Source organism: Burkholderia sp. BC1 (genome assembly GCF_052683555.1).
The window spans coordinates 1-111711 of sequence record NZ_JBQYLP010000014.1 but is presented as its reverse complement, the minus strand read 5'-3'; the positions used below and the strand labels follow the sequence as shown (position 1 = coordinate 111711).

The 111711-nt window shown below is 66.5% G+C and carries 112 protein-coding genes, 3 pseudogenes and 1 riboswitch (1 of these 116 only partly in view); of the genes and pseudogenes, 51 read left to right on the top strand and 64 right to left on the bottom strand.

Translation table 11 applies throughout. The features are described from left to right. The 35 genes from ACSHSS_RS09940 to ACSHSS_RS09770 form a co-directional block, all read right to left on the bottom strand. Positions 1-2189 carry the 5' portion of a host specificity protein J gene (locus ACSHSS_RS09940; RefSeq protein ID WP_445544905.1) on the bottom strand. The gene continues 1114 nt to the left of window position 1, outside the view, so only the first 2189 of its 3303 coding nucleotides appear in the window; its start codon is at positions 2187-2189; its stop codon lies off the left edge, out of view. Further along, positions 2186-2749, bottom strand: coding sequence for a tail assembly protein (locus ACSHSS_RS09935; RefSeq protein ID WP_445544904.1), 564 nt, complete (start codon positions 2747-2749; stop codon positions 2186-2188). Before ACSHSS_RS09935 ends, ACSHSS_RS09940 begins: the two co-directional genes overlap by 4 nt. Next, positions 2746-3498: a C40 family peptidase gene (locus ACSHSS_RS09930; RefSeq protein WP_369717805.1), complete on the bottom strand. Its 753-nt coding sequence runs from the start codon at positions 3496-3498 to the stop codon at positions 2746-2748. The genes ACSHSS_RS09935 and ACSHSS_RS09930 overlap by 4 nt, the downstream gene beginning before the upstream one ends. A 48-nt stretch (positions 3499-3546) precedes the next feature. Next, a complete protein-coding gene (locus tag ACSHSS_RS09925) occupies positions 3547-4230 on the bottom strand; it encodes a phage minor tail protein L (RefSeq protein ID WP_369717804.1) in 684 nt (227 codons plus the stop codon). Continuing rightward, positions 4230-5384, bottom strand: a complete 1155-nt coding sequence (locus ACSHSS_RS09920; RefSeq protein ID WP_445544903.1) for a hypothetical protein — start codon at positions 5382-5384, stop codon at positions 4230-4232. The genes ACSHSS_RS09925 and ACSHSS_RS09920 overlap by 1 nt, the downstream gene beginning before the upstream one ends. 8 nt (positions 5385-5392) lie before the next feature. Further along, positions 5393-5731 (bottom strand): phage tail protein, encoded by a 339-nt coding sequence (locus ACSHSS_RS09915; RefSeq protein ID WP_059937589.1) that lies wholly within the window; start codon positions 5729-5731, stop codon positions 5393-5395. Continuing rightward, positions 5731-9873, bottom strand: a complete 4143-nt coding sequence (locus tag ACSHSS_RS09910; RefSeq protein ID WP_445544902.1) for a phage tail tape measure protein — start codon at positions 9871-9873, stop codon at positions 5731-5733. The genes ACSHSS_RS09915 and ACSHSS_RS09910 overlap by 1 nt, the downstream gene beginning before the upstream one ends. 12 nt (positions 9874-9885) lie before the next feature. Further along, entirely contained in the window at positions 9886-10164 is a 279-nt protein-coding gene (locus ACSHSS_RS09905) for a phage tail assembly protein T (protein WP_105838506.1), read from the bottom strand. Continuing rightward, positions 10161-10625: a phage tail assembly chaperone gene (locus ACSHSS_RS09900; protein WP_445544901.1), complete on the bottom strand. Its 465-nt coding sequence runs from the start codon at positions 10623-10625 to the stop codon at positions 10161-10163. Before ACSHSS_RS09900 ends, ACSHSS_RS09905 begins: the two co-directional genes overlap by 4 nt. A 28-nt stretch (positions 10626-10653) precedes the next feature. Then, complete coding sequence (locus ACSHSS_RS09895; protein ID WP_053298850.1) at positions 10654-11118, bottom strand: phage tail tube protein; 465 nt, start codon at positions 11116-11118, stop codon at positions 10654-10656. Positions 11119-11173: 55 nt separating this feature from the next. After that, on the bottom strand, positions 11174-11518 hold the full coding sequence (gp17, locus tag ACSHSS_RS09890; RefSeq protein WP_048996149.1) for a tail completion protein gp17: 345 nt from the start codon (positions 11516-11518) through the stop codon (positions 11174-11176). Continuing rightward, a complete protein-coding gene (locus tag ACSHSS_RS09885; RefSeq protein ID WP_105838503.1) occupies positions 11515-11937 on the bottom strand; it encodes an HK97-gp10 family putative phage morphogenesis protein in 423 nt (140 codons plus the stop codon). The genes gp17 and ACSHSS_RS09885 overlap by 4 nt, the downstream gene beginning before the upstream one ends. Then, entirely contained in the window at positions 11930-12259 is a 330-nt protein-coding gene (locus ACSHSS_RS09880) for a phage head closure protein (RefSeq protein ID WP_445544900.1), read from the bottom strand. Before ACSHSS_RS09880 ends, ACSHSS_RS09885 begins: the two co-directional genes overlap by 8 nt. A gap of 2 nt (positions 12260-12261) precedes the next feature. Next, the gene (locus ACSHSS_RS09875) at positions 12262-12603 is read right to left on the bottom strand and encodes a head-tail connector protein (protein ID WP_249485386.1); all 342 of its coding nucleotides are present in this window, start codon (positions 12601-12603) and stop codon (positions 12262-12264) included. A 3-nt stretch (positions 12604-12606) separates the two neighbouring features. Continuing rightward, positions 12607-12771 (bottom strand): hypothetical protein, encoded by a 165-nt coding sequence (locus ACSHSS_RS09870; RefSeq protein ID WP_217037006.1) that lies wholly within the window; start codon positions 12769-12771, stop codon positions 12607-12609. Positions 12772-12844: 73 nt separating this feature from the next. Continuing rightward, positions 12845-14122 (bottom strand): phage major capsid protein, encoded by a 1278-nt coding sequence (locus ACSHSS_RS09865; protein ID WP_249485384.1) that lies wholly within the window; start codon positions 14120-14122, stop codon positions 12845-12847. A 4-nt stretch (positions 14123-14126) separates the two neighbouring features. Then, positions 14127-14969 (bottom strand): head maturation protease, ClpP-related, encoded by an 843-nt coding sequence (locus ACSHSS_RS09860; RefSeq protein ID WP_053298856.1) that lies wholly within the window; start codon positions 14967-14969, stop codon positions 14127-14129. Then, positions 14947-16242 carry a phage portal protein gene (locus ACSHSS_RS09855; protein WP_445544899.1) on the bottom strand — a complete coding sequence of 432 codons (1296 nt, stop codon included), beginning with the start codon at positions 16240-16242 and terminating at the stop codon, positions 14947-14949. Before ACSHSS_RS09855 ends, ACSHSS_RS09860 begins: the two co-directional genes overlap by 23 nt. Positions 16243-16249: 7 nt before the next feature. Continuing rightward, positions 16250-17962: a terminase large subunit gene (locus ACSHSS_RS09850; protein ID WP_012216706.1), complete on the bottom strand. Its 1713-nt coding sequence runs from the start codon at positions 17960-17962 to the stop codon at positions 16250-16252. Then, positions 17962-18441, bottom strand: coding sequence for a terminase small subunit (locus ACSHSS_RS09845; RefSeq protein WP_445544898.1), 480 nt, complete (start codon positions 18439-18441; stop codon positions 17962-17964). The genes ACSHSS_RS09850 and ACSHSS_RS09845 overlap by 1 nt, the downstream gene beginning before the upstream one ends. A 162-nt stretch (positions 18442-18603) precedes the next feature. Then, positions 18604-18993: an HNH endonuclease signature motif containing protein gene (locus ACSHSS_RS09840; protein ID WP_217047823.1), complete on the bottom strand. Its 390-nt coding sequence runs from the start codon at positions 18991-18993 to the stop codon at positions 18604-18606. A 218-nt stretch (positions 18994-19211) separates the two neighbouring features. After that, positions 19212-19802 carry a DNA-binding protein gene (locus ACSHSS_RS09835; RefSeq protein ID WP_445544897.1) on the bottom strand — a complete coding sequence of 197 codons (591 nt, stop codon included), beginning with the start codon at positions 19800-19802 and terminating at the stop codon, positions 19212-19214. 45 nt (positions 19803-19847) lie between these two features. Next, the gene (locus tag ACSHSS_RS09830; RefSeq protein WP_012216702.1) at positions 19848-20096 is read right to left on the bottom strand and encodes a hypothetical protein; all 249 of its coding nucleotides are present in this window, start codon (positions 20094-20096) and stop codon (positions 19848-19850) included. Next, entirely contained in the window at positions 20093-20431 is a 339-nt protein-coding gene (locus ACSHSS_RS09825; RefSeq protein WP_445544909.1) for a hypothetical protein, read from the bottom strand. Before ACSHSS_RS09825 ends, ACSHSS_RS09830 begins: the two co-directional genes overlap by 4 nt. Further along, positions 20428-20871 (bottom strand): nuclease domain-containing protein, encoded by a 444-nt coding sequence (locus ACSHSS_RS09820; RefSeq protein WP_445544896.1) that lies wholly within the window; start codon positions 20869-20871, stop codon positions 20428-20430. Before ACSHSS_RS09820 ends, ACSHSS_RS09825 begins: the two co-directional genes overlap by 4 nt. Beyond that, positions 20868-21239: a phage protein NinX family protein gene (locus ACSHSS_RS09815; RefSeq protein ID WP_445544895.1), complete on the bottom strand. Its 372-nt coding sequence runs from the start codon at positions 21237-21239 to the stop codon at positions 20868-20870. The genes ACSHSS_RS09820 and ACSHSS_RS09815 overlap by 4 nt, the downstream gene beginning before the upstream one ends. Next, positions 21236-21817, bottom strand: a complete 582-nt coding sequence (locus ACSHSS_RS09810) for an ArsR/SmtB family transcription factor (RefSeq protein ID WP_445544894.1) — start codon at positions 21815-21817, stop codon at positions 21236-21238. Before ACSHSS_RS09810 ends, ACSHSS_RS09815 begins: the two co-directional genes overlap by 4 nt. Beyond that, a complete protein-coding gene (locus ACSHSS_RS09805) occupies positions 21814-22284 on the bottom strand; it encodes a hypothetical protein (protein ID WP_012216698.1) in 471 nt (156 codons plus the stop codon). Before ACSHSS_RS09805 ends, ACSHSS_RS09810 begins: the two co-directional genes overlap by 4 nt. Then, a complete protein-coding gene (locus tag ACSHSS_RS09800) occupies positions 22284-22847 on the bottom strand; it encodes a hypothetical protein (RefSeq protein WP_445544893.1) in 564 nt (187 codons plus the stop codon). Before ACSHSS_RS09800 ends, ACSHSS_RS09805 begins: the two co-directional genes overlap by 1 nt. Positions 22848-23016: 169 nt before the next feature. Then, a complete protein-coding gene (locus ACSHSS_RS09795) occupies positions 23017-23634 on the bottom strand; it encodes a hypothetical protein (protein WP_249463380.1) in 618 nt (205 codons plus the stop codon). Next, positions 23603-24448 carry a helix-turn-helix domain-containing protein gene (locus ACSHSS_RS09790; protein WP_249463377.1) on the bottom strand — a complete coding sequence of 282 codons (846 nt, stop codon included), beginning with the start codon at positions 24446-24448 and terminating at the stop codon, positions 23603-23605. The genes ACSHSS_RS09795 and ACSHSS_RS09790 overlap by 32 nt, the downstream gene beginning before the upstream one ends. Then, positions 24445-25290, bottom strand: coding sequence for a ParB/RepB/Spo0J family partition protein (locus tag ACSHSS_RS09785; RefSeq protein ID WP_249463374.1), 846 nt, complete (start codon positions 25288-25290; stop codon positions 24445-24447). The genes ACSHSS_RS09790 and ACSHSS_RS09785 overlap by 4 nt, the downstream gene beginning before the upstream one ends. An 8-nt stretch (positions 25291-25298) precedes the next feature. After that, on the bottom strand, positions 25299-25592 hold the full coding sequence (locus tag ACSHSS_RS09780; protein ID WP_261520074.1) for a hypothetical protein: 294 nt from the start codon (positions 25590-25592) through the stop codon (positions 25299-25301). Positions 25593-25659: 67 nt separating this feature from the next. After that, entirely contained in the window at positions 25660-25836 is a 177-nt protein-coding gene (locus ACSHSS_RS09775) for a hypothetical protein (RefSeq protein ID WP_445544892.1), read from the bottom strand. After that, positions 25836-26282 carry a phage regulatory CII family protein gene (locus ACSHSS_RS09770; protein WP_445544891.1) on the bottom strand — a complete coding sequence of 149 codons (447 nt, stop codon included), beginning with the start codon at positions 26280-26282 and terminating at the stop codon, positions 25836-25838. Before ACSHSS_RS09770 ends, ACSHSS_RS09775 begins: the two co-directional genes overlap by 1 nt. 188 nt (positions 26283-26470) lie before the next feature. Here ACSHSS_RS09770 and ACSHSS_RS09765 point away from each other — a divergent pair, with 188 nt between their 5' ends. Further along, positions 26471-26707: a hypothetical protein gene (locus tag ACSHSS_RS09765; RefSeq protein ID WP_445544890.1), complete on the top strand. Its 237-nt coding sequence runs from the start codon at positions 26471-26473 to the stop codon at positions 26705-26707. A gap of 43 nt (positions 26708-26750) precedes the next feature. Here ACSHSS_RS09765 and ACSHSS_RS09760 read toward each other — a convergent pair whose 3' ends face one another. Next, positions 26751-26942: a hypothetical protein gene (locus ACSHSS_RS09760; protein ID WP_049773223.1), complete on the bottom strand. Its 192-nt coding sequence runs from the start codon at positions 26940-26942 to the stop codon at positions 26751-26753. 33 nt (positions 26943-26975) lie between these two features. Between ACSHSS_RS09760 and ACSHSS_RS09755 the strand changes: the two genes are divergently transcribed. Further along, complete coding sequence (locus ACSHSS_RS09755) at positions 26976-27317, top strand: hypothetical protein (protein WP_445544889.1); 342 nt, start codon at positions 26976-26978, stop codon at positions 27315-27317. A gap of 10 nt (positions 27318-27327) precedes the next feature. Here ACSHSS_RS09755 and ACSHSS_RS09750 read toward each other — a convergent pair whose 3' ends face one another. Next, on the bottom strand, positions 27328-27519 hold the full coding sequence (locus ACSHSS_RS09750) for a hypothetical protein (RefSeq protein WP_445544888.1): 192 nt from the start codon (positions 27517-27519) through the stop codon (positions 27328-27330). Between the two features lie 73 nt (positions 27520-27592). Here ACSHSS_RS09750 and ACSHSS_RS09745 point away from each other — a divergent pair, with 73 nt between their 5' ends. Beyond that, positions 27593-28048, top strand: a complete 456-nt coding sequence (locus ACSHSS_RS09745) for a hypothetical protein (RefSeq protein ID WP_445544887.1) — start codon at positions 27593-27595, stop codon at positions 28046-28048. Here the strand turns inward: ACSHSS_RS09745 and ACSHSS_RS09740 are convergent. Further along, on the bottom strand, positions 27984-28316 hold the full coding sequence (locus ACSHSS_RS09740) for a hypothetical protein (protein ID WP_445544886.1): 333 nt from the start codon (positions 28314-28316) through the stop codon (positions 27984-27986). The genes ACSHSS_RS09745 and ACSHSS_RS09740 overlap by 65 nt on opposite strands. Positions 28317-28532: 216 nt before the next feature. On the opposite strand from ACSHSS_RS09740, the gene ACSHSS_RS09735 reads away from it, so the two are divergent. The 3 genes and pseudogenes from ACSHSS_RS09735 to ACSHSS_RS09725 all read left to right on the top strand — a co-directional run bounded on the left by ACSHSS_RS09735 (position 28533) and on the right by ACSHSS_RS09725 (position 30382). Next, the gene (locus tag ACSHSS_RS09735; RefSeq protein WP_445544885.1) at positions 28533-29378 is read left to right on the top strand and encodes a DUF7946 domain-containing protein; all 846 of its coding nucleotides are present in this window, start codon (positions 28533-28535) and stop codon (positions 29376-29378) included. Positions 29379-29513: 135 nt separating this feature from the next. Next, positions 29514-29642 (top strand): annotated as a pseudogene (locus ACSHSS_RS09730) (transposase); the annotation flags it as partial. Positions 29643-29773: 131 nt separating this feature from the next. Further along, complete coding sequence (locus ACSHSS_RS09725) at positions 29774-30382, top strand: hypothetical protein (protein ID WP_445544884.1); 609 nt, start codon at positions 29774-29776, stop codon at positions 30380-30382. Between the two features lie 281 nt (positions 30383-30663). Here ACSHSS_RS09725 and ACSHSS_RS09720 read toward each other — a convergent pair whose 3' ends face one another. Further along, the gene (locus ACSHSS_RS09720; RefSeq protein ID WP_249485367.1) at positions 30664-31005 is read right to left on the bottom strand and encodes a hypothetical protein; all 342 of its coding nucleotides are present in this window, start codon (positions 31003-31005) and stop codon (positions 30664-30666) included. Between the two features lie 405 nt (positions 31006-31410). Here ACSHSS_RS09720 and ACSHSS_RS09715 point away from each other — a divergent pair, with 405 nt between their 5' ends. The 17 genes and pseudogenes from ACSHSS_RS09715 (at position 31411) to ACSHSS_RS09635 (ending at position 38819) form a co-directional block, all read left to right on the top strand. Further along, on the top strand, positions 31411-32109 hold the full coding sequence (locus tag ACSHSS_RS09715; RefSeq protein ID WP_445544883.1) for a hypothetical protein: 699 nt from the start codon (positions 31411-31413) through the stop codon (positions 32107-32109). Between the two features lie 260 nt (positions 32110-32369). Beyond that, the gene (locus ACSHSS_RS09710; protein ID WP_445544882.1) at positions 32370-32687 is read left to right on the top strand and encodes a hypothetical protein; all 318 of its coding nucleotides are present in this window, start codon (positions 32370-32372) and stop codon (positions 32685-32687) included. After that, positions 32687-32980, top strand: a complete 294-nt coding sequence (locus ACSHSS_RS09705) for a hypothetical protein (protein ID WP_249481959.1) — start codon at positions 32687-32689, stop codon at positions 32978-32980. Before ACSHSS_RS09710 ends, ACSHSS_RS09705 begins: the two co-directional genes overlap by 1 nt. 208 nt (positions 32981-33188) lie before the next feature. Continuing rightward, positions 33189-33311 (top strand): hypothetical protein, encoded by a 123-nt coding sequence (locus tag ACSHSS_RS09700; protein WP_261520099.1) that lies wholly within the window; start codon positions 33189-33191, stop codon positions 33309-33311. Beyond that, a pseudogene (locus ACSHSS_RS09695) lies at positions 33286-33543 on the top strand (hypothetical protein). Before ACSHSS_RS09700 ends, ACSHSS_RS09695 begins: the two are co-directional and overlap by 26 nt. Next, complete coding sequence (locus ACSHSS_RS09690) at positions 33524-34297, top strand: DNA-methyltransferase (RefSeq protein ID WP_445544881.1); 774 nt, start codon at positions 33524-33526, stop codon at positions 34295-34297. Before ACSHSS_RS09695 ends, ACSHSS_RS09690 begins: the two are co-directional and overlap by 20 nt. A gap of 21 nt (positions 34298-34318) precedes the next feature. Beyond that, positions 34319-34783 carry a hypothetical protein gene (locus ACSHSS_RS09685; protein ID WP_445544880.1) on the top strand — a complete coding sequence of 155 codons (465 nt, stop codon included), beginning with the start codon at positions 34319-34321 and terminating at the stop codon, positions 34781-34783. Continuing rightward, a complete protein-coding gene (locus ACSHSS_RS09680; protein ID WP_217104206.1) occupies positions 34776-35270 on the top strand; it encodes an HNH endonuclease in 495 nt (164 codons plus the stop codon). Before ACSHSS_RS09685 ends, ACSHSS_RS09680 begins: the two co-directional genes overlap by 8 nt. Before the next feature lie 225 nt (positions 35271-35495). Then, the gene (locus ACSHSS_RS09675) at positions 35496-36158 is read left to right on the top strand and encodes a hypothetical protein (protein WP_445544879.1); all 663 of its coding nucleotides are present in this window, start codon (positions 35496-35498) and stop codon (positions 36156-36158) included. Then, complete coding sequence (locus tag ACSHSS_RS09670) at positions 36148-36606, top strand: hypothetical protein (protein ID WP_217039045.1); 459 nt, start codon at positions 36148-36150, stop codon at positions 36604-36606. The genes ACSHSS_RS09675 and ACSHSS_RS09670 overlap by 11 nt, the downstream gene beginning before the upstream one ends. Then, positions 36599-36877: a hypothetical protein gene (locus tag ACSHSS_RS09665; protein WP_054316245.1), complete on the top strand. Its 279-nt coding sequence runs from the start codon at positions 36599-36601 to the stop codon at positions 36875-36877. Before ACSHSS_RS09670 ends, ACSHSS_RS09665 begins: the two co-directional genes overlap by 8 nt. Beyond that, positions 36874-37131 (top strand): hypothetical protein, encoded by a 258-nt coding sequence (locus ACSHSS_RS09660; protein WP_217039043.1) that lies wholly within the window; start codon positions 36874-36876, stop codon positions 37129-37131. Before ACSHSS_RS09665 ends, ACSHSS_RS09660 begins: the two co-directional genes overlap by 4 nt. Then, positions 37128-37454: a hypothetical protein gene (locus ACSHSS_RS09655; RefSeq protein ID WP_445544878.1), complete on the top strand. Its 327-nt coding sequence runs from the start codon at positions 37128-37130 to the stop codon at positions 37452-37454. The genes ACSHSS_RS09660 and ACSHSS_RS09655 overlap by 4 nt, the downstream gene beginning before the upstream one ends. Continuing rightward, complete coding sequence (locus tag ACSHSS_RS09650) at positions 37454-37741, top strand: hypothetical protein (protein WP_217019880.1); 288 nt, start codon at positions 37454-37456, stop codon at positions 37739-37741. Before ACSHSS_RS09655 ends, ACSHSS_RS09650 begins: the two co-directional genes overlap by 1 nt. A 3-nt stretch (positions 37742-37744) precedes the next feature. Beyond that, complete coding sequence (locus ACSHSS_RS09645) at positions 37745-38149, top strand: hypothetical protein (protein ID WP_445544877.1); 405 nt, start codon at positions 37745-37747, stop codon at positions 38147-38149. Continuing rightward, on the top strand, positions 38146-38574 hold the full coding sequence (locus tag ACSHSS_RS09640; RefSeq protein ID WP_445544876.1) for a hypothetical protein: 429 nt from the start codon (positions 38146-38148) through the stop codon (positions 38572-38574). The genes ACSHSS_RS09645 and ACSHSS_RS09640 overlap by 4 nt, the downstream gene beginning before the upstream one ends. Next, the gene (locus ACSHSS_RS09635) at positions 38571-38819 is read left to right on the top strand and encodes a helix-turn-helix transcriptional regulator (RefSeq protein ID WP_217019874.1); all 249 of its coding nucleotides are present in this window, start codon (positions 38571-38573) and stop codon (positions 38817-38819) included. The genes ACSHSS_RS09640 and ACSHSS_RS09635 overlap by 4 nt, the downstream gene beginning before the upstream one ends. On the opposite strand, the gene ACSHSS_RS09630 is transcribed toward ACSHSS_RS09635, so the two are convergent. Continuing rightward, positions 38804-39865: a tyrosine-type recombinase/integrase gene (locus tag ACSHSS_RS09630; protein WP_445544875.1), complete on the bottom strand. Its 1062-nt coding sequence runs from the start codon at positions 39863-39865 to the stop codon at positions 38804-38806. The two genes, ACSHSS_RS09635 and ACSHSS_RS09630, sit on opposite strands and share 16 nt — an antisense overlap. A gap of 805 nt (positions 39866-40670) precedes the next feature. Here ACSHSS_RS09630 and ACSHSS_RS09625 point away from each other — a divergent pair. The 7 genes from ACSHSS_RS09625 to ACSHSS_RS09595 all read left to right on the top strand — a co-directional run bounded on the left by ACSHSS_RS09625 (position 40671) and on the right by ACSHSS_RS09595 (position 48135). After that, positions 40671-41696 (top strand): LacI family DNA-binding transcriptional regulator, encoded by a 1026-nt coding sequence (locus ACSHSS_RS09625; protein ID WP_006401155.1) that lies wholly within the window; start codon positions 40671-40673, stop codon positions 41694-41696. A gap of 66 nt (positions 41697-41762) precedes the next feature. Next, positions 41763-42791 carry an ABC transporter substrate-binding protein gene (locus ACSHSS_RS09620; protein ID WP_054316243.1) on the top strand — a complete coding sequence of 343 codons (1029 nt, stop codon included), beginning with the start codon at positions 41763-41765 and terminating at the stop codon, positions 42789-42791. Between the two features lie 6 nt (positions 42792-42797). Continuing rightward, the gene (locus tag ACSHSS_RS09615; protein ID WP_445544874.1) at positions 42798-43622 is read left to right on the top strand and encodes an ABC transporter permease; all 825 of its coding nucleotides are present in this window, start codon (positions 42798-42800) and stop codon (positions 43620-43622) included. An 11-nt stretch (positions 43623-43633) separates the two neighbouring features. Then, positions 43634-44530: an ABC transporter permease gene (locus tag ACSHSS_RS09610; protein WP_045594049.1), complete on the top strand. Its 897-nt coding sequence runs from the start codon at positions 43634-43636 to the stop codon at positions 44528-44530. Between the two features lie 13 nt (positions 44531-44543). Continuing rightward, the gene (locus ACSHSS_RS09605; protein ID WP_369716840.1) at positions 44544-45575 is read left to right on the top strand and encodes an ABC transporter ATP-binding protein; all 1032 of its coding nucleotides are present in this window, start codon (positions 44544-44546) and stop codon (positions 45573-45575) included. A 53-nt stretch (positions 45576-45628) separates the two neighbouring features. Further along, positions 45629-46453: a phosphodiesterase gene (locus ACSHSS_RS09600; RefSeq protein ID WP_445544873.1), complete on the top strand. Its 825-nt coding sequence runs from the start codon at positions 45629-45631 to the stop codon at positions 46451-46453. Positions 46454-46935: 482 nt separating this feature from the next. Next, positions 46936-48135 carry an MFS transporter gene (locus ACSHSS_RS09595; RefSeq protein ID WP_006408886.1) on the top strand — a complete coding sequence of 400 codons (1200 nt, stop codon included), beginning with the start codon at positions 46936-46938 and terminating at the stop codon, positions 48133-48135. Between the two features lie 595 nt (positions 48136-48730). On the opposite strand, the pseudogene ACSHSS_RS09590 reads toward ACSHSS_RS09595, so the two are convergent. Beyond that, positions 48731-49706, bottom strand: a pseudogene (locus tag ACSHSS_RS09590) (EamA family transporter); the annotation flags it as partial. A gap of 507 nt (positions 49707-50213) precedes the next feature. Continuing rightward, a riboswitch (TPP riboswitch) is annotated at positions 50214-50331 on the top strand. Between the two features lie 120 nt (positions 50332-50451). Between ACSHSS_RS09590 and thiC the strand changes: the two are divergent. From thiC to ACSHSS_RS09565, 5 genes are all read left to right on the top strand, one after another. Further along, a complete protein-coding gene (gene thiC, locus ACSHSS_RS09585; RefSeq protein WP_006401164.1) occupies positions 50452-52383 on the top strand; it encodes a phosphomethylpyrimidine synthase ThiC in 1932 nt (643 codons plus the stop codon). A gap of 237 nt (positions 52384-52620) precedes the next feature. Further along, positions 52621-52833, top strand: coding sequence for a glycine zipper 2TM domain-containing protein (locus ACSHSS_RS09580; protein ID WP_012467552.1), 213 nt, complete (start codon positions 52621-52623; stop codon positions 52831-52833). A 313-nt stretch (positions 52834-53146) separates the two neighbouring features. Beyond that, positions 53147-53383 (top strand): hypothetical protein, encoded by a 237-nt coding sequence (locus ACSHSS_RS09575; protein WP_006401166.1) that lies wholly within the window; start codon positions 53147-53149, stop codon positions 53381-53383. Positions 53384-53565: 182 nt separating this feature from the next. Beyond that, positions 53566-54492: a DMT family transporter gene (locus tag ACSHSS_RS09570; RefSeq protein WP_253575692.1), complete on the top strand. Its 927-nt coding sequence runs from the start codon at positions 53566-53568 to the stop codon at positions 54490-54492. A 204-nt stretch (positions 54493-54696) separates the two neighbouring features. Then, positions 54697-55968 (top strand): EAL domain-containing protein, encoded by a 1272-nt coding sequence (locus ACSHSS_RS09565; RefSeq protein ID WP_445544872.1) that lies wholly within the window; start codon positions 54697-54699, stop codon positions 55966-55968. Positions 55969-56023: 55 nt separating this feature from the next. On the opposite strand, the gene arfB is transcribed toward ACSHSS_RS09565, so the two are convergent. Genes arfB through recC form a run of 4 tightly spaced genes read right to left on the bottom strand, consistent with a single transcriptional unit; the run spans position 56024 to position 65773 of the window. Beyond that, positions 56024-56428 (bottom strand): alternative ribosome rescue aminoacyl-tRNA hydrolase ArfB, encoded by a 405-nt coding sequence (gene arfB / locus ACSHSS_RS09560; RefSeq protein WP_105836271.1) that lies wholly within the window; start codon positions 56426-56428, stop codon positions 56024-56026. Beyond that, positions 56425-58731, bottom strand: a complete 2307-nt coding sequence (locus tag ACSHSS_RS09555; protein ID WP_445544871.1) for an AAA family ATPase — start codon at positions 58729-58731, stop codon at positions 56425-56427. Before ACSHSS_RS09555 ends, arfB begins: the two co-directional genes overlap by 4 nt. Continuing rightward, positions 58728-62438, bottom strand: a complete 3711-nt coding sequence (gene recB, locus ACSHSS_RS09550) for an exodeoxyribonuclease V subunit beta (protein ID WP_445544870.1) — start codon at positions 62436-62438, stop codon at positions 58728-58730. The genes ACSHSS_RS09555 and recB overlap by 4 nt, the downstream gene beginning before the upstream one ends. Further along, positions 62435-65773, bottom strand: a complete 3339-nt coding sequence (gene recC, locus ACSHSS_RS09545; RefSeq protein ID WP_445544869.1) for an exodeoxyribonuclease V subunit gamma — start codon at positions 65771-65773, stop codon at positions 62435-62437. The genes recB and recC overlap by 4 nt, the downstream gene beginning before the upstream one ends. 180 nt (positions 65774-65953) lie before the next feature. On the opposite strand from recC, the gene ACSHSS_RS09540 reads away from it, so the two are divergent. Next, a complete protein-coding gene (locus ACSHSS_RS09540; protein ID WP_039224969.1) occupies positions 65954-68245 on the top strand; it encodes an FUSC family protein in 2292 nt (763 codons plus the stop codon). Between the two features lie 391 nt (positions 68246-68636). Continuing rightward, positions 68637-70004: an amino acid permease gene (locus ACSHSS_RS09535; RefSeq protein ID WP_035949884.1), complete on the top strand. Its 1368-nt coding sequence runs from the start codon at positions 68637-68639 to the stop codon at positions 70002-70004. A gap of 61 nt (positions 70005-70065) precedes the next feature. Here the strand turns inward: ACSHSS_RS09535 and ACSHSS_RS09530 are convergent, their stop codons facing one another. Next, positions 70066-70227: a hypothetical protein gene (locus ACSHSS_RS09530; RefSeq protein WP_006415664.1), complete on the bottom strand. Its 162-nt coding sequence runs from the start codon at positions 70225-70227 to the stop codon at positions 70066-70068. A gap of 251 nt (positions 70228-70478) precedes the next feature. Here ACSHSS_RS09530 and ACSHSS_RS09525 point away from each other — a divergent pair, with 251 nt between their 5' ends. From ACSHSS_RS09525 to ACSHSS_RS09515, 3 genes are read left to right on the top strand one after another with little or no spacing between them, the layout of a single operon-like run. Continuing rightward, entirely contained in the window at positions 70479-71522 is a 1044-nt protein-coding gene (locus ACSHSS_RS09525; RefSeq protein ID WP_012213738.1) for a Fe(3+) ABC transporter substrate-binding protein, read from the top strand. Beyond that, positions 71512-73200 (top strand): ABC transporter permease, encoded by a 1689-nt coding sequence (locus tag ACSHSS_RS09520; protein WP_217060867.1) that lies wholly within the window; start codon positions 71512-71514, stop codon positions 73198-73200. The genes ACSHSS_RS09525 and ACSHSS_RS09520 overlap by 11 nt, the downstream gene beginning before the upstream one ends. Before the next feature lie 4 nt (positions 73201-73204). Then, positions 73205-73978, top strand: a complete 774-nt coding sequence (locus ACSHSS_RS09515) for an ABC transporter ATP-binding protein (RefSeq protein ID WP_012213740.1) — start codon at positions 73205-73207, stop codon at positions 73976-73978. A 65-nt stretch (positions 73979-74043) separates the two neighbouring features. Here ACSHSS_RS09515 and ACSHSS_RS09510 read toward each other — a convergent pair whose 3' ends face one another. The 4 genes from ACSHSS_RS09510 to ACSHSS_RS09495 form a co-directional block, all read right to left on the bottom strand. Continuing rightward, positions 74044-74514, bottom strand: a complete 471-nt coding sequence (locus ACSHSS_RS09510) for an Lrp/AsnC family transcriptional regulator (protein WP_006401179.1) — start codon at positions 74512-74514, stop codon at positions 74044-74046. A 192-nt stretch (positions 74515-74706) separates the two neighbouring features. Beyond that, complete coding sequence (locus ACSHSS_RS09505; protein ID WP_445544868.1) at positions 74707-75348, bottom strand: NAD(P)-dependent oxidoreductase; 642 nt, start codon at positions 75346-75348, stop codon at positions 74707-74709. A 114-nt stretch (positions 75349-75462) separates the two neighbouring features. Beyond that, complete coding sequence (locus ACSHSS_RS09500; protein ID WP_006407535.1) at positions 75463-75918, bottom strand: Rrf2 family transcriptional regulator; 456 nt, start codon at positions 75916-75918, stop codon at positions 75463-75465. Between the two features lie 87 nt (positions 75919-76005). After that, positions 76006-76434 (bottom strand): hypothetical protein, encoded by a 429-nt coding sequence (locus tag ACSHSS_RS09495; RefSeq protein ID WP_105843686.1) that lies wholly within the window; start codon positions 76432-76434, stop codon positions 76006-76008. 187 nt (positions 76435-76621) lie between these two features. Here ACSHSS_RS09495 and ACSHSS_RS09490 point away from each other — a divergent pair, with 187 nt between their 5' ends. From ACSHSS_RS09490 to ACSHSS_RS09460, 7 genes are all read left to right on the top strand, one after another. Then, complete coding sequence (locus ACSHSS_RS09490; protein WP_369716818.1) at positions 76622-76957, top strand: hypothetical protein; 336 nt, start codon at positions 76622-76624, stop codon at positions 76955-76957. A gap of 303 nt (positions 76958-77260) precedes the next feature. After that, positions 77261-78454: an ammonium transporter gene (locus ACSHSS_RS09485; protein ID WP_445544867.1), complete on the top strand. Its 1194-nt coding sequence runs from the start codon at positions 77261-77263 to the stop codon at positions 78452-78454. Between the two features lie 189 nt (positions 78455-78643). Beyond that, positions 78644-80605 (top strand): PhoX family protein, encoded by a 1962-nt coding sequence (locus tag ACSHSS_RS09480; RefSeq protein ID WP_445544866.1) that lies wholly within the window; start codon positions 78644-78646, stop codon positions 80603-80605. 569 nt (positions 80606-81174) lie between these two features. After that, positions 81175-81990 (top strand): IclR family transcriptional regulator, encoded by an 816-nt coding sequence (locus ACSHSS_RS09475; protein WP_105826085.1) that lies wholly within the window; start codon positions 81175-81177, stop codon positions 81988-81990. Between the two features lie 245 nt (positions 81991-82235). After that, positions 82236-83588, top strand: a complete 1353-nt coding sequence (locus ACSHSS_RS09470) for an MdtA/MuxA family multidrug efflux RND transporter periplasmic adaptor subunit (RefSeq protein ID WP_059782040.1) — start codon at positions 82236-82238, stop codon at positions 83586-83588. A 15-nt stretch (positions 83589-83603) separates the two neighbouring features. After that, a complete protein-coding gene (locus ACSHSS_RS09465; protein WP_059782039.1) occupies positions 83604-86717 on the top strand; it encodes an MdtB/MuxB family multidrug efflux RND transporter permease subunit in 3114 nt (1037 codons plus the stop codon). A 3-nt stretch (positions 86718-86720) separates the two neighbouring features. Further along, positions 86721-90029 carry an efflux RND transporter permease subunit gene (locus ACSHSS_RS09460; RefSeq protein ID WP_012213748.1) on the top strand — a complete coding sequence of 1103 codons (3309 nt, stop codon included), beginning with the start codon at positions 86721-86723 and terminating at the stop codon, positions 90027-90029. Between the two features lie 176 nt (positions 90030-90205). Here ACSHSS_RS09460 and ACSHSS_RS09455 read toward each other — a convergent pair whose 3' ends face one another. The 5 genes from ACSHSS_RS09455 to ACSHSS_RS09435 form a co-directional block, all read right to left on the bottom strand. Then, entirely contained in the window at positions 90206-90907 is a 702-nt protein-coding gene (locus ACSHSS_RS09455) for a helix-turn-helix domain-containing protein (RefSeq protein WP_445544865.1), read from the bottom strand. Further along, on the bottom strand, positions 90885-91847 hold the full coding sequence (locus tag ACSHSS_RS09450; RefSeq protein WP_105837663.1) for an AraC family transcriptional regulator: 963 nt from the start codon (positions 91845-91847) through the stop codon (positions 90885-90887). The genes ACSHSS_RS09455 and ACSHSS_RS09450 overlap by 23 nt, the downstream gene beginning before the upstream one ends. Positions 91848-91876: 29 nt before the next feature. Next, on the bottom strand, positions 91877-92965 hold the full coding sequence (locus ACSHSS_RS09445; protein WP_445544864.1) for a porin: 1089 nt from the start codon (positions 92963-92965) through the stop codon (positions 91877-91879). A gap of 79 nt (positions 92966-93044) precedes the next feature. Continuing rightward, a complete protein-coding gene (locus ACSHSS_RS09440; protein WP_445544863.1) occupies positions 93045-95249 on the bottom strand; it encodes a molybdopterin cofactor-binding domain-containing protein in 2205 nt (734 codons plus the stop codon). Further along, on the bottom strand, positions 95233-95673 hold the full coding sequence (locus ACSHSS_RS09435) for a (2Fe-2S)-binding protein (protein WP_006414034.1): 441 nt from the start codon (positions 95671-95673) through the stop codon (positions 95233-95235). The genes ACSHSS_RS09440 and ACSHSS_RS09435 overlap by 17 nt, the downstream gene beginning before the upstream one ends. Before the next feature lie 230 nt (positions 95674-95903). On the opposite strand from ACSHSS_RS09435, the gene ACSHSS_RS09430 reads away from it, so the two are divergent. Continuing rightward, the gene (locus ACSHSS_RS09430) at positions 95904-96287 is read left to right on the top strand and encodes a VOC family protein (protein WP_105840637.1); all 384 of its coding nucleotides are present in this window, start codon (positions 95904-95906) and stop codon (positions 96285-96287) included. Between the two features lie 91 nt (positions 96288-96378). Here ACSHSS_RS09430 and ACSHSS_RS09425 read toward each other — a convergent pair whose 3' ends face one another. Beyond that, positions 96379-97845: an NYN domain-containing protein gene (locus ACSHSS_RS09425; RefSeq protein ID WP_445544862.1), complete on the bottom strand. Its 1467-nt coding sequence runs from the start codon at positions 97843-97845 to the stop codon at positions 96379-96381. A gap of 296 nt (positions 97846-98141) precedes the next feature. On the opposite strand from ACSHSS_RS09425, the gene ACSHSS_RS09420 reads away from it, so the two are divergent. Continuing rightward, positions 98142-98771 (top strand): SDR family oxidoreductase, encoded by a 630-nt coding sequence (locus tag ACSHSS_RS09420; RefSeq protein WP_006401197.1) that lies wholly within the window; start codon positions 98142-98144, stop codon positions 98769-98771. 106 nt (positions 98772-98877) lie between these two features. Here ACSHSS_RS09420 and ACSHSS_RS09415 read toward each other — a convergent pair whose 3' ends face one another. Further along, positions 98878-99429, bottom strand: a complete 552-nt coding sequence (locus tag ACSHSS_RS09415; protein ID WP_006407547.1) for a peroxiredoxin — start codon at positions 99427-99429, stop codon at positions 98878-98880. 269 nt (positions 99430-99698) lie between these two features. Here ACSHSS_RS09415 and cdpA point away from each other — a divergent pair, with 269 nt between their 5' ends. Then, the gene (cdpA, locus tag ACSHSS_RS09410) at positions 99699-101441 is read left to right on the top strand and encodes a cyclic di-GMP phosphodiesterase CdpA (RefSeq protein ID WP_193788453.1); all 1743 of its coding nucleotides are present in this window, start codon (positions 99699-99701) and stop codon (positions 101439-101441) included. Between the two features lie 17 nt (positions 101442-101458). Continuing rightward, positions 101459-102958, top strand: a complete 1500-nt coding sequence (locus ACSHSS_RS09405) for an HDOD domain-containing protein (RefSeq protein ID WP_217262843.1) — start codon at positions 101459-101461, stop codon at positions 102956-102958. Between the two features lie 69 nt (positions 102959-103027). Here the strand turns inward: ACSHSS_RS09405 and ACSHSS_RS09400 are convergent, their stop codons facing one another. The 7 genes from ACSHSS_RS09400 to ACSHSS_RS09370 all read right to left on the bottom strand — a co-directional run bounded on the left by ACSHSS_RS09400 (position 103028) and on the right by ACSHSS_RS09370 (position 111306). Next, positions 103028-103822: an ABC transporter substrate-binding protein gene (locus ACSHSS_RS09400; RefSeq protein WP_217262844.1), complete on the bottom strand. Its 795-nt coding sequence runs from the start codon at positions 103820-103822 to the stop codon at positions 103028-103030. A 264-nt stretch (positions 103823-104086) separates the two neighbouring features. Further along, positions 104087-105136, bottom strand: coding sequence for a succinylglutamate desuccinylase (gene astE, locus ACSHSS_RS09395; RefSeq protein ID WP_445544861.1), 1050 nt, complete (start codon positions 105134-105136; stop codon positions 104087-104089). Then, on the bottom strand, positions 105120-106460 hold the full coding sequence (astB, locus tag ACSHSS_RS09390; RefSeq protein WP_006414095.1) for an N-succinylarginine dihydrolase: 1341 nt from the start codon (positions 106458-106460) through the stop codon (positions 105120-105122). The genes astE and astB overlap by 17 nt, the downstream gene beginning before the upstream one ends. A gap of 14 nt (positions 106461-106474) precedes the next feature. Further along, positions 106475-107938, bottom strand: coding sequence for a succinylglutamate-semialdehyde dehydrogenase (astD, locus tag ACSHSS_RS09385; protein ID WP_006414091.1), 1464 nt, complete (start codon positions 107936-107938; stop codon positions 106475-106477). Positions 107939-107945: 7 nt separating this feature from the next. Then, complete coding sequence (gene astA / locus ACSHSS_RS09380) at positions 107946-108992, bottom strand: arginine N-succinyltransferase (protein ID WP_105840644.1); 1047 nt, start codon at positions 108990-108992, stop codon at positions 107946-107948. Next, on the bottom strand, positions 108989-110041 hold the full coding sequence (aruF, locus tag ACSHSS_RS09375) for an arginine/ornithine succinyltransferase subunit alpha (protein ID WP_060044030.1): 1053 nt from the start codon (positions 110039-110041) through the stop codon (positions 108989-108991). The genes astA and aruF overlap by 4 nt, the downstream gene beginning before the upstream one ends. Before the next feature lie 32 nt (positions 110042-110073). Then, entirely contained in the window at positions 110074-111306 is a 1233-nt protein-coding gene (locus ACSHSS_RS09370) for an aspartate aminotransferase family protein (RefSeq protein WP_039224999.1), read from the bottom strand. Positions 111307-111711: the final 405 nt, after the last annotated feature.

Here is a 111711-nt window from a genome sequence, read left to right as displayed (position 1 = left end):
ACGGACGGCGGTGGAGTCGTTTTCCCCATCAGCATCGTTTCCGCGCTGACGGCCGGCAGCGACGTCACGTTCATCACGTTCTGCGCGCGCACACGCGCGACGTAGCGCCCCTGATAGATGCCCGGGATCTCAACCTGCAGACCGCCCGTCTGTGCAACAGCGACCCAGTCGCCGTTATCCTTCCGCCATTCCGGCAGATACGTCACCGCCTTGTCCGCGGCGTCCCACGCGATCACCATGTTGGTTTTCGCGATGCCCTGGTCAATCACCGAGTACGTCGTCAATCTGACGTTGCTCGGCGGTGCCTGTACCGATGGCGGCACGACCGTCACAGGCCGCTGCTGAATCTGCGCGCCGTCGTCGATCGCCGCGTACTTGCCCGGCTCATGTCGCGTTGCAGTGATCGTGTAGGCGATCTGCCCTTCTTCGTCACTTTCCTGCACGCTGACGACGCGGTACAGCTGCGCGGTGAGCGCATCGCTTTCCAGCATCCATACCGCGCCGGAGACCGGATCGGCATCGAAGCGGTCGACCAACGTAAGCGTGTCGCCGTCGACCGACTTCACCGCGCGCGACTGTGCGACGCCCGACGGTAGGATCGCCGTGAAGCGATCGCCCGGCGCCACGGCGGGCGCCTTGTCCAGCACGACAACCGCGCCGGCAGCGGAGCGGATGCGGCCGCCGATGCGCCGCCCCGCCTTGCGCGGATCGGCAATAGCGATCACCTGCCCCGGACCGACCAGCACGCCGTCCATGCCAACCTGAAACGACACCGTCCCCGCCTCGTACCGCGACGTGAGCAAAATCCATTGGCCGACGCGATGTGCCTGCGCCTGCGACGTGCAACCGAACGCGGTAACCTGTGTCTTAACGACGCCGTAGCGCGCGATCCCGTCCTCGTCCGGCACGTATTCCACGGCTTGCTTGTACTGGTTCGCCGGGTCGTTGTAGCTGACGAGCGCGACCGTGTACCGCGTCTTGCGCTCGCTGCCGACATACCGGAACGAGCCATCGATCACGTTCGCCGCCGTGTACACGTACACCGGATCCGACGGCATGTCCGCCGATGCGACGACAGCTCCGGGGCCCCAGTAGGCGATGCCGCGGAAGACGCTCGCGATGTCCTGCAACACCTTGAATGCGTCGGCGGCAGACTGGATCACGCAGTTGCAGGCGAATCGCGGCTCGACGCCGCCTTTTCCGTCCGACACCATCACATCGCAGTAGCGCGCGATCTCGTACAGCCCCCACTTGTCGATCATCGATGCATCGACGGTCTTTCCGAGCCCGTAGCGCTCGTTCAACAGCAGGTCGTAGAAGATCCACGCGGGATTGTTCGTCCATGCCGGCTTGAACGTGCCGTCCCACGTGCCCGAGTACGTGCGCGTTTCGGGGTCGTAGTTCGACGGCACACGCACGATCAGACCTCGAACGTGGTACGAGCGCACCGGGACCTGCGAGAATGAGCGCGCGTCAAACGTCATACCCACGAGCGCAGTCATCGGATAGCGCAGCTTGCGGTCGATGATTTCGGTGATCGCCTCGATGTTCACCGTGTCGGCGATCAGCGAGCTGTGTGCATTCGGCGTAATGCGCCGCACGCGCACCAGCCAGCCGGATTTCGCACTCGGCAGTTCGATCCGATGGGAACGCTCGTACAGCGACGTCGTCTTGCCATCGAAGGCGCCACGCAGCACTTCCGCGTACGAGCCCCCGTCAACCGACAGGTCAATCGCATACTCGACGCGGTAGCCGAACACGCCGGAGGACGGGTCGCTCTTCTGCAGTGCGGGCACGCCGAAGCGAATACGGACCGCTGTGAGTTGCGTGTTCTGCACCTGCCGCACCCAAGGCGCATCCGACGTCAGCGGGATCCCAACCGCAGTTTCGCGTTCGACCGCCGGAAAGCCGGGCATGTAGTCCTGATCCAGCGTTCCCGTCCGAACGTCGACCGTGTAGTTCTGGAAGTTGACCGAGCCGTCGGCGTTCTGGATCGGCGTGCCGTCGAGGTAGACCGACTGCATACCGTTGACCAAGCCCGCGATCGGGCCTTCACCAATGATGTCGAGCACCTTCGCGCGCGCGGTCGAATGGAGGCTGTCCGGCGACTCGCCACCGCCACCACCACCGCCCCCACCCTTTGCACCGCTGATCCGCTTCAACCCGGATTCCGCGTATATCTTTTTCACTGTTGGTCCTCTGCGTAGATGCCCGAGCTCGCGACCTTCGAACCGGTGATCGTGTCGCCGTAAATCAGCGGCACGGGCTCCCCCTGAGCCGCGCTGTTCACAGGCCCGTTGAAGTAGTAGGACGTGCCGTTGTCAGTGACGCCAGCCAGCCCGGGCTGATGCGGGCTCAGCATTTGCGCGACACCGCCGAGCATCACCGAAGCGCCCATCGCGATCAGCGACGGTTGCTCGAACACGAAGCCGACGACGGCCAGTGCTGCCCCAAGAATTGTCTGGAACAGCCCTCCGCTTTTGCTCCCGATGATCACCGGAGCGATTCGAATCGCCTCGTCCCCTACGGGTGCCGTGAGATCGTCCTGGCTCAGGTTTCGGCGGCCGTTGAACACGGCGAACGTGAGTCCGTTGTCGCGTGCCTCGAGCAGAAATTTGCGGAAGCCCGGCAGCAATACCGACAGTGCTCGCACGGCCTCGGCTGTCGACGAAACAGCCAGCCGATGCACGCGCCCGAAACGCGTGCCCGCGATCCCGTACAGCCTCACCTCTCGCAATTTCTCGCTCAATTGACGCCTCCCACGTAGCGCAGCACCGTGGTACAGCTGTCGCGCCACATCGAACCCCATACGGCCTTTCCGGACAGCCGGCCGTACATGTGATGCGCGAACATGCCGTCGCCGAGATAGACGCCGGCGTGATTCGGAACACCGTTCTTGCTACGGATTTGCATCAGCAGGACGTCGCCCGGTTCGAGCGTCACGTCGCGGCCGACGTCGAGAAAGCCGGCGTCCTGGTAGTGTGCGATGTACAGGTTCGAATGGCCGTCAGCCCACCACCCGTCCTTACGTTCGAAATCCGGCAGCGCGATTCCACGCTCGGCGAGATACCAGTCCCGGATCAACGCGTAGCAGTCGAGCACGCCGTGCAGAAATTCGCGGCCATACAGCGGCGCGACATATCCGCTGGGTCCGAATTCGTTCCAGTCGTCGACGCCGATCGATCCGTCTGCCTGAACGCCGAGCGACACAATGACCCATTGCGGAATGCCGGCGCGCTCGCATACGGTACGATCGGCCATGCTCGGCTGCGCCGTGCCGTTCGGATGCGAATGCACCATCGCAACGATTTCCCCCATGTCTTCGGCGTCCGCGTAGTCTTCGGGCGCGAGCGCGAACTGGTCGGTCGGAGTCGGCGCGACATTTCGCCCCGGCAAATACACGTCACCCGCCGCTGTCCGCACGATGAGCCCGCAGCACTCGCGCGGATACTCGGCGAGTGCGTGATCGGCAATCGCCTGCTTGATTCGTTCGTCCATAAAAAAACCCGCCGGTTGGCGGGTCCGTGATGGGATGTTGATCGTCGGCTATGCGAGCGTGTCGCACAAAAAGCCGCCGTAAGGCAGCGGGTTATTCACGCCGAACCGGCGTTCGCATCCGCTGATCCGCTGGCTGCAGCGATCCAACGCAGGATCGCTCACCGGGTTGTCGTTCTTGTCGAAAAACACCATGGCGGTGTATCCGCACTCGGGACCGCGGTAGCGCCACTGGCACGTGCCGACGATCTGGCGTGCGGGAACCTGCTGTCCGCCGAAATCGAGCGGCGACGACAGCGTGAACTCGACCTGCACGCCCGGCTGTTCGTCGCTTTTCTGCTCGATTCGCCATTGCTCGACCGGCCATTGCTCGTTCGGGTCCGCGGTCGGATTCCCGTCCGGGAAATTCACCGCGTCGAGATACTTCGCCAGCGTGCGCCGGCGAAACACCTTCGCACCGACCAGATCCTCCAGCGCGACACACATTGCGGTGATCGTGCCGTTGATGTCGCCGACAGTAAGTGTCGGCGCCGGCTGCCTGGCGTCCGACGTCCGTTCGAAACCGGCCGCCTGGATCGGCCACGGCTTGTACTCTTGACCCTGCCACACGATCGACGTCGACTGCAGGTGCCCATGAAAACGCAGCACATCGCCGCCGATCGCTGTGCAGTCGACCTCAAATAGCTCGATACGGTGACCGGGCTCGAGCGATTGAATATCGGCGACTATTGACATCACCGCACCTTCACAATCAGAACTTGGATCATCCCTCCGACAGCGCTTCCCGCACCGCCGCCACTGATCACAAACCCAACGTCGATATAGCCACCATCCCAGGCGTTGCTCGTCATCGCTGGGAACGCCCAGTTGGTTCCATTCGACGCGGGCATACCGTTCACGAAAATCATGTGCGTATCAAATGCAAAGGGTGCAGCTAAATAGATTCGCAGTCGGCCTACGCCAAGGTACGTTGCAGAGCAATTGAACGCCGTTCCGGCTCCGGCGTACTCGGTGTTTCCTGACCAGTACGCCCACACAACAGGAATATTCCGGCCACCAAGAGAAACAGGCACCCCGGCTCTTTTTTGGTCCACATTGGCGGCGATCAGCGGCTGCCAATCTCCGTCGCCGTGGTTGACCGCGACACCGGCCGATGCGCCATCGTGAAATACTTCCGCGTACTTGTCGGTTGGCAGTGCGCCGCCGGTCGCGGAAGAAAATACATAACCGCTGGAGAGAAAGGAGGCGGCGCTACCGCTCTGCGCAACCACCGCACCGCCTATCGACTTGTACGTTCCGTTATATTGGTCAGGCTTGAAGTTCCCACTGTCCCACGGTACGTTTCCACCGAAATTCGGGCGGCTGGTAAATTTGCTGATACTTGCGGTTCCTTTGACCTGCAATGCTGTCGAGCCGTCGTCGGCAGCACCGCCCACAAGGACGCGGCCGCCAACTGTGAGGTTTCCGCCGACGGTCTCATCCCACAGCATTTTCCCGCGCTCTGCAACGTGCCAGTATTTCGCGCCGTCGGATACGTATGTCGCCCAGTCGCCTTTATTGAGCGTCCCGATCTGAGTGCCATCGCTACCTTGCGGTGCGATAGTTACCGGGCTTCCGGCGTTGAAGAAGTGCAGACACGCATTCACCGGGACAGAGGACGCGAGCGGGATCGTAATCGATTTGCCCTGATCCGCGATGTTGATGCCGTACCGCGTGCCAACTTGCGCGGGTTTCAGCGTCGTGCTGTCGGTAATCAACTCGTAGCCGAGTGCGACGCATGTGTTGATAACATCGATGTTCGCATTCATTTTCACGAACCCTGCGCGCGTCGAATCACCGTCCTTCCCAGCAGGTGGGGTTCCGAGATTGATTTTTTGAAGCGTAGGCATGGCCTTCCTTATGGCGCAAACGTCTCTTCAAACTGAGCCGTGATTGTGTAGATCTCACCGTTCTTCACCGGCTCGCTGTACTTCTCACACACGAACCGCCCCTGCGGCCTGAGCGGTGGCGTCCAGAAGAACGAGACAGAGCCGGCGTGTGCGTCAAGAAACGCAAGGATCGCGGCGATCATGTCCGCGCGCCCCACGAATCGAAGGTTGTACGTAGCCGTCCGGTTATTCAGGCCGTCGGCTGCGCGCTGCGTGTACCCATCGCCGAACCCGGCCTTGCGCACACGCAGCGTCGTATCGCCACCGAACCCCTCGACGGTCGGCGACCAGTTAAACGTGTCGGTCATTAACCCATCCCGTTTTTCAACTTCCAGAGAGTCCCGCCCTGCCGGCTTTCGGTTGCGATCAGCCCCTGCACCAGCTGCTTGAGCTTCTTCGCAAACTCGGCGCTTGCCATCATCTGCGACGCGTCGGCCGTGCCGCCCTCGATCGTTATCGGAATATTCAGCTGCAGTGCCGCGCCATCGCCACCGAACTGCTCGCCAGAACCAGCACCACCGCCGCCAACAAGTCCACCACTCGCAAATTTCGCGAACCCGACGTCGCGGCCGCTGTTGATCGCCTCGAGCAAGCGCAGCACGCCGGGCTTCCGAACCGCAGAAGCCTTGACGACGAACTCGTCGTTCGACAGCCATGCAGGGATACTGTCGCTCGTCGACGTGCCCGGCCCCGTGACGTGGCCGCCGGTCGCAAGATGGAACCCGTACGCGTTGCCGCCGGCGGCGGCCGCGACGCCATCCGACAGCCCGCCCGCCAGTCCGCCGAGCAGCGACGACGAGCTGTAACCACCTGCGGCAGAGGCGCCGAGTCCGATTGCATTGCCGAGCCAACCGAACACGGGCGCGAGTGCAGCGCGAGCGGCAAACCGCGCAAGGTCGGCGATCATGCTGTCGACAAGCCCTTTAAAATTCAGCTTGCCCGTCGATACGAACGACACAACAGCGTCTTCGATTCCCTTGAACGAGTTGGTGAACGCCTCTTCGGCCATCCCGGCCGCGTTCTGCGCAGACTCCTGATACAGTGCAACCGCCCGGCTCGCGCCAATGCGCCAATCCTTCTGGCGCTCGAGGCGCTGCTCCAGATAGCCGCGCTCGCGATCCATCTGCTCCGCTTCGGCCCGGTTGATGCGATCGATCTCGCCCAGGAACTCCGGCGAATTGAGCGTTCCGTCCTTGCGCGCGCCCTTGGTCAGCTCGTCACGACGACGGCGAAACTCATCGCTGACGCGATTGAGCGCTTCGTTCATTGAGCGCGCGTTGTCACCCTGCGACATCGCCGCCAACTCGCGCTCGACGTCGCGCTGGCGCTCCTTCGCGTAGTCGGCCAGCTCGGCGTCGATCTGCGCGCTGCGTTCCTTCAGCTTGTTGATCGCCTCGTGATAGCGGACCTCCTTTTCGAGCTGCACGGCGCGATCGTAGGCCGCGCGAATCGACGCCTGATCGCGGATCAGGCTCTTGTCGCCGTCCGACAGCTTCGTGCGCTTCGCCGCAAGATCGGTCAGCTTCTGATCGAAGCCGATCCGATCCTTCTCGGACTGCGTCAGCTTGTCGGTCGCCACCGCCTCGACGCGCAGCTGCGCGATCCGCTGCTCGATGTTCTCGAGCAGACGCTGGCTTTCCGGCTCCGAACGAGCGCCGCCCATCCGCGTCCGATGGGCCAGCGCGGGCGCATTGACACCGATACGGGCAACCTGCGTCGCAGATTCCGCAATCGTCTCGTCGTACGCCTTTTTCCCGCTCGCGTTCGCTTCGGCGCGCGCGATCATCGCCGCCAGCTCAGGATCGCCCGATTTGTCGTCGAAACCGTACTTCGCGAACTTGCCGAAATTCTTCGTGACGATCGCGCTTTGGAAGCTCGCCAGTGCGCCGGCCACGACCATCTGCTGATTCATCAGCGCGAGCTCGCGCGTCAGATTGTCGATGTTCCGACGTGCGCCGGCTTCCGCCTTCGCATCCTTGTCCTGGATTGCCTTTTCCAGCGACTTGTATGCGTCCGCGCGCCCCGCAATCAATCCGGCCTGCCGCGCCTCGGCTGCGTTCGCACCCTTCGTCTTCGCCTCGTATTCCGCGCGCTGCTGCGCGGTCATACCGATGACGTCGGATGCCTCTTTCAGTTTCTCGACGTACTTGTTCCACGCTTCGGCGGCCATGCCGCCGGCGAAGAAGTTGTTTTCCTCCGTGAGCAGTCGAATACCATCAGCAGCACCCCGTGCTGCCGCGTCCATCGCCGCCAGCGTGCGCGCGCCCCTGTCGGCCGCGGCCCCTGCCGTATCGATTGCCGATGCGGCCTGCACCAGTTCGGTTCGGAGATCGTCTCCCCCGCGCGTCGCCGCGACGAACACGTCGACGAGTCGCGCAAGCTCGCGCGATTTTTCCTCGACACCGAGATTTTCGGCCTTGACGCGCTTCAGCCCTTCGAGGAATCGGTCGAGTGCCGCCTGATCCTCGTCAGTGACGATCGGCGCACCGTCTCCGAACGTCGGAACGATGACGCTCTGCGAGGCGCGCGATGCGAGGCTGGCGTATGCATCCGCGACATCGCTTGTCGCCGCCGCTTGCGCCTGCTTCACTCGCTGGCGCTCGACCTCCTGCAACAGAGGCGTGAGCTGGCGGTATTTGTCGATGACCTGATCGAGCGGCGCCTGCATGTCGATCAAGCTCGACGTCGCGCTGCTCGCGTGATCCCGGAACACCAACCAGTTCACTGCCGCGCCGAGCGCCACCGTGCCGACCGTCGTCAGGATGCCGGGCAGCCCACCGACGACCGAGAGCAACCCCGAGCCCACCGTGCGCATCAGCGATCCCGCGCGCGCGGCCGCCGTCTGCGCCGCAGCTGCGCGTTCAGTGGCAGCAGTGAGCCCGGCCGTAGCGGCAGCTGCGCCACGTTCGGCGCGCTCGCGCGCCTGCGTCGCTGCAGCCACTTCACGCTCGGCAACGGCGAGCCCTTTCTCCGTTTCAGCAAGCGCTGCTGTGTAGCGCGCCTGGTCGACGGTGCCCTTCGCCGCGGCGGCCTCCAGTGCGACACGGCGCTGTTGCGCCAGCGCGAGGGAGGCTTCCGCACGCTCGAGCTCGGCCTGTGCTGCTGCAGTCTCGCGCGCGATCACCGCGGCGTAGGGCGTGCCGGCGATCCGCGTGCCGATTTCCTGACTGCTCGACACATTCGAGCGGGCGGTCGCGACCTGCGCCACCGCGCTCGCCTCGATCGCTCGCGCCTCGGCCAGCTTCGCATCCGTGTATCGAATCGAGCCGGCGATCAACGCGGACTGCATCGCGAGGCTTTCGCGCATCGCGCGCATGCCGGCAAGCTCGGCCTGCGCCGCGACCTCCGCCGCCTGTGCGTTCTGCAGTTTCGCCGCAGCCGCATCGCGATCGCTCCGCGCCTTCTCAAGAGACACCAGCGCGGCAGCGCTTTCCTCCTTTGTTGCCGCGGCAAGTGCCAACCGTTTCGTGTTCCAGTCGATCGCAGCCTGACGGGCAGCAATACCACTTTGCAGCAAATACGTGACGAGCCGCCCGGCTGCAAGCGACGCACTGATCTTGACTATATCGTCGAGGTGTTCGGCAACGTAGATGATGCCTTGAGACAGCTTCGCGCTGGCGCCGGTCGCCTCGTCCGTCTTGCCAATATAGGCTTCCATGTCCGTCTGCAAGCGCGTCATTGCTTGCCCGACGGTCACCTTCATTTTGGCGAACAGCGCATCCGTGCTCGCCCCGGCATTCCGCAACGCATCGATCAGGTTCTCGACCGTCAGCTTGCCGTCCTCTGCCAACTCCTTCAGTTTGGACGTCCCTACGCCCATGCCGCGCGCGATCGCGTCGGCCACGCCGGGCAATTCCTCCAGAACGCTCTTAAGGTCCTGCCCGCGCAGCTGGCCCGACGCGAATGCTTGCCCGAGCTGCACGATGCCAAGCCGCGCCGTGTCGGCCGATACGCCGGACAGCGCCACCGCCTTGCTGATCGTCTCGACCAGCGGGCCGACTTCCTTGATGGACAGACCGAGGTGCGACGTGTTGTTCGCAATCCGCTGATACAGCTCCGCCGTCGCGTCGAGCGGCTGCCGCGTCGCTTGTGCGATGCGCAGCACGTCGTTCTGCGCCACCGCAAAATCGACCTGATCGCGCGTGACGATCTTGAGCCTGTTGCTCAGGTTCGTCCACTCGTCGGCATAATCGACGAGCTGATGGATGCCGAACGCCGCGGCCGCGGCTTCCGCGTACCCGCGAAGCGACCCGCGCGCAGCCTCGATCGCACGTACCGTTACCTGCACGCTCGCCGCATTCGACGCAAACGCCGCATCAGCGGCACGACCACCGTCACGCACCGCGTTGAAATAGCCGCCGGCCGTCGACGCCAGCCCACGCATTCTCCGGTCGTACTCGGTCGTGTTCGCGGTAACGCTGACGATCAGCTCGCGCAGACTCGTTGCCATTGATTTTCCCGCCTACTTTGCCAAGCTCATAAGACCGACGAAGAACGGATCGTCGTCGGTCTGCTGAGCGTCTTCCGACTCCCCGCCCCACTTCGGCATCATGTCGGCAACCTTCACCTTCGCGCCCTGCGCCTGGAACACTGCCGACGCCACCATCGCTGCATGCAAGTCGTACCGCTCATCGCTAATCGGCGACTCCGCGTCAAACGCCTGCCACAGTGCGAACTCGGCAGCCGACATCTGCGCGCGCAGCTCGGCAAGCGTCCTGCCGAGCCGCAGCGCCAGTGTCATTTCGAGTCGGAGGTCGGGGTTTCGGCGGAAGGCTTTTTTTCGGCTTCCTCCCGATCTGCGGCGAGGCCGCCGAGCTCGATCGCCTTCGTGACCACCCGATCGTGTGCCGGCCCGTACGCCGCGGCGACCGCTTGGGCGTCGCTGTCGTCGAATTCGCGACGCCATCCCTGCGCGGTCTCGACATACAGCACACGAACGAACAGCCGCGCGTACGCCAGCTTGTGCGCGTCTGCGCTCACGCGGCTGTACTTGGCTTTCGCGGTCTGTTCGTCGTCGTCCGGCTCGACGCCTGCGGCCTCGCGCAGGGGATCGAGCCAGAACGCGCGGTCCTCGAGCAGCGGCTCGCGCACCGCGACGGTAACGCCGTCCCATTCGGGCATGGGCATGAATTCGTGCCGCCACCCCACCAGCGGGTTCAGGATTGCGGCGCGGAGTGCGCCCGGTTTTACCTTGTTGGTCATCGTCTATCCCTTGTGGTTCGCGCAGTGATCAGCCCGCCGGCGGCGCCGGAGGCGGAACAAGCTTCGGCGCGCCGCTGACCCGAACGCTGTACGTCGACGTCACGATGCCGTCGACGGCCGCCGACCAGGTGTACTGCCGCACCATGCCAACGAACAGGAATTGCGACTTGTCGGCGAAGGTCACCCGAAAAACGTGTTTCTCGCCGCTTGCGCGGGCCGCGCGGAGGAGCGACTGCCCTTCGTCGTCGGACGAGTAGTTGCCGTCGACCGAGAACTCGCCGGGATCCGGCAGGCCCAGCTCGTATTCCTTCTCTTCGCTCGCGAGCGTGGTGGCGTCGATCTCGGACGACTGACCGCCCTGCCATTGAATCGTCTTGCCGGTCGTATTGAGATCGACGAACACCAGGGTGTTGTCGTCGAGATCCGTCGAAACGGTCTTCGACACTTCGACCTTCGTACCTTGCGCCTTGGTGCGCTTGCTCTTCTCGGCCATAAGCCCCTCACAAAAAAATGGCCCGCCGAAGCGGGCCATACTGGTTTCAATCACGTCAAAACTGCACCGAAATTTCGAGGCTCACTCGAAAAACACCGGTGTCGCTCGAATAGTCGTCGGGTAAGTCGCTGACGCCACCGACAGAGAACATGCCGGTCGATTCCACGCGATCGATGATCTGGTCGGCGAGCGAGTCGGCCTCGGTGTACGTTTTCGCGTAGACATCGATCTGGAACATGCCGGACTTGCCGCCGGTCGCGCCGCCAAGCGCCATGTCCCGCGTGCCGCTCACTCGCGAGACGACGTAGTACGGCGATTGCGCCGTCGAACCCGCTACGGACACATAGCCTTTGGCGCCCCCGACGATCCCGATTGCGTCACGGATGATCAATGCGCTCAAAACCCACCTCCGACCACCTGATCGATCGCCCGCGCGATCTCCGTACGAATCGCACCTTCGGCCTGAGCGATAGACGCGTCAAACGCCGGCCGCATGAACGGCTCTGCCTTCATGAACTGCGTTCCCAGTTCGACGAATCGCCAATAGAACGCGTTGTTTGGCGAGTCTGCCTTGCCCTTCGTCCGAACACGGACACCGGCGGTTGCGATACCCGGCGAATCCTTCTGCTTGAGCGCGGCCGTGACGATGTTGCGTTTCAACTTACCCGTCTTTTTCGGTGCGCGAGCGCGCGCCTCGTCCCGGATCACGTTCGCGCCGGCGACCGTGGCGCGCCTGAGCGCCTTAGTCGACTGCGCTTTCGCCAGCTTCAGGAAATCGGCCTGCAGGTCAGCCAGCCCAAGGATTTGTACGCTAGACATACTTCTCCCCCACCTTCACCGGCAAGTCGAGACTTCCCTTTCTGCGATTCGGAAGCACGGCAACGATGTCGTACAGTTGATCGCCGTAGCGAATGCGCATCTCGCTGTCGATGTCCTCCCGGAACCTGATACGGATGCTCGCGATCGCCGAGCTTCGTACCGCTCCGGAAATGACGTGCTCCTTGCCACTGATAAAGCGGACGGACGCCCAAACCTGATCGTGCGTTACCCAGTCATCGGGCAAGGGCTCGTCGTTCTCGTTCGTTCGGCCTCCCTTTCGCTCTATGACGATGAATTCGGTCAGGTCGCTCGATCTCAGCACGCTCAAACTCCCGGAATGATTCGATGCGGCCGCAACAGCGCACGCGCGTTAAGCGGCAGTTCGGTAATCGGGCCGAACGCTGTGTCCTCACGGTTTGCGTAGAGTTCGGCCGTGATTTTCAGAATCGCCGCCCGAATTGCCGCATTAACCACCATCGGGTTTTGCCCTGCAGTGCCGGCCTCGATCGCGGTGGTCATCGCATCCTCCGTCTCGAAGACCTGGCGATTCAGGTAATCGACCGCCGACTGTGTCGCGGCGTCGAGCAACATCTGCACGACGTCGTCCTCGACACCTTCATTTGCGCGCACAAAGCCGAGCGCGAGCTTCAGATCGACCAGCGCCATCGCTTACTTCTTCGGTGCGGTCGGCTTCTTTTCTTCCGCACTCTCCAGTGCGCCGACCGCTCGGGCACCGTCTTCCAGCTCTTCCGGGCATTCGTCGCCGGCCTCGAATGCGGTCGGGTAGATTTCGCCGTTCTTCACGCCTTTGAAGGGCTTGATGAGCGTCGCCATACGATTCCTCCTGTAGAAAAACGAAAGGGGCGCCAAAGACGCCCCTCAAACCACACTCGCGACGATCCGACGCTTACGCGCTGGCGGCGACCTTCATCGCGCGCATCGGCTCGGGATTCAGCAGTCCACCGCCGACGCGCTTCGTCGTGTAGAACAGCACGTACGGCTTCGCCGTGTACGGATCGCGCAATACGCGCACCCCGATGCGGTCGATGATCAGATACGTCTGCTGGAAGTCGCCGAAGAGAATCGGCGTCGAGTTCGCCGCCACATCCGGCATGTCCGGCACCTCGGTAACCGGATAGCCCGCCAGCGTCGCCGGCTGGCCAGCGACGAACGACGGTTGCCACAGATAGTTGCCCTGACCGTCCTTCAGCTTTCGCACCTGGCGCTGCGTGTTTCGGTTCATGGTGAAGCGGGCATTGCCGGTGAATGCGCTCGGCAGGTCGTAGATCAGATCGATGATGCCGTCCGCCGTGATGTCCGCCGCAGCACCGCTGTTCACGACCTCGATCGCGCCGAACGGGTGAACCGCGGCGTTGGCACCGCCCGCGATATACGTGAGCAACCCGTTCGGCTTGTTCGTGCCGTCGCCCGCCAGGAATGCTTTGCCTTCCTGCTTGGCGAATTCGGTTTGCACTTCGGTCGCGAGCCACGATTCGAGGTCGATTTCGGCGTCGTCGAGGATCTGCTGCGTAGCCGCGGGGTTTGCATAGATCTCGCCCGAGGCGAAGGTCAGCGGCTTGAACGTACCGGTCCCCGTCTGCGGACGCGGGTCCGTCTCACCGACCCAGCCGCTCGCCGTGCCGCCCATGTTGAACAGCTTCGAGAAACCGGCCTTCGAAACCGTCTGCACGCGGCAGAGCTGGCGCATCGGCGAAATCAGAACGAGCTTGTCGGTAATCGTCCGATCCCATTCGATCGGCGTGACGTAGCCGCCCTGCTCGTCAGCGCCCTTGTTGAGCGCAGCCTGAATGTCGCCCCGCTTCACGTGTGCCTTGAACGCTTCCGTGTATTCGGCATCACGCACGGTTTTCCCGCCGCCGGCGCCCATCTGCACCGCAGCGAGTTTGATATTCGCCTCGTCGACGGCAGCCTGCAGCGCCTCGAGCTCCGCACCGACCTTCTCGACTTTCGCCATCGCGTCCGACGTCGGCAGGCCTGCCTTCACGGCGTCGAGCTGCTTCGTGTGTTCGGCCTTGAAGTCGTGGAACGCCTTCTGCAGATTGTCGATCAGGGCCTTGATCTCGCTCGGCCCTTCCGCACGCACGGAAATGATGCCGCGCGGTACAGCGCCGGCCGTGCCCGACAGGGTTGCCGCGAGCGCAGCGAACAGGAGTTTCTTGCTCATATGGTCATCCTTTAAGAGCGTTGATGAGGGTGTGCAGCGACGCTGCAACGTCTTCGCCAGCGCCCGGCGTGGCGTTTCCGGCGGTAGCGCCCGGCTTACCGTCGAATAGGGCTTTGAGCGCGTCTCGGCGCACGGATCGCGAATACCCGGCGCGCGCCATCGACGCTTCGATGAGCGCCATTGCCTTGCGGCCGGCGCTCGCGTTCGAGTCCGTGGCAAGGATTGCGCTGTCGAGCTTCCCGGTCGCGAAGCCGTCGTTGACGGCCTGGTCGGCGCTGATCCACGTTTCCTTGTCCATCATCGCGGCGGCCGTCTCCTCCGAAATGCCGGCTCGCTGCGCGTACAGCTTCGCCATAGCGGCATCGAACGGCGCAAGTGTCGCCGCAGCTGCCGTCATGTCATGGCGATTTCCGATTGCGACCGCCCATGCGTTGTGAATCATCAGAAACGCGCCGTCACCCATCAGGATTTCGTCCCCTGCCATCGCGATCACCGACGCAGCCGACGCCGCCAGCCCCATGACATTGACGGTCACCTTGGCCTTGTGCTCGCGCAACAGGTTGTAGATCGCGACACCTTCGAAGAAGTCGCCGCCCGGCGAATTGACGTTCACGGTGACTTCGCGGGCGCCGATGTTGCGCAGTGCTGCGCTGATCCGCTTCGCGGTGACGCCAGTACCCTCCCAGTTCTCGCCGATCGAGTCGTAGATCGAAATCGCCGCCGCGTCATCGGCCTTCGCTGCTCGAACCTCGGGATTCCAACGTTCCAGCGCGTCCGGGCGCACATCGAATTGAGCAGCGCCCAAACGGTGATCGGCGCGAATCTCAGGTAGTTGCAGGAGGCTCATCGCCACTCCCCTTCGGTTTCTGTGTCATCGGGTTCCGGAGCTGATCGGCAACCGGATCGTCAACGCGAGGCAAATCCAGCATCTCGCGGACTTCGTTTTGCTTCATCCAAGGCGACTGTCCGCCGGCACCGAGCGCCTTCGAGAAGAAAGCGGCTTGGTCGTTTAGCGTGCCGCGCAACAGCGCGCCCTCGTTGAATTTGAATTGCCGCTGCCCCAGCATCTTTTCCGGCAGGAAGGCACGGGCCGCCGCTTGCTCCCACGAAACGAACCAGTGCGAAAGCCCGTACTGGATGAAGAAGATCGCGAGCTGTTCGATGCCGCTGCCCCAGCTTGTGTCGTCCATCATCAGAAGTGGACGCGGCACGCCATACATGCGCGCGACTTCCTCGATCTGATGATTTCGGTTCTCGATCTGCTGCGCCGATGCCGCGGTGTTCGAAAATTGCTTCGCTGTCGCACCTTCCTCCAACAGCATCCAGCTACCGGCGTTCTCCGATCCGGTGTGGTTCTCTTGCACGGACGCTTTCATGCGCCCGTATGCGTTGTCCGACAGTTCCTTCGGAACCTCGATGGCGCCGCCCGCCATCACGCCAGTTCGGAACGTCCGTGAAGCGGCGCGCTCGGCTTGCTCCGCTAGCTCCAGCGCATTTCCAGACAGCTTGACTCGCGAGACCCCGCTGACGCCATCAATCGACAAGTCACGCAGGTGAAACACCTCGCGCGCCGGCAACTCGATCTTGTCCCCGGTCGGCGTCGTGTAGTCGTAGACGATCTGCCACGTTGACGTGAGGCGGCCTTTTGCCGAACCTCGATCCATCGGAATCAGTCTGATCGGCCGATTACCGCTCCACACGATCCGCGCCATCGACTCGCCGTCGAGCAGCGCGCGCAGTTGCATCAAGCTCTTGAACTCCATCGGCGTCTGCCAATCGTTCGGCTTGTACTTGAGCAGCCGGTGGGCAGGATCGTCCGTCAATACCTGCTTGCTGTCGTCGCTACTGATCAGGTTCATCGGCAGCATGCCGATCGTTCCCGAGATCAGGGTCACGCAGCGCAGCACCGCCATGTTTCGCAGCGCTCGCGTCTCGCGACCCGTGCCACCATTCAGCTCGCCGCGCCGGATGTATTCCTTCAATCTCGGATCGTCGAGGCCTTCGAACGTCTCACCGGGAATGGACGTCGTCGGTGTCGAGGCCTGAAATGACGGCTCGACGTGCGGACGAGCTTGGGCCTCCGGCTGCTTTTCGCGCCGGATGAAATCGAACAAACCCATTCACACCTCAGAGAAAACGAATGCCCCGCGACTCGTAGACCGACTGGCCCTGCGCGGGCGGATTGAGCGCCATGAGCGAGACTGCGTTAAACAGCGCCATCAGCGGGTCGATCTTGGCGGTCCCGCTCACCTGCTTGGTGATGTTCACTGCGTTCCCGACCGGAACGACTCGCGCATTTCCAACTGCCCACGTCAACAGTGGTTGGCCGCCGTGATACAACGCCCCGTCAGGGGCTTCGTCGCCTTCGATACGCTGCCCCGACGCCGCCGCGATGCGGCGTTCCGTCGTCTTGATGGCTCCCGAGAGCTTCCAGCCTTGCGAGATACCAATCACCTTGTCTTCCGGAACCCGCGCTGCCGCGAGTGCGTCGAGGATAGCCCCGATACCGGCCGGGTCGACGCCGGCCTTGTATAGAAGCCCAGCGCGCTCGATGCGAGCGACATACTCTGCCGCCTGTACAACGTCCTCGCCGATCCGAGAGACGATCGTCAGATCCCCCGCCTTCTCGAAATCGTGAAGCGCCGGCGCAATCTCTTTGCGGCGCTCCAGCACGGACGGGTGCGCCCAAGCGTGCGCCCATGCGAGCCAGTTCCGCCCACCTCTTACGCGGCCCACCGCACTGAGCCCCAATAAGTCGTCAAGGCCGCCGCCATCGATACCAGCGGCGATCACCTCACATTGTTCGATCAGGTCGAGAAGCGTCACGCGCTCCGGCAACCCTGCATTGATCCAGAAGTCTGCGCCGGCCCACCGGTCGGACCGGAGGTTCATGCCGATCTCGACGTTGAGGTGCTTCGCGATGAACTGCTGGAACGATCCGTCAGTCTTGGTGCGGATCTTGTTGAGCTGGTCCTCCAGCCATTCGGCACTGACCGACCGCCCGAGATTCGGGTTCGTGATGTAGTAGTTGGCCGGATCGAGGTAGGCTTTCGACTTCACCATCTCTTCCGGAAACTCGTACAGCACGCCGAGCGACTTCCGGTCGACGATTTTGCCGTCACGCACGTCGCGGTAGTACTGCAACTTCTCTTTGAACACACCGGCCGGCGGCTCGTCGCTTTGCGTTGTCAGGATGATGACCCACCCTTCATCCCGCGACACCTGGCCTCCGGTGGCCTCCATGAACATCGCTTCTGCGTTCGCCCTCTTGCCGAAGACCCAGTGCTCGTCGATAAGAATCTTTCCTGACTTCTTGCCCGATACCGTGTCAGTGTCGGCCGCAACCACCTTCAACGACGCTCGACTCACGCGGTGCGTGATCGTTCGGATGTGGTCTTGGACGTGGAACAGCTCCGACAGCTCAGCGTCGGCCCGAATCATCCCCGCCGCAGGCTTGAAGCTATTGTCTGCGACCTCCTTCGTCGGCGCGAGAATCAGGTGCTCTTCTTCCTCGCGCCAACACAAAATGACCGCCGTCAGCATGATTCCGGCCGCGATCGTCGATTTCGTATTCTTCTTGCTGATCAGCAGAAAGAACTCGCGGATCAGTTGCTTGCCGGTTTCGGCATCGTAGGCACCGAAAATGGCCGCGACGAAATCGAAGACCCACTGCTCGCTGCATTCGCCGAAGGTCGGCTTTCCCGGTAGGTCACAGACCCGCAGTTCCTTGAAGATCGCGACTGCCTGCTCAGCCTGATCCGGGAAAATCGGCGGCGGAATGATCGACTCGCGCGCAATCAGCCGCCTTTCCCAGTCGGGACATGCCGTTGTCCACTCCATCACTCGACCTTCTTGCCGCCGTTCGCGATCAACCGCGGCGGTGCCGCCGGAGCAAACCGGCTTGCCGCCTTCTTCGCAGCTTCGTCACGCTGTTCCTTCTTGCCGCCCTCGCCCAGCCGCTTGTGGACGAAAGGCATCAGCGCTTTCGCCGCATCGATCCGCAATTTCGGCTCCGTACGAGAATCGTTCATCGCTGCGATCAGGAACGCCTTCGGATCAGTGAAGTTCGTCATCGCTTCGAGATCGAACCCGTCCGGCTTCTGGGCTGGCGCCGGCTGCTGAGACTGATCGCCGGCATTGGATCCCTTCTGAACACGGTTCGCGGCGAGATACAGGGCCACATCCTTGTCTTTAACAAGGCGCGACCCAGCCGCCGATGCTGTCGCGGGGCTGTAGCCTGCCGCGATGGCCGCGTCCTTATTGGACTTGCCGGCCAAAACAGCATCCGCGAACTTCCGCTTTTTCGCTGTTAAAGCCATTAACAAAATCCTGAAAAGGGGAAATTTTCTGCGCGTGAGGGAACGTGCGGTCTAGGCCGAGGCGGCCATGAGACTTTTGACACCCCCTCCCCCGTCCACGCCGCAAGACTGTTGCGCTCACGCAACATTCGTTGTGCATCGTCGCGTCTTCACAACGTCAAGTCAGCCACGTTCGAGACGCTGCTTTTCGCTGTCGTGGTGCGGCTTGCAGAGCGTCTGTATGTTGGCCGGGTCGAGCTGGAGCCGCCTATCGCCGCGGTGTGCGATGATGTGATCGCCGATCGTGCCAAGCGGCTCCGCAATGCCTCGAGCCGCGCACGCGAGTACCACATCAGCGGGCGACCACCCAGCCATACCGAGATCACGCAAGCAGTACACGCAATGCGGATGCTTCGCGAGATGGGCAGCCCGCAGCTTTTGCCATTCGTAACCGTAACCGCGCGCCGCACTGCTGCTCTTGCCAGCGCGCCACGATCCAGGCGCCATCGTCGCGACACGCGACGCCGCCAGCGATTGCACTCGCGGCTTGAGAGTCGTAAGCCTCTTCGACATCAGCGCTCGCGGCGACGATCTGCGTAATGCAGCCGCATAAAGACAACTGCTGCGACGACAGTGCGCACCCAGCGCGGGGTACGGCGGAACACCAGAACAGCCATGCGAACTCCGGACGCGGAAACGAAAAAGCCCGCGAGGCTTTCACCTAGCGGGCTCTGGACGCACTGATCACGTGTATCGAATGTGTGTGATTATTGTGGGTCAAACACACATTGTCAAGCAATCTCGCAATTTTTTAGCAGCCCTGCGGTCGATAGCTTGCGCTCGATTGCAGCCCATGCTGCATCGACCACGCCGATAGTGGACGCCTTGCGGTTTCCTTCGAGCCACTTGCGGACGGCGGCGTTCTGCTTGCTCACCGTATTAACATGCGCATCGCAATCCTCCGCAACATCAGCAAAGCTGCGCTTCACTCCGAATACACCCTCGATGATTGCGCGCCGCACGCGGTAATGGCTGAAACCTGAGCAGTACGCGGCCGACGCCTCCGTGAGCCAGCTGATAGCCGCATACCATTCCGGGTTCGGCTGGCTGCCGGAACAGCACGACTTGCCACACGAGCACGGCAGGTCGCGAGGGGCAGCGCGCGCGATGATCACTGCACGGTGAAGCTCCGGCAGCTCCCACACCTTCGCGCGGATCATGCCGGCCTGCCCCGCACCATCGACCCCGACGAGGCCCATCCCCGATCCGAGCGATTCACCCCGCAGGCGCTTCGCCATCATCGTTTCGCCGTACTGCTGCGTCGAGTACGCCAGCGCGAACCGCACTGCATCAAATGCCGACTTGAATTCGATTTCGCTCATTGTGTCGCCGCCTGAATAGTTGCCTGTTGAATGCTTGCTGCGCCGTCACATGACGACTGTGAAATTGATGCCGTAATGCGTGAGCCAATCTCCTATGGCGTGGCGCAGCGTCCGATTGCGCGGCCATGGAAAGGCGATCTGCACGCCGTGCTCCGTCTCGGTGATCTCCCCCGAGAAAGGGCATTCGTCGAATGCGATGAGCTCCGCGCCGGTCACCGAATCGCGATGACGGATCGCCGATATGAGCAAAGGCTCCGGCACATCCCCGTACAGAACGCATGCAGCAGCGCTCATGCCTCATCCTCCAGGTGCACCTCCAGTGCATCGCTCGCGAGAAACTGCCCGAGCGCTCGTGACTTCTTGTTGTCAATCCAGTACGCCTTCGTGCGCAGCACCCCCGGCCGCACCCAGCGGGGATCATTCGGCGCGATGTGCGTCCGGTGCCGTTCCGGGATGAACGCATCCACCTCGACGACCGCGAGCAGTTGCCGCTTGACGGTCGGAATCCGCGCGATCCGATAGACGGTCGTTACCAGCGGCCGGTACATCTCGGAACTGATCGCCGGCCCCATGCCGTGCTTTCGCTTGAAACTGTGCCAGCCCGCAGGTAGCTGCACGGTAAGAATCACTGGCAATTTGCCTCTCCCATCTTTCGGGCGCGCACCGGCGCCCATGCTTCGAATGCCCGGTCCCACACATCGAACTTGACCTGCTTCGGCGTGCCAACGCGGTTCTGGTCGAGCCATGCGTGACACGCTGCGCAGCCGGGGACCGTGAACTCGTTTTTCGCCTTCATCGCACCGGCTTTCCCATGACGCCCCTGATTCGAATGGCACGGCACGATCGTTTCGTCGATCGGATTGAGACGACAGACGCCGGGCACGCGCAGATAGCACGGCTCGCCACGACAGGCCGCCAGGTACTTCGAGCCTTCGGCAACGGTCGGGCGTTTCGCTGCGCGAGCCATCAACTTCTTGCGCGGTGCCTGCTCGGGCAACGGTGAGCTCTTTCGGGACCATGAGCCGCGCGACATCGGTTTCTTGCGCGGCTTGAATCCGGATCGCTTCATGCCGGCACCTCGTCGCCAAGCTTCCATGCAACGAAAGCTCGCATTGCGGCGATCAACGGAGTCTGGCCGACCTGATCCGGATCGTCGGATTCGTAGCAGCAGTTACGGATGTATGCGCCCCACTCTGCTCCGCGGTAAACCGGTGTGACGGTGATTCGGTGGAGCTCGATGAGATAGCCGCCGTCCTGCCAGTCAGTCGAGGGCTGATACGGCCCACGAAAAACGTACGTGCCGTCGTCGTCGCCGCTGAGGATGCCCATGCGCACTCGGACGATCGTTGCCTTGCCATCAACGATCTCGGCCTTCCACCCTCGAGCACGCGCGACCCAGCAATCGAGCTCGGCGCCGATCAGTTCGCCAACCTTCATGCCGTCGCCCTCCCAAACAGCGCCTGTGCCGCGATGTCTCGCCTAGCAGTGCCGGTGCGCCGCTGGGCGTTCGCGCGGCGACGCGCCATCACGCGCATGTACTCGTCCGGGCGGTGCTTCTTCAGGTGCGACATGCGGTCCTGCCACTTCTGCCCGGGCGTGCGCGCCGGAGGCCGCGGCGCATCCTTGCGATTTCCGAGCGCGTAGATGCGTGCCGGATAGCCGCTTGCGCCGAACCGTTCCCAACGAGAGACGTAGACATGCCGCTTCGCATGCAGAGCCTTCAGGTGCTTCATCACCGTGCGGCGCGAGATCCCGGTCTTCGCGGACAATTCGAGCGAGTCCATGGGGCCGAGCTTGAGCGCACGCAGAATGGCCGACTCCGTCGGATGGCCAGCCCGAGCGTTCCGGTTCGGCCGCTCCCCGAGTCCCATATCCGCACCATGCGCCAGCACCGCGTGCATGCTTCTGCCGTTGAACAGGTCGAGGTACTGCTTAATCGGACCGTCCGCCGTCCACACGCGCCGGAGATCCGCCTCTTCCTGCTCGGTCCATTTCTGCCACGGGCGCTTGCTCACGCTGCCTCCTTGAATACTTCGCCTGCGTCGATCCTGCGATGGACCTCGCCGAGCGCTTTCAGAATTGCCGCCTTCGAAACCGTCGCCATCTGAGCGTCGTGGATTTCGAGTGCGATTCGAATGTCGATCAGCGCGTCGCCGTCGAATCCCCACTTCCCGACTCGGGCGGCTCTGTCTCGCGCTCGGACGGCGCCGGCCAGCGCGCTTTTGATGATGCTGATGCTGTCGAGGCCCGGGCCGGTCTCCGCGATAACCAGCGCGATGTTCAGCGCACACGCGACCGTCGACCAGTGCTCCTCGGTGCCACGGCCGTTTGTCATCTCGTTCAGCGCCATGTAGTAGGCGATACCGAGATCCGTTTTCTGGTCGCCGTCCATCGGCGTGCGGCGCTCCAGGACATCGAAACCAGCCGTGCGGCGCACTGCGCGCGGGCGATATGCCTTGCGCGGCTTCTTGTTCCCCGCCATCAGAATTCCTCCGTTTGCCAGCCGCCACCGTCCCTCACCGCGGCCGCCTTCACGGCCACAAAGCGCACCGGGTATTGATCCGCCGCGACCTTCACCTTCACGCGCGCGTCGTCTTGCCAATGCCCCTTCACCTCGTGCGCCTCGAGCTGGCCGTTCGCGAGCATTACCGTGAAGTCGGGCGTGTAGAACGTGTTGTCCGCCAGGCGGAACTTGATGCCTTCGAATCGATACCAGACGATTTCGCCGGCCTGCTTGCGCGCTTCAAGATGAGCCGCGTAGCGCTGCTCGGTCTTGTTCATCTGGCCGGCCTTGAGCCGGCCGAGCGCCTGCATGCGCGCCTTCGCAGCGGGCTTGCGGTATGCCGGCGTGAGAACCGGCGGCGCATCAAGCCCATCGCTGATGTCGTCGAACCCTGCGTCGACGTGCGGACGGTTGCCCGTCGCATCGAAAATCGCCTTCTGCGCAGCCGTCATCTTCGGCCGCGAGTCGTCGCGCACGCGCGCCGTGCCGACGTTCTTCGTGCCGGCGTCGACCCGCATCGGCCATGCTGTTCGTTTCGTCATGCCTTCTTGTCGCTATCCACGTAATTCCTCAGTTCTCGCCGTGCCGTCTCGGCCGCCGCGTCCCCGAACCGCTCGCGTATCGACGCGATGAGCTCGCGCGCCCTTCCGTTCCTTCCGGCCCGCGCGTCGCGCACTGCAGCCATAAACCGCTCGCGGCACTCGTCCGGCGTCATGCCGCCACACCCATCAGATCGCTCAGTACGGCCTCTCGGATCGCTTCGTAGTCGCGACGCAGATCCGGCTGCGAACAGGTCGCAATCGCCTTGGCTCCGGCAGGCGATGCAATCGCATCCCGCGCGCACCGTACAACACCCGACGGAAGATGCGAACCGCCCGACGATTTGCCGCGAAGCAGCAACTTGAACGCCCACTCTGCCGTTGGCATGCGGCTCATGAATCGCTCTTGAGCGCTCCGGATCGCGCCGAGGTTCGATTCGACCGTCGCGCGATCAGCTGGCCGCTCGTCGGCGAGACGAAGGGTCGTCGACGCCGCCTGTTCGCTGCGCGCCTGCCGACAGAGCGAGACAAACTCCGGAAGCGTCGGCGGCTTCGGCAACGCCGTGAGGTTGTCGCTCCCCGCCTTCAGCTGCTCGCGCGACAATTTGCCGAGCTCGACCGCCCACGCCTTCTGCACCTCGACCACGTTCACGCCGTTCCACATCGTCGCGAAGCGCGAGCCGTAGAACGCCGCCATCTTCGAGAACAGGGCCTCGACCCAGTGCTGCGGAAGCGCCCCCAGCGGCCAATCCGGGCGCTTAAACGTCGATGATTCGGTCATCTGGTCCATGGCTTCGATTCCTTCCGGTCAGGCCTGCGATGGTGTTGGCGTTTTCCTGGCTCCAGCTCGGCCGCATCGGAGCGACACTCGGCGACTGCTCCGTCGGCAGTGCCCAGTCCTCGGCGAAATGCCGGCTCGGGCCGAAGAACGTCGCAGCCAGCTTCACGAACTCGGTTCCAACCTTCCCCGTTGCTGCGCAGAAGGCCGCGTATCGCTTCGTCCCGGCGATCATTTCATCGGGACGCTCACCCGCGGCAATACGAGCATTCCAAGCCTTCAGCGCGTCGCGCTTGCTGTTGCCGCCAGCACGCTTCGGATATGCCGACCATGCCTCGTCAAATGCGTCGTCCGCGCCTTCGCTCGCCCCCGCGCTATGTATCCTTTTCAATGAATCGTTCATTGGTACCTTCTTGGGGTAAATGCCATGGGATTTACGGGGGGGTAAGCCCATAGGATTTACGGGGGCGTTAGTCACGCTTACGGGGGGGTAAGCACCGCTTACCGGGGCTTCTTCAGTTCCGGACATCGGCTCCGGCTCCCCTATGTCGAACATCACGCGGTACCGATTCGACGTCTGACCACCATCGGAATCGCGCGCCTGCGCATAGACTTCGATGTACCCCCAGTCCCGCAAATCACCGATGCACTGACTCACGCGCGCCGTGGATACGCCGACCTTCTCGGCCAGTGTCTTGCGGCTCGGCCATGCCCAGCCGTGTTTGTCCGTGTGCGAGCAGAGCGCCATGAGCACGCGCAGATGCGTCATCGACGACAAGCGCCCGTCTTCGAGGATGCGGGACGGCAGTACGATGAACCTGCTCATGCGGCCTCGCCGATCGACATTTGCCGCGGATCAGCGACCGCGGCCGCCGGCACGTCGCCGTCGAGGTTGAGAACCCAACGCAGCGCCTCGGCGCGCTCGCCGGTGGCGTTCTCCAGTTCGGCCACGATCTGCTTGCGCGTGCGCATACGTGGAGCCGCATCGCCCGTCAGTGCAGCCTTCTGCGCCCGTGCGCGTGCGTGCCCTTCTTTGCCTTCGGCTGCCGCGATGACGGCCTTCACCTTCTCGCGTTGCTGCTCGGGCGGAAGCTTCGCCAGCTTCAGCGCGTGGGACACCCTGATTTGGTCGGCTTCGAGCGCGTCACGGACGGCCGCTGTGCAATCGAGCAGCCGGAGCGACGCCGCAACGGTCTGCGGCTCGACGCGGAACTCCGCAGCGATCTGCTCGTCGTCGTAGCCGAGATCCCGCAGACGCTGCATCTTCTCGGCGCGGTTGATCGGGGTGTCTTCCTCACGATGCTGATTCGTCGCGACCATCATCCCCGCGAGCTCGGCGTGCTTCCCGCGCTTCGGCAGGGCCGGCACCAAGATCGGCGCGCATCCTTCATCCCGCTGTCGGCGGTTAGCCTCCCGCGCTGCGATCACGCGCCGGCGGCCGTCTACGACGATGACCGCGCCGGTTTCCGGATCCTTGTGGATCAGGATCGCCTTCAGCACGCCGCGGTGGCGGATGTTGCGCACCAGCGCCTCGTCATACGGCAGCAGCGCGCGCCGGTCGAATAGCGGATGGGTCGGGTCAGTGATGAGCGTCAGCGCGTCGGGATCGAAAAAGAGCACGTTGCTCTTGCCGGCGGCGCCATACGCCTCGATTGAATTCTTTGCCATGTCTTCTCCTACGCAGCCGCCTCGAACGGGAATTCGGCTTTCTGCAAATCAGCGCGATGTTGCGCAACAAGCGCGTCGTGTTGCTCCTGCGTCATATCGCGAGTCCAAAAATCCGGATGCCCTGGCAACCGGTCGCTACCATCCTTGCGATGCCAGCAGTAAAAGCAGCCCATGCGATGCGGGAACCAGTAACCGCCGCAGTCGCAGCGCGTCTTTCCTGCGTTGCGCTCCATCATCCATTTGTCGACACGCCAGTCGCGGGCGCCGCAGAGACATTCCGGATAAGCCGCTTGCTCGAGCACGCCAGGCTTATCGAGGAGGACTCGACGGCGATCGCAACGGCGGCACCGGCAATGAAAGCGCGCCATTTCAGTGACCGCACGGCACCGAGCCGTCGAGGGATTCGACCGCACCGCACGACAGGCAAATGCGGGGATAGGTGGGACGCCTCGCCAACCACTCCGCGAGTCCGCCCGGCAGCTTCGTCGGCTGACGAGCGAGCGCGGCGAGTTGCTCGAGGTCCGTAGATGCCTGGTGCTGATCCATCACTGCTCCTCCGCCATGCCTTCAATTCGGCTGACAAGACCGAGCAGCATCTGAAAGTGCTTCCACGTCCGTTCTTTCACGCGGAGAACCTCGTGTTTCTCGACCCGTCCATCTTCGAAAGTCCGAATGATTTCCTTGCCGATGTCGCCGTTGGTCTCCCATGTCTTCGCCATCAGCTCGATAACCTCGCCGTCCGAGCAGTTCTCCGGCGACGGAATCTCGACGAGCGCGTAGCCACGTTCGCGCGCCCACGCCTCCAAAATCCGGTCATCGTTCGTGACATCAGCAATCCGAGCGGCCTCCGCGAGACTCAGCTTGTGGGTGTCGTTGTTCGGATTGACCTTGTTTCGCAGCATCGCGCCCGACATGCCGAGCCGTGGCGCCAGCGACTCGCTACCACCTGGGTAGTCGTGAACGACCGCATAAGCCGCATCAATGATGTTCATTCGATCCTCATCTGAACGTTGTTCGTTCGCGGTAAGGACAACTAAAGTGCATCCCTATGACGCGAACGAATTTTCATTTTGATCAATCACGCCATGTGGGCGCGATCTACTGCATTGGGGCGAGGGTTCCCGGCTTTCGCATTAGAATTGGCAGCTCTTACACAGCCATTTCGATACGGGGACCCATCATGGAAGAAGCAAAAGTCACATTCAACTTCATCGGCGCCACCGCCTCGTCAATTCCAACCAACATTCCCGATGCGCTCAAGTTACGCGCAGGGTTCACTCCGAACGACGGAGACGTCATCTCCTTCGAAGGCCTGCCCGGCGCGTTTCTAATCCACTCGCGCGAGTTTCAAATTCGCTCCGACGGCGTTGTCGACGTCGTTCTCAACGTCGATGTGGCGCAGCCAGCAAAAGGCTAACCGTCGACTACCGTTTCGACGCTCCGCGCCGATCGAAGCGACTTTACGAGGGCCGCTCTTCGCCGCGAGTGATTGCGAACGCGCCATCCTTCGAGATCACCCAATGGCGCCCGGAAACCGAGACGGCGCACTTCATTCGCCATGTGGAATCGCCCTGCCGATCCCGGTCGCCCAGGGCGACATCGAGTGCCGGCCGGATCAGCCACAGGACCAGGCGTGCATACAGGCGCTTCATGCGTCCTCCTTTTGTTCAATGAGAGAAACCCTCATGAATGAAAAATCAAATATCGGAAACATTGCCTCGGGACGGCGCATAGCTCAGTGCTGGTACAGCGCCACCGAGTACGACCAGATCAAGTCCGTCATGGACGACGGTCACAAGCTGCCCTCCCGGTATGAAGACTGGCGGGCTGGAGCCGAGCAACGCGAAGATCAGGTGCGCCGGGCAGGTGGTACTCCCGTCCGCATTGCGTTCGATCTCGCAGAATTCCGGCGCTTCTGTGCGCACTTCCGAGTTCCCCTCGATGCCGATACTCGCAGCAAGTTCGCCGCCCTCAAGTCGCAGATTGACGCAGAGGCTGGTTCCGATTCGGGTACCGGGGTGCATTGACGCCGCCATGTCAGATCGTCTCCTTTTGTTGAGCGAGCATGGCGTCGCGCAGGGCGACATAAGTGCGCAGGCTCACCGAGCCCGCTTCTCCTCGCGCGATCCGTTGAAGGGTCTTCGAGCTAAGGCCAGTATCTGCCGCGATCCGGGTCCAATGCCCGCGCTGCTCACAAAGCCACGATCGGATAGGGGTGAGTTCGTTCATGGCCAAATCATAGACTTATTTGTCCCAATAAACAAGACACATAAGTCTCAGATAAATCACTACTCTCTGGGACATGACTGACCTACGCGAAAATTTGCGAATCGCCGTCGATGCGCTTATCGGAGAGGGGCGAAAATTCGCCAGCGGGCGCGAACTCGCTCAGCGCGCGCACACCCTCGGGCTTGTTGAAAGCGCGGAGAGTTTTGCAAGAACTGTGAATCGCGTTCGCTCCGGCGACAAAGACGTCCAGCTTTCCACGGTCGACATCCTCGCTAAAACAGTAGGAAAGAGCGTGGTGGATCTTATCGGGCGCGATACGGCCGCCTTGTCGGCCACCCAACAATCCGCTATGCCCAGATCATCGGGTAACCTGAGCGCCGAAGCACTCGCTCTTGTCGACGTGATTGCGAATGCGGACGCGGCCGGCCTTTCGCCCGAGGTGTTCAAGTCAATAAAGAACCTTCTTATAACGATCGCGTTTGCGGAACCGAGCAAGGGCGATGATGAGCTTCCTCACTTCCAGCCATAGCCCGCCCCATCCAGTCGGGCTTGACAGCTCGAATAGGCTCAAGCGCGGAATCGTAAGCGAGCCCGCGGTTGCAGGCGACGAGCCTGTTTCTGTCTTTCGTAAGCGTCACGCCCGGCGCTCCAAGCAGCGTGACTACCCATTCAGTTTCCGAATGAGCCGCTTTGACCAACACGATCCTGCCAATCAGGGCCGGATTCCAAGCCTCTTTGATCCTAGCCAGATCCCCCGGCCTGCAACGCAGCCCGCGCACCCCAGTCTCTCGTTCCACCCTTAGCCCCCTCTTACCTGCTTGAACCACTGTATGGTTATACAGTAGTTTGCCAAGGAATCGGACGGCTTTCAACTGGCGTAAGGGAATGTTGAATCGAACGCGTAACATCGGTGCCCAGGGCTATAATCGGCAGTTCGTCGCCTGCATGTGACGAAAGACGGGGCAACGCGCCAGTGCTGTCCAGGCATCGCGACCTATAAAAACGAGCAGAGGATGACCAAGCACGATATGAAGGCGGATACCGAGTTTCCGGCGCTCGCGATCCGATACGAGGGCAATGACGCCGAGCGGCATGAGCTAGACCTCAATCAGCTCGGCCAGTCCTTGCAAGGCTTCGCCCGGATATTCGCGGTCTCAGCGAACGTACTCAAAACGGGTAAACTGAACAAGCATTTCGACTCGCTGGACGTTCGAGTTGTCTCCGTACCGGTTACCGATCACCGCTGCTACGAAGTTCTGGCCGTCATACGAGGCCTCGCAGAATCGAAAGAGCTCTGGTCGGGAGTATTTGGGGCCATACTGGCCGCAGTCGTTCAGTATGTGTTGTCGCGACGAGACAGAGATGAGATGAGATACCTAAGCGAGGCACTGAAGCAGTCGCTTCAGAACAATCAGGGCACAGTGGACAAGCTGGTCGACACCATCGAAAAGATGGCTGATGCCTTGCGCCCCGCGGCAAGACAGGCGCTCACCCCTATCGAGAGGTCGTGCAAGCGAATCGATCTGTATGCAGACGGCAGCAAATTCCACGAATTGGACGCTGCTACGAAACGGTCGTTTGAAGACATGAATGCGGTCATTTCAGACCACTCTACCGTGTACACCGGAGTGATCACGGAGTTCGATATGGCCAATGGCGCGTGCAAAGTTACGCTGGACGGAGAAACATCACGTCTACCCGCCATTGTCACCGATCCCATTTTTAATCGTCCAAATAACCCCTATGTGGAGGCCTTGGCCGCATCTCGGCCACTGCGATTTGTCGCCAAGGCGGAACTGGATCAGGACGGGAATCCAGTGAAGCTTTATATATCTGACACCGCAGAGAACTCCCTGTAAACGATCGAGCCGGGGAGGCCGGCTACGTCATGTCCGGCGGATCTTCCAGTTCCTTCATGGGAACCCCTGACCTGCTCCCTGCAAACAGGGCCATCCGGAGTCTAGTAAAGTTCGTTTTCGGAGAAGAAGACGAACATGAAGAAGCGCTTTACGGAACAGCAAATCATCGGGTTTCTGAAGGAAGCCGAGGCCGGTATGCCGGTCAAGGAACTGTGCAGGAAGCACGGGTTCAGTGACGCGTCGTTCTACACCTGGCGCACGCGGTCGCCAGCCTGGAACCCTTCCCTGAACACTCATTCGCCTGACGACCACAGCCGTGTCGTAATTGGATCATCCCCGGGATACAATTTCAATTCTTACAAATTTGTCCTATCGAGCCACTAATCGGGGGCAGTATGAAGAGTTCGCACGGCCGGGTCACGGGGGTCTGCATCGCGGCAATAGCAATCCTCGCGGTAGCCACAGCGGGCTACACCATGCACGTTAGAGAAATCCAAAAGCAGCAGATTTCTAGAGACGCGCAGTATGTATCGCGCTCCGTCGAGAAAGTCCTGAGGATGGACCGAACACGAAGCGAGGAGGATGTCGCCGCTATCGAAAACAGTTCCGGCGTGAAATACTCCCCGAGGACTCCCCCGAGAGGAGTGGCGGCGCTTCTGGAAAGCGACGAGTTGAACGATCTGTTCCTCGCATACGCTGAAGATGGGCTGCGAGCCATCCAACTAATTGCAAGAAAGAACGATATTGAGTTGAGATTGCGCGCGGCAGACATATCGAACATTTTCGATCCGAAGGCCGAAAGCCGCTGGAATCGACGCGCCGAGCTGCGCAGCCTCAACGATGAACTCAGGCCGGTCACCGACGATCTAGTTCAGGCACTCCTCAATGTACAGAAATTCGGTGAACGGATTCAGGACCGGATTGGCGACATCAAGGTCCCAACGTCCGAGATACGGATGGGACTCCGTCGGTATGCCTCCCTTGCATCATCGAGCGGACACTAGCGACCTCCACGGGCACGTGCCGTGCCCCCACGATCAAGCAATCTCGGCGCATTACTGTTCACGCGTCATCCAATAAGCCCGCGCTCTGCGGGCTTATTTGCGTCCGCAGCGCCGGGCCTCCTGAGATTCCAGTAACGAGCAAGACTCTTGAGTCCCGAAACAGGACACAAAAGTCTTGACAATGAGTCATATATGTCCCAAGATTCAACCCAACGCAGCACCGAACGCTGCGCCACCGCCGAAGCGGACCGCTCTTTAACAACACGATGCTCAGGACAGGGTTAGATCGCAGCACGGACCGCCGTTCGGACGATTCCGAAGAACCCGATGCCACCGAGGACCGCGCCCGCGAAGTCCAACGCGATACCCGAGGCCTTCGGCTTCCACCGATGCAGAGTGATCTTCATATTGAGGTGAAGATTGACCGCCTGTTGGCGTGGGTGATTGATCCATTCGCCTACGCCGACCAGAAACAGCCCGATTGAAAGCAGGAGGAGTGATGCGTTCGAGATCACGAGCAAGTTCACGGTGATCGACAACACGAAAAGCGCCAAAGAGAGCGGTATAAGCATCTTGTACCAGTGGTCGAGAGTCAGATTCTTGAAGACGTTTAAAGCTTCCAATGGCGGCCCCTGTGTGCTGGATTGTGTGTTTGGCGACTGCATTCTATGCACATAACCAAAGGGGCCGCCACCCTTCCCTGAGCATCGTGTGCAACTAGTGCGCCGGGACCCGCAAGGGAGCAACCGGCCGGCTCTACGGTGTAGCCGAGAAACGGGGTAGCGCCCGACACCGATCAACAGCCTTCAGTGAGGGCGCCTCAAGCCGGCGCGGCGGCTCTAAATAGCCCGTAACTGCATACGGTCTCCGTTTGGTGGAATCGAGGCGCCCTCCCTGAGTGCTGTATTTGCGACTGCGCTGATCGAATGGCATTGCTCGCAGTGCCATTCCTTGAGCGCAGTCAAGCGGCAAGAGATAAATCCGACACCAATTCGATTTGGAGTCCTGCTCATATACAGGATACGACGATGACAACCGACACGAATACCACCGCTCCGCGCTTTACCGTCACGCTCGCCGCGCTTCGCAAAGCTCGCGCGTGCTACGACGGCTACAACAAGCTCGTTCGCTCGCTCCAGGGGCAGCCTTTCACCGATGAGGATGAGGGCCGAGAAAGCTACATCCGCTTCCGGCATGACGCCGAAATCCCCCTGCTCGACATCCTCAAGAGCAACGGCTTCGATGATGCGATGTGGTCGCTTCGCTGCGTATCCGGCGCTGATCGCGATATTCGGCTGTTCGCCGTCTGGTGCGCGCGGCAGGTCGAACACCTGATGCAAGATCAGCGCAGCAAAGACGCATTGGACGTCGCGGAGCGCTTCGCTAATGGTGATGCGTCAGACGAAGAATTAGCCGCCGCATGGGACGCCGCACGGGCCGCCGCAGGGGACGCCGCACGGGCCGCCGCAGGGGCCGCCGCACGGGCCGCCGCACGGGCCGCCGCAGGGGACGCCGCATGGGACGCCGCATGGGACGCCGCATGGGACGCCGCACGGGCCGCCGCAGGGGCCGCCGCACGGGCCGCCGCAGGGGACGCCGCATGGGCCGCCGCACGGGCCGCCGCATGGGCCGCCGCATGGGACGCCGCACGTGAGGCGCAGGCTGAAATGTTCGAGCGCATGTGCCTTGGGACGGCTCCGTGGCAACAGGAAAAGGTTGCCGCCTGACCAACCGCGCCCGCCCTGCGGGCAATCACACCACACAGAGGACAGACCATGAAATACGCAGCAGCACTTTTACTGACCGCCCTTGTGGCGTGCACTTCTCAGCCGGTTACGACGATTGGCGTGGGTGGAGTCTGGAATACGCAGGACCATCAAGCGACCGGCGGAAACGGCGGTCATGGTGGAAACGGAAATGCTGGTGGCCGCGGCGCGAGTGGCAACGGCGCAGGGGCTGCGTCGGGCGGCATGGGGCGGAGGTAAGCATGCACAAGGCTACCACCATGCCGGAGCTCGAGGCCTGCGGATGGTTCGTGCGCACGAAGCGCACCGACGTCGATCCGTCTGGCTTGCTCGTCGCCGACTGCTCGGCGGCAAACGAGCGCGGCTCAATGCTAGCGACGTTGTTCGCTGCCGCTCCCGATATGGCCGACATCCTCGAAATCATCGCCGCCGACGCTGATGCCGGGACGATCATGCTCACCTCCGGTGTCCGTCTTGCGATCGACGCGGCGCTGATCAAAGCCGGCCGGAAGAAGGCGCCGGAGCCGGTGCGGCATTTCACGATCAATGGAGGCGTCTGATGGCACTCACCCCAGAGAAGCGCGAAGCCCTGAAGCTCGCGCGCAAGCGCATTCAAAGCCGGAAAAACCGGTTCATCTGTCATGCACTGCGCTTCGTCAGCATCCGCCATCCTCACCTACGCGCGGCATGTGCTTCGCTGGAGAGATACATCGCCCAACAGATCGGGGGCGAGCGATGGACGTTGGAGACGTGGCAAGACGCCAACGGGTTCGGCGATCGCGTTGAGGAACAACGTCGACAAGACCGCATCGCGTGGATCGACTGGATGCTCGACGAGCCGAAGGAGGCATGATGCGCACCTCTCTCAACAGCCTATCTCCTGTATTGCGCGATTACAAACAATCGTCTGTATCGCGTGCGCAAAACGACAACGCCCTGCTCGCCTCATGTGAACAGGTTCACGGGTATGTCGCCAAGGGAAGCGCTGTCGCATTCGCGTACGGAGTCGCGATCGGTTGCGTCTGGTTTCTCTGCGCCGCATATCGCGCAGGAGCGCTGACATGGCCTTTCTGAAGATCTGGATCGGCGCGGCACTGGCGATCGCCCTTTTTCTGGCGATGCAGGTAGTGCTGGAGCAGCGAGCCGAGCGTTTCGAGCGTGCTCCCACCGTGCAACGCACGTAGCAGTCTCCTTCAGCGTCGCGCGTGCATTACTGGCCCTCGGATGCGCGACGTGTTTTTCAGGGGCGGAAGTTTCGCCCCGCTTTTCTCAACCGGCGTCATCGGTGGGTGCTCGGAGTGACGGGTGGGCGCCGTCACAAACTGAATAGGTCTGCAGCGCAGCCGGCTTTCATGCTACCCAACGCTGCCATATGCGAGCCGAGCACCCACCCCTGATGCTGATGCAACGAATTGAGGATGCGATGACCGATTGGATCGACCGCTGCCACTTCGGCGACTGCCGCGACCTGATGCCACAACTTCCGGAAGCGATCGCCGATGCGATCGTTACCGATCCGCCTTATGGCGATACGAGCCTTCTGTGGGACAAGCGCTGCGAAGGCTGGACCGACCACATCGCACGCATTTTGAAGCCGGCAGCCAGCGTCTGGGTCTTCGGCAGCATGCGTTTCATCGCGGCACTGTTCGCCGACATGGAGCGCGTCGGTTTCCGGTACGCGCAGGACATCGTATGGGAGAAGCAGAACGGCTCCAGTTTCCATGCCGATCGCTTTCGGCGCGTCCATGAGCATGCCATCCAGTTCTACCGCGGCGCGTGGACGGATGTGTTCAAAGAACCGCAATACACGAACGACGCGCGCGCGAAAGTTGTTCGGCGCAAAACACGCCCCACGCACACCGGGCATATCGATGCCGGTCACTACGTCAGCGAGGACGGCGGCCCGCGCCTGGTTCGCAGCGTGATCGACGTGGCGAACGAGCACGGGAAAGCCGTGCACCCCACGCAGAAGCCGCTCGGCATCCTCGCGCCGCTGATCGCGTACTCAGTGCCTCCGGGCGGCGTTGTGCTCGATCCGTTCATGGGCTCCGGTTCGACGGGCATCGCTGCGCGACAGCTCGGCCGGCACTTCATCGGCTTCGAAAACGATCCCGCCTGTTTCGAAATGCAATCCGAGCGGTCGCGCCAAAGCGATCTCGCGCTCGCCTGATCACCTGAGGACCACACCACCATGAACGACCAACAACATAGCAGCGCTGATGCGCTGACGGACGAATTCGTGAAGCGCGCTTTCTACGCTGCCGACTGCGGGACGTGGTACGAAATGTACCCGTCCGCTGCAATGGACGTCGCGCGCGAAATCCTCGCCGCATCCCCTGTCGAGCAGCCCGAGCAGGACGACGGCGTGCCCGAATGCAACGGGTCGCACGATGCCGGGCAGATCGCAGCGGGCGACGCAGAGTGCACTGCGTGCGCTGGCGAGCACCCCGCACCCTCGCCGGCGGACGAGCGGGCGGCACTTGCCAAGTTGCGCGCGGAAATGTTCGACTGGCTCGCGTCGTGCACGAAAGAGCACATCGACGGCAAGATCGAATTTATCAATCGCGTGACCGAAGGCTTTGCGGCGATCTACGCCCGCTCGGCAGCATCGCCCGCTGCGTCGGTCCCCAAGCGCGGAGACGACGAAGATGCCTAAGAACTATCGCATCCCCGACCTGTTTTCCTACTACGAGATTGATTCGAACGGATGTTGGCTATGGAAGGGAGCGGTAGGTTCGGAAGGCTATGGGACGAATCGAAGGAATGGCAAGACGGTTCGCATGCATCGGGCGTATTACGAGCAGTTTGTCGGGCCCATCCCTGACGGCATGCAGATTTGCCATCGCTGCGATGTGCGCAGATGCGTAAATCCGAATCACCTTTTCCCGGGCACTAACCAAGACAACGTTGACGATCGCGAAGCGAAGGGGCGGAACAAGCTGCCGCCGAAGGGCGAGCGCCACAACAAGGCGAAATTGACTGAAGCCCAAGTATTGGAAGCTCGTCGGTTGTGGAGCGAAGGATTCGCTATCAGGGCATTGGCCAGATCGTACCAAGTCGATCGCAAGACCATGAGCTGTGCCATCAAAGGAAAGCACTGGAAGAACGTTGGAAAGGAGCCAAACGATGAGCCACACGCATGACGTATTGAGGCGCCTGCTTCACATCTTGGAATCTGGTCGAGCGCTGAACGGGATTAGCAACGACCGGGCAACTGTATATGCAGGGGCACTGCGAGAAATCCTGGAATCCCCGCAACCCGCGCAGGCAGACGCACCGGCAGACACGGCGTGCCCGCACGCCGGCGTGCACCGCTACTGTATGAGTTGCCCCGTCTCGCCATGCCCCATCGGCCTCGGAGAAAAGAAATGACGGACCCGAACCACGACATCGTTCCTACGCTGCGCATGTTCGACGGCGTGATGACTGGATTGGCCGCAGACGAAATCGAACGGCTGCGAAAACGCGTCGCCGAGTTGGAGGCTGACGCAGAGGCAGAGGCGCGCGAGCCGCACTCAGATGATGTCGCCGTCGATTCCTTCGCCGCCGCGATGAAGCACAAACTCGCGCTGGCCCGCGCCAAGGGCCGTGGTGGGTGGGAAACGTGCAGCCCTGCCGACCTGTCGCGGATGCTGCGCGAGCATGTCGAGAAAGGCGACCCGCGCGACGTGGCGAACTTCTGCATGATGCTGTGGCATCACGGTTCGCCGATCGTCAGCGCCCCCGCCGATTCGGGAGAGGCGCGCCTGACGGACGAGCCGAGCCTCACGAATCCGCTCACGCCGTACGGAATGCTCGTGCGCGCGCTCCGGATCGTCACCGGCACGGTGCTTGGCGATATGGCGCAGCATCTCGGATGCAGTCCGGCCGCGCTATCGGCGGTCGAATTCGGGCGTAAGCCGCTCACGGCCGTGATGGTCGCCGACACGGCTGCGTACTTCGCCAGTGTCGGTATTCCCGACACGCTTCACGCATTGAGCGCCGCATGGCGCGCCCACGCCCTTGTCGACGGAGCTGACCATGCCGCATGACAACGTGCTGACCGCCGCCGCGCGTGCCGCGATCATGGACGCCTGCCAGAGCATTTCGCGCAGCGTCGATGCCCTGAAGGAGTGCCATACCGTCGACGGCGATTGGGGCGACGACGGGGACGCGAAGGCGTTCTACGACGCCGAACTGCGCCTGCTCGGCCGGCTGACCGCCCTTCTCGCCCCCACGCAGCAGCCGAGCGGCGAGGTGAAGGACGATCCGATCACGGCACTCCTGGCGATGCACGCTGAAGTCCTTGACCAGAATGAGTACGCCTACTTCGAATTGGCATACACACGTCGAACCGAATGGATGGCGTGGATCTGTTCGAACCACCGCGACGATGATCCGAATCGCAAGGTACTCGCGCGCGGCCAAGGCAGCACTCCGCACGAAGCCTGTGCCGCCGCCATCGACGCCGCCCGCGCCCAAGGAGGCGACCATGAGTGAGCCGATTCTGTCGCGTGAGCAGGTGCTCAAGATCGTCCGCAAAACGCTGAAAGAAAACAACGACCGGGACAAGCTGTCGTCGGCTTCCTTCATGAAGTTGTATGCGGCGTTTGAGGAAGCTTGGATCGCGAAGCTTGGCGAGCCGCGCGCATTCCTTTCATGGAAGGACGGGGATGGCTACGGGTTCTGGGATACGAAAGACGAGGCAGAACTCGCGAGCGCGCACGACTTCGAGCCGGAACCGCTCTACACCCTCAAGGGCCAAACATGAAGATCACCGATGAAGTTAGCCTGTATTACATGCGTGACAACCACACATTCAAGCGCCTCACCGGCCCCGTCGAAGACATGCTAGCGCAGGTCATGGCTGAATTCGACGACGGCTTCACGGGCGGCATGTTGTGCACAAAGAGCCTGCCCGACCTCGGTAATGTGCATGCCTACGGCACAGCTGATCGTCAGCGCTTCCAGAACGAAGCGCGCGAGTGGTTGTTTGCCGCAAAAATCAGGAGCGAGTTGCCATGAAGATCACCGATGACATGCTGACGGAGTGGCGGAAGGAGTTCGAGGCGGAATTCCCGATGCCGCCGGACTGCATCTGGACAGGGAAGGGCTATTCCCAAACCCGTTACGACGCATGGCGCGCTCAAGAGTACGCGCATATGTGGAACGGATTCGTAGCCGCCCGCCGCACCACGCCCGACAGGGAGGCGGTTATCGAGGAGTGCGCCGCGATTGCAGAGCGGACCTACGCGAAGGACGCATTCCGGTTTGAACTCGGGACTGAATCCGCACGAGCTATCCGCGCCATCAAGACCGCCCCCACTAGCGATAAGGGAGGTGCGTGATGATCGTCCGCGAAACCATCGACCTCTTCGGCGAAAAGATCGTCGAGCGTATCAGCGAGGCTGCGCCCGGCCGCAAACCGACTCAGCCGAAAGGTTACGCCGCTCAACCTGGCACCGGACCTACTGGCGAGACGTGCAAGACCTGCGCACACAAACGCTCGACTGAAGGTCACACGGCCAAGGTCTATTGGAAATGCAACCTCATGCAACATGCGTGGACCGGCGGTCCCGGATCAGACATCCGGATGCGCTCGCCTGCATGTGCCCGTTGGATGAAGGGAGACTAGCCGATGATCGACCAAGACAAGATGCGGACGCTCGCGAAGCGGCTTAGCGAAGTTTCGGCCGTCTATAGCAAGGGGCAAGTTGCAGACATACACGAAGCCGCCGACGCCATCGACGCCCTACTGAACCGTGTTTCTCAGCTCGAAGCGGCGCGAATCGGCTATGCCAACGAGTTCCCTATGGACGCTGAAGGCTTGCCGAATGTCGGAAGCATCCACGAGAACATCCGCAAGCTCAAGGCCGAGCTGGAAGCCGCTGCGGCGGATAAGCGGGATCAGTTCGCGCGGCTGCTGACGATTATCGAAAAGGACAGCGAGTGGGCTGATGCGCGGGCCGTTGATTGGACGCGCGGCGTCCTGATGGCTACGCTGAAGGTCGCCCTCGCGCAACGACAGGGAGAAGGATCGTGAGAGTGCTACTTGAGCGACTAAGGAATATGACATACCGCGTATCGAAATATGACGCGGCCAGAATAGAAGAAGCGATCGCGGTGATTGAGAAGATGCAAAAAACCCGTTTGCAGGCAATTATTGAAGCTATCGAAGGTGAATGCGAAGGCCTCGCGATTGACGAGAACCAAGCCGCGCGCATCCTGATGCATCTTGACAGCACGTCTCAGAATGGGATTGTTCCCCGTGCATCCTCTCGGACTGAGAAGCCCGTAGTGACCCCAGTCGGCTGGAGGCTCATGCCAACATCGCTAACACTGGGGATGCGCATGGCAATGGCTAAATCCGCAGCTGAGTACATGCGGAGCACTGGAGGTAACAGCCTTGATGTGATTTATGAGGCCGCTATCTCATCCGCCCCTGCTAGTGAGGGAGAGCAGAAATGAGCGAAATCACCGAACTGGCTCAGGAAATCGCCGCACGCCTGACGCCACACGCACTGTGGGATTTGGCCGAACTGGCGAAGTACCTGCACCGCAGCGAGCAGCACACGCGCCAGTGGATCATCACGCAGGAGGGCTTTCCGCGCCCGATCCGCATTCCGTCAGGTAAGAGCGCGACCGAGCGCGCCCGCCCGCTTTGGCGCGCGAAAGACGTGATCGCGTGGGCCGAATCTCACGTCGAAGCCTGATGGAGTTTGTCGGCAAGATCAGCGGCATGTGGCGCGTAGTAGACCGCCTGAAGGATGCGCAGGTCGCGATGGCCGCTGATCTTCGCCAGCTCCATCACATTGAAGATTTTCGACAGGCGGGTGAGCGCCTCTCGGCGCGCGTCGTGGAAATGCAGGTCGCGCAGGGCCGCGGACGTCTTCGCCTTTCGAAATAGAGCGTCGCGCGACTGCGCGTCGACGCCGAACACGTTCCCATCGAATTCCTTCTTCAGCGGATCGAGCTGCTTGAGCACCGCGAGCGCGCGGGGCGACAGCGGCACATCGCGGGCCACGCCGGTTTTCGTGCGTGGCAAGTGCACATAGCGTTTCTTCAGGTCGACCTCATCCCACGTCATTCCCTCGATCTCGCCGGCGCGCATCGCCGTTTCGATCGCGAATACAAGCATCGCGCCGATGCGCGCCGACTTTGTGACCGGCGTCTCGTCCGCTCGGTAGCCGAGGCGCTCGAGCAGCAATTCGACCTCTTCATCGGTAATGCGTCGCTTGCGCGGCTCCGGCTCGGTCGGTCGGCGCATTCCAGTCAGCGGGCTTTCGGTGATCCACTTCCACTCATCACGCGCGGTCGTGAACACGTGCGACAACAAGTTGATCTCACGCAGTACCGTCGCCGTTCCGACCTTGCCTCGGCCGGACTTTTCGTCGCCATCGAGACGCGCGTCGCGCCACCGCCCCATGTGCTCGGCCGTCACATCGGCGAGCGGCATCGCGGCAAGCTCCGGGAAATCACGGACGAATGCTGCGAAGCGGATCGCTTCCCATCGCGCGGTGCGCTTCGTCGGGCTGACGCGTTTCTCGTACTCGCGCAGAGCATCTGCAAGCGTATGTTTCGTGCCCGGTGTCAGCTTGCCGACATTGATCTCGTGCTCGATCCGTGTAGCCCATGCGACAGCATCTGCCTTGCTCGCGAACGTCTCGGACATGCTGACGCCCTTGCGGCGTACCTGCGCGCGCCATACGACACCGCGCTTCGTGTATGTCGCCATCCTGCCCCCCTTGGTGCAAATCATGGTGCATTTCTGGTGCACGCGGGTGCAAAAACGGCTTGTTTTCGCTACAACGCGGCTACCTTCTTGGATCGGGAAGATAGCACGGAAATCCTTGCTGGGATTGGATTTGCTACGGGCAGGATAGCTTGCGCTACATAATGGGATGGTGCCGGGGACCGGACTCGAACCGGCAAGCCAGTTAAGGCGGCGGATTTTCGTCACACTGCTTCTTTCGAAGCCGACGTCGTCTGAACGACATCGTTCGTGCGCTGGACTATGCCTTCGCCGTCGCGCGCGGGCGTGCTGCGTACCCGTGCGCCTTAGGCGCCCCCCGTCTAGTCTCTACACCTTCCTCGCGGTACCCGCGAGGCTTGGCTCGGCGTTGCCTCGATGCGCACATCAGGGGTTTCGCCGAATTTGAAGGGTTCTGCACCGACCGTTTCCGGCCGGGCACTCAATCGTTTAAGTCCGCTATGTTTACCAATTTCATCACCCCGGCAACAGGGCGGACGCGATTCTACCATTGGTCGCGCGTGCGTTCCCCGATTCAGGCATGCCGCGCACCGTCGAAGCATGCTCTCGCGTCCGCCGGCACCGATGCGCTGCCGGAATAATCCGCCGTAACCGACGCCAATCCCGCGAGCGCATGCGGTTTCGCCCCGCATCGACGCATCCGCCGATACAATCGGGACTGCCTCTCCGACGCGCCGACCGTCTTGCGCGCGGCGCACACGCACACCGCGATACGCCCCCTTCACGCGTCATCGACAGGTCACAAACGTTTTCGATAATCAACGCGCCGAAAACGTTTACATCGCGTGACCTCATGACCTCGACCATCAAGGATGTCGCCGCACTCGCCGGCTTTTCGATCGCCACCGTGTCGCGCGCGATCAATGCGCCGCATACCGTCAGTCCGGCGACGCTCGAAGCGATCCGCACCGCGATCGATACGCTGCGCTTTCGTCCGAGTCCGCTCGGCCGGCAACTGCGCGGCGAGCGCACGCGGCTCGTCGGCGTCGTCGTGCCGACGCTGTCGAATCCCGTATTCGCCGACTGCCTGCTCGGCATCGACGAGCTTGCGACCGCGGCAGGCTTCAAGCTGATCCTGATGACCACCGAATACGACGCGGCGCGCGAACGTCACGCGATCGAGACGCTGCGCGAGCAACGCGTCGAAGGCCTGATCCTGACGGTCGCCGACGCCGACACGCATCCGCTGCTCGACATGCTCGATCGCGACGGACCGCATTACGTGCTGATGCACAACGACACGCAGCGCCGGCCGTCGGTGTCGGTCGACAACCGGCACGCCGCATACGACGGTGTGCGGCTGCTCACCGCGCGCGGCCATCGCCGCGTGCTGATGCTCGCGGGCTCGCTCGCCGCATCCGATCGCGCGCGCCAGCGCCATCTCGGCTATGCGCAAGCGCTCGCCGAAAGCGGCGTCGCGACGCTGCCGCCCGTCGAAGTCGACTTCAACGCGCCCGAACTGCCCGACGCGGTGCTCGCGCATCTGACCGCGCACGCGACGCGTCCGACCGCCCTCTTCTGCAGCAACGACCTGCTCGCGATGGTCGTGATGCGCGGGCTGCGCCGCGCCGGTTTCTCGATCCCGGACGACCTGTCGGTACTCGGCTTCGACGGCATCGACATCGGCGAGCTGCTCGCGCCGCCGCTCGCGAGCGTCGCGACGCCGAACCGCGACATCGGCCGCCATGCATGGCGACGATTGATCGACGCGATCGGCGGCGCCGCGATCGAACGCACGTCGCTGATCCTGCCGCACGCGGTGCGCGACGGCGCGACCGTCGCCCCGCCCGCGGCCGACGTGCAACTGCGTCGCGCGTAAACCCGCGCGCCGCGTGCTGCATGCGGCGCGCGGTGACGTCCCCTTTCTTCGTCCGGAGACCTGATCGTGCCTTTCCGTCTGACCTCGCTGCTGCGCGCGCTCGCCGCGCCGCTCGCCTGCGCCGCGCTCGTCGCCGGCGCGAACGCCGCTCGCGCCGACGAAACGGCGATCTGCTACAACTGTCCGCCCGAATGGGCCGACTGGGCCGCGCAGATCGCGGCGATCAAGCAGAAGACCGGCATTCGCGTGCCGTTCGACAACAAGAACTCGGGTCAGGCGATCGCACAACTGATCGCCGAACAGAAGAGCCCGGTCGCCGACGTCGTCTATCTCGGCGTCTCGTCCGCATTCCAGGCGAAGGACAAGGGCGTGATCGCGCCGTACAAGCCCGCGCACTGGAACGACATCCCCGCGAACCTGAAAGACCCGCAGGGCTACTGGTTCGCGATTCATTCGGGCACGCTCGGCTTCTTCGTCAACAAGGACGCGTTGGACGGCAAACCGGTGCCGCGCTCATGGGCCGATCTGCTGAAGCCCGAATACAAGGGGATGGTCGGCTATCTCGATCCGTCGAGCGCATTCGTCGGCTATGCGGGCGCGGTCGCCGTCAACCAGGCGCTCGGCGGCAGCCTCGACAACTTCAAGCCGGCGCTCGACTGGTTCCGCAAGCTGAAGGCGAACGCGCCGATCGTGCCGAAGCAGACCGCGTATGCCCGCGTGCTGTCGGGCGAGATTCCGATTCTGCTCGACTACGACTTCGACGCATACCGCGCGAAATACAAGGACAACGCGAACGTCGAGTTCGTGATCCCGAAGGAAGGCACGATCGCGGTGCCCTACGTGATGAGTCTCGTGAAAGGCGCGCCGCACGACGCGAACGGCAAAAAGGTGCTTGATTTCGTGCTGTCCGACGAAGGCCAGAAGCTGTGGGCGAACGCGTATCTGCGGCCGGTGCGCGCACAGACGCTGCCCGCCGACGTCGCGACGAAGTTCCTGCCCGCGAGCGACTATGCGCGCGCGAAGCCGGTCGACTTCGGCAAGATGGCGGCCGGCCAGCAGGCGTTCGGCCAGCAGTATCTGCAGGTGATGCAGTAAGCGCCGATGCTTGATCTGACTTTTCCGCTGCGTTGGCGCATCGCGCTCGTCGCGCCGGCGCTCGCGGTGTTCGCCGCATTCTGGCTGCTGCCGATGGTCGCGCTCGTGCAGGTCTCCGCCGACGGCGGATTCGTCGCGCGGTACGCGGCGCTGCTCGGCAACGCGCGCTACATGAAAAGCCTCGGCGCGACCGTCGCGCTGTCCGCGGGCGTCACGCTCGCGACGCTCGCGCTGTCGACGATTTCCGGCCTGCTGCTCGCGCGCCGCGAATTCGCCGGCAAGCGCGTGCTGCTCGCGCTGCTGACCTTTCCGCTCGCGTTCCCGGGCGTCGTCGTCGGCTTCATGGTGATCATGCTGGCCGGGCGGCAGGGATTGATCGGCGTGTTGTCCGCGAAGCTGACCGGCGACAAGTGGGTGTTCGCGTATTCGATCGCGGGGCTGTTCGTCGGCTACCTGTACTTCTCGATTCCGCGCGTGATCGTCACCGTGATCGCGGCCGCCTCGAAGCTCGATCCGTCGCTCGAGGAAGCCGCGCGTTCGCTCGGCGCATCGCCGTGGCGCATCTTCGCCGACATCGTGCTGCCCGCGCTCGCGCCGGGGCTGATCGCGGCCGGCGCGATCTGCTTCGCGACCGCGATGGGCGCGTTCGGCACCGCGTTTACGCTCGCGACCGATCTCGATGTGCTGCCGATGACGATCTATACCGAGTTCACGCTGAACGCGAACATCGCGACGGCGGCCGGACTGTCGATCGTGCTCGGCCTCGTCACATGGGCCGTGCTCGCGCTCGCGCGCCGGTTCGCCGGTCACACCGCCGCTGCCGCGGCCTGAGGAGGCATTCGATGCCATCGCTTTCCGATTCTTCCGCGCCGCCGCGCGCCGCGTCGTCGGCGCGCGCGGCCGGCCGTTCGCGTCGCGTGCCGCGCCGGGCCGGCGGCCGCGCGATCGCCGCGCTGCAATGGAGCGTCACGCTGCTGCTCTGCGCGTTCCTGATCGTGCCCGTCGCGATGTCGGTGCTCGCGGGCCTGACCGTCAACTATTTCCGCGGGCTGTCGAGCGGCCTCACGCTGCGCTGGCTCGAACAGGTGTGGCAGCAGTACCACGGCTCGATCTGGCTGTCGCTCGCCGTCGCGTTCGCGACGCTCGCGATCGTGCTCGTCGTCGGCGTGCCGGCCGGCTATGCGCTCGCGCGCAGCCGCAGCCGCGTCGCGCGCGTGATCGAGGAAGCGCTCGTGCTGCCCGTCGCGCTGCCGGGCCTCGCGTCGGCGCTCGCGCTGCTGATCGTCTACGGCGGCTTCACCGCATTCCGGATGAGTCTGTGGTTCATCGTCGCCGGCCACGTCGTGTTCACGCTGCCGTTCATGGTGCGCGCAGTCGCGGCCGTCGCGGCGAGCGCGGACCTGCGCACGCTCGAGGAAGGCGCGGCGAGCCTCGGCGCGTCGTTCGCCACGCGTTTCGCGACGATCGTGCTGCCGAACCTGCGCCCCGGCATCGTCGCGGGGGCGCTCGCGGTGCTCACGCTATCGATCGGCGAATTCAATCTCACGTGGATGCTGCATACGCCCGACACGAAGACGCTGCCGGTCGGTCTCGCCGATACCTATGCGTCGCTGCGTCTCGAAGTCGGCAGCGCCTACACGATCCTGTTCCTGCTGATGACGCTGCCGCTGCTCGTCGCGATGCAATGGCTCGGCGTCGATCCGTCCGGCACGCGCGCGTCGAAGCGGCGCGCACGCTGATCTTTCCGTTCCGATGAAACTCGATTCCATTCCCATTACGCTGACCCGCTGCGCGAAGACGTTTCGCGGCACGCGCGTGCTCGGACCGCTCGACCTGTCGATCGGCGCGGGCGAGACGCTCGTGCTGCTCGGCCCGTCCGGTTGCGGCAAGACGACGACGCTGCGCCTGATCGCGGGCCTCGACACGCCGGATGCCGGCGGCACGATCGCATTCGGCGACGACGACGTGACCGCGCTGCCGATCGAGCGTCGGCAGGTCGGCATGGTGTTCCAGAACTACGCGCTGTTTCCGAACCTGACGGTGCGCGGCAACGTCGGCTACGGGCTGAAGATTCGCCGCACCGAGCCGCGTGCGCTGCGCGCGCGTGTCGACGAGCTGCTCGCGATGATGCGGCTCGACGCGCATGCGGACAAGCCGATCGATCAGCTGTCCGGCGGACAGCGTCAGCGCGTCGCGCTCGCACGCGCGCTCGCAGTCGGCCCGCGTGTGCTGCTGCTCGACGAACCGCTGACCGCGCTCGATGCGAAGCTGCGCGACGCACTGCGCCGCGAGATGAACGCGCTGCTGCGCGCGCTCGGCGTGACGACCGTCTACGTGACGCACGATCAGGCCGAAGCGATGGAGCTCGGCGACCGGATCGTCGTGATGGGCGCCGGGCGCATCGAACAGATCGGCACGCCGCGCGACGTCTACTACCGCCCCGCGAACCGCACGGTCGCGCAATTCATCGGCACGCTGAATCGCGTTGCAGGACAATGGCGGGACGGCGCGCTGGTCACGACGGGCGGCGCGATCGCGACGCCGCATGCGGGCGACGAATGGTTCTTCCGTCCCGAGGACGCGCAGCTCGCCGATCCGGCCGATGCACCGTTGCGCGGCACGGTCGGCGCATGTGCGTTCCTCGGCGAGCGCACGCGGCTGACGATCGAGGATGCGGCGCCCGACGCGCTCGTGATCGACGTGCCGGGCCGCATCGCGCTTGCACGCGGCACCGCGGTCGGCCTGTCGATCGCGACCGACGGGCTGATCGCGCTCGGCGCATGAGCGGCGCGCCTCGCGCGCACCCACGATAACGACATCCCTCCGAGGAACCGACGATGCTGCTTGCTCAAATCAGCGATCTCCACATCAAGCGTCCGGGCCAGCTCGCGTACCGGCGCGTCGACACCGCGGCCGCGCTCGCGCGCTGCGTCGCGAAGCTGAATGCGCTCGTGCCGCGCCCCGATGCGGTGCTCGTCACGGGCGACCTGACCGATTTCGGCCATGACGACGAATACCGACACCTGCGCGATCTGCTCGCGGCGCTCGAGATTCCGTACTACCTGATGGTCGGCAATCACGACGATCGCGCGGCGCTGCGTCGCGCGTTCGCGGATCGCCACGAACTGCAGCACGGCGAATTCGTGCAGTACGCGCTCGACATCGGCGCGGTGCGCGTGCTCGCGCTCGATTCGCAGGTGCCGCGCACGAGCGGCGGCGACCTGTGCGATGCGCGGCTCGGCTGGCTCGCCGCGCAGCTCGACGCCGCGCGCGACCGGCCGACGATCGTCGCGTTGCATCATCCGCCGTTCGTGTCGGGCATCGCGCACATGGATGCATTGCGGCTCGCACCGAGCGCGGCCGCGAAGCTCGATGCGCTGCTGCGCGGCTATCCGAACGTCGAGCGCGTGCTCTGCGGGCACGTGCACCGGACGATGTTCACGCGCTTCGGCGGAACGCTCGCGTCGGCGGTGCCGGCGCCTGCCCATCAGGTCGCCTTCGACCTGCGCGCGGACGGGCCGTCCGCGTTCCGGCTCGAGCCGCCGGCGTTCGCGGTCCACCGGTACGCGCCGGACACCGGGATGGTTTCGCATCACGTGTACGTCGACGAGGGCGACGGGCCGTATCCGTTTTACGAGCCGTCCGGCGAACTGGTCGACTGATGCGGTTGGGGCGTGCGACGCCGGCGGCGATGACGCATCGGCGACACGCGCGCATCGCGGTTCACTGGGTCGCGATCGCAGGGCATGTCGCCGCGGGCGTGGTTCGCAGCGCTCCGGTATGTCGACGAGCGGGAGATCATCCATGCGGGTTGGTCCGCGCCGCCGCCCCCCGACCGCAATGCCGCATCCGCTGCCGCTACGCGTCGCGGGTCGCAATCGCACGGCATGCAGCCGCCGGCATGGTTCCCAGCGCTTCCGGTATGCCGACGAACGGCGCGACCGACGCGATTCGCCCACGCCAATGCTTGACCGCCGTGCCGCATCGGCACCCCGGCCCTTGTGGACCATACTCCCGCCCAATCAGGCCGCCGGCACGATTCGCGGCGCTCCGGTATGATCGGCACCCTCGATCGACGTCCGGCTGCGCCCGCGCCCGCCACGGCCGCGCGCGCCGCGACGCGCTCCTTTCGTCCCGTGCAGCCATGTCCATCGCTTCGTCCGACCGTCCGACCGACGCCGCCTCGCCCCACTACTCGCGCAGCCTGCTGTTGCTGCTTGCGACGATCGCGGGCGTGTCGGTCGCGAACATCTATTACAACCAGCCGCTGCTCGACAGCTTCCGCTCGGCGTTTCCGCAAGGCGCATCGTGGATCGGCGCGGTGCCGACCGCGACGCAGCTCGGCTACGCGGCCGGCATGTTCCTGCTCGCGCCGCTCGGAGACCGCTTCGATCGCCGCACGCTGATCCTGCTGCAGATGGCGGGCCTGTCGGTCGCGTTGATCGCGGCCGCCAGCGCGCCGTCGCTCGTCGTGCTCGCGGCGGCGAGCCTCGCGATCGGCGTGCTCGCGACGATCGCGCAGCAGGCCGTGCCGTTCGCGGCCGAGATCGCGCCGCCGGCCGAGCGCGGCCATGCGGTCGGCACCGTGATGAGCGGCCTGCTGATCGGCATCCTGCTCGCGCGCACGGCCGCCGGTTTCGTCGCCGAATACTTCGGATGGCGCGCGGTGTTCGGCGCATCGGTGGCCGCGCTCGTCGTACTGGCAGTCGTCATCGTGCTGCGGCTGCCGCGCAGCTCGCCGACCTCGACGCTGTCGTACGGCAAGCTGCTCGGCTCGATGTGGCATCTCGTGGTCGAATTGCGCGGGCTGCGCGAAGCGTCGCTGACGGGCGCCTCGCTGTTCGCGGCGTTCAGCGCGTTCTGGCCGGTGCTGACGCTGCTGCTTGCAGGACCGCCGTTTCATCTCGGCCCGCAGGCGGCCGGCCTGTTCGGCATCGTCGGCGCGGCGGGCGCACTCGCAGCACCGTATGCGGGACGCTTCGCCGACACGCGCGGGCCGCGCGCGATCATCTCGCTCGCGATCGCGCTGCTGGCCGTCTCGTTCGTGATCTTCGCGCTGTCGGGCACGAGCCTCGTCGGGCTCGTGATCGGCGTGATCGTGCTCGACGTCGGCGTGCAGGCCGCGCAGATTTCGAACCAGTCGCGCATCTACGCGTTGAAGCCGGAAGCGCGCAGCCGCGTGAACACGGTCTACATGGTGTGCTATTTCATCGGCGGCGCGCTCGGCTCGTCGGTCGGCGTTATGGCCTGGCGCGCAGCCGGCTGGCTCGGCATGTGCGCGGCCGGACTGCTGTTTACCGCGCTCGCCGGCGCGTTCCACTACGTCGGCGGCAAGCGCGGCTGAGCGCCGCCGCCGCGCGCGGGGCGGGCGCCTTACGCGTCCGCGCGCTGCGGTGAGGACTCGCGCGCAGGCCGCGGCGCAAGTGGCGACAACGTGTCGGGCGTCGCCGCGTGGGGTGCTGCTGCATCGACTGCCGCTGTGCCGGCCGTCGCGGCGTCGACCGCTGCAGCACCGGCTGCCGCTGCATAGGCTGCCGCCGCGCCAACGACTGCTTCGCGTATTACCGCTGCATCGACTGCCGAAGCATCAACGACCGCTTCGCCTGCTGCCGCTGCGCCGGCTCCCGCAGCATCAACAACCTCTTCGTGCGCTGCCGCTGCACCGGCTCCCATAGCATCAACAACGCCTTCGTGCGCTGCCGCTGCACTGGCTCCCGTAGCATCAACAACGCCTTCGTGCGCTGCCGCTGCACCGGCCGCCGCAGCATCGACCACGCCTGCACCCGCTACCGCCGCACCGGCCGCCGCGCCATCCGGCGCAGCATTCGCCACCGCACTCGCCGCCGATACGGCGGCCGCCGTCATACCGGGCGCAACGTCCGGCATCGCGGCGGGCACGGGCACTGCGATCGGCTCGTACGCCGACGCGCCATCAGCCGCCGACGCAGTCGCAGCAACCGGCGAACCGGCCGCGGCCGCTGCCGGCCGACGCGCCGGATCGAACAGGAACGACAGCCCGACGCTGCCGAGGATCGCGACGGTCGCGACGACGGTCGCCATCGTCACCGGCTCGCCGAGCATCAGCGCGCCGAGCGCCACGGCGACGATCGGATTCACGTACATGCAGCTGCTTGCGATGATCGGGCTCGTGTGCCGGATCAGATAGCCGTACGCGACGTACGCGGCCATCGTGCAGAACACCATCAGATAGACGAACGCGAACACCGGCGCGACCGCGAGGTGTTCGACATGCTCGCCGAGCAGCCATGCGGCGAGCGTCGACATCAGCCCGCCGAGGCCGATCTGCAGCGACGTCGAAAGAAACAGGTCGGACGGCAGTTTGAGCCGCGTCGCGAGATGCGCGCCGCCTGCCCAGAACAGCGCGCCGGCCAGCACGCTGATCGTGCCGAGCGCCGAGTTTTCGGCGGCGGCGCCGCCCGAATTCAGCACGACGATCCCGACCATCCCGAGCGCGACGGCCGCCCACTCGCCTTTCGTCACGCGCCGCCCGGCGACCGCCGCGATCACGGTCGCGAACAGCGGCACCGTCGCGACCATCACCGCGGCCGAACCGCTGCTGACCGTGCGCATCCCGAGCGCGATCGTGCCGGACGACAGCGCGACGAGCATCGTGCCCACGATCGCCGCATTACGGATCTCGACGAGCGTCGGCCATTCGGGCTTGCGGCGCAGCGCGAAGACGAACAGGCCGATCCCGCCGAGCAGGTTGCGCAGCCCCGACAGCAGCAGCGGCGGGAACGACTGCAGCGCGAAATGCAGCCCGCTGTACGTCGAACCCCAGACGAAATAGATGAAGACGAGCGCGAGCGCAACGCGGCCGCCGCGGCTTTGCGGCAGACGAATCCGCAGCGGGAAGCGCGCGAGGAAATCGAGCAGACGGTCGAGCGGCGTCATGGCCTGACCGCCCGCACGTCGCGCCGCGTGCTCCGCCGAAAGACGCCGGCGACGCCGGCAAGCGGCCCTGACAGGGCCGGGAAAGCGAAAGCGGACGTGCGGAACGACATGACAGTGCGAACGGCGACGAATGAAAACCGGCAGGCGGCGGCAGAGGGACAAAAAAACGTGCGCAACCGCAACGGCTGCGCACGCTCGGCATTATGGCACCAAGGATTCGAAAGCATCGCCTGACACTGCTGAAAGGAACAGGACTGACGTTTCGGCGCGACATTTCGGCGGCCGGCGCGCGTGTCGAACGCCGCAAAGCGGCGACGCCCGTCGAAACGATCGCGATCCCGAAGTTTTCCGCACACGCCGCACGGCACGATGCTGCACTGCGCAGCCGCCGGCACACGCGCGCGTCGCGCAGTGCGTGGGAGGCGCGCGCTCGCGATGCTGCGCGCGCACGTCGCGCCGCGGCCGGTTCCGGTTGAATCCGCCGCGAAGCCGGTGTATCGTGTGCCCTTGCTAACGCGGGGGTCCTGCAATGCTCCCGGTCGAAACGGCCGGCATTGTGGGTGAGAAATACCCTTTGAACCTGATCTGGATAATGCCAGCGCAGGGAAGCGTACGGGCTTCGCCGCCATCCCTCTGACGAAACCCGCCGCCTCACCAAACTCGTCTCCTGCTTAGCTCGAGCCCCCATTCGTCACGGGGCCCGGGTGAACGCCAAGGCGCCCACTCGGGCCGACAAGGAGATTGCATGAACGCCAATCCGAAGTTTCTGTCTGCCGACGCCCACGTCGACGCTGCTGCCGTCGCGCCGCTGCCCAATTCGCGGAAAGTCTATGTGACGGGTTCGCAGCCCGACATCCGCGTGCCGATGCGCGAGATCACGCAGGCCGACACGCCGACCGGCTTCGGCGGCGAAAAGAATCCCCCGATCTACGTCTACGACACGTCGGGCCCGTACACCGATCCGGACGCCAAGATCGACATCCGCGCGGGCCTGCCGGCGCTGCGTCAGCGCTGGATCGAGGCACGCGGCGACACCGAAACGCTGCCCGGCCTGTCGAGCCAGTACGGCCGCGAGCGCGCGGCCGATCCGGCCACCGCCGACCTGCGCTTCCCGGGCCTGCACCGCAATCCGCGCCGCGCGCGCGCCGGCAAGAACGTGACGCAGATGCACTATGCGCGTCAGGGGATCATCACGCCGGAGATGGAGTTCATCGCGATCCGCGAAAACCAGCGCCGCGCCGAATACCTCGAGAGCCTGAAGGCGAGCGGCCCGAACGGTGCGAAGCTCGCCGCGATGATGGGCCGCCAGCATCCGGGGCAGGCGTTCGGCGCCGCGGCATTCGGCGGCAACGCGCCGAGCGAGATCACGCCGGAATTCGTGCGCGACGAAGTGGCGCGCGGCCGCGCGATCATCCCGGCCAACATCAATCACCCGGAATCGGAGCCGATGATCATCGGCCGCAACTTCCTCGTGAAGATCAACGCGAACATCGGCAACTCGGCCGTCACGTCGTCGATCGGCGAGGAAGTCGACAAGATGACGTGGGCGATCCGCTGGGGCGGCGATACGGTGATGGATCTGTCGACCGGCAAGCACATCCATGAAACGCGCGAGTGGATCATCCGCAACAGCCCGGTGCCGATCGGCACGGTGCCGATCTACCAGGCGCTCGAGAAGGTCAACGGCAAGGCCGAGGAACTGACCTGGGAAATCTTCCGCGACACGCTGATCGAGCAGGCCGAGCAAGGCGTCGACTACTTCACGATCCACGCCGGCGTGCGCCTGCAGTACGTGCCGCTCACCGCGAACCGGATGACGGGCATCGTGTCGCGCGGCGGCTCGATCATGGCGAAGTGGTGTCTCGCGCATCACAAGGAAAGCTTCCTCTACGAACACTTCGAAGAGATCTGCGAGATCATGAAGGCGTACGACGTGAGCTTCTCGCTCGGCGACGGTCTGCGCCCCGGCTCGATCTACGACGCGAACGACGAAGCGCAGCTCGGCGAGCTGAAGACGCTCGGCGAGCTCACGCAGATCGCGTGGAAGCACGACGTGCAGGTGATGATCGAAGGTCCGGGCCACGTGCCGATGCAGCTGATCAAGGAAAACATGGATCTGCAGCTCGACTGGTGCAAGGAAGCGCCCTTCTACACGCTCGGGCCGCTGACGACCGACATCGCGCCGGGATACGACCACATCACGTCGGGCATCGGCGCCGCGATGATCGGCTGGTTCGGCACCGCGATGCTCTGCTACGTGACGCCGAAGGAACACCTCGGTCTGCCGAACAAGGACGACGTGAAGGAAGGCATCATCACGTACAAGCTCGCCGCGCATGCCGCCGATCTCGCGAAGGGTCATCCGGGCGCGCAGGTGCGCGACAACGCGTTGTCGAAGGCGCGCTTCGAGTTCCGCTGGGAAGACCAGTTCAACCTCGGCCTCGATCCGGACAAGGCGCGCGAATTCCACGACGAAACGCTGCCGAAGGATTCGGCGAAGGTCGCGCACTTCTGCTCGATGTGCGGCCCGCACTTCTGCTCGATGAAGATCACGCAGGACGTGCGCGAGTTCGCAGCGCAGCAGGGCGTGTCCGAAGCCGACGCGCTGCAGAAAGGGATGGAAGTGAAGGCCGTCGAGTTCGTGAAGAGCGGCTCGGAAATCTATCACCGTCAGTAACGCACGGCGCGCCGCGGCGCGCACGTCGTTCGTCGAGCCCGCCTTCGCGCGGGCTTTTTTTGCGCGCCCGCTCGCATCGCGCGTGCCTGTGCGTACGGACGAAACAATTCATTACGAAACGCGTAGGGGCTTAACAAGTCCTTACAGCAGCACCGCGGGCGCGCGCGTAGATTGAATTCATGCGCGGCCGCGGGCCGGCAGCGCGCCCTTCCGTTCACTACCACAAGGACAACGATCATGAACTCGATTCGGCGTATTGGGGTGTGCGCTCTCCTCGTCGCAACGGTGGCCAGCCTGTCGGCCTGCGACTCGATGACGAGGCGCCAGCGTGACACGGCAATCGGTGCGGGCGTCGGCGGCGTCGCGGGCGCGGCGATCGGCGGCAACGCGCTGTCGACGTTGGGCGGCGCAGCGGCCGGCGGCCTGATCGGCAACCAGGTCGGCAAGTAAGCGGCGCGACGCGCGCCGCGATGCGGTGCGCGACATGTCGCTCCGGTCCTCCCACGGCGCTTGCGCGGCAGCGAAGCGCCGTTTTCGCATGAGCCGCTCGCGCGCGGGCGCGGAAATGATCCGTTACCGTTTCGTACAGCGTGTCACCGGTGCGCGGCGTATGCTTCGCGTGTAATCGCGCGAACGCCCGCGCGCACGCGCATTCGAATGACGATTTACGGTGCGTACGAAGCAAGCCGGCGCGATGCCGCGCCGTTCACGACGGTGCGCACGACCCACGCATCGGCCGCTCGTCGGCCGCCGGAGTGACATCATGAACAGGACGCTCGTCGCCGCCGCGCTCGCCTGCACGGCGCTCGCCGGCTGCTACTACCCGTACGGCTATTACGCGGCCGCGCCGGTTCAGCCGGCGCCCGTCTATGTCGATCCCGCACCCGTCTACTACTATCCGGCGCCCGCCTATGCGCCGGCCTGGGGCGGCTACTGGGGGCCGTCGCTGTCGCTGAACTTCGGCTTCGGCGGCGGACGCGGCGGCTGGCGCCATCACTGACGGCCGCAGGTACCGCATGCGCGGCGTCGCGTTCGCGTCGCGCATCGCGCGCGCGTTGCGCCGTCGCGGCGCCGCGCGCGCTCTTCGCCCTCTTCCCGTTTCTTGTCGTTTCATTCGATCCTGAAACGACCGGTCGTAACGCGGTGTAAGATTCAGCGCATCCACCCTCTGCCGCCCGCCCGATGTCTCCGAAAAATGCGCTGTTGCTGACCGTGCTCGCCGCCCTGTGGGGCGCGTCGTTCCTGTTCATCCGGGTCGGCGTCGCCGAATTCGGCGTCGCGCCGCTGATGGCGCTGCGCGTCGGGATCGGCGCGCTGTTCTTGACTGCGTTCGCGCTCACGCGCTTCCCCGCCGCCGATCTCGCCGCGCGGCTGCGTCGCCATGCGGGGCCGCTGTTTGTCGTCGGCGTGCTCAATTCCGGCGCGCCGTTCTGCCTGTTCGCCTTCGCCGAGCTGACGCTGTCGGCCGGCGTGACGTCGGTGATCAACGCGACGACGCCGCTGTGGGGCGCGCTCGTCGCCTATCTGTGGCTGAAGGACAAGCTGTCGTGGCTGCGCGCGCTCGGGCTCGTGATCGGCTTCGCCGGCGTGCTGACGCTCGTCTGGGATCAGGTCGCGACCGCGCACGGCGACGCCGGAGCCGGCACCACGGCACTGGCCGCGGCGGCCGCGCTCGGCGCGACGCTGCTCTACGGGATCGCCGCGAACTACACGAAACGCAAGCTCGGCGGCGTCGACCCGCTGATCAACGCGACCGGCAGCATGATCGGTTCGACCGTCCTGCTCGTGCCGTTCGCGATCGCGACGTGGCCGGCCGCGGCCGTCAGCGCGCACGCGTGGGGCGCCGTGCTCGCGCTCGGCGTCGCGTGCACGGGCGTCGCGTATTTCATCTTCTTCTTTCTGATCTCGCATATCGGCCCCGCACGCGCGATCACCGTGACGTTCGTGATCCCGGTGTTCGGGCTGCTGTGGGGCGCGCTGTTCCTCGGCGAACAGGTGTCGATCGCGATGGTCGAAGGCTGCGCGATCGTGCTCGTCGGCACCGCGCTCGCGACCGGCGCGATCAAGCGCCTTCCCGGCATCGGGCCGCGCGGCGGCGAAGCGGCCTGAGGGCCGGCCGGCCGCGCGCGGCCGGAGCGGCGCGTGTGGAGTTACCCTGATACGCGCACCGCGCCATTCCCGGTACACTGCGAACACTCATCCGCAGAAGGCGGCTCCGATGTCCCACGTTCTTCCGCATCCGCGTTCGCGCGCGATCGCACCTGCGTGGCGGCGTGAAATCGCCCCTTCCGTTCGCGCCAGCGCGCTACCGACATGAAGTCCTCGCGCGACCTCTCGCTCGACTCCCTCCTCGATCGCCTGACGCCGACGCCCGGCGGCTGGGTCGCGACCTACCGCGGCACGACGCTGCGCAGCGCGTTCCAGCCCGTGCTGTCGATCACGCACAAGCGCGTGGTCGGCTACGAGGCGCTGCTGCGCGTGGTCGACGCGAACGGCACGCTGATCTCGCCGACCGCGCTGTTCGACCGCACGCGCAACGACGCCGATTCGTTGCTGCTCGACCGGCTCGCGCGCTGCCTGCATACGGCCAATTTCGTCGCGCAAGGCATCGGCGACGGCTGGCTGTTCCTGAACGTGACGCCGCGCGTGCTCGATTCGGGCCTCGTGCAGCGCGAGTTCGTCGAAGCGCTGTGCCGCCACTTCTCGCTGTCGCCGAACCGCATCGTGCTCGAGGTCATCGAGCAGCCCGCGCGCGACGAAGCCGCGCTCGCGCGCACGATCGACATGATCCAGCATCGCGACTTCCTGATCGCGATCGACGACTTCGGCACCGGGTTCTCGAACTTCGACCGCGTGTGGCGTGCGCGGCCCGACATCGTGAAGCTCGACCGTTCGCTCGTCGAGCGTTCGACATGGTCGCCCGAGGATCGCCGGATCATGCATCACCTCGTGTCGATGCTGCATCAGGCCGGCGCGATGGTGCTCGCCGAAGGTGTCGAAAGCGACGACGCGCTGCAGGCGCTGATGGATGCCGACATCGACTTCGTGCAGGGCTTCCAGTTCGGCCAGCCCGACACGTCGATCGCGCACGCGAGTGCGGCCGTGCCCGCGATGCTCGATGCGGCGTGGCAGCGTTTCATCGCGCGCCGGCATGCGCCGCCGGCCCCCGCGCAGCCCGGTTTCGATGCGATCGAGCCGCTCGTGCTCGCGGGCGCTGCGGCGTTTGCCGCGAGCGGCGATCTGCACGATGCCGCGCAGCGCGTGTTCGCGGTGCCGGCCGCACGGCGCGTGTTCGTCACCGACGAGATCGGCGAGCAGTTCCTGCCGTCGATCGGCGCGCCGGGCCCGGCCGGCACGACGCGGCTCGCGCCGCTGTTTCCGGAGACCCACAGCAACTGGTCGCGGCGGCCGTACTTCCAGCGCGCGATCGCGGCGCCCGGCCGCGTCGCGCTGATGGGACCGCATTTTTCGCTGACCGAAGGCCGCGACTGCTATACGGCGGCCGTCGCGACGCATGCGCGCGGGCAGCTCGTCGTGTTCTGCGTCGATTTCGTACTCGACAGCGCGGGCACGGTGATGCGTTAGCGCCGGATCGCGCGCACGCGATGGCGCGATGGGCGCAGCGCGCTTGCGCTGCCGCTCAGTCGACGATCTTGCCGCGCCCCGACTTCACCGCGCTACGGCGCGCCTTGTGCTCGAGCCGACGCTCCTTCGACGCGCGGGTCGGCCGCGTCGCGATCCGTGCGCGCGGCGTGAACGCGACGCTGCGAATCAGCGCATCGAGCCGCGCGAGCGCGGCTTCGCGGTTCTTGTCCTGCGTCCGGTATTCCTGCGACTTGATCACGACGACGCCGTCGCGCGTGATCCGCTGGTCGGACAGCGCGAGCAGCCGCTCCTTCAGCACCGCCGGCAGCGACGACGCGCGAATATCGAAGCGCAGATGAATCGCGCTCGACACCTTGTTCACGTTCTGGCCGCCCGCGCCTTGCGCGCGCACGGCCGTCCATTCGACGTCGGCCGGATCGAGCGTGTAGCGGATCATCATCGCGCTGCCTCCGCGCGACGCCGAGCGAGCGCTTCGTCGACGCGCGCGGACAGGCCCGAATCGCGCTGCGTGCGGGCCGCGACTGCCTGCGCCAGCACGTGCCGCGCGCCGATCACCTGCACGCGTGCGCGCGCACGCGTGACCGCGGTATAGACGAGCTCGCGCGTCAGCACGCGACCGAACGATGCCGGCAGCACGAGCGCGGCCTCGTCGAACTCGGAGCCCTGCGACTTGTGGACCGTCAGCGCAAACGCCGTCTCGTGCGGCGGCAGCGCGGCAGGCGACACCGCGCGCGCGGTGTCGTCCGCGCGGCGGAACCACACGCGCAGCACGCCGTTCGCATCGGGCAGCGCGATCCCGATGTCGCCGTTGAAGAGGCCGAGCGCGTAGTCGTTGCGCGTGACCATGATCGGCCGCCCCGTGAACCAGTGCGCACCGACCGCGAGCGGCACGCGCGCGGCGCGCCGCACCTGCGCGGCGACGAGCGCGTTCACGTGTTCCGCGCCGCGCGAGCCGTTGCGCGTCGCGCAGAGGATCCGGAACCGGTTGAGTGCGTCGAACAGCGGCAGCGGATCGGGCGTGGGCGCGGCCAGCGCCGTGCGCAGCGCGTCGAGATAGGCGTCGAACCGCCGCGCGAGCCGGTCGATCGTCGCCGCGGCCAGCGTGTCCCCTGCATCTTCGTAAAACGACGCGGCGGCTGCGTCGTCGGCGGGCAACGCATCGAGCGCGGCCTGCACGTCGCCGCGGCGGATCGCAAGCGACAGCCGGCCGATCGGCGAATCGAGCCCGAACCGGTAATTGCGTTCGAGCCAGACGACGCAGTCGGCGAGCGGCGCGGGCGCTGACGCATGCGCGGACGCGGCGGGCGACGGTGCGGTCGCTTCGACGCGTGCCGACGCCGCCGATGCGGGCCTCGACGCGAGCGCCATCGCGTTCGCGTCGAGCGGCGGCAGCACGGCTGCATCGAGCCATGCGAGTTCGTCGCCCTCGATCCACGCGGGGGCGTCGTCGTGCGGGTCCGTGGCGTTGGTGGCGTCGGTGGACGATCGTGGCGAGGAGTCGCTGTCGGCCGCCGTTGCGTCTTCGTCGTACGGTTCGTCGTCGAACAGCGACGCTTGCCGCACATCGACCGTTCGCTTGCGTGTCGTCTTGCGCGCGGCGGCAGCGGGCGACGTCGGCGGCGGCGCCACGGGCGGCGCTGCCGACGTCGCTCCGTTCTCACTCGCCCCATCGTCCGGCACCGGCAATGCCGCAGCGAACGCCGCTTCGTCGATCCCCAGCGCCTGCGAAATGCGCGTGCGTGCGGCGGCGGTAAACGTCGGCCGTGCGCTCAATTCCGCGAACACCGCGCCGGCCTCGACCGCCGCAAGCTGATCCTTGTCGCCGAGCAGCACGAGCCGCGCGCCGGGCGCGAGCGCATCGAGCAGATGCGCGGCCAGCGCGACGTCGATCATCGACGCTTCGTCGACGACGATCAGGTCGTACGGCAGCGGGTTTTCGCGATGATGGCGAAAGCCCGACGCACCGCCGCCGCCGAGCAGCCGGTGCAGCGTGTACGACGTGTCGGGCAGCCGCGCCGCGAGCTCGGGCGGCAAGTCGCCGGCACGCGCGTGCAGCGCTTCCTGCATGCGCTGCGCGGCCTTGCCGGTCGGCGCGGCGAGCGCAACGCGCAGCGCCGGGTGCGTGTCGAGCAGACAGGCCAGCACGCCGACGACGGTCGTCGTCTTCCCGGTGCCGGGCCCGCCACTGACGATCGTCACGCGGCCCGTCAGCGCGACGATCGCCGCGACACGCTGCCAGTCGACTTCGCCGGTCGCCGGACCGAAATAGCGTGTCAGGTTCTCGCGCAGGCGCTCGGGCGACAGCGCATCGTCCGCGCGCGCGACGCCGGCCTGCGCGACGAGCGCATCGGCAAGACGCCGTTCGTAGTCGAAATAGCGCGACAGATACAGGTGATCGTGCCGGTCGACGATCAGCGGCCGCTCGTCGCCGCGCACGAGCGTGCCGAACGCGACGACGCCGCTTGCCGCGAGCGCCGCGCGCACGTCGTCGAGCGGCGCCTCGTAGCGCTGCGCGAGCGCGCCTAGCGACACGCAGACGTGACCGGCCGCCGTCGCGCGGCTCGTCGCGAAGGCCGCGCGTGCGGCCCAGCGCGCGGCCTCGGCCGGCGCGCCCGCGCGGCGCGCGAGATCGCCGATCCGGCGCGCGAAGCCCTCCGCGAGCGCGATGCCGAAGTCCGCCGGCTCGGGCAGCCGCGCGACAAGGCCGCCGGTGAATTCGAGCGTATCGTCCGACACGTTCATGCCGCCCCCCCTTCCATCATCCGGTCGAGCGCGTCGACGAGCTCGCGCGCCGGGCGCCGCGCATGCACGCCGGCCGGCGCGCCGCCGCTGCGCCAAGCGGGCCGCACGCCGCGCACGAACAGGTACAGATAGCCGGCGATGTGCCGATCGTAGTCGTAGCCGGCAAGCCGCGTGCGTAGATAGCGATGCAGCGCGACCGTATAGAGCAGCGCCTGCAGGTGATAAGCGTGATCGGCCATCGCGGCGTCGAGCGCCTGCGGGCCGTATGCATCGGGCGTCGTGCCGAGATGGTTCGACTTCCAGTCGACGATCCAGAAGCGGCCGTCATGTTCGACGATCATGTCGATAAAACCCTTGATGAACCCGGCGAGCGTGCCCGCGTCCAGCGCGACGTCCGGATAGCCGTGCGCGACGAGCAGCCGGCGCAGCGCGCCGAGATCGAGCGACGGCGCGGGAAACAGGAAGCCCATTTCGTTCAGCCGCTTCGCCGGATCGAGATCGGCGAGCCGCAGCCCGGGCACGAGCTCGGTATGCACGACGTCGTCGACAAGCCGCACCATCATCGCCGGCAGCCGCTCGGCAAGCGCGGGCTCGGCTTCGACGGGACGGTCGTGCAACGCGCCGAGCGCAGCGGCGGGCCACGACGCGGGCTCCGCGAAACGGCTCAGCTCGAACAGCCGGTGCAGGCACTCGCCGGCCGCGGCGCCGCGCGGAAAGAGGAGAATGTCGTCGTCGGGCGGCTCGGGCGCGACGGTCGCGGCCGCATCGATGTCGCCGCCCGGCACGAGCGCCGCGAGCGCGTCGTGGTCCGGCCGTAATTCGTCGTCCGGCACCGGTGCGACACCGGCCTCCTCGCGCGCGATCGACGCAGTCAACGAGCTGAAGCTCGCCATCCGCCACGCATCGCGCAGCACGCGCGTCGCGTGGCGCGCGGCGAGCGTCTGCGACGCATCGTGGCCGGCCGGCAGCCGCTCGCGGCGTGCGGGCGCCGGCAGCGGCGCGACGCTGACCGGGCCGCCCGCGAGCGCGCGCCATGCGGTATCGAGTTCGGCATCGTCCGGCGGCTCGTCGAGCCACGCATCGAACGACCTACCCGCGCCGGCGACGAGCCAGTTCAGCACGCTGCGCCGCGCCTCGCGCGTCGAGCGCGACGAGAGGTAAGGCCCGGCGACCAGATAGCAGCGATAGACCGCGCGCGTGAGCGCCACGTACACGAGCCGCGCGCGTTCCGCGGCCTGCTCGCGCAACGCCTGTCGCGCCGCATGCGCGGCGGCCTCGTCGTCGCAGCCGTAATGCAGCACCGCGTCACCCGCTTCGTCGTGATACTCGCGCGCATCGGGCAGCGCCGATGCGGGCGGCTCGCGCAAGCCGCCGTCGTTCAGGAACGGACAGAACACGATCGCGTATTCGAGCCCCTTCGACTTGTGTACGGTCACGATCTGCACGAGATTGCGGTCCGATTCGAGCCGCAATTGCGCTTCTTCGCCGCCGCCGTCGAGCCGCTGCGCGGCGAGCCAGCGCAGCGTCGGCGCGATGCCCGGCTGCGCGGACGCACGTGCCTGCGTCAGTTCGGCCAGATGATTGATGTCGGTCACGCGGCGCTCGCCGTCCGCGCCGGCCATCAGGCGCTCGGCGATCCGCAGCTCGCGCGCGAACGTGCGCCACATCACCGCGAAACCGCGTTCGCGCCACAACAGCCGATAGCGCGAAAACCGCTCGACCCAGCTCATCGCGTCGGCCGTATCGGTTGCGCCCGCATCGTGTTGCGCATCGGCGTCGCCCTGCTCCATGCGCCACAGTGCGCCCGCGTCGAGGCCGAACCAGTCGGACGCGAGTGCCGCGCGCAGGCGCCGCAGATCGCCGGGCGCATCGATCGCCGCGAGCACGCGCTCGAGCTGCTCCGCATCGATCGTCGAGAATACCGACGCCTGCGCAAGTTCGACGCTGCCGATGCCCCACGCGGCGAGCACGCGCTTCACGAGGCTGCCCTGACGGTGCGTCTGCACGAGCACCGCGATGTCGCCCGGCGAGAGCGGCGTCTCGCCGAGCCGGACATGGCCCTCGCGCGCGCCGCGCATCAGCCGCGCGATCTCGGCCGCGCATGCCTGTGCGGCCTGTGCGTGCGCATCGCGCTTGAGCAGCGTGCCGTCGCCGCCCGGCAGCATCCAGATCCGGAAGTCGCCGGACGGCGCCGGATCGGTCTCGTCCGCGAACGGTGCGCGCGTGCGCGTGCCCGCGCGCACCGGGTAGTAGTCAAGCCCGTCCAGCACGAACGCGCGCGGATTCGACTGGAAAAAGCGATTGCATGCCTCGACGATCGCCGGCGTCGAACGCTGATTGACCGCAAGCGTGTAGCAGGCGCTCGCACGCGCGCGCGCGGCGAGATAGGTATGCAGATCGGCTGCGCGGAAGCTGTAGATCGCCTGCTTCGGATCGCCGACGAGAAAGAGCGGGCCGGCCGGCGCGAAGATCCGGTCGAAGATCGCGAACTGCAAGGGATCGGTGTCCTGGAACTCGTCGATCAGCGCGGCCGGATAGCGTGCGCGCAGTGTGTCGGCGAGCCACGGATGCGCATGCAGTGCGTGATACAGGTTCGCCAGCAGATCGTCGAACGACACGACGCGCCGCGTGCGCTTGCGCTCGGCGAGCTCGGCCGGCGCCGTGTCGAGCCATTCGGCGATCAGCGCGAGCCAGCGCGCGCGCTGCGCCGCGTCGGCGGCTGCGACGGTCGCTTCGAGCGCGTCGGCGACGTCGAAGAACGGATGCTCGGGCGTCGCGCCGCCCTTTTTCGTCGCCTTCTCGAGCGCGGTGCGTGTGAGCTTCAGCGCGGCCTTCGGCAACGCGGCGGCCGCATCGCGCTGCGCGAAATGCGCACCCCATGCGGCGAACGCCTCGGCGATTGCGTCGGGCTTGTGCGAGCGCTGGTTCAACGCCGGCTGCGCGGCACGCAGCAGCGCGTCGATCGCGTCGCGCTCGGCTTCCCAGAGACGCGCCGCTTCCGCGAAACATTCCGCCGCCGCGGCGTCGGCCGAGTCGTCGGGCTCGGCGACGCCGTCCCAGCGCAGCGCGGCGAGCGGCTTCTTCAAGCGGCGCGCGAGTTGCGCATCGAGCGCGGCCGGCCCCGCGCCGGACTGCACGAGCCAGGCGGCGAAACCGGGCCAGCGCGCCGCCGTCGGCTCGACGCGCGTACGCCAGAAATCGGCCGCAAGCTCGAAGCGCAGCGACGCGTCGTCCGCTTCCATCTCGAACGCGAACGGCATCGCGGCCGCGAACGGCGCTTCCTGCAGCGCCCGCTGACAGAACGCGTGGATCGTGTGGATCGCCGCCTGGTCGAACGCGCGCAGCGCGCGGCGGATACGCTTGGCGGCCGTCGCGGTATCGAGCGGACCGCCCGCGGCGAGCGTCGTCTCGAACAGCTTCGCGACGAACGGATCACCGCCGTCGTCGCCCGTATCGAGCGCATGCGCGAGCTGCGCAAGCCGGCCGCGAATCCGCTCATGCAGCTCGGCGGTCGCCGCCTTCGTAAATGTGACGACGAGGATTTGGTCGGCGCCGAGATCCTGCTCGAGCAGCAGCCGCACGTACAGCGCGCAGATGTTCCATGTCTTGCCGGTGCCGGCAGATGCTTCGATCTGGTTCACGCCGTCGAGCGGACACGCGAACACGTCGAGCTCGAGCGCCGGCTGCGATGGCGAAGCGGCGCTCATGCGACCTCCTTCAAATGTTCGACGAGCGGCTCGAACACGAGCCGCGCCAGCGTGCCGAACGGCTCGTCGAGCGACGGCTGCGCACCGCGCCAGGCGATCGCGATGGCCGGATCGTCGGCCTCGCTCGCGACACGCTCGTTGATCCACACGCTCGCGGCCTTCGCTTCGCCGTCGGTCACGCGCGCCCAGGCGCTGCGCGGGAAAAACCGCAGCGGCATCCGGCGGCCCGCGCGAAACAGCGCGGCCAGCGGCGCGAGCCGATCGAGCGGCGCGGCGACCGGCGTCAGCTCGAATGCGCCGCCGCTGCCGAACCACAGCGTACGACGCGGCCCGTCGGGTTCGACGGCGCAATAGACGAGATGCGCGAGCCACGCGGACAGATAGTCGCGTGCGCTCGGCTTCGCATAGCGATAGATGATCTGCCCGGCTTGCGTCAGCCGGTTCAGCGTGCCCTGCAGCTCAAACGGCGCGCGCGTCGCGTCGCGCGCGAGCGCCTCGCTGTCGGCGCCGAACAGCGCGTGGTCGGCCTGCGGCCACGCGGGCGCGATCGTCAGCGAGAACGGGCGCCGCTCGATGCCGTCGGCAAGCGCGCGGCGCACGTTCGAGGCGAGTTGCGCGAGCGAGCCGAGCGCCTGGTCGCGCCACACGGCGCCGGTCGCGCCGCCCGGCAGTTCGGGGCTCGCATCCGCGATACGCAACGCATGATCGTGCGCGGCCGCTTCGTCCGATTCGATCAGCAGCGGCAGCACGCGCTCCGCGAGCGCATCGCTGCCCGCGAAGTCGAGCGCGAACGGTTCGGTGTCGAGCAGCTCGGCCTGCGCGTCGGCAAGCACGATGCCGAGCCGCGCACGCAGCAGCGCGCGCGCCGGATGGCGCCAGAAGCGCTCGAATTCGCCGAACGGCACCGGCTCCGCCGGCTCGGCCGGCAGCGGCTGTGCGAAGAACGGCTGCTCGCGCGGCCCGTCGCGCGACGCGTCGCTCGCGAGCAGCGCGGCCAGCGCCGCGCGCTCGGCATCGTACGACGCCATCGTGCTGTCGGGCCGGAAGTAGGCAGCCGCGAACGGTTGCAGCGGATGCTCGACGATGAACGCGCGGCGCGCGGCGTCGACCGCCTCGGGCGCCGCGTTCGGGCCGGCCGTGACGAGCGCGAGATGGTCGAGCAGTTCGTCGACGAGCGCCGCGGGCGGCAATGGCGCGTTGTCGCGAATGCTGCGCCCCGTGTAGGCGATCAGCAGCCGGTCGCGTGCGGCGAGCAGCAGGTCGAGGAACAGATTGCGCTCGTCGTCGCGGCGCTGACGGTCGCCGAGCTTCGGCAGCACGGCCATCAGGTCGAATTCGTCGGCGCGCGCGAGGCTCGGCAGCACGCCGTCGTCCATGCCGAGCAGGCAGACGATCCGATACGGCAGCCCGCGCAGGCTCGTCAGCGACGAGAACGTGACGCCGCCCCACGGCACGCCGCCGCGCGCCGGATCGTCGAGCGCCGCCGCGAGCCCCGCGCGCACGACGGCCGCGGGCAGCGCTTCGTCGGCCGCGCCTTCGGTCATCGCGGCGAGCATCGCGTCGAGCGCGTCGCGCACGCCGGCAAGCGCGTCCGCATACGCGGCGCCCGAATCGAAGAAGCGCGCGAGCGTGTCGGCGAACAGTTCGCTCCAGCCGCGCGGCGTATGCGCATCGGCGAGCCGCCGCGCGAAACCGTCGAGATCGTCGGTGAAGCGCGCGAGCCGGCCGAGCAGTTCCGCTTCGCTGCCGGTTGCCGCTTCGATCGGCAGCCACGCGCCGACCGGCGCTGCGCCGTCCGGCATCGCGTAACCGAGAAAGAGGCGCGCCAGCGCATCGGAGAACGTGTGGCGCGGCGTCGGTACGGCCGCGTCGTCGTGCGCGACCGGCGCGAGCCCGCGCCGCGCGCCGGCAGCCGCGAGCCAGGTCTGCACGGTTTCGAGCGCGCTCGCGTCGATCCCGTAGCGCGCGGCCACCGCATCGACGCGCAGCCATTCGACGAGCTCGGGCGCGCCGACCTGACGTTCGGGCAGCGCGAGCCAGTCGAGCAGCACGCGCGCGACCGGGTTCGCCTGCGACGGCGGCAGCCCGGTGATCCGATAGGGGATGCGCGCGCCGCCCGGGCCGGCCGTGCCGAACACCGCGTCGATCAGCGGCCCGGCCGCCGCGAGATCGGCCACCGCGACCAGCACGTCGGACGGCTGCAGGCTCGGATCGGCATCGAACCAGCCGAGCAGACGGTCGTGCAGCACCTCGAGCTGACGCGCGAGGCTGTGGCACACGTGCACCTCGATCCCGCGTTCGGCCGGCGGCTCGCCGAGCGCGGCTTCCGGCTGCAGATCGAGGATCGCGTTCTGTACGCGCGCGAGCCAGGTCGGCGCGGGATTCTCGACGAACCGCGATGCATCGCCGAGCGCCGCGCTTTCGGTCAGCTCGTGCAGCATGTGCAGCTGCGCCTGCGTCTGCCTGCCCCACTCCGCGAGCAGCGGATGGCCGACTTCCTGATAGTCGAGCCGGCCCGCCGCATCGAGCGCTTCCGCATGCGCGGCCGTCACGATGTCGAACCAGAATTCGCGGCACGGATTCAGCGCGTACACGCGCACGTCGATCCAGCGCGACAGCTCGCGCAGCAGCGCGATGTGCAGCGGCGGCATCGTCGGCAGCGCAAACACGCTGACCGATTCGGGCCAGTCGATTCGTGAGATCGTGTCGGCATCGATCTGCCGCGCGTCGACGAGAAAACGATGCGCAGGCGGCGCGCCGCTATCGCTCAGCTCCGCGAGCAGCGCGCGCCAGAGCGCGGCCTGCCAGCGCTCGTCGTCGCGTGCGGCCTCGCCGATCGCACGCGGCGCGCCGTCGGCCGCGAGCACCGATTCGCCGGCCTGCCAGGCGGCCAGCCATTCGGGACGATAGGTCAGGTAATGGTCGAGCACGGTGGCGACGCGATGCGCGAGCTCGTAGCGCATCGCGTCATCCGACGCGCCGAGATACGCGGCCAGCCGCGGCGACGCAAGCCACGGCGCATGCTCGGGCGCCTGCGCGAACAACCGGTAGCAGCGCCATACGAGCCGGTCGGGCGCGAACGGCGAACGCGCGGGCACGTCGAGCACGCGGCCGATCTGCGTCCACAGCCATTGCGCGAGATACGTGAACTCGACATTCGCGCACACGCCGTGGCGCGCGGCGATGTCGAGCTCGAGACGGCGACGCAGCGCGGCGCTCGGCACGATGATCTGCTGCGGCGCCCACGGGCCGTTGCGGGCCGGGAACGCGGCGAGATCGTCGAGCAGCGCGTCGGCCAGCGTTTCGTGGCGATTCGAATAGAAGAGCTGGAGCATGAAAGGACGTTGGAGCGTCGGGCCGGACAAGCCCGGCGAACGGGTTCCCCAAGGATAGCAAAAGGCCCGTCGCGGCGAGCATCGGCCGGACGGCCAGGTTTTGCGGCGCGCGAAATACGATAGACTCGTCGCCAGTCAATACGCCGCCCCGGGCGTCTTCGTCAGCCATTCAGCCCATCGATGCGCTATTCGGTCGAAATCAGAAAGTTTCTTTACAGCCAGTACTTTTTCGGCGGCCTGCGGATCGCAGTCGGCGTATCGTTGCCGGCCGTGCTGTGTCTGATCGTGTTTCACAACCGCGAGCTCGGCTTCACGATCTCGACGGGCGCGCTCGGTGCATGCGTCGTCGACATGCCGGGGCCGCTGAAGTACAAGCACAACGAAATGCTCGCGTGCAGCGTGATCGGCGGGCTCGCGGCGCTCGCGACGGGGCTCGCGACACCGAACATCTTCGCGCTGTGGCTGACGATCGTGCCGCTCACGTTCGTGCTGTCGCTGATCGTCGTCTACGGCAACCGCTGGCCGCAGATCAGCTTCGCGACGCTGTTCATGATGGTGATGACGCTCGAAGAGAAGCTCACGCCGCTGCAGGCGTTCGTGAATGCCGGATGGATTCTCGCGGGCGGCCTCTGGTACACGTACTGGGCGACGCTCGTCTCGCAGTGGCAGGCGCGCCGCATCGAGCAGCAGGCGCTCGCCGAGAGCCTGTTCGCATGCGCGGACTACCTGCTCGCGCGCGCGCAGTTCTACGATCTCGACGCCGATCTCGACGAGTGCTACCGGAACCTCGTCGCCAAGCAGATCACCGCGGTCGAGACGCAGGAAACCGCACGCGACATCGTGCTGCGCAATCTGCCGAAGCTGCGGCGCGGCAAGCTCGATCCGGGCCGCACGACGATGTTCAACCTGTTCATCAACAGCGTCGACCTGCACGAGCTGTTCGTCGGCGCGCATACCGACTACCCGCTGATGCGCAACACGTTTGGCGGATCGGACCTGATCATCTTCTACCGCGACCTGATCCGCAAGGCGGCCGCCGATCTCGAGCAGATCGGCCTCGCGGTGCTCGAGAACCGCGCGCCGCACGCGCGCATCAGCGTGAAGGCCGAGCTGCGCGCGATCGAATACGAGATCGAGCTGATGCGCAAGAAGCAGTTCCCGGCGACGCACGCGGAAGCGTACGCGGCCGTGCTCGCGACGTTCCGGCGCATCTGGAGCGGGACGCGGCTGATCGATCGCATGCGCCGCAACCTGTCCGGCCATGCCGATCCGCAGCAGACGGAGCTGAAGATCGACAAGGCGCTCACGCGCTTCCTGCAGCGCCGCCGGATGTCGCCGCTGCTGATCTTCTCGAACCTGAACATGCGTTCGCCGAGCTTTCGCCACGCGCTGCGCGTGACGATCGCGGTGGCGGTCGGGTTCTGGCTCGGCCGCCTGCTGCCGCTCACGAACGCGTACTGGATCGTGATGACGAGCATCATCATCCTGAAGCCCGGCTACTCGCTGACCAAGCAGCGCAACGCGCAGCGGATCATCGGCACGCTGATCGGCTGCGCGGCGAGCCTCGCGCTGATCTACACCGTCAAGGATTCGCGCGTGCTGATCGCGATGATGTTCGGCTCGATGGTGATGAGCTACAGCCTGCTGCTGTTCAATTACGCGGCGAGCGTCGTGTTCACGTCGTCCTACGTGCTGCTGATGTTCCACCTGCTCGCGCCGGGCAACATGCGCATCATCGGCGAGCGCGCGATCGATACCGTCGTCGGCTGCATGATCGCGATCGCCGCGAGCCGGCTGTTCCCGTACTGGGAATACCGGCTGATGGGCAAGCTCGTCGCCGACATGCTGACGGCGACGCGCAAGTATTTCGAAGCCGTGTGGCGCGCGGGGCGCGGCGCGTCACCGCCGGCCGTGCCTGTGGCCGACGGCGCGGCGGTCGTGCCCGGCGTGGCGGCGGCGATCGAGGCGCCCTCCACGAGCCTCGACGACGACTATCGCTATCGGCTCGCGCGCAAGGACGTGCATATCGCCTTCGCGAATCTCGGGCAGGCATTCCAGCGGATGATGATCGAGCCGAAGGCGCACCAGCGCTTCGTGCCCGAGCTGAACGACCTGCTCGTGCAGACGCATGTGCTCGGCGCACAGATCACGGCCGCCGCGCCGTTGATCCGCGCCGCGTGCGCGGCCGACGGCAACATCCCGCAGGACGACGCGTTGCAGCGCGGCCTCGCCGCCGTGCTCGAGAACCTGAAGAAGGCGGAAGCCGGCGAGCCGCCGCCGGCCGACCAGCTTGAAGCGACGAAGCAGATCACGCGCGACCTCGATGCGATGGTCGTGTCCGCCGAGCAATCCGACGCGGTCGATGCCGATCTGACCTACGACCTGAAGGTGCTCGCGCATCAGTGCAAGCAGATGCTCGCGTCGTCGCTGCTGATTCGCAAGGATGCGAGCGTGATCCGGCTGCCCGCATGATCCGTGCGGCCGCGGCCGGCCGCGCGTCGTCTACCGCTACCGCTTACCGCTCATCGCCTGTCGTTCATCGCTGTCGCCCATCGGCTACCGGCGCGGCGTGCTGCCGGGCGAGTCCTGCCGCCGGCGCGTCCTTCCACCGACGCGTCCTCCGCCCGTGCGTCCTTCCGCAAACACCTCGCGCTGCCGCACCCGTCGCACCGCCGTGCCACGCACCGACCACACCGTTCGCACACATCCCCTACCCGGTTCGACGCGCCGCACCAGTCAGGGAATACCCGATTCCGGTTGCCGGTCCACGCTTGTTATCATTCGTTCACATTCAAGTTGTATATACAACTCGACCCGGCGAGCCACCGCGCCCGCTCGGTCTGACAACGATTTCGGAGACTCGATGAAGAATCTGCAGCGCCACCTGAGCGCGCGGCACATCCGCTTTCTCGCGCTGGGCTCGGCGATCGGCACCGGTCTGTTCTACGGCTCGGCGTCCGCGATCCAGCTCGCGGGCCCGGCCGTGATCCTGGCGTACATCCTCGGCGGCGCGGCCGTCTACATGGTGATGCGCGCGCTCGGCGAGATGGCCGTGCGCGACCCCGTCGCCGGATCGTTCGGCCACTACGCGACCGAGAACCTCGGGCCGTTTGCAGGCTTCGTCACCGGCTGGACCTACACGCTCGAAATGGTGATCGTCGCGATCGCCGACATCACCGCGTTCGGCATCTACATGGGCTTCTGGTTTCCCGGCGTGCCGCAGTGGATCTGGGTGCTCGGCGTCGTGGCCGTGATCTGCGGGCTGAACCTCTGCCACGTGAAGGTATTCGGCGAACTCGAATTCTGGCTGTCGATCATCAAGGTCGGGGCGATCGTCGCGATGATCGGCGGCGGCGTCGCGATCCTGCTCGCCGGCATGCATTTCGGTCATTCGGCCGACGCGCCGAGCTTCGCGAATCTGTGGAACCACGGCGGCTTCCTGCCGAACGGCATCGGCGGGTTGATTGCGTCGCTGTCGGTCGTGATCTTCGCGTACGGCGGCATCGAGGTTATCGGCATGAGCGCCGGCGAGGCCAAGGATCCGGAGCGCGTGATCCCGCGCGCGATCAATGCGGTGCCCGCGCGGATCCTGCTGTTCTACGTGCTGACGATGGTCGTGCTGATGTCGATCAGCCCGTGGACCGGCGTCGGCAGCGAAGGCAGCCCGTTCGTGCAGATCTTCTCGACGCTCGGCGTGAAGTCGGCCGCGACGATCCTCAACCTCGTCGTGATCAGCGCGGCGATCTCGGCGATCAACAGCGACATCTTCGGCGCGGGCCGGATGATGTTCGGCATGGCGCGGCAAGGCCAGGCGCCGCGCGTGCTGACGACGACGTCGCGGCACGGCGTGCCGTGGGTCACGGTGCTCGTGATGGCCGGTGCCTTGCTGATCGGCGTGCTGCTCAACTATCTGATGCCGAAGGACGTGTTTCTGATGGTGGCCGCGATCGCGACGTTCGCGACCGTGTGGGTCTGGCTCATGATCCTGCTGTCGCAGGTCGCGATGCGCCGTCGCCTGTCGGCCGCGGAAGTCGCGGCGCTGAAGTTCAAGGTGCCGCTGTGGCCCGTCGCGCCCGCGCTGACGATCGCCTTCATGGCCTTCGTGATCGTGATGCTCGGCTGGTTCGACGATACGCGCGTGGCGCTCTACGTCGGCGCGATCTGGCTCGCGTTGCTCGCGGCCGTGTTCTACGTGCGGATTCGTCCGCGTTTCGCGGCCGCGTCACGTTGACGCACCGCTGATACCGCCACGCGGCGCGCCGGTTCCGGCGCCTCGCCCGCGCGCCGCCGTGTCAGTGCGACGCCGCGCTCGCGGCCTCGGCCGGATGCGCCTCGTCGTACGCACGCTTCTGCGAGATCGCGTTGTACAGGATCGTCCCGATCACGAGCAGCACGGCCACGATGATCAGGATGCTCACGTTGCGGACAGGGTTCTTCTTGCGCTGATCGTTCATGGTCGCTGCGGCTCCGTCGAATTCGTCGAAGCGCGCATTCTACGCGCTTGGGCGCGGCGTGCAGCGCCGCCCGTTCGCCGTCTCGCACCCGCCGTCCTCCCTATCCGTCGCCGCCTTGCCGAAAGCTTTCATTTGATAATCATTCCCATTTCGATCTAGAATCCAAAGTCTTTCATTTTGTAATGTTTCGGGCGATCGAGCGGCACGCGCGTCCGGAACGTCCACCGTCCCTCTGCCGCTTCGGAGTCTTCATGTCGAATCCGCGTTTCCGCCTGCTGCCGCTCGTCGGCGCCCTCGCCTTCGCCGCGACCGCGTTCGCGCCGCTTGCCCATGCGGCCGATGAAGTGAGCCTGTACACCACCCGCGAGCCGAAGCTGATCCAGCCGCTCCTTGATGCGTTCACGAAGCAGAGCGGCGTCAAGGTGAACACCGTGTTCGTGAAGGACGGGCTGCTCGAACGCGTGAAGGCCGAAGGCGCGCAATCGCCGGCCGACGTGCTGATGACGGTCGACATCGGCAACCTGCTCGATCTCGTCGACGGCGGCCTCACGCAGCCGATCCGCTCGAAGGCGCTCGACGAGGCGATCCCGGCCAACCTGCGCGGCGCGCAGGGCGAGTGGTACGCGCTGTCGCTGCGCGACCGCGTGCTGTACGTCGAGAAGGATCTGAAAGTCGACGCGTTCCGCTACGAGGATCTCGCCGATCCGAAATGGAAAGGCAAAGTCTGCATCCGCTCGGGCCAGCATCCGTACAACACGGCGCTCGTCGCCGCGATGATCGCGCACGACGGCGAGGCGGCCACCGAAAAATGGCTGCGCGGCGTGAAGGCGAATCTCGCGCGCAAGGCGACGGGCGGCGATCGCGACGTCGCGCGCGACATCCTCGGCGGCATCTGCGACGTCGGTCTCGCGAACGCCTATTACGTCGGCCACATGAAGAACGCCGAACCGGGCACCGATGCGCGCAAATGGGGCGATGCGATCAAGGTCGTGCGGCCGACGTTCGCGAATGCGAAGAGCGGCGGCACGCACGTCAACATCAGCGGCGCGACGGTCGCGAAGCATGCGCCGAACAAGGCCAACGCGGTCAAGCTGCTCGAATACCTGGTATCGCCGCAAGCGCAGGCGCTCTATGCGCAGGCGAACTATGAATACCCGGTGCGCGCGAACGTGACGCTCGATCCGGTGATCGCGAGCTTCGGTCAGCTGAAGGTCGATCCGCTGCCGCTGACCGAAATCGCGAAGCATCGGAAGCAGGCAAGCCAGCTCGTCGACAAGGTCGGCTTTGACAACTGATCGGAGCTTCGTCGCGGCCCGCGGCCGGCCGCGACGGCCGCCGCTTCGGCTGCGCGCGCGCGGCGTGTGGACGTTCGCTGCGCTCGCGATCGCGGCGGCGGTCGCCGCGCCGCTCGCGGCGCTCGTCGCGGCTGCGTTCGACGCCGATCTCGCGCACTGGCGGCATCTCGCCGCATTCGTGCTGCCGCAGGCGCTTGCCAATACGCTGTTGCTGCTCGCCGGCGTCGGCGCGATCGTGTCGATCGTCGGCACCGGCTGCGCGTGGCTCGTCACCGCCTACGACTTCCCCGGCCGCCGCACGCTCACCTGGGCGCTGCTGCTGCCGCTTGCGGTGCCCACCTACATCGTCGCGTTCGCCTATCTCGATCTGCTGCATCCGATCGGCCCCGTGCAGAGCGCGATCCGCTGGCTGCTCGGCTTCGACAGCCCGCGACAGTTCCGGCTGCCCGACCTGCGCTCGCTGCCGGGCGCCGTGTTCGTGCTCGGCTTCGTGCTGTATCCGTACGTGTATCTGAGCACGCGCGCGATGTTCGTCACGCAGTCGGCGAGCCTCCTCGAAGCGGCGCGCACGCTCGGCGCGGGGCGCGTCGCGACGTTCTGGCGCGTCGTCATGCCGCTTGCGCGGCCCGCGATCGCGGTCGGCGTGAGCCTCGCGCTGCTGGAGACGCTGAACGACATCGGCGCATCCGAATTCCTCGGCGTGCAGACGCTCACCGTATCCGTCTATACGACGTGGATCACACGCTCCGATCTCGCGGGCGCCGCGCAAATCGCGCTCGCGATGCTCGCCGTCGTCGTCGCGATGATCGCGCTCGAACGCTACGGACGCCGTCGCCAGCGCTATGCGCACGGGCGCCGGATGCGGCCGCTCGCGCCGCGCCGGCTCACGGGTGCGGCCGGCTGCACGGCGGCCGTGCTCGGCTGGCTGCCGGTGCTGCTCGGTTTCGGCGCGCCGGCCGCCTATCTCGCGGTCGAGACGGCCAAGCGGCTGCATCAGGTCGGCGGCGTCTCCGCGCAGTTGCTCGACGGGCTCGCGAACACGCTGACGATCGCGGCCGCCGCGACCGTCGCGACGCTCGCATGCGGATTGATCGTCGCGTGGGCCGCGCGCGCGCAGCGCGACAGCATGCGCGCGGGCGTCGCGCGCGTCGGCGCGCGGATCGCGAGCCTCGGCTATGCAGTGCCCGGCACCGTGCTCGCGATCGGTCTGCTCACGCCGCTCGGCGCCGTCGACCGGCTGGCCGGCACGCTGCTCGGCCGCGACGGACTGTGGCTGATCGGCTCGGCGGCCGCGCTCGTCATCGCCTATACGGTGCGCTTTCTCGCGATCGCGGCCGGCAACGTCGAAGCGGGCCTTGCGCGCATTCCGCCGTCGCTCGAACAAGCCGCGCGCTCGCTCGGCGAGACGGCGGCCGGCGCGCTGCGGCGCGTGCATCTGCCGCTGCTGCGCCCCGCCCTCACGACGAGCGCGCTGCTGGTATTCGTCGACGCGATGAAGGAACTGCCGGCCACGCTGCTGCTGCGTCCGCTGAACTTCGACACGCTCGCGACCTGGCTCTATGCCGAAGCCGCGCGCGGCACCTACGAGGAAGGCGCGGTCGCCGCGCTCGCGATCGTGCTGGCCGGGCTCGTGCCCGTGATCCTGCTCGCACGCACCCGTCACAAGATCGGAGCCTGACACTGTGAATCTGCTCGAACTCGACACGCTGTCCATCGACTACGACACGCCGCAGGGCCGCCGCACGGTGGTCGACGGGCTCAGCCTCGCGTTGCCGCGCGGCGAGATCGGCTGCCTGCTCGGCGCGTCGGGGTGCGGAAAGACGACGGTACTGCGCGCGATCGCGGGGTTCGAACCGCTGCGCGCGGGACGCATCGTGCTGGACGGCGCAAGCGTCGCGACGCCGTCGTTCGACGTGCCGCCCGAGCGGCGGCGCATCGGGATGATGTTCCAGGACTATGCGTTGTTTCCGCATCTGAGCGCGGCGGACAACGTCGCGTTCGGCCTGCGGCGCCTGCCGAAACAACAGCGGCGCGCACGCGTAGCCGACATGCTCGCACTCGTCGGTCTCGCCGATTCGGGCAATGCGTATCCGCACGAGCTGTCGGGCGGCCAGCAGCAGCGCGTCGCGCTTGCCCGCGCGCTCGCGCCGTCGCCGGAACTGCTGCTGCTCGACGAGCCGTTTTCGAATCTCGATGTCGATACGCGCGAGCGGCTCGCGTTCGAGCTGCGCGACATCCTGAAGCGGACGGGCCACACCGCGATCCTCGTCACGCACAACCAGGCCGAAGCGTTCGCGATCGCCGACCGGATCGGCGTGATGCACGACGGCCGGCTCGCGCAATGGGATACGCCGTACGCGCTGCATCATCATCCGGCCAGCGCATTCGTCGCAGAATTCATCCGGCGCGACGCGCTCGCCGACGCACGCGCCCACGCGCTCGCACGCGGCCGATGACGCGAAACCGCACGCCGTGCTGCGGGCGATGCGGCGGACGGTGGACGGTGGGCAGCGGGCCGACGCTAGGCGGGCTCCGCGAGATCGCGCACCGGCAGCGCGGTCGAATACTTGATCTGCTCCATCGCGAACGACGAGCTCACGTCGAAGAGCGGCACTGTGCGGATCAGTTGTTTATAGACGCGGTCGTAATCGTCGATACCCGCCACGACGACGCGCAGCAGATAGTCGGTCTCGCCGCTCATCCGATACACCTCGACCACCTCCGGCATGTCGCGCACCGCCTGTGTGAAACGCTGCGCCCACTCCTCGGTGTGCTGGTTCGTGCGGATCGCGACGAACACGGTCGTGCCGACACCGAGCTTGCGCGGATCGCAGAGCGCGACCTGCGCGCGGATCGCGCCCGTTTCCTTCAGCCGCTGCACGCGCTTCCAGCACGGCGTCTGCGACAGATTCACGCGTTGCGCGAGTTCCGCAATCGGCAATGTCGCGTCGGTCTGCAACAGTTCCAGCAGCTTGCGGTCGATTGCATCCATTTCTCCAGTCCCCTGCCGATAGAAATTTATTCTATGCATTGCCCATGACGGGGAACGATATGCAATCCGGTTCGCGGCGTCGACCGGGATAAACACCGATCGGACGAATACGTACGCGTGTCCGCGCGATCGGCGCGGCCTCGATGCCGCGAACCGGCGCCGGCGGCCGCACGCCGCCGGCCGGCGCGCCGCTCAGTACGCGACCGTCGCGATCTCGCGCACGAACCGGCGCTGCTCGAGCGCATCGACGAACGCGACCGCGTAGTCTTCGGCGGAAATCCGGCTCGCGCCGTTCGCGTCGACGATCAGCTTGCCGGTGCCGGTGCGGAACGTGCCGGTGCGTTCGCCCGGCGCGATCAGCGCGGCCGGCGCGAAGAACGTCCAGTCGAGATCGTCGACGGTCTTCAGATAATCGAGCGCGTCGCGGTGCGCGAGCGCGACGGCCTTGTACTCGGCCGGAAACCCTTCGGTGTCGACGAGCTGCTTGCCGGGCGCGACCTCGAGCGAACCGGCGCCGCCGACGACGACCACGCGTTTGAGCCCGGCGCGACGTGCGCCCTCGACCAGCGCCTTCACGGCCGCGACGACGTTCGCCGCATCGTCCTGCTTCGGACCGTACGCGCTTGCCACGACGTCGTGGCCCGGCAGCGCGGCCGCGACGCTCGCCGGATCGAACAGGTCGGCCGCTTGCGCGGTGATGCCGTCGCCGGCCGCGCCCGGACGGCGCGACAGCGCGGTCACGCGATGCCCGCGTCGCGCCGCTTCGGCCGCGATGCGCGAGCCGATCATGCCCGTTGCGCCGAACAGCGCGATATTCAAGGACCGTTGCGTCATGTCGATTCTCCCGAACAAATGTAACGTAGCTGATTACATATAAGACCGCAAAAAACGGGGCGACCGCCCCGCACGTGCCGACGCCGACTGCCTGCGTCGTGTATTGCCGCTGCCCTACCCGCCCGCGCCGGCCGCGCGCGGGCCGCGCCGCTCTGCGTCGAGCACGTCGACCGTCACGTCGGCCAGCGTGCGCGAGGCGAGCGACGCTTCCATCGCACGCTGCGCGTCGCCGATATAGCCGGTCAGCACGCCCTGGATATGCCGCCCGACGAGACACGCGGGATTCGGCGCCTCGCGGTGCAGCGCGAACAGTTGCGCATCGTCGACCGCGCGATAGACGTCGAGCAGCGTGATCTCGCCCGGCTCGCGCGCGAGCAGCGCGCCGCCGCCCGCGCCGAGCTGCGACGTGGTGAGCCCCGCCGCCGCGAGCATCGAGAGCAGCCGGCGGATCAGCGCCGGATTCGTGTTCACGCTGCCGGCGATGATGTCGGACGATAGCGGCACGCCTTCCTGCATCGACAGCAAGGCGAGCACGTGAACGGCAAACGCGAAGCGGCTGCTGGTATTCATTCCACACTCACTCGACGCCGTCGCGCAACGCGGCGGCTCAATATGTAACCATGATAATTACAGTTCATGGATTCCGCAAGCGACGCGTCACGGATTGCTGGCCGGCTTGGCGCCCGCCGCATTCTGCTGACTCCACTGCTGAAGCTTCTTGCCGGCCTCCGCGAGCTTCGCGCCCGCTTCGGATGCCGCATGCGCGACGACCGCGGACGCCGCCGCGTCGATCTGCGCCTGCGCGGCCGACGCAAGACCGCTCGCGGACAAAGGCGGCACGGCCGATGCGGCCGACGCGATACCGGCCTTCGCCGCGTCGATCTGCTGGCTGACGGTGCTCGCGACCTGATCGAGCGCCTGCGCCGCGTGGCTGGCTGCATCGGCGGCCGCGCTCGCGGCCGTATCGGGTTGCGTGGCCGGCGCGCTCGATTTCTCGCAGCCCGCAAGCGCGAACACCGCAGCGGCCGCGACGGCCGTCAACACCGCACCGCGCATCAGGCGCATCGGCAAAGTCTTCATCTTCATCGGCGATCTGTAGCCGCATCGCGCGGCCTGCATGGTTGAACCGACGTCGATGATACCGCCTCTGCGTAGGCGTCAGCCGGCGCCGGATTAAAAACGGCTTTCAATTTCAGACTCATCCGATTCAATTGCGTGCGCGCGGCGCTTAAAGTTTGCGCCGTCGAATCCTCCGTTCCGTCCGTCACCGTCCATGCATTTCCTCGTCAATTGGCTGATCGCGCTCGCCGCGCTACTCGCCGCCGCGCTGTTCATGTGCCTGCGACCGTCGCGGGCGCGCGGCGTCTCGACTGCCGGCCGCGCGCGGCGGTTCGCGTGTGCACGCCTCGTCGTCCAGGCGGTGACCGGATTCTGGGCCGCCGCGCTGATGATCGCGCGGGCGCTGCTCGACGGCGCGGCGGCCGGCGCGTCGCCGGCCGGCTTTGCGGCACTCACGTTCGGCGCGCTCGGGATCGCGACGCTCGCCGGCTATTGGTGCATATGCGCCCGGCGGCTGCGATGGCCACGCCGGCTGTTCTCAGGCCGCTGACGCGCGCGCACACCACCGGCCCACGCACCGCCTCGCCGCGCCACCTCGCCGCGCCCCGAAGCTGCGCACGCGCGCGCACCACCACGCATCGCGACGCACCACATCGCCGCTATCACGCACCAGTTGCGAGCCGGCCGCACCACCTGCGTGCAACACGCGCCGCACGCGGAGACAACCACGGCGCGGTGCGATGCACGCGCCTGCCGCGCCGCACGGCGCTTCGCACCAACGCCACGCATGCACTCCCCAACTTGGCTCGATACTTGCATTCGTTGCCCGTTTTTTGAGCAAGGAAGCCTCCGCATGGACGGTATGAAATCCGGCGTCGACACACTGTTCCTGTTGATCGGCGCCGTCATGGTGCTCGCGATGCACGCGGGCTTCGCGTTTCTCGAACTCGGCACGGTGCGCAAGAAGAATCAGGTGAACGCGCTCGTGAAGATCCTCGTCGACTTCTCGGTGTCGACGCTCGCGTATTTCTTCATCGGCTATACGATCGCCTACGGCGTCGAGTTCTTCGACGACATCGGCACGTTGTCGCAGCACAGCGGCTATGCGCTCGTGCGGTTCTTCTTTCTGCTGACCTTCGCGGCCGCGATTCCCGCGATCGTCTCCGGCGGCATCGCCGAGCGCGCGAAATTCAATCCGCAGCTCGTCGCGACGCTGATCATCGTCGGCTTCATCTATCCGTTCTTCGAAGGCATCGCCTGGAACGAGCGCTATGGCGTGCAGGCCTGGCTCGCGCACGCGTTCGGCGCACCGTTCCACGATTTCGCGGGCTCGGTCGTCGTGCACGCGTTCGGCGGTTGGGTCGCGCTGCCGGCCGTGCTGCTGCTCGGCGCGCGCCACGGCCGCTACGCGAAGGACGGCCGCATCGCCGCGCATCCGCCGTCGAACATTCCGTTTCTCGCGCTCGGCGCATGGGTGCTCGCGGTCGGCTGGTTCGGCTTCAACGTGATGAGCGCGCAGACGCTCGACAAGATCAGCGGCCTCGTCGCCGTGAACTCGCTGATGGCGATGGTCGGCGGCACGCTCGCCGCGTGGCTCGCGGGACGCAACGATCCGGGCTTCACGTACAACGGTCCGCTCGCCGGCCTCGTCGCTGTGTGCGCGGGCTCCGACGTGATGCATCCGATCGGTGCGCTCGTGACGGGCGCGGCCGCCGGCGCGCTGTTCGTCGCGATGTTCACGTGCGTGCAGAACAAGTGGCGCATCGACGACGTGCTCGGCGTGTGGCCGCTGCACGGCTTGTGCGGCGCGCTCGGCGGCATCGCGGCCGGCATCTTCGGGCTGCCCGCGCTCGGCGGCCTCGGCGGCGTCGCGTTCATGTCGCAGTTGATCGGCACGCTCGGCGGCATCGCGATCGCCAGTGTCGGCGGTACGCTCGTCTACGGCGCGCTGAAGGCGACCGTCGGCCTGCGGCTCGATCGCGAAGCGGAGTTCGACGGCGCGGATCTGTCGATCCATCGGATCACGGCGACGCCCGAACGCGACTGACGCGACGCGCGCCGCACGCGTTCGCAGCGGTGCGCCGACGCACGCTCGATACGCATTACGTTTTCAATTCAAAAAACTTTCATCGAGCGTCCCTACACTTCCGTCCAGTTTTCAACCTGCCTTCGCGAAGCTTGCCGTCCGGCCGGCTTCGCGAACGCCATTCTTTCCACACCTGAAACTGGACTCGACATGCCCGCGTTGCCCAATGCTTCCCGTCGCCATGCCCTGAAGATCCTTGCCGGCGCTCCGATGCTGCCGCTTTCCGGCCTCGCGCTGCCGGCGCTGCTGACGGGTTGCGGCGGCGACGACGATCAGCCCGCCACGACGCCCACGGCGGCCGCCTACGCGGCGGCGACGTTCTCGTCGATGGCCGCCCCGACGCTCGACAACGCGGCGGCAATGGCGACGACGACGGTCGGCTCGACGCTGTCGGTGTCGTTCTCGGACGGCTCGTCGCGCAACTTCAAGCTCGCCTACCGGCCGTTCTTCGTGACCGGCGACATGGTGCCGGACGGCAAAGGCGGCACGATCCTCGCGGGCGGCTACTACGACATCAACAATCAGCCGATCATCGACCGCTCGGTGCCCGGCAAGGAACGCCAGTTCTATTCGGACTGCCCGGACGGCAGCTCGCTGCTCACGCTGAAGAATGCGAACGTGCCCGGTGTGAAGGGCAACACGGTGTTCGCGGTCGTGCAGTTCGAATACACGACGCGCGATCAGGCGAGCGTGTCGCAGTACGGCCAGCTGCCGTCGCCGATCGCGGTGCTGACGCTCGATCAGGATCCGGCCACCGGCACGCTGAAGCTCGTCAAGTATCACAACGTCGACACGTCGAGCGCGCACGGCCTCTGGATCACGTGCGGCGCGAGCCTGTCGCCGTGGGGCACGCATCTGTCGAGCGAGGAATACGAGCCGGACGCGACGAAGGCCGCGACCGACGCGCAGTTCAAGGCGTTCAGCAAGAACACGTTCGGCGACGAGACGAAGGCGAACCCCTACCACTACGGCCATCTGCCCGAAATCACCGTGAATCCGGACGGCACCGGCACCGTGAAGAAGCACTACTGTCTCGGCCGCATTTCGCACGAGCTGATCCAGGTGATGCCCGACCAGCGCACCGTGATGATGGGCGACGACGCGACCAACGGCGGCCTGTTCATGTTCGTCGCCGACAAGGCGGCCGACCTGTCGGCCGGCACGCTCTACGTCGCGAAGTGGGCGCAGACGTCGTCCGCCGGCGCAGGCAGCGCGACGCTCACGTGGATCCGGATCGGCCACGCGACGAGCAGCGAGATCGAATCGCTCGCGAACACGCTGAAGGCGTCGGACATCATGGATCTCGCGACGACCGACCCGAACGATGCGAGCTACACGAAGATCCACTTCGGCGGCAAGTTCAACTGGATCCGCATCAAGCCCGGGATGGAAAAGGCGGCCGCGTTCCTCGAAACGCACCGCTACGCCGCGCTGATCGGCGGCAGCATGGCCTTCACGAAGCTCGAAGGCACGACCGTGAACGCGAAGGACAAGATCGTCTACACGGCGATGTCGCGGATCGAGACGTCGATGGTCAAGGGCAACGCGGTGTCGCGCGACGTCGCGCTCGACGCGAAGATCGCCGCGGGCGCCGTCTATGCGCTGAACCTGAAGGCCGGGCAGCGCGACACGTCGGGCGCCGCGATCGACAGCGAGTGGGTGCCGGTCGACATGGCCGCGCCGGCGGCGCTGGTCGGCGAGGATCTCGCGACGGCGGATGTACTCGGCAACCTCGCGAATCCGGACAAGATCGCGAACCCGGACAACCTGAAGTTCTCGGAAAAGCTGCGCACGCTGTTCATCGGCGAGGACTCGGGGATGCACGTGAACAACTTCCTGTGGGCCTACCACGTCGACACCAAGACGCTCTCGCGCGTGCTGTCGTGCCCGGCCGGCGCCGAATCGACGGGCCTGCATGCCGTCGACGAAATCAACGGCTGGACCTACATCATGAGCAACTTCCAGCACGCGGGCGACTGGGAATCGCCGCTGCACGACAAGGTCAAGCCCGTGCTCGATCCGCTCGTGCGCGCGAACTACAAGGACCGCTTCGGCGCGAGCGTCGGCTATCTGACGGCCGAGCAGACCAGCATCCAACTCGCGAAGGGCTGAACCCGGCCCCGCGGCGCGCGGGACGCGCCGCCTTCGCGATCACGTTTCATTCGTCGGCGCTCCACGCCGGTTCATGCGCGATGCCCTTGCGGGCGTCGCGCTTTTTTTTGCGCGCGCCGGACGCACCGCGCCGAGCATGCGCGGCCGCGCCGGGACAGGCCCGCGCGCCGGACGCGCGATAATACGGCGCCGACGCGCCGGCGCACACGCAAAAAAAAAAAGCGCCACGGAGACCGTGGCGCTAAAAAAGTTCTAGCCATTCCGAGGGCCGTGCTAGAACCTGAGAGACTGCACGAAACACCGTTGCCGGTTAAACTCCTGAAACGATGTTTCGAAAACGTGAGACATTCTTTCCGTTTCCGCGGAACAAGTCAAGCGGTATTTGCACCGTCTCATGCACTTTTCAGCGACGCCGATGTGAGGGTTTTCCTAATAAACCAAGGGTCAACCCGTAAAGTTTCATCGCATGAACGGTTCATTCGGCGAACATGCATCTTTTGACAATCATCTGACAATATTAAGTAAACTGAAATAGAGTTTCGGAAATAGAGAGAACGCCTCGTGTCGACATCTGTCATCCCCCCGCTCCCCGAGAACGCGAATCGTCGCCGGACGAAATCACCGCGCTCGCGCGCGGCCTTGCGGTGCTGCGCCGCATCGCGGCCGCCGACGCGCCCGTCAGCAACCGCGAATTGACCGAGCTGACCGGCATTCCGAAGCCCACCGTGTCGCGCATCACCGCGACGCTCGTCAGCGCCGGCTTCCTGTTCCAGCTGCCGGACAGCGAGCGCTTCGTGCTGACCGCGTCGGTGCTCGAGCTGAGCCATGGTTTCCTGCGCAACTTCGACATCCGCGCGCGCTCGCGGCCGTTCATGATCGAGCTTGCCGAGCGCACGTCGCTGTCCGTGCACCTCGCGGTGCGCGACCGGCTCGACATGGTCGCGATCGACGTGATCCGCCCGCGCTCGGCGGTGCTCGTCACGCGGCTCGAGATCGGTTCGCGGATGGACATCGCGCGCACGGCGGTCGGCCGCGCGTATCTCGCCGCGCTCGAGGACGACGAGCGACGTGCGCTGCTCGACGCACTGCGCGCGACGGCGGGCGACGACTGGCCGCACGTGTTCGCGCGGCTCAATCCGGCGCTCGACGACGCGATGCGCGACGGCCACGCGATCGCGATCGGCGAATGGCGCGAAGGGCTCAACGCGGTCGCGGCCGGTTTCGTCGGGCCGTCCGGCCAGCGCTATTCGGTGAACTGCGGCGGCGCATCGCACCAGTGCCCGCCCGAATGGTTGCGCGAACACGTGGTGCCGGCGCTGCACGAATGCATCGCCAAGATCACGCGCGAGATCGGCGGCGCACCGGCGCGGCGCGTCGCCGCGTAAGCGTGCCGTCATCGTTTCGTCGTCTTCTGTAACGACCGTAACCCGTTGAAAGATAGAGCACTGGACTGTAACGGGGACGGGACGTAGCATCATGCCCAATCGTCGCACCGGTTCGTCGGTGCGCACCGCTCTTTCCCGCGCGGGCGGGACGCGCCCGGGCCGAGCCGGCCGCCTCCGATACGCCCGCATGCCGCCCTCGCAGTGCGTTCCCCGGCACGCCCGCGCCGTCTTCCTGACAGAACACGATGGACAACCAACAAAAGCCCACGCCCCCTTCGAACGATCCCGCTCCCGCTGCCGCACGACGTTCGCGCCGCAGGCTCACAGCCGCGGCGCTCGCCGTCGTCGTCATCGGCGGCCTGCTGTGGTGGCATCCGTGGAACCGCACGCCGGCCGGCAAACCGGCCGCCGGCAGCGCGGCCAGCAGCGCAGGCGGCGGCCATCGCGGCCGCGGCGGGCCCGCTGCGATGGCGAACGTGCCGCAGCCCGTGCAGGTCGCGGCCGCGACGCGCGGCGAGATGCCGGTCGTGCTGAGCGCGCTCGGCACCGTGACGCCGCTCGCGAACGTGACGGTCAAGACGCAGTTGTCCGGCTATCTGCAGTCGGTCGCGTTCAAGGAAGGCCAGATCGTCAAGAAAGGCGACCTGCTCGCGCAGATCGACCCGCGCCCGTATCAGGTCGCGCTCGAGAACGCCGAAGGCACGCTCGCACGCGATCAGGCGCTGCTCGCGACCGCGCGCCTCGACCTGAAGCGCTACCGCACGCTGCTGTCGCAGGATTCGATCGCATCGCAGACGGTCGACACGCAGGCATCGCTGGTCAAGCAGTACGAAGGCACCGTGAAGACCGATCAGGCCGCGGTCGATTCGGCGAAGCTGAACCTCACGTACGCGCGCATCACCGCGCCGGTGTCGGGCCGCGTCGGCCTGCGCCAGGTCGATCCGGGCAACTACGTGACGCCCGGCGACACGAACGGAATCGTCGTGATCACGCAGCTGCAGCCGATGAGCGTGATCTTCACGACCTCGGAAGACAACCTGCCGCAGATCCTCAAGCAGGTCAACGCGGGCCAGAAGCTGTCGGTCACCGCGTACAACCGCAACAACACGATTCCGCTCGAGACCGGCTCGCTCGAAACGCTCGACAACCAGATCGACACGAGCACCGGCACCGTGAAGCTGCGCGCGACGTTCGATAACAAGGAAGGCCTGCTGTTTCCGAATCAGTTCGTCAACACGCGGCTGCTCGTCGACGTGATCCGCGACGCGACGATCGTGCCGACCTCGGCCGTGCTGACGGGCTCGATCGGCCAGTTCGTCTACATCGTGAAACCGGACAACACGGTCACCGTGCGCAAGGTCAAGGTCGGCCCGGTCGACGGCGAGCGCACGAGCATCGTCGACGGCGTCGCGGTCGGCGAGCGCGTGGTCACCGACGGCTCCGACCGTCTGCGCGAAGGCGCGAAGATCTCGATTCCGGCCGACCAGCCGAAAGGCGCGTCGGGCGCGCACGGCGCGAGCGCGGCGTCGGCGGCGTCGGGCGCGGCCGGCCGTCACGGCGGGCACCGGCACGGTGCGTCGCAGGCAGCGGCCCAATAACGCACGGTCCGCTCGATGAATCCGTCCCGCATCTTCATTCTCCGGCCGGTCGGCACCGCCCTTCTGATGGCGGCGATCATGCTGGCCGGCCTCGTCGCGCTGCGCTTCCTGCCGCTCGCCGCGCTGCCGGAAGTCGACTATCCGACGATCCAGGTCCAGACCTTCTATCCGGGCGCGAGCCCGGAAGTGATGACGTCGTCGGTCACCGCGCCGCTCGAGCGCCAGTTCGGGCAGATGCCGTCGCTGAACCAGATGTCGTCGCAAAGCTCGGCCGGCGCGTCGGTCATCACGCTGCAGTTCTCGCTCGACCTGCCGCTCGACATCGCCGAGCAGGAAGTGCAGGCCGCGATCAACGCGGCCGGCAACCTGCTGCCGTCCGACCTCCCTGCCCCGCCGATCTACGCGAAGGTCAACCCGGCCGATGCGCCCGTGCTGACGCTCGCGGTCACGTCGAAGACGCTGCCGCTCACGCAGGTGCAGGACCTGACCGACACGCGCCTCGCGATGAAGATCTCGCAGATCGCGGGCGTCGGCCTCGTGAGCCTGTCGGGCGGCAACCGCCCGGCCGTGCGGATCCAGGCGAATCCGACCGCGCTCGCGCAGTACGGGATGAACCTCGACGATCTGCGCACGACGATCTCGAACCTGAACGTGAACACGCCGAAGGGCAACTTCGACGGCCCGACACGCGCCTACACGATCAACGCGAACGACCAGCTGACGAGCGCCGATCAGTACAACAGCGCGGTCGTCGCATACAAGAACGGCCGCCCTGTGATGCTGACCGACGTCGCGAAGGTCGTCGCCGGCTCGGAGAACACGAAGCTCGGCGCGTGGGTCAATTCGGAGCCCGCGATCATCCTGAACGTGCAGCGCCAGCCGGGCGCGAACGTGATCGCGACCGTCGACGCGATCAAGGCGCAGTTGCCGAAGCTGCAGGAAACGCTGCCGGCCGCGCTCGACGTGCAGATCGTCACCGATCGCACGACGATGATCCGCGCGGCCGTGCGCGACGTGCAGTTCGAACTGATGCTGTCGGTCGTGCTCGTCGTGCTCGTGATGTACCTGTTCCTCGCGAACGTCTACGCGACGATCATCCCGAGCCTGTCGGTGCCGCTGTCGCTGATCGGCACGCTCGCGGTGATGTATCTCGCGGGCTTCTCGCTGAACAACCTGTCGCTGATGGCGCTGACGATCGCGACCGGCTTCGTCGTCGACGACGCGATCGTGATGATCGAGAACATCGCGCGCTACGTCGAGGAAGGCGATTCGGGCCTCGAGGCCGCGCTGAAGGGTTCGAAGCAGATCGGCTTCACGATCATCTCGCTGACGGTGTCGCTGATCGCGGTGCTGATCCCGCTGCTGTTCATGGGCGACGTGGTCGGCCGCCTGTTCCACGAATTCGCGATCACGCTCGCCGTGACGATCGTGATCTCGGCGATCGTGTCGCTGACGCTCGTGCCGATGATGTGCGCGAAGCTGCTGCGTCACTCGCCGCCGCCCGAAAGCCATCGTTTCGAGGCGCGCGTGCACCGCACGATCGACTGGGTGATCGCACGCTATGCGGTCGCGCTCGAATGGGTGCTGAACCGGCAGCGCGCGACGCTCGTCGTCGCGCTGCTCACGCTCGCGCTGACCGCGCTGCTGTACGTGTTCGTGCCGAAGGGCTTCTTCCCCGCGCAGGACACGGGCGTGATCCAGGCGATCACGCAGGCGCCGCAGTCGGTATCGTACGGCGCGATGGCCGAGCGGCAGCAGACGCTCGCGAGCGAGATCCTGAAGGACCCGAACGTCGACAGCCTCACGTCGTTCATCGGCGTCGACGGCTCGAACATCACGCTGAACAGCGGCCGGATGCTGATCAACCTGAAGCCGCGCGACGAACGTTCGGAGACGGCCGCGCAGATCATCCGCGACCTGCAGCAGCGCGTCGCGAACGTGACGGGCATTTCGCTGTTCATGCAGTCCGTGCAGGACTTGACGATCGATTCGACGGTGAGCCCGACGCAGTATCAGTTCATGCTGACGAGCCCGAACGCGGACGAGTTCGCGACCTGGGTGCCGAAGCTCGTCACGCGGCTGCAGCAGGAGCCGTCGCTCGCGGACGTCGCGACCGACCTGCAGAGCAACGGCCAGTCGGTCTATATCGAGATCGACCGCGCGAGCGCCGCGCGCTTCGGCGTCACGCCCGCGACGGTCGACAACGCGCTGTACGACGCGTTCGGCCAGCGCATCGTCTCGACGATCTTCACGCAGTCGAACCAGTACCGCGTGATTCTCGAGTCGGAGCCGAAGGACCAGCACTACGTGCAATCGCTGAACGACATCTATCTGCCGTCGGCAGGCGGCGGCCAGGTGCCGCTGTCGTCGATCGCGACCTTCCACGAGCGGCCGTCGCCGCTGCTCGTGTCGCATCTGTCGCAGTTCCCGTCGACGACGATCTCGTTCAACCTCGCGCCGGGCGCGTCGCTCGGCGAAGCCGTCAAGGCGATCCAGGCCGCCGAAAAGGAGATCGGCTTGCCCGGCTCGTTCCAGACGCGCTTCCAGGGCGCGGCGCTCGCGTTCCAGGCGTCGCTGTCGAACCAGCTGTTCCTGATCCTCGCGGCCGTGGTGACGATGTACATCGTGCTCGGCGTGCTGTACGAGAGCTACATCCATCCGATCACGATCCTGTCGACGCTGCCGTCGGCCGGCGTCGGCGCGCTGCTCGCGCTGATGATCACGGGGCACGATCTCGACATCATCGGCATCATCGGCATCGTGCTGCTGATCGGCATCGTGAAGAAGAACGCGATCATGATGATCGACTTCGCGCTCGAGGCCGAACGCGTCGAAGGCAAGCCGCCGCGCGAAGCGATCTATCAGGCGTGCCTGCTGCGCTTCCGGCCGATCCTGATGACGACGCTCGCCGCGCTGCTCGGCGCGGTGCCGCTGATCGTCGGCTCGGGCGCGGGCTCCGAGCTGCGTCAGCCGCTCGGGATCGCGATCGCCGGCGGCCTGATCGTGTCGCAGGTGCTCACGCTGTTCACGACGCCGGTCATCTATCTCGGCTTCGACGCACTCGCGCGCCGCGCGCGCGGCTGGTTCGAACGCCACGGCCCGGCGGCCGGCACGCGCACGGATGCGTAAGCCATGAACCTGTCGCGCCCTTTCATCACGCGTCCCGTCGCGACCACGCTGCTCGCGCTCGGCGTCGCGCTCGCGGGGCTGTTCGCGTTCGTCAAGCTGCCGGTGTCGCCGCTGCCGCAGGTCGACTTCCCGACGATCTCCGTGCAGGCGTCGCTGCCGGGTGCGAGCCCCGAGACCGTCGCGACCAGCGTGACGAGCCCGCTCGAGCGGCACCTCGGATCGATCGCCGACGTCACCGAAATGACGTCGACCAGCACCGTCGGCAACGCGCGGATCATCCTGCAGTTCGGGCTGAACCGCGACATCGACGGCGCCGCGCGCGACGTGCAGGCGGCGATCAACGCGGCACGCGCCGACCTGCCCGCCGCGCTGAAAAGCAACCCGACCTACCGGAAGGTGAACCCGGCCGACTCGCCGATCATGATCGTGTCGCTGACGTCCGACACCGCGTCGCCGGCGCGCTTGTACGACGCGGCCTCGACGGTGCTGCAGCAGTCGCTGTCGCAGATCGACGGGATCGGCCAGGTCACCGTCAGCGGCTCCGCGAATCCGGCCGTGCGCGTCGAGCTCGAGCCGCAGGCGCTGTTCCACTACGGCATCGGGCTCGAAGACGTGCGCGCGGCGCTCGCATCCGCGAACGCGAACAGCCCGAAAGGCGCGATCGAGTTCGGGCCGCAGCACTACCAGCTCTACACGAACGATCAGGCATCGCAGGCGTCGCAGTATCGCGATCTCGTCGTCGCGTACCGCAACGGCGCGGGCGTGCGGCTGTCCGACCTGTCGGAGGTCGTCGACTCGGTCGAGGATCTGCGCAACCTCGGGCTGTCGAACGGCAAGCGCGCGGTGCTCGTGATCCTGTACCGGTCGCCGGGCGCGAACATCATCGACACGATCGATCGCGTGCGCGCCGCGCTGCCGCAGCTGACCGCATCGCTGCCGGCCGATATCACGGTGACGCCCGTGCTCGACCGCTCGACGACGATCCGCGCCTCGCTGAAGGACACCGAGCACACGCTGCTGATCGCGGTGAGCCTCGTGGTGATGGTCGTGTTCCTGTTCCTGCGCAACTGGCGCGCGACGCTGATCCCGAGCGTCGCGGTGCCGATCTCGATCATCGGCACGTTCGGCGCGATGTACCTGCTCGGCTTCTCGATCGACAACCTGTCGCTGATGGCGCTGATCGTTGCGACCGGCTTCGTCGTCGACGATGCGATCGTCGTGCTCGAGAACATCGCGCGCCACATCGAGAACGGCAAGCCGCGGCTGCAGGCCGCATTCGACGGCGCGCGCGAAGTCGGCTTCACGGTGCTGTCGATGAGCATCTCGCTCGTCGCCGTGTTCCTGCCGATCCTGCTGATGGGCGGCATCGTCGGGCGCCTGTTCCGCGAATTCGCGCTGACGCTGTCGCTCGCGATCGCGGTGTCGCTCGCGGTCTCGCTGACCGTCACGCCGATGATGTGCGCGCGCCTGCTGCCGGAGCGGCACGAGGCGCGCGAAGAAGGCCGCTTCGCGCGCTTTCTCGAACGCTGCTTCGCGCGGATGCAGCGCGGCTACGAGCGCTCGCTGTCGTGGGCGCTGAGCCGGCCGCTGCTGATCCTGCTGATCCTGTTCGCGACGATCGGGCTCAACGTCTATCTCTACGTGATCGTGCCGAAAGGCTTCTTCCCGCAGCAGGACACGGGCCTGATGATCGGCGGGATCCGCGCGGACCAGGCGACCTCGTTCCAGGCGATGAAGCAGAAGTTCACCGAGATGATGCGCATCGTGCAGAGCAACCCGAACGTGAAGAGCGCGGCGGGCTTCACGGGCGGCACGCAGACCAACTCGGGCTTCATGTTCGTCACGCTGAAGGACCGCAGCGAGCGCAAGGTATCGGCCGATCAGGTGATCCAGCAGCTGCGCGGGCCGCTGTCGCGCGTTGCGGGTGCGAGCACGTTCCTGCAGGCCGCGCAGGACATCCGCGTCGGCGGCCGGCAGAGCAATGCGCAATACCAGTTCACGCTGCTCGGCGATTCGAGCGCGGAGCTGTACAAGTGGGGGCCGATTCTGACCGAGGCGCTGCAGAAGCGTCCCGAGCTGACCGACGTGAACTCGGACCAGCAGCAAGGCGGCCTCGAGGCGATGGTGACGATCGACCGCGCCACCGCCGCGCGCCTCGGCATCAAGCCCGCGCAGATCGACAACACGCTGTACGACGCGTTCGGCCAGCGGCAGGTCTCGACGATCTACAACCCGCTGAACCAGTACCACGTCGTGATGGAAGTCGCGCCGAAATACTGGCAGAGCCCCGAGATGCTGAAGCAGGTGTGGATCAGCACGTCGGGCGGCAGCGCGAGCGGCTCGCAGACGACCAACGCGGCAGCCGGCACGTTCGTCGCGACGGCGGCCGGCACGTCGAGCGCCGGCACGGCCGCCACGAGCGCCGCCGCGATCGCGTCCGATTCCGCGCGCAACCAGGCGCTGAACTCGATCGCGTCGAGCGGCAAGTCGAGCGCGTCGGCGGGCGCCGCGGTGTCGACCTCGAAGTCCACGATGATTCCGCTGTCGGCGATCGCGACCTTCGGGCCGAGCACGACGCCGCTGTCGGTCAATCATCAGGGGCTGTTCGTCGCGACGACGATCTCGTTCAACCTGCCGCCCGGCGTGTCGCTGTCGCAGGCCACGCAGGTCATCTACCAGACGATGGCGCAGATCGGCGTACCGCCGACGATCGTCGGCAGCTTCCAGGGCACCGCGCAGGCGTTTCAGCAGTCGATGAACGATCAGCCGATCCTGATCCTCGCCGCGCTGCTCGCCGTCTACATCGTGCTCGGGATCCTGTACGAGAGCTACATCCATCCGATCACGATCCTGTCGACGCTGCCGTCGGCCGGCGTCGGCGCCCTGCTCGCGCTGCTGCTGTTCAAGACCGAGTTCAGCATCATCGCGCTGATCGGCGTGATCCTGCTGATCGGCATCGTGAAGAAGAACGCGATCATGATGGTCGACTTCGCGATCGATCAGACGCGCAACCACGGCAAGTCGTCGTTCGACGCGATCCGCGAGGCGTGTCTGCTGCGCTTCCGGCCGATCATGATGACGACGATGGCCGCGCTGCTCGGCGCGCTGCCGCTCGCGTTCGGCAGCGCGGACGGCGCCGAGCTGCGCGCGCCGCTCGGGATCGCGATCGCCGGCGGCCTGATCATGTCGCAGGTGCTGACGCTCTATACGACGCCGGTCGTCTATCTGTACATGGACCGCCTGCGCGTGTGGGGCGAGAAGCGGCGCAACCGCCGCGGGAATTCGGGCGGGCCGGCGGTAGCAGGCGAATAAGCGCGCACGGCGCACGGGACGAGCGCGCACGCTGCGTCGACCGTCGTCGCGCGCACCGGCCGACGCCGGCGCCCGGCTCGGCGTCGAAGCGCGGTGTGAAGCGCGGTGTGAAGCGGTATAAAGCGCCGTGCGCGGCCGGCGCAGGCGCGCCGCACGCCGCACGCCGCACGCCGCAGTCAGCGATCGGCCGCCGCGGCCAGCGTGCGCGACAGCTGTCGTGCTGCGTCGGCGATCAGCGCGGGCACCTGCTGCCATCGCGCATCGTCCGGCGCACCGAGCGCGACGCCGATCGCCAGCGCGCCGCGCGCATCCACCGGCATTGCCACGACGCCCGGCGCACGCCGCGACTCGCCCTGCAGCCCGAGTCGCCAGACCGGCGGCGCGCCGCGTTCGGTTGCATCGCGCCGATCGCATTCCTTACCTGTCTCGTCCGGCTGCGCCGCCAGCCCGGCGAACCGTGCGCCGACGCGCGTGACCACGCACGCCGCATCGGCGGGCACCGCCTGCGCGAGCACGACGGCTTCCGCGCCGTCGCGGCCGAGCAGCTGGGCGGCCAGCCCGCTGCGCGCACATAGCGCGTCGAGCACCGGCTGCGCCTGCGCGACCGGCGCTTGCGCGCCGAGATACGCGGCCGCGATCCGTGCGCTCGCCGGCCCCGGCCGATAGCGGCCATACGCGTCGACGACGAGAAAGCCCTGTCGAACCAGCGTTTTCAGCAGTCGCGCGACCGAGTTGCGCGGCGCGCCGAGGCGCGCTGCCAGTGCCGCGCCGCTCGCGCCGCCGTGCGCGGCCGCCACCGCTTCGACGATCGCGAGCCCGCGCGCGAGCGCCGGCACGCGATAGCGCGCGACGTCGTCATCGTTGCCGGGCAAGGTCATACAGATCCTGTGCATTGCGTGCGTAGCGGCGCGGCGCCATCCCCGACCAGCGATGAAACGCGCGCGCGAACGCCTTCTCCGATGTGTAGCCGACGCGCTCCGCAATCTCGATCAGCCGCAGCCTGCCCTGCGCGAGCTCGCCGCTCGCCAGATACATGCGGTACGCGGTCAGATGGCCGATCGGCGTCTCGCCGACCAGCTCGGCGAAGCGCGCGCAGAACCGCGAGCGCGACATGCCGGCCTCGGCCGCGAGACTCGCGAGCTGCCAGTTGCGGCGCGGGTCGCTGTGCATCAGCGCCATCGCGCGGCCGATCTGCGGATCGGTCAGGCCGCGCAGCCAGCCCGTGTGATTCGCCGACGACTGCAGGTGCGCGCGCAGCAGCTGCACGAACAATACGTCGGCGAGGCGCGTCGCGGCGACGGCCCAGCCCGGCTGACAGGCCATCGATTCCTCGATGAAGCTCTGCAGCGTGCTCGCGAGCCACGGCGCGACGGCCGCGTCGTGCGCACGCACGTGGATCAGCGTCGGCAACACGGAGAACAGCGGGCTGCGCACGATGTCGCGATACACGACGATGCCCGTATAGAGCTCGCTCGTCGCCCCGCCGCCGCCCGCGGCGAATTCGAGCGGCGTATCGAAGCGCGGCCGGATGCCCTTGTCCGCCATCAGCGTGTCGAACGGCACGGGCGGCTCGTCGAGCGACGACGCCATCACGTGCTCGTCGCCGTGCGGCAGCAGGACGAAGTCGCCCGGCTCGACGTGCACCGGCGCAGCCCCCGCAACCGACAGATAGAACGGGCTGCCGGCGCAGGTGCGAAACGGCGCGCCGGCGACGGCCGGCTTGCGGATCGCCCACGGCGCACTGAGCGTGAAGCGCCCCGTGACGACCGCATCGGCCCGCAGGTCGGTCAGCACGTCGCTGAGAAGGTCGATCGTCATCGTCGGGTCTCCGTGGTGCGCGCGGCCGGCTAGAAGCGCTGCTGAATGCCGGCCATCACGCCGACCTGGTTCTGGCCGGCGCCGACCGTGCCGCCGGCCGCCACCGCCGACGTGCCGAGCGCGCTGTTCATCATGTAGCCGGCCGACGCATAGACCATCGTCCGCTTCGACAGGCTGTAGTTCGCGCGCGCCACGAATAGGTTCGAGTCGAAGCGGCCGCGCAGCAGATAGCGCAGGGCCTGCGCGTCGAATGATAGCGCCGGCGTCGCGTACAGCGTGCCGCCCGCGAAGAAGAGATCCGACTGGCTGTGGGCCGCGGCTGCCGTGTTGCGGCGAATCCAGCCCGCGCCGAGTTTCGCGATGCCGAATTTCACGTACGCGTCGACGATCGTGCGCGTGTCGGTATAGCCGGGGCTCGACAGCGGCGCCGACGCGCCGGTGCCGCCATGCATCACGTCGTACGAGGCGGCCGCGCCGAACTGCGGCGCGTCGTACGCGACCATCATCGTGTACTGCCGGCATGCGACCGGGTCGCCCGGCACGTTGCCCGCGCAGTTCGTGGCCGACGGGCCGGCCGGCCCCGCGCCGTCGCGGCCCGTGCTGTAGGTGCCGCCGAGCGTCAGGCCGCCGAAGCGGCCGAGATAGCCGACCGCATTGTCGCTGCGCGCGTTCGGCAGATAGCTGTCGAAGCTCGCCATCGAATGGATCGACGGGCCGATCACGTCGGCATTGAGCAGCACGAGCATCGACATGTTCATCTGCCGCCCGAGCGTCAGCGTGCCGTACGGCGATTCGATGCCGAGGTTGGCCTGCCGCCCGAACAGCCGGCCGCCGTAGTTGAGCGCACCCGAATTCATCGCGAAGCCGTTTTCGAGCACGAAGAAGGTCCGATAGCCGCCGCCGAGATCCTCGACGCCGCGCAGGCCGAAGCGCGACGGCACCTCACCGGTCAGCGCCGGCATGCCGGCGACCGAGCCGCCGCCCGCCGCATTGTTGTAGTACTGCACGCCGGTGTCGACGATGCCGTACAGCGTGACGCTGCTTTGCGCATGCGCGCCCGGCGACACCGCGGCTGCGGCGAACGAGACGGCCGTCGCGGCCGTGCGGAAGGTTTTCATCGAAGTCTCCAGACCTGTCGTGTCGTTGTGCTTATGAAGGCCGGCGATGCCGGCCGGTGGGGAAACGCGCGGCGCCCGTTCAGGTCGCGAGCGGCGTGTCGAACGGCATCGAGCGCGGTCGCTGGCCGGTCGCGCGCCAGATCGCATCGGCCACCGCCGGCGCGACCGGCGGCAACGCGACTTCGCCGCAGCCTTGCGGATCGCGGTCGCTGTCGACGATCACGACTTCGATCCTCGGCATCGCGGCCAGCCCGAGCAGCGGGTAGTCCGCGAAATTGCGCTGCACGACCGCGCCGTGCTCGAACGTGATCTCGCTGCGAAACGTATTGGTCAGCGCGAAGCCGACGCCGCCTTCGACCATCTCGCGAATCAGCAGCGGATTGATCGCACGGCCGCAGTCGATGCCGCAGACGATCCGCTCGAGCTTGACGCTGCCGCCCGTCACGCGCACCTCCGCGATCGTCGCGACGTAGGTGCTGAATGCGCCGCCGCGGCCGGTGTAGAGCGAGTACGCGACGCCGCGCGACACGCCGGCCGGCGCGCGGCCGAACCAGTTCGCGCGCGCGGCCGTCGCGTCGAGCACGCGCAGCGCGAGCGCGTCGTGCTTGAGCAGCGCGCGCCGGTAGCGCACGGGGTCGGCCCGCACCGTATGCGCGAGTTCGTTCACGAAGCTTTCGAGGAAGAACACCGACGAGGTGCTGCCGACGCTGCGCATGAAGCTGACCGGAATCGGCTGCATCACCGTGACCGAATCGACGAGCAGGTTCGGCACGTCGTAGCAAAGGTCGTACAGGCCGTCGAGCATCGTCTCGTCCCAGCCGCCCGCCTTGTCGTAGCGGTCGCGCTTGATCGCCGCGTACAGCGAATGGCCGGCGACGCGCGCATGCAGCGCGACCGGCAGCCCGTCGCTGCCGAGCGCCGCGCGCAGGCGCGCCGACGCGCACGGCCGATAGAAGCCGTGACGGATATCGTCCTCGCGCGAGCGGATCACCTTGACCGGCCGGCCGATCGCCTTCGACGCGACGGCCGCATGCACGACGAAATCGGGCACGTACTTGCGGCCGAAGCTGCCGCCAAGGAACGTCGTGTTGACGATCACCTTCCCGGCCGGCACGCCGAACAGCGACGACAGCGTCCAGCGCACCTTGTCCTGCCCCTGGATCGGCCCCCACACCTCGATCTCGTCGGCGCGCACATGCACGGTCGCGTTGACGGGCTCCATCGTCGCGTGGACGATGTACGGCGTGTGGTAATCGGCTTCGACGACGGTGCCGGCCTCGGCGAGCCGGCGCGCGGGTTCGCCGATATGCGTCGCGACGACCGCGTGCGGCGCCTGCAGCGCGCCCTTGCGCTGCGCGAGGATCGTCGCGCTGTCGAACGGCGGCGTCGTGCCCGCGTCCCAGGCGATGTCCGCCGCGTCGCACGCCTTCTTCGCCTGCCAGTAGCTCTGCGCGACGACGATCACGGCGTCCTTCGCGAGCACGACGTCCACGACGCCGGGCATCGCACGCAGCGCGTCGCGGTTGTGCACGGCGCTCGGCCGGCCGTTCAGCGTCGGCGCCATCGCGAGCGCGCCGACCAGCATGCCGGGCACCCGCACGTCGATGCCGAAGATCGCGCTGCCGTCGACCTTCGCCGGCACGTCGAGCTTGTGCAGCGGACGGCCGATCAGCGTGTGCGCGGAGGCCGGCTTCAGCTTCGGCTGCGGGTCGTGCGGCAGCTTCGCCGCGTCGTCGACGAGCGCGCCGTACGACAGCGACCGGCCGCTCGGCGGATGGACGACGCGGCCGTCGCGCGTCACGCACTGCGTGTCGCGCACGCCGAGCCGCGCGGCGCCGGCCCGCAGGAACGCCGAGCGCGCCTGCGCGCCCGCGATGCGCAGCCGCGTATAGAACATCGTCGCCGACATCGACGCGCCGACGAACTGCTGCGGCGCCTCGTTCGCGGCGTCGATCCGGTACGCGTCGCGCCCCGTGACGAACTCGATCGTCACGCTGCGCCACTCGGCATCCATCTCGTCGGCGAGCACCTGCGGCAGCCCCGTGTAGACGCCCTGCCCGACTTCCGCCTGCGACAGGCCGATGATCGTGCGGCCGTCGGCATCGACGCGCACCCAGTCGTTGATCTCGCGAAAGCGCGCGCCGTCGCCGGCCGCATGCACGACGTCGCCAATCGCGAGCGGCAGCAGCAGGCTGCCCGCGAGCGCGACGCCGCCTTTCAGGAATACGCGCCGCGACGCGCTCGGCACGACCCGCGCGCGCACTGCGTCAGCCGGCCGCGACATGGATCGCCTCGCGGATGCGTTGATAGGTCGCGCAGCGGCACAGGTTCGTGACGGCCGCGTCGATTTGCGCGTCGGTCGGCTTGCGGTGGCGCGCGAGCAGCGCGGCCGTCGCCATCACCATCCCCGACTGGCAATAGCCGCACTGCGGCACGTCCTTCTCGATCCACGCGCGCTGCACCGGATGCGAGCGATCGTGCGACAGCCCCTCGATCGTCGTCACCGAGCGGCCTGCGACGCCGGCGACCGGCAGCACGCACGAGCGCGCGGCTTCGCCGTCCAGATGCACGGTGCAGGCGCCGCACGCGCCGATCCCGCAACCGTATTTGGTGCCCGTCAAGCCGGCCGCGTCGCGCACGACCCACAGCAGCGGCGTGTCGGGATCGCCGTCGAAATCGAACGGCTGGCCGTTCAGCATGAAGCGCATGGTCTGTCTCCCTGTTGCGCGTCGCCGTTCGCCATCCGGCGGATGGCCGCGATCGCTTGACAGGGATTCTTGGCGGCGTAAAAAACCGCGCCAATGACCTTTGCTCCCGAAAAAGTAGCCGATCGTCCAGATCGTATCGACCGACGCTGCGCAACGGCGGCGGCGCGTGCCGCTTGCACCGCGGCCGCGATCGGCTATCGTCTGTGCATGGCCCTCGCCGGGAATCCGTCATGAACGTCCAGTTGAATCACACCATCGTCTGGTGCCGCGACGCGCACGCGTCGAGCCGCTTTCTCACCGAACTGCTGGACCTGCCGCCGCCGACGCCGTTCGGCCCGATGCTCGTCGTCGCGCTCGACAACGGCGTGTCGCTCGACTTCTATCAGCAGCCGGGCGAGATCGCGTCGCAGCACTACGCGTTTCTCGTCGACGAAGCGGACTTCGATCGCGTGTACGCGCGCATCCGCGAGCGCGGGCTGCCGCACTGGGCCGATCCCGCGAAGCGGCAGCCAGGCGAGGTCTACCGCCACAACGGCGGGCGCGGCGTGTATTTCGACGATCCGGACGGTCACTTTCTCGAAGTGATGACGCAGCCGTACGCGCTGAACGGCTGACGAAACGCATCGGCCGGCATGGCGCCGGCCGAGCTGACTGCGCACGCGCGGCCGTCCGGTAGCGGACCGAGCCGCCCGCGTACGGCCGCCGTTACTCGGCGGCGGGCGTCGTCTTGCGCGGACGGCGCGCACGCGTGGCCGTCTTGCGGGGCGCCTTCTTCGGCTTCGCTTCGGCGGCGCTCGCTTCGGCGGCCGGTTCGCCGGCCGGCATCGCGTCGGGCGACGGCAGCGCGGCCGCATCGGCCGCCGCGAATGCATCGGCCGCCGGCGCCGCGTGCTGCGGCGCGGCGTGCCGTGCGTCGCCCTGCTCCGGCTCGCGAGGCGGGGCTTCGACGTGGCGCTCGTCCGCGTGTTCGTCGCCGCGCTGCGCTGCAGCGTCCCGCTTCGCCGCGGACCGGCCGGCGCTCGCCGCATCGTCGCTCTTCTTCGCGCCGGCCTTCTTCGCCGCGCTCTTGCGTGCGCGCTTGCGGCCGTCCTTCGCGTCGCCGTGCGTCGCGCCCGCCTGCGCCGTTTCGTTCGATTCCACCGCGTCGACCGGTGCGGGCACCGGTTCGCTCGCGGCGACGTCGACCGCGCCCGCTTCGTCCGTGTCGACGGCCATGCCGTCCGCCGCCGGCTCGCCGTGCGCGCCGCGACGGCGCGACGCGTGTTCGAGCGGCCCGGCTTCCGCGTAACGCGCGCCATGCCCCGCGTGCGCGCTGCCCGTATCGCGCGCGGCAACCGGCTCGGCCGCAGCCGACTGACGCGGCCGCGACACGAACGCGCCCGACTTGTCGTCGCGGCCGACCTCGAGCAGCCCGCGCGCCTGCGCTTCGTCGAGCAGGTTGCCGAACGCGCGGAAGCCGTAGTACGACTCGTTGAAATCGGGCTTGCGGCGCTTGATCGCGCTCTTCAGCACGGACGCCCAGATCTTGCCGACGTCGTCGCGCTCGGACGCAAGCGCCTCGAACGTCTCGACCGCGAGCGCGATCGCCTCGGCCTTGCGCGCCTCCATCTCCGGCTTGCGCGACGGCTCGTCCGCGCGCTTCGCGCCGCCGTTGCCCGCACGCTGCTGTTCGCGCTTGGCGAGCGCGCGCTGCTGTTCGCGCACGAGATCGTCGTAGAAGATGAACTCATCGCAGTTCGCGACCAGCAGGTCGGACGTCGACTTCTTCACGCCGACGCCGATCACCTTCTTCGCGTTCTCGCGCAGTTTCGACACGAGCGGCGAAAAATCCGAGTCGCCGCTGACGATCACGAACGTATCGACATGCGATTTCGTGTAGCAGAGGTCGAGCGCGTCGACGACGAGCCGGATGTCGGCCGAATTCTTGCCCGACTGGCGCACGTGCGGAATCTCGATCAGCTCGAAGCTCGCCTCGTGCATGGCCGCCTTGAAGCCCTTGTAGCGATCCCAGTCGCAATAGGCCTTCTTCACGACGATGCTGCCCTTCAGCAGCAGCTTTTCGAGCACGGGCTTGATGTCGAATTTCTCGTACTTCGCGTCGCGTACGCCGAGCGCGACGTTCTCGAAGTCGCAGAACACGGCCATGCTCACGTTGTCCAGGGGTAATGCCATGTGTACTCCAACCGGTTGGCCGACGCGTTGATATGCGTAGCGGCAGGAAATGCGTGGCGCACATGATAGCCGGTCGGCGGCGTGCCGCCCGCATTCCGCGCGGCAGCCGCACTGTGTGCGGCGACACACCGTCGTCGCGCCGCGTCGCCCGGTATGCTCCGGATAGGTGCAACCGCCGGGCCGCCGTGGATGCGCCCCTTTTTGACGCGCCGCCGCCCGGCCAATTCGACATACACTTGAGTATCGGTCGTCCGTCCCTAACTGGAAGGATGACGCATCGAGCAAGGAGCCGTTTCATGACGACGAAGGTACTGCTGATCGGCGCGACCGGCCGCACGGGCCGCGCCTGCGCGGATCTGCTGCTCAAGCAGCCGGAATTCGAGCTCACCGCGCTGGTGCGCCGGCCGGGTTATACGCTGCCGGGCGCGAGGGTCGTCGAGGCCGATCTCACGACCGATTTCTCGTCGGCGTTCCAGGGCATCGCGCACGTGATCTATGCGGCCGGCTCGGCCGAATCGGAAGGCGCCACCGAAGAGCAGCAGATCGATCGCGACGCCGTCGCGCGCGCGGCCGAGTATGCGCTCGCCTACAACGTCCAGAAGCTCGTCGTGATCAGCTCGCTGACCGCGTACTGGCCCGAGCGCAGCCCCGACGCGCTGCGCCACTACTCGCAGATGAAGCGCGAAGGCGACGAGCGCGTGATCGCGTCCGGCGTCGACTACGTGATCCTGCGTCCGGGCCCGCTGTCGGACGGCCCGGGCGTCGGCAAGATCGCGCTGACCGAGGAGCGCGTCGAGCCCGCGCCGCCCGTGTCGCGGCAGGACGTTGCATGGGCCGCGATCGAGGCGATCAAGCTTGGCATCTCGCGAAAGGTTATCGGCTTCGTCGGCGGCAGCGTGCCGATCGAACAGGCGCTGCGCGCGTAACGCGCGAGCGGCGGCGCCGGACTACCCACACCACACGCGCTGCGCCGCCAGGGCCCCGCAGCACGATGCGGCCCGCTCGCGCGGGCCGTTCTCTTTGGCCGGCCCGTCAGCGTTTCGGATGCGCGTCGGCCCACGCCTTCACGGCGGCGAGCGTGTTTTCGACGTGCTTGTCGGGCGACAGGCTCGTGTATTCGTACAGCACCTTCCCTTCCGGCGAAATCACGTACGACACGCGGTTCGCGCGATCGAGCGCGGGCAGCTTCGCATCGTATTCGCGGATGATCTTCGCGTCCGGATCGGCCGCGACCGGGAACTTGCTGCGGCACTCGCTGACCGAGAACTTCGTCAGCGTATCGATGTTGTCGGCCGACACGCCGATCACGGTCGCGCCGTACGCCTTGTAGCGGTCGACCGCCTCGGCGAACGCGTGCGCCTCGATCGTGCAGCCCTTCGTAAACGCGGCCGGGTAGAAATACAGCACGACCGGGCCCTGCTTCAGCGCATCGGCGAGCGAGTACGTGTAAGTCTTGCCGCCCAGCGATGCGGGCGCCGTAAAATCGGGCGCCGCGTCGCCCGGCTTCAACTGCGCCTGCGCGATCGGTGCAAGACCGGCCACCAACGCCGCCGCAACGGCGCCCAGCAATAGTTTTCGCTTCATCTGCGTCCTCATTTCTTATAAAGTCAGCCTCGTTGCAGCATGCGCCCGCGTTCGCTTGCCGAACCTGGCGCCCGCCCGGCCCGCGCAGCGCGCCGGCCGGTCCGTTAAAGATTCCTCGCAGTCTGCCGTTATTCCTCCCGGACAACCGGTTCCAGCCCTTCACGTCAGCGAGAAACATGGAAGCCAACAGGAAACAGACGCCGCGCAAGGGCCCCTGGCGCAGCGCATTGCATACGCTGCGCCGCTTCGCCTGGTCGGGCGGCGCGCTGATGCCTGCGCGCGCCGGCGCCCCGCGTCGCGACGATACCGTGCGCAACTGGCTGGAACAGACGGTCGGCACGGTCGATTTCCTCGCCCACGTCGATCGCGAGCTGCGCTTCCTCTACGTGTCGGAAGCGAGCCTGCGCTTCATCGGCTATCACCGCGACTATCTGCACACGCTGACGCTGCGCGACCTGATCGCCGAACAGGATACCGCGGCGCTCGAAGACCTGCTTGCGCGCGCCGCGCGCTCGGGGCAAGTCGAGAAGGCGACGATGAGCATCGTGAAGTCGCTGACCTACCCGCTCGACGTCGAGCTGCGCGCCGTGAAGAGCCGCCACCACGGCGTCGAAGGCTTCGCGATCGCCGCGTTCGACATCTCGTCGTGGCGCGCGCTCGAGGCGCGGCTCACGTACGAAATGCATCACGATCCGATGACGGGGCTCGACAACCTGTCGGCGCTCGTGCCCGCGCTGATCCGCGCGCAGCAGACGGCCGACGACGAAGGCACGTGCGCGGCGCTGCTGCTGCTCGATCTCGACGATTACCAGCGGATCAACCGCGCGCTCGGCTACGACGCGGGCGACGCGCTGCTGCGCGAAACCGCCCGGCGGCTGCGCACGCTCGTCGCGCCCGACGAACTGCTCGCGCGCGTCGCGAGCGACAAGTTCGCCGTCGTGCTCGCCGCGCCGGACCGCACGCGCGCGTGCGACGCGGCGGACGCGCTCGCGCGCCGGCTGCAGGCCGCGGTGCGCGAGCCGTACACGTACCACGGGCAACCGGTGCATCTTTCGGCAAGCATCGGCATCGCGCTGTATCCGGACGAGCGCGCGGCGCCGCATCGCGCGCAGCACCACAGTCCGTTGCTGCGCCGCGCCGATCACGCGCTCGCGCAGGCGAAGGCGTCGGGCGGCAATGCGCTCGCGTTCCATGCACCCGTCGACGATCCGGCCGACGCCGAACGGCTGAAGCTCGAGGCCGATCTGTACGACGGCGTGCGCAACGGCGAATTCTCGCTGCATTTCCAGCCGATCACGCGCAGCCAGTCGGGCGCGGTGGTCGGCGTCGAGGCGCTGATCCGCTGGCGCCATCCCGTTCACGGGCTCGTGCCGCCGGCGACGTTCATTCCGCTCGCCGAATCGATCGGACTCATCAACTATCTCGGCAACTGGGTGCTGAAGGCCGCCTGCATGCAGCTCGTCGCGTGGGATCGGCAGGGGCTCGCGCTGCAATACGTCGCGGTCAACGTGTCGCCGCAGCAGTTCCGCGATCCGCGCTTCACGCAAAGCGTGCGCGATGCGATCGCGCTGACCGGCATCGATCCGCGGCGCATCGTGCTCGAGATCACCGAAAGCCTGCTGATGCACGATCCCGCGCATGCGAAGGGGCTGCTCGAGGAGCTGACCGAGCTCGGCATCCGCTTCGCGATCGACGATTTCGGCACCGGCTATTCGAGCCTCGCCTATCTGCAGCGCTTCCCGCTCGCGAAGCTGAAGATCGACCGCAGCTTCGTCGAGAACCTGCTGACCTCACGCAACGATCGCGCGATCGTGTCGGCGGTCGTCGGGCTCGCGCAGACGCTCGAGCTCGAACTCGTCGCCGAAGGCGTCGAGACCGAAGCGCAGCGCGCCCTGCTGACCGAAATGGGCTGCAACCACATCCAGGGCTGGCTCGTCTGTCAGGCGCTGCCGTCCGAGGAGCTCGCGCGCCGCTTCGCGGCGCAGCAGCTGCACCTGCACGCGGCGGCCTGACGGGCCGGACGGATCGTATGTCAATTACCGAACGCCTGGCCCCGACCGCGCTGCTCGACAAGCTGTGGGCGCGGATGAACGAACGCGGCGACTTCCCGCTGCTGTCGGAGTCGCTGCGCACGACGATGGCCGCGATGAAGAACGACGATCTCGACTTCACGGCGCTCGTGCGCGTCGTGCTGTCGGATTTCGCATTGACGCAGAAGGTGCTGCGGCTCGCGAACTCCGCGATGTACATGGCGTTCGGCGGCAACATCACGACCGTCACGCGCGCGCTGATGGTGCTCGGGATGGACGCGGTCGGCCATCTCGTCGTCGGGCTGAAGCTCGTCGATCACTTCCATCAGAGCACGCCGCGCCGCATCGACGCGAAGCTCGAACTGAACCGCGCGCTGCTGTCCGGCTGCGTGGCGCGCAAGCTGACCGAACACGTCGAGCTGCGCGCGGGCGAGGAAGCGGTCGTCTGCACGCTGATGCGCCAGGTCGGCAAGCTGCTCGTGGTCTGCTATCTCGATCAGGAATGGGACCGCATTCGGCGCCGGGCGGCCGAGCTGCACGGCGACGAAACGGCCGCGTGCATCGACGTGCTCGGCGTCGGCTTCGACGAGATCGGCCTCGAGGCCGCCGCGCGCTGGCGCCTGCCCGACATGATCTGCGCGGGCATGGCGAACGACGATCACGCGGGCGACGACGAATCGCGCGACGACGATCGCGACACCGACGACACGGCCCTCGCCGGCAGCGACGCGGACGACGAGCATGCGCAATGGCTGCGCGCGGTGAGCCGCTGCTCGACCGACGTCGCGAGCACGCTCGCGATGCCGGAAGGCCCGCAGCGCGACGCGCGCATCGGCACGCTCGCGCAGCACTATGCGCCGATCCTCGACATGCCGTCCGGCGCGCTCGTCGAGATTGCCGAGCAACTCGCACGCGAGGAAGCGAGCGACACCGTGATGCGCGAGATCGTCGAACTGCGCGCGAATGCGGATGCGATCGCGCGCGCGCAGGCGGAGCCGGAAGCGTGCCTCGAAGCGGGCCTCGCCGATCTGCGCGCGCTGCCGTCCGAGCACGTGCTGACGCCGGTGCTCGCGCTCGCATCCGAAAGCCTGCTCGCGGGTCTCGCGTTCACGCGCACCGTGATGTTCGTGCGGCACGACGACGGCACGTTCGCCGCGCGTCTCGGCTTCGGTCCCGACGTCGACGCCGTGCTCGACCGGCTGCGCTTCGACGAACGCTTCGAGCCAGACGTGTTCCATCTCGCGATCACGAATTCGGTCGGCATCTTCATCGAGCACGCGCAGGAGCCGAAGATGCTGCGCCGGCTGCCCGCGTGGTATCTCGACGCGTTCGACGACACGCATTCGTTCGTGCTGCTGCCGGTGCGCGCCGGCGGTTCGACGGTCGCGCTGCTGTACGGCGACTGGGCCGGCGCGCAGCCCGCGCGCAAGATCACGCAGCAGGAGATGAGCGTGCTCAACGAGCTTGCGCGCGAGCTGAGCCGGTTCTTCCCCGCGTAGCGGCGGCCCAAAAGCAAACCGGCCGCATCGTGCGGCCGGCTGGCGAAAAGCGACGGAATCGAAACGCGCTTACTTGAGCGTGACGGGCACGCTGAAGTACTTCTTCGCGAGCGAGTCGATCGTGCCGTCGGCCTTCAGTTCCTTCAGCGCCTGATCGAGCGCGGTCTTCAGCGTCGCGTCGTTCTTGCGCAGGCCGAAGCCGACGCCCGAGCCGAGAATCTCGGCATCGCTGACGGTGCCGCCCGCGAATGCGAAGCCCTGGCCTTGCGGCTTCGACAGGAAGCCCTTCGCGCCCGCTTCCGAATCCTGGAACGTCGCGTCGAGACGGCCCGACTTCAGGTCGGCGTAGGCGAGATCCTGCGTCTGGTACGGCACGACTTCGACGCCGGCCGGCGCCCACTTCTTCTTCGCGTACGCTTCCTGGATCGTGCCCTGCAGCACGCCGACGCGCTTGCCCTTCAGCGATTGCGGCGTCGGCTGCAGGCCGCTGCCCTGCTTCGCGATCAGCTGGTTCGGGATCGTGTAGATCGGATCGGTGAAGGCGATCGCGTGCTTGCGCTGATCGGTGATCGTCATGTCCGAGTTGATCGCGTCGAACTTGCGCGCCTGCAGCGCGGGGATCAGGCCGTCGAAGTCGTTCTCGACCCACACGCACTTCGCCTTCAGCTTCGCGCACACGGCGTTGCCGATGTCGATGTCGAAGCCGGTCAGCTTGCCGTCGGGCGTCTTGTATTCGAACGGCGCATACGAGGCTTCGACGCCGAACCGGATCTCCTTCAGATCCGCCGCAAACGCGCTGCCTGCCGCTACCGCCGATGCCGCCACTACCGCGTGCGCGGCCACTTTACGCCAATCCAACTTCATCAGGTGTTCTCCTCGATACTCGAATGTTCCGGAACTACGGGCGCATGCATCATTGCAGGGCCGGATGACGACGGCAACCGCGACGACGCGCCGTGATGCGGCGCAACAGCCGCAAGGCCGCGATTGTACCAATCCGCGCGGCCCGCGCCGCAAAGCGGCCGTGCTGCATCGCGCGCGCGGCGCCCCGACGCAGGCGCACGAAACGCGCAAGACGATGTCGCAAACAGGCAAGCCTGCGGTGCCGGCGCGGCGCCGGCCGGCCCGTCAGACGAGCGCGGCCAGCGTGTCGCGCGTCGTATCGACGACGAGCAGCCCCGCGCGCAGGCCGGGCTTCACCGACGGATTCGGAAACACGATGCGTTCCTCGTCGTGCCGCACCGTGTAGCGGTAATCGCCGTCCTGCGCGAGCACCGTGCCGCGCGCGAACGCGGTGAAGTTCGCGACGTCGGGTGCGACGAACAGCTCGAGCGCGTCGCTCTGTTTCGTGATCTGGTCGATCACCGTGAACACGCGCGGCAGCGGCGCGTCGGCGTCGCGCGGCGCGCCCGACACGAGCCGGCGCACCGCGCGGTCGGCCGGCGCGAAGCGCGCGAGATCGTTCTGCCCGAACGGGCGCACCTTGCCGAGTTCGAGCGTGCACGCCAGTGCGCCGCAGTGTTCGGCCGTGAAGTGCGAATACGTATTGCCCTTCGCGGTGTGCAGCAGCACGGCTGCGATGCGTGCGTCGCCGAGCCATTCGACCATCGCGCGCGACGGCGGCGTGCCCGTATGCGGCAGCAGCGCAAACTGCTCGAAGACCGAGGCGCGGATCGCCGTATGCATGTCGATGTGCCAGCGTGCGCCCTGCTCGGGCGAGCCGGCGAAGAACGTGCGCGCGGCCGCCTCGAGCTGCGCGGCGCGCGGCGCCTCGCGGCTCGCCGGCAACTGGGCGTGCCGGCCGCTGAACAGCCGGTTCAGGTCGTCGTCGAGATAGCGCTCGCCCGCGCGCATCGCCGGTACGTTGCCGAGCACGACGAGCAGCCGGCACGCGAGCGGCAGCGCGCCCGTGCCGACGTCGCGCACGAGCATCGACAACAGCTCGATCGGCGCGGTCTCGTCGCCGTGCACGCCGGCCGACACGAGCACGCTCGCACGCGCCGCGTCGCTCGCCGCCGGTTCGAACGCGAGCAGCCCGTCGCCGAGCCAGTGCCAGCGCACCGCGCCGCCGGCGCACATGCCGTCGTGCGCGTCCGGCACGCGGCCGGCGAGCGTCGCGGCAAGGAAGTCGCCGAGCAGCGCGTCGGCGGCGATGCGGGCCTCAGCGCTGGAAGTCATACAGCGACCCGACGCGCAGGATCTGCGTGAGCTCGTCGAGCGCCGTGCGCGATTCGACGAGCAGCGCCGGATCGGCGAGGTCGTCCGGCGCGAGGCGATCGCGGTAGTGCTTCTCGATCCACGCGTCGAGCGCCGTGAACAGCGTGTCGTCGATCCATACGTTCGACGTGACGGCCGCACGTTCCGCGTCGGTCAGCACGACGCGCAGACGCAGGCACGCGGGACCGCCGCCGTTCTTCATGCTCTCGCGCAGGTCGAACACCAGGACGTCGCGGATCGGGCCGTTGCCGGCCGCCAAGTGGTCGAGATAGGCGGCGACGTTCGCGTTCTCGCGGCATTCCTGCGGCACGACGAGCACCTGCGAGCCGTCCGCGCGCGACAGCAGCTGGCTGTTGAACAGATACGACGTGACCGCGTCGTTGACGCTCACGGCCGCGTCGGGCACCTCGATCACGTTCAGGCGTGCGCCGCGCGCGTCGAGCGCGGCCGTCAGCGTGTCGTAGATCGCCTGCTTGTTGACGAACGCGCGCTCGTGCGTGAACAGCGTGTCGCGGTTGCCGACCGAGATCACGTCGTTGTGGAACACGCCCGCGTCGATCACGTCCGGATCCTGCTGCGCATAGACGGTCGCCTCTTCCGCGAGCCCGTGACGCTGCGCGACCGCGCGGCTCGCCTCGAACGTCTGACGCGCCGGGTAGCGCTTCGGCTCCGGCCCGCGACGGTATTCGGAGCGGCCGTACACGAAGAACTCGACGCCCGGCTTGCCGTATTCCGCGCAAAAGCGCGTGTGGTTCGCCGCGCCTTCGTCGCCGAGCGCGGGTGTGCCCGTCAGCGCATCGTGCACCGCGAAGTGCGCGCGATCGGCGAACAGCGTCGACAGCGTACGGCGCGTCGCTTCGTGCTCGATCGCGCGATGCAGCTTGCTGCACAGGTTCGCCGGCGTGAAGTGCACGCGGCCGTCGGCGGTATCCGCGGACGGGCTGACGGTGGCCGCGTTCGCGGTCCACATCGCCGAGGCCGAGCTCGCGGCGGCGAGCAGCTCCGGCGCCTGCTTCGCGGCTTTCGCGATCACGTCGGCGTCCTTGCCGGAGAAACCGAGCTCGCGCAGCAGGCGCAGCGACGGCCGCTCCTGCGGCGGCAGCACGCCCTGTGCAAAGCCGAGATCGGCGAGCTGCTTCATCTTGCGCAGCCCCTGCTTCGCGGCCGCCTTCGGATTCGCGACGGATTTCTCGTTGTTCAGCGACGCCACGTTGCCGAACGACAGCCCGGCGTAGTTGTGGGTCGGGCCGACGAGTCCGTCGAAATTGGCTTCTTGTGCGTTCATCGTCGTTCCCTCGATCAGAAGTGCAGGCCCGGCGACAAGCTCGCGGGCAGAGTCAGTTGCGCGCTTTCCACCGACGCCATCGGATACGCGCAGTAGTCGGCCGCGTAGTACGCGCTCGGACGGTGGTTGCCCGAGCGGCCCGTGCCGCCGAACGGCGCGGCCGACGATGCGCCGTTGGTCGGCCGGTTCCAGTTGACGATCCCCGCGCGAATCGTGCGGCGGAAGTGCTCCCAGGCGCGCGCGTCGTCGGCGAGCAGGCCGGCCGACAGCCCGAACGCGGTGTCGTTCGCGCGTGCGATCGCTTCGTCGAAATCCGCATAGCGGACGATCTGCGCGAGCGGGCCGAAGTGCTCTTCGTCGGGCAGGTTCGCGACGTTCGTCACGTCGACGATCGCCGCGTTCACGAAGCCGAGCCGCGGATCGCGCTGCTTCATCGCGATGATCGGCTGCGCGCCCTGCTCGATCAGGCGCGACTGTGCGTCGACGAGCTTCGCGGCCGCGCGTGCCGAGATCACCGCGCCCATGAACGGCTGCGGATCGGCGTCGAACACGTCGGCCGTGATCTTCGACGTGACGTCGACGAAGCGCGCGAGGAAGCGGTCGCCGAACGCGCCCTGCGGCACGAAGATGCGGCGCGCGCACGTGCAGCGCTGGCCGGCCGACAGGAACGCGGACTGGATCGTGTGATGCACGGCCGCGTCGATGTCCTCGACTTCACCGATCACGAGCGGGTTGTTGCCGCCCATCTCGAGCGCGAGCACGATCTCCGGACGGCCGCCGAACTGCTTGTGCAGCAGCGTGCCGGTGTCCGAGCTGCCGGTGAAGAACAGGCCGTCGATCTGCCGGTGATTCGCGAGCGCGATGCCCGTGTCCTTCTCGCCCTGTACGAGATTCAGCACGCCGGCCGGCAGGCCCGCGTCCTTCCAGACTTCGACGGTTGCCTGCGCGACGCCCGGCGCGAGCTCGGACGGCTTGAACACGACCGTGTTGCCCGCGATCAGCGCCGGCACGATATGGCCGTTCGGCAAGTGGCCGGGGAAGTTGTACGGGCCGAACACCGCGACGACGCCGTGCGGACGATGGCGCAGCACGGCAACGCCGTCGGCCATGTCCTGGCGCTTCTCGCCCGTGCGTTCCTGATAGGCCTGGATCGAGATGCCGACCTTCGCGGCCATCGCTGCGACTTCGGTGCGCGCTTCCCAGAGCGGCTTGCCGGTCTCGCGGCCGATCGCGGCGGCGAGCGCTTCCTTGCGTTCGTTGAGCAGCGCCGCGAAGCGCTTCGCGATCGCGCAGCGCGATTCGAAATCGAGCGCCGACCAGTCGGCGAACGCGCGGCGCGCGCTCATGACCGCGCGATCGACGTCCGCGGCGGACGCGCTCGCGCCCTGCCACGCGATGTCGTCGGTGCCCGGATTGCGCGAAGCGAACGCGGGGCCCGAGCCGGCGACCCAGGCGCCGTCGATGAAGAGTTCCGTCATGATTCGTTTATCCCTGTTTGGCTTTGAGCGGCAGCACGCGCACCGGATCGCCGGCCTTCACGCGCAGCGCGGCGGCATCGTCGGCGGACAGCACGAACGCGCCGTTCGCGGCGATGCCCGGTGCGACACCGACGCGGAAGTCGGCGAGCGACGTGTTCGACACGAGCGATTTCGGCGCGTGGCCCTCCTGCGCATCGTCGCCCGCGTTCGGCACGCCGATCGCGACCGGCACGACGACGCTCTCGCGCACCGTGCGCAGGTCGTTGATGTGGCATTCGAGCACGGGGCCCGCGTCGAAGATGTCGACGTGGTTCTGATAGCGCAGCCCTTCCGCTTCGAGCATCTTGCGGGCGGGCAGCGTGTCGCGATGCGTGAGGCCGACCGCGTCCTGCGCGTCCTGCGGCAGCAGGTCGACGTACACCGGATAGCGCGGCATCAGTTCCGCGAGGAACGACTTGCGGCCGTGCGAGCTCAGGTAGTCGGCCGCATTGAAATCGATCTGATAGAAATGCGAACCGACCGCGCGCCAGAACGGCGACGTGCCGTCCTCGTCGAAGTGGCCGCGCAGTTCGGCGCAGATGCGCTCCGGAAAGCGGTCGCGGAACTGCGCGATGAACATGAAGCGCGAGCGCGACAGCAGCCCGCCGACGCCGCCCGTCCGATAGCGCGGGCTCAGGAACAGCGAGCACACTTCCGCGTAGCCCGTGAGGTCGTGCGAGATGTTCAGCGCCGACATGCGCGTCCACACGCCGAGCTCCTGGCTCGCGTGCACGACGGTGCTCACGCGGTAGTTGTAGAACGGCTGCTCGAGCCCGACCTGCGACTCGATCCCGCACACGCCCGCGATGTCGCCCGTCTGCGAGTCTTCCATCACGAAGAAGTAGCCGGCTTCGGCCGGTGCGGCCTGGCCGGCCAGCGTGCGGCGCGAGCGCTCGATGCGCGCGGCCAGCGCGTCGCGGTCGGGCTTGAACGTGGTCAGCCCCGGCCCGGTTTCCTGCGCGAGCGACACGAGCGCGTCGACGTCGCCCGTTTGTACGACCCGAACGACGATCATGCTGCGTCCCCCTTCATCTCTTCATCGTCGCGGCGATGCAGCGGCACGCAGCGCACGACATCGCCATCCTTCACATCGAGCGCCGCGCGCACGTCGCCCGACAGCGGCGCATGTGCGGCGTCGGCCGGCAGGTCCGCGAGCACGCAGCGGAACGACTCGCCGCTGCCCGACGACACCATGTACGCGACGTCGCCCTGCTCGCGCGCCGCTTCGCGCACGATGCGCTCGCTGCCGTGCCGCACGCACGCGGTGCGGTCGACCTGCGCGGTGAGCACCGGGCCCGCGTCGAAGATGTCGACGAAGCGGTCGGGCTCGAAGCCTTCCTCGAGATGGATGTCGTACGCGAGCAGTGCGCTTTCGTTCGGCTCGCCGAGCACGCGCTGCGCGGCTTCCGGCAGCAGCGGCACGTAGAGCGGATACGCGGGCATCACTTCCGCGATGAACGTGCGGCTGCGGCCGCCCGACGCGATGTCGACGTCGGTGAAATCGCGGCCGAAGAACTTGCGGCCCACCGCTTCCCAGAACGGCGACGCGCCGTTCTCGTCGCTGACGCCGAGCAGCAGCGTGAACACTTCCGGCGTGAAGCGCCGGCGATTCGCGGCGATGTACATCATGCGCGCACGCGAGATCAGGTGCGCGGCCGCGTCGCCGCGCAGCGACGGATCGACGTAGAAGCCGGCCAGGCGGCTCTTGCCGGTCAGTTCGTGCGACATCGTCAGCGCGTGGATCTTGCGGTTCACGTGCAGCTCGCGCGACGCGTGGATCAGTGCGTCGTTGCGAAACGCGTAGAACGGCTCCGAGTAGCCGGCGGCCGCCACGATGCTCGCCGTGCCGAGCAGCTTGCCGGTTGTCGAATCCTCGAGCACGAACAGATAGAACTCTTCGCCGGCGAAATCGACGTCCGCGCGAAACGAGTCCTCGGAGAGCGCGACGCGCGCTTCGAGCGCCGCGCGATCGTGCGGCAGCGAGTGCAGGACCGGCTGCGCGGTGCGCGCCATGTGCGCGAGCGCATCGAGATCCGTGAGTTTGCCGGGGCGAACAAATAGCATCGTCGTTCCTGTTCTGCGGTGGGCGCGCGGGATCAGCGCGCGGTGGCTTCCTGCGTCGCGAGCACTTGCTCGACGGCCTTCTCGAAGCGCTTCACGCCTTCGTCGAGCAGATCGAACGGAATCACGAGCGACGGCACGAAGCGCAGCACGTTCGGGCCCGCGATCAGCATGATGAGGCCTTGTTCGGCGGCGGCGTTCACGAAGTCCTTGGCGCGGCCTTCGAACGCGGCCGTGAGTTCGGCGCCGACGAGCAGGCCTTTGCCGCGCACGTCCTTGAAGATGCCGAAGCGTGCGTTGATGCGTTCGAGCGCGCCTTTCAGGCGCACGCTGCGTTCGCGCACGCCTTCGAGCAGGGCCGGCTCGCCGATCAGTTCGACGACCTTGTCGGCGATGGCCGAGGCGAGCGGGTTGCCGCCGTAGGTCGTGCCGTGCACGCCGACCTTGAAGTGCGCGGCGAGCGCGTTCGTCGTCAGCATCGCGCCGATCGGGAAACCGTTGCCGAGCGCTTTCGCGGTCGTCAGGATGTCGGGCGTGACGCCCGTGTCCATGTACGCGTAGAACTGGCCCGTGCGGCCGACGCCCGTTTGCACTTCGTCGAAGATCAGCAGTGCGTCGTTGGCGTCGCACGCTTCGCGCAGCGCCTTGAGGAAGGCCGGATCGGCCGGGATCACGCCGCCTTCGCCCTGCACGGGCTCGACGATCACGGCGCAGGTTTGCGGGCCGATCGCAGCTTTGGCGGCTTCGATGTCGTTGTACGGCAGATGCTTGATGCCGGCCGGCACGGGGCCGAAGCCTTCCGAGTATTTCGGCTGGCCGCCGACGCTGACCGTGAAGAACGTGCGGCCGTGGAACGACTGCACGAACGAGATGATTTCGAATTTGTCGGCGCCGTGGCGATCGAACGCGACGCGGCGCGCGAGCTTCAGTGCGGCTTCGTTCGCTTCCGCGCCCGAGTTCGCGAAGAATGCGCGATCGGCGAACGTCAGCGATTCGAGGCGCTTCGCGAGGCGCAGGACCGGCTCGTTCGTGTAGCCGTTGCCGATGTGCCAGAGCTTGCGGCTTTGCTCGTCGAGCACCTTCAGCAGTTCAGGATGGCCGTGGCCGAGCGACGTGACCGCGATCCCGCAGGCGAAGTCGATGTATTCGCGGCCGTCGGTGTCCCACACGCGCGAGCCCTCCGCGCGATCCGGCACGAACGGGGCGGGGGAAAACACCGGCACCATCACTTCGTCGAAAGTCTGGCGGTTCACGGTCGGGGTCGTCATGGTCGTTCCTTTCGGTTTCGTAAGAGGGTTCAACAGGATCAAGTTTAGGTAAGGGTGACGCAAGCGTCTTGCGGAATTGCGACGGGTTCTATCGGAAGCGGATAGTGCGGGGTATTTTGCCCTCTCGGGCTTTGGGGGTGCGGGTTTGTTCGTATTTTTGGGGCGGTTTTTTGGCGGTTTGGGTGGTCCGCCTGCGTTGGGCGTGAAGCACCTGGGATCGTGTCGGTCTATTAGCGTCGCCCCTGCGCGGGGCGGCGGTTACTTTTCTTTGTCTTGCCAAAGAAAAGTAACCAAAAGAAAGGCGCTGTGAAAACGCAAGACTTCCCGGTGCCATGGTCACTCGCGTGGCCCCGAGGGGGTGTCAGGATTTCCGTGTTCAAGGCGGGTTGAGTAATTACACGGAAG

Bases quoted from the DNA above. Each gene is read 5' to 3' on its own strand.
- ACSHSS_RS09930 (WP_369717805.1), bottom strand. From the start codon at position 3,498: ATGGACGAACGAATCAAGCAGGCGATTGCCGATCACGCACTCGCCGAG.
- ACSHSS_RS09925 (WP_369717804.1), bottom strand. From the start codon at position 4,230: ATGTCAATAGTCGCCGATATTCAATCGCTCGAGCCCGGTCACCGTATC.
- ACSHSS_RS09920 (WP_445544903.1), bottom strand. From the start codon at position 5,384: ATGCCTACGCTTCAAAAAATCAATCTCGGAACCCCACCTGCTGGGAAG.
- ACSHSS_RS09915 (WP_059937589.1), bottom strand. From the start codon at position 5,731: ATGACCGACACGTTTAACTGGTCGCCGACCGTCGAGGGGTTCGGTGGC.
- ACSHSS_RS09910 (WP_445544902.1), bottom strand. From the start codon at position 9,873: ATGGCAACGAGTCTGCGCGAGCTGATCGTCAGCGTTACCGCGAACACG.
- ACSHSS_RS09905 (WP_105838506.1), bottom strand. From the start codon at position 10,164: ATGACACTGGCGCTGCGGCTCGGCAGGACGCTTGCCGAGCTGCGCGCG.
- ACSHSS_RS09900 (WP_445544901.1), bottom strand. From the start codon at position 10,625: ATGACCAACAAGGTAAAACCGGGCGCACTCCGCGCCGCAATCCTGAAC.
- ACSHSS_RS09895 (WP_053298850.1), bottom strand. From the start codon at position 11,118: ATGGCCGAGAAGAGCAAGCGCACCAAGGCGCAAGGTACGAAGGTCGAA.
- ACSHSS_RS09885 (WP_105838503.1), bottom strand. From the start codon at position 11,937: ATGTCTAGCGTACAAATCCTTGGGCTGGCTGACCTGCAGGCCGATTTC.
- ACSHSS_RS09875 (WP_249485386.1), bottom strand. From the start codon at position 12,603: ATGGCGCTGGTCGATCTGAAGCTCGCGCTCGGCTTTGTGCGCGCAAAT.
- ACSHSS_RS09870 (WP_217037006.1), bottom strand. From the start codon at position 12,771: ATGGCGACGCTCATCAAGCCCTTCAAAGGCGTGAAGAACGGCGAAATC.
- ACSHSS_RS09865 (WP_249485384.1), bottom strand. From the start codon at position 14,122: ATGAGCAAGAAACTCCTGTTCGCTGCGCTCGCGGCAACCCTGTCGGGC.
- ACSHSS_RS09860 (WP_053298856.1), bottom strand. From the start codon at position 14,969: ATGAGCCTCCTGCAACTACCTGAGATTCGCGCCGATCACCGTTTGGGC.
- ACSHSS_RS09855 (WP_445544899.1), bottom strand. From the start codon at position 16,242: ATGGGTTTGTTCGATTTCATCCGGCGCGAAAAGCAGCCGGAGGCCCAA.
- ACSHSS_RS09850 (WP_012216706.1), bottom strand. From the start codon at position 17,962: ATGGAGTGGACAACGGCATGTCCCGACTGGGAAAGGCGGCTGATTGCG.
- ACSHSS_RS09845 (WP_445544898.1), bottom strand. From the start codon at position 18,441: ATGGCTTTAACAGCGAAAAAGCGGAAGTTCGCGGATGCTGTTTTGGCC.
- ACSHSS_RS09840 (WP_217047823.1), bottom strand. From the start codon at position 18,993: ATGTCGAAGAGGCTTACGACTCTCAAGCCGCGAGTGCAATCGCTGGCG.
- ACSHSS_RS09835 (WP_445544897.1), bottom strand. From the start codon at position 19,802: ATGAGCGAAATCGAATTCAAGTCGGCATTTGATGCAGTGCGGTTCGCG.
- ACSHSS_RS09830 (WP_012216702.1), bottom strand. From the start codon at position 20,096: ATGAGCGCTGCTGCATGCGTTCTGTACGGGGATGTGCCGGAGCCTTTG.
- ACSHSS_RS09820 (WP_445544896.1), bottom strand. From the start codon at position 20,871: ATGAAGCGATCCGGATTCAAGCCGCGCAAGAAACCGATGTCGCGCGGC.
- ACSHSS_RS09815 (WP_445544895.1), bottom strand. From the start codon at position 21,239: ATGAAGGTTGGCGAACTGATCGGCGCCGAGCTCGATTGCTGGGTCGCG.
- ACSHSS_RS09805 (WP_012216698.1), bottom strand. From the start codon at position 22,284: ATGGCGGGGAACAAGAAGCCGCGCAAGGCATATCGCCCGCGCGCAGTG.
- ACSHSS_RS09800 (WP_445544893.1), bottom strand. From the start codon at position 22,847: ATGACGAAACGAACAGCATGGCCGATGCGGGTCGACGCCGGCACGAAG.
- ACSHSS_RS09795 (WP_249463380.1), bottom strand. From the start codon at position 23,634: ATGGACCAGATGACCGAATCATCGACGTTTAAGCGCCCGGATTGGCCG.
- ACSHSS_RS09790 (WP_249463377.1), bottom strand. From the start codon at position 24,448: ATGAGCAGGTTCATCGTACTGCCGTCCCGCATCCTCGAAGACGGGCGC.
- ACSHSS_RS09785 (WP_249463374.1), bottom strand. From the start codon at position 25,290: ATGGCAAAGAATTCAATCGAGGCGTATGGCGCCGCCGGCAAGAGCAAC.
- ACSHSS_RS09775 (WP_445544892.1), bottom strand. From the start codon at position 25,836: ATGGATCAGCACCAGGCATCTACGGACCTCGAGCAACTCGCCGCGCTC.
- ACSHSS_RS09770 (WP_445544891.1), bottom strand. From the start codon at position 26,282: ATGAACATCATTGATGCGGCTTATGCGGTCGTTCACGACTACCCAGGT.
- ACSHSS_RS09765 (WP_445544890.1), top strand. From the start codon at position 26,471: ATGGAAGAAGCAAAAGTCACATTCAACTTCATCGGCGCCACCGCCTCG.
- ACSHSS_RS09760 (WP_049773223.1), bottom strand. From the start codon at position 26,942: ATGAAGCGCCTGTATGCACGCCTGGTCCTGTGGCTGATCCGGCCGGCA.
- ACSHSS_RS09755 (WP_445544889.1), top strand. From the start codon at position 26,976: ATGAATGAAAAATCAAATATCGGAAACATTGCCTCGGGACGGCGCATA.
- ACSHSS_RS09750 (WP_445544888.1), bottom strand. From the start codon at position 27,519: ATGAACGAACTCACCCCTATCCGATCGTGGCTTTGTGAGCAGCGCGGG.
- ACSHSS_RS09745 (WP_445544887.1), top strand. From the start codon at position 27,593: ATGACTGACCTACGCGAAAATTTGCGAATCGCCGTCGATGCGCTTATC.
- ACSHSS_RS09735 (WP_445544885.1), top strand. From the start codon at position 28,533: ATGACCAAGCACGATATGAAGGCGGATACCGAGTTTCCGGCGCTCGCG.
- ACSHSS_RS09725 (WP_445544884.1), top strand. From the start codon at position 29,774: ATGAAGAGTTCGCACGGCCGGGTCACGGGGGTCTGCATCGCGGCAATA.
- ACSHSS_RS09715 (WP_445544883.1), top strand. From the start codon at position 31,411: ATGACAACCGACACGAATACCACCGCTCCGCGCTTTACCGTCACGCTC.
- ACSHSS_RS09710 (WP_445544882.1), top strand. From the start codon at position 32,370: ATGCACAAGGCTACCACCATGCCGGAGCTCGAGGCCTGCGGATGGTTC.
- ACSHSS_RS09705 (WP_249481959.1), top strand. From the start codon at position 32,687: ATGGCACTCACCCCAGAGAAGCGCGAAGCCCTGAAGCTCGCGCGCAAG.
- ACSHSS_RS09700 (WP_261520099.1), top strand. From the start codon at position 33,189: ATGGCCTTTCTGAAGATCTGGATCGGCGCGGCACTGGCGATCGCCCTT.
- ACSHSS_RS09690 (WP_445544881.1), top strand. From the start codon at position 33,524: ATGCTGATGCAACGAATTGAGGATGCGATGACCGATTGGATCGACCGC.
- ACSHSS_RS09685 (WP_445544880.1), top strand. From the start codon at position 34,319: ATGAACGACCAACAACATAGCAGCGCTGATGCGCTGACGGACGAATTC.
- ACSHSS_RS09680 (WP_217104206.1), top strand. From the start codon at position 34,776: ATGCCTAAGAACTATCGCATCCCCGACCTGTTTTCCTACTACGAGATT.
- ACSHSS_RS09675 (WP_445544879.1), top strand. From the start codon at position 35,496: ATGACGGACCCGAACCACGACATCGTTCCTACGCTGCGCATGTTCGAC.
- ACSHSS_RS09670 (WP_217039045.1), top strand. From the start codon at position 36,148: ATGCCGCATGACAACGTGCTGACCGCCGCCGCGCGTGCCGCGATCATG.
- ACSHSS_RS09665 (WP_054316245.1), top strand. From the start codon at position 36,599: ATGAGTGAGCCGATTCTGTCGCGTGAGCAGGTGCTCAAGATCGTCCGC.
- ACSHSS_RS09660 (WP_217039043.1), top strand. From the start codon at position 36,874: ATGAAGATCACCGATGAAGTTAGCCTGTATTACATGCGTGACAACCAC.
- ACSHSS_RS09655 (WP_445544878.1), top strand. From the start codon at position 37,128: ATGAAGATCACCGATGACATGCTGACGGAGTGGCGGAAGGAGTTCGAG.
- ACSHSS_RS09650 (WP_217019880.1), top strand. From the start codon at position 37,454: ATGATCGTCCGCGAAACCATCGACCTCTTCGGCGAAAAGATCGTCGAG.
- ACSHSS_RS09645 (WP_445544877.1), top strand. From the start codon at position 37,745: ATGATCGACCAAGACAAGATGCGGACGCTCGCGAAGCGGCTTAGCGAA.
- ACSHSS_RS09635 (WP_217019874.1), top strand. From the start codon at position 38,571: ATGAGCGAAATCACCGAACTGGCTCAGGAAATCGCCGCACGCCTGACG.
- ACSHSS_RS09630 (WP_445544875.1), bottom strand. From the start codon at position 39,865: ATGATTTGCACCAAGGGGGGCAGGATGGCGACATACACGAAGCGCGGT.
- ACSHSS_RS09625 (WP_006401155.1), top strand. From the start codon at position 40,671: ATGACCTCGACCATCAAGGATGTCGCCGCACTCGCCGGCTTTTCGATC.
- ACSHSS_RS09615 (WP_445544874.1), top strand. From the start codon at position 42,798: ATGCTTGATCTGACTTTTCCGCTGCGTTGGCGCATCGCGCTCGTCGCG.
- ACSHSS_RS09610 (WP_045594049.1), top strand. From the start codon at position 43,634: ATGCCATCGCTTTCCGATTCTTCCGCGCCGCCGCGCGCCGCGTCGTCG.
- ACSHSS_RS09605 (WP_369716840.1), top strand. From the start codon at position 44,544: ATGAAACTCGATTCCATTCCCATTACGCTGACCCGCTGCGCGAAGACG.
- ACSHSS_RS09600 (WP_445544873.1), top strand. From the start codon at position 45,629: ATGCTGCTTGCTCAAATCAGCGATCTCCACATCAAGCGTCCGGGCCAG.
- ACSHSS_RS09595 (WP_006408886.1), top strand. From the start codon at position 46,936: ATGTCCATCGCTTCGTCCGACCGTCCGACCGACGCCGCCTCGCCCCAC.
- thiC (WP_006401164.1), top strand. From the start codon at position 50,452: ATGAACGCCAATCCGAAGTTTCTGTCTGCCGACGCCCACGTCGACGCT.
- ACSHSS_RS09580 (WP_012467552.1), top strand. From the start codon at position 52,621: ATGAACTCGATTCGGCGTATTGGGGTGTGCGCTCTCCTCGTCGCAACG.
- ACSHSS_RS09575 (WP_006401166.1), top strand. From the start codon at position 53,147: ATGAACAGGACGCTCGTCGCCGCCGCGCTCGCCTGCACGGCGCTCGCC.
- ACSHSS_RS09570 (WP_253575692.1), top strand. From the start codon at position 53,566: ATGTCTCCGAAAAATGCGCTGTTGCTGACCGTGCTCGCCGCCCTGTGG.
- ACSHSS_RS09565 (WP_445544872.1), top strand. From the start codon at position 54,697: ATGAAGTCCTCGCGCGACCTCTCGCTCGACTCCCTCCTCGATCGCCTG.
- arfB (WP_105836271.1), bottom strand. From the start codon at position 56,428: ATGATGATCCGCTACACGCTCGATCCGGCCGACGTCGAATGGACGGCC.
- ACSHSS_RS09555 (WP_445544871.1), bottom strand. From the start codon at position 58,731: ATGAACGTGTCGGACGATACGCTCGAATTCACCGGCGGCCTTGTCGCG.
- recB (WP_445544870.1), bottom strand. From the start codon at position 62,438: ATGAGCGCCGCTTCGCCATCGCAGCCGGCGCTCGAGCTCGACGTGTTC.
- recC (WP_445544869.1), bottom strand. From the start codon at position 65,773: ATGCTCCAGCTCTTCTATTCGAATCGCCACGAAACGCTGGCCGACGCG.
- ACSHSS_RS09540 (WP_039224969.1), top strand. From the start codon at position 65,954: ATGCGCTATTCGGTCGAAATCAGAAAGTTTCTTTACAGCCAGTACTTT.
- ACSHSS_RS09535 (WP_035949884.1), top strand. From the start codon at position 68,637: ATGAAGAATCTGCAGCGCCACCTGAGCGCGCGGCACATCCGCTTTCTC.
- ACSHSS_RS09530 (WP_006415664.1), bottom strand. From the start codon at position 70,227: ATGAACGATCAGCGCAAGAAGAACCCTGTCCGCAACGTGAGCATCCTG.
- ACSHSS_RS09525 (WP_012213738.1), top strand. From the start codon at position 70,479: ATGTCGAATCCGCGTTTCCGCCTGCTGCCGCTCGTCGGCGCCCTCGCC.
- ACSHSS_RS09510 (WP_006401179.1), bottom strand. From the start codon at position 74,514: ATGGATGCAATCGACCGCAAGCTGCTGGAACTGTTGCAGACCGACGCG.
- ACSHSS_RS09505 (WP_445544868.1), bottom strand. From the start codon at position 75,348: ATGACGCAACGGTCCTTGAATATCGCGCTGTTCGGCGCAACGGGCATG.
- ACSHSS_RS09500 (WP_006407535.1), bottom strand. From the start codon at position 75,918: ATGAATACCAGCAGCCGCTTCGCGTTTGCCGTTCACGTGCTCGCCTTG.
- ACSHSS_RS09495 (WP_105843686.1), bottom strand. From the start codon at position 76,434: ATGAAGATGAAGACTTTGCCGATGCGCCTGATGCGCGGTGCGGTGTTG.
- ACSHSS_RS09490 (WP_369716818.1), top strand. From the start codon at position 76,622: ATGCATTTCCTCGTCAATTGGCTGATCGCGCTCGCCGCGCTACTCGCC.
- ACSHSS_RS09485 (WP_445544867.1), top strand. From the start codon at position 77,261: ATGGACGGTATGAAATCCGGCGTCGACACACTGTTCCTGTTGATCGGC.
- ACSHSS_RS09480 (WP_445544866.1), top strand. From the start codon at position 78,644: ATGCCCGCGTTGCCCAATGCTTCCCGTCGCCATGCCCTGAAGATCCTT.
- ACSHSS_RS09470 (WP_059782040.1), top strand. From the start codon at position 82,236: ATGGACAACCAACAAAAGCCCACGCCCCCTTCGAACGATCCCGCTCCC.
- ACSHSS_RS09465 (WP_059782039.1), top strand. From the start codon at position 83,604: ATGAATCCGTCCCGCATCTTCATTCTCCGGCCGGTCGGCACCGCCCTT.
- ACSHSS_RS09460 (WP_012213748.1), top strand. From the start codon at position 86,721: ATGAACCTGTCGCGCCCTTTCATCACGCGTCCCGTCGCGACCACGCTG.
- ACSHSS_RS09455 (WP_445544865.1), bottom strand. From the start codon at position 90,907: ATGACCTTGCCCGGCAACGATGACGACGTCGCGCGCTATCGCGTGCCG.
- ACSHSS_RS09450 (WP_105837663.1), bottom strand. From the start codon at position 91,847: ATGACGATCGACCTTCTCAGCGACGTGCTGACCGACCTGCGGGCCGAT.
- ACSHSS_RS09445 (WP_445544864.1), bottom strand. From the start codon at position 92,965: ATGAAAACCTTCCGCACGGCCGCGACGGCCGTCTCGTTCGCCGCAGCC.
- ACSHSS_RS09440 (WP_445544863.1), bottom strand. From the start codon at position 95,249: ATGTCGCGGCCGGCTGACGCAGTGCGCGCGCGGGTCGTGCCGAGCGCG.
- ACSHSS_RS09435 (WP_006414034.1), bottom strand. From the start codon at position 95,673: ATGCGCTTCATGCTGAACGGCCAGCCGTTCGATTTCGACGGCGATCCC.
- ACSHSS_RS09430 (WP_105840637.1), top strand. From the start codon at position 95,904: ATGAACGTCCAGTTGAATCACACCATCGTCTGGTGCCGCGACGCGCAC.
- ACSHSS_RS09425 (WP_445544862.1), bottom strand. From the start codon at position 97,845: ATGGCATTACCCCTGGACAACGTGAGCATGGCCGTGTTCTGCGACTTC.
- ACSHSS_RS09420 (WP_006401197.1), top strand. From the start codon at position 98,142: ATGACGACGAAGGTACTGCTGATCGGCGCGACCGGCCGCACGGGCCGC.
- ACSHSS_RS09415 (WP_006407547.1), bottom strand. From the start codon at position 99,429: ATGAAGCGAAAACTATTGCTGGGCGCCGTTGCGGCGGCGTTGGTGGCC.
- cdpA (WP_193788453.1), top strand. From the start codon at position 99,699: ATGCCTGCGCGCGCCGGCGCCCCGCGTCGCGACGATACCGTGCGCAAC.
- ACSHSS_RS09405 (WP_217262843.1), top strand. From the start codon at position 101,459: ATGTCAATTACCGAACGCCTGGCCCCGACCGCGCTGCTCGACAAGCTG.
- ACSHSS_RS09400 (WP_217262844.1), bottom strand. From the start codon at position 103,822: ATGAAGTTGGATTGGCGTAAAGTGGCCGCGCACGCGGTAGTGGCGGCA.
- astE (WP_445544861.1), bottom strand. From the start codon at position 105,136: ATGACTTCCAGCGCTGAGGCCCGCATCGCCGCCGACGCGCTGCTCGGC.
- astB (WP_006414095.1), bottom strand. From the start codon at position 106,460: ATGAACGCACAAGAAGCCAATTTCGACGGACTCGTCGGCCCGACCCAC.
- astD (WP_006414091.1), bottom strand. From the start codon at position 107,938: ATGACGGAACTCTTCATCGACGGCGCCTGGGTCGCCGGCTCGGGCCCC.
- astA (WP_105840644.1), bottom strand. From the start codon at position 108,992: ATGATCGTCGTTCGGGTCGTACAAACGGGCGACGTCGACGCGCTCGTG.
- aruF (WP_060044030.1), bottom strand. From the start codon at position 110,041: ATGCTATTTGTTCGCCCCGGCAAACTCACGGATCTCGATGCGCTCGCG.
- ACSHSS_RS09370 (WP_039224999.1), bottom strand. From the start codon at position 111,306: ATGACGACCCCGACCGTGAACCGCCAGACTTTCGACGAAGTGATGGTG.